The sequence below is a fragment of the Nocardia sp. NRRL S-836 genome (assembly GCF_001279525.1).
In the GTDB taxonomy this organism is placed as follows: Bacteria; Actinomycetota; Actinomycetes; order Mycobacteriales; family Pseudonocardiaceae; genus Lentzea.
This window is the reverse complement of the sequence record NZ_LGDY01000001.1, coordinates 1-111,519: the sequence shown is the minus strand read 5'-3', so window position 1 is coordinate 111,519 and position 111,519 is coordinate 1. Positions and strand designations below refer to the sequence as shown.

The 111,519-nt window shown below is 70.8% G+C and carries 116 protein-coding genes and 1 tRNA gene (1 of these 117 only partly in view); 55 read left to right on the top strand and 62 right to left on the bottom strand.

Features of this window, described 5'->3' with window-relative positions; all coding sequences use genetic code 11:
- The 5 genes from ADL03_RS00570 to ADL03_RS00550 form a co-directional block, all read right to left on the bottom strand.
- Positions 1-77, bottom strand: partial view of a pentapeptide repeat-containing protein gene (locus ADL03_RS00570; protein WP_053731335.1) — the start only. It extends 709 nt beyond the left edge of the window; 77 of the gene's 786 nt are visible here — the first part of the coding sequence; the start codon lies at positions 75-77; the stop codon falls past the left edge of the window.
- A 64-nt stretch (positions 78-141) separates the two neighbouring features.
- Positions 142-1,353, bottom strand: coding sequence for a hypothetical protein (locus ADL03_RS50110; protein WP_053731605.1), 1,212 nt, complete (start codon positions 1,351-1,353; stop codon positions 142-144).
- A 193-nt stretch (positions 1,354-1,546) separates the two neighbouring features.
- On the bottom strand, positions 1,547-2,770 hold the full coding sequence (locus tag ADL03_RS00560; RefSeq protein ID WP_053731334.1) for an epoxide hydrolase family protein: 1,224 nt from the start codon (positions 2,768-2,770) through the stop codon (positions 1,547-1,549).
- Between the two features lie 43 nt (positions 2,771-2,813).
- Entirely contained in the window at positions 2,814-3,557 is a 744-nt protein-coding gene (locus ADL03_RS00555; RefSeq protein WP_231641323.1) for a M15 family metallopeptidase, read from the bottom strand.
- 39 nt (positions 3,558-3,596) lie between these two features.
- Complete coding sequence (locus tag ADL03_RS00550) at positions 3,597-4,163, bottom strand: TetR/AcrR family transcriptional regulator (RefSeq protein WP_053731332.1); 567 nt, start codon at positions 4,161-4,163, stop codon at positions 3,597-3,599.
- Between the two features lie 66 nt (positions 4,164-4,229).
- On the opposite strand from ADL03_RS00550, the gene ADL03_RS00545 reads away from it, so the two are divergent.
- A complete protein-coding gene (locus ADL03_RS00545) occupies positions 4,230-4,721 on the top strand; it encodes an FBP domain-containing protein (RefSeq protein WP_053731331.1) in 492 nt (163 codons plus the stop codon).
- 92 nt (positions 4,722-4,813) lie between these two features.
- On the opposite strand, the gene ADL03_RS00540 is transcribed toward ADL03_RS00545, so the two are convergent.
- A complete protein-coding gene (locus ADL03_RS00540; RefSeq protein WP_157527721.1) occupies positions 4,814-4,990 on the bottom strand; it encodes a hypothetical protein in 177 nt (58 codons plus the stop codon).
- Between the two features lie 405 nt (positions 4,991-5,395).
- Here ADL03_RS00540 and ADL03_RS00535 point away from each other — a divergent pair, with 405 nt between their 5' ends.
- Both ADL03_RS00535 and ADL03_RS00530 read left to right on the top strand, forming a co-directional pair.
- Positions 5,396-5,947, top strand: a complete 552-nt coding sequence (locus ADL03_RS00535; RefSeq protein WP_053731329.1) for an RNA polymerase sigma factor — start codon at positions 5,396-5,398, stop codon at positions 5,945-5,947.
- Positions 5,944-6,360, top strand: a complete 417-nt coding sequence (locus ADL03_RS00530) for a hypothetical protein (RefSeq protein ID WP_053731328.1) — start codon at positions 5,944-5,946, stop codon at positions 6,358-6,360. The genes ADL03_RS00535 and ADL03_RS00530 overlap by 4 nt, the downstream gene beginning before the upstream one ends.
- Here ADL03_RS00530 and ADL03_RS00525 read toward each other — a convergent pair.
- Positions 6,357-7,214: a S8 family serine peptidase gene (locus tag ADL03_RS00525; protein WP_082372765.1), complete on the bottom strand. Its 858-nt coding sequence runs from the start codon at positions 7,212-7,214 to the stop codon at positions 6,357-6,359. The genes ADL03_RS00530 and ADL03_RS00525 overlap by 4 nt on opposite strands.
- Before the next feature lie 79 nt (positions 7,215-7,293).
- Here ADL03_RS00525 and ADL03_RS50395 point away from each other — a divergent pair, with 79 nt between their 5' ends.
- A complete protein-coding gene (locus ADL03_RS50395; RefSeq protein ID WP_053731326.1) occupies positions 7,294-10,482 on the top strand; it encodes a CHAT domain-containing protein in 3,189 nt (1,062 codons plus the stop codon).
- The gene (locus ADL03_RS00515) at positions 10,479-11,525 is read left to right on the top strand and encodes a M4 family metallopeptidase (RefSeq protein ID WP_053731325.1); all 1,047 of its coding nucleotides are present in this window, start codon (positions 10,479-10,481) and stop codon (positions 11,523-11,525) included. Before ADL03_RS50395 ends, ADL03_RS00515 begins: the two co-directional genes overlap by 4 nt.
- Positions 11,526-11,559: 34 nt before the next feature.
- Here the strand turns inward: ADL03_RS00515 and ADL03_RS00510 are convergent, their stop codons facing one another.
- Together ADL03_RS00510 and ADL03_RS00505 are read right to left on the bottom strand one after the other, a co-directional pair.
- On the bottom strand, positions 11,560-12,090 hold the full coding sequence (locus ADL03_RS00510) for an HAD family phosphatase (protein ID WP_053731324.1): 531 nt from the start codon (positions 12,088-12,090) through the stop codon (positions 11,560-11,562).
- Positions 12,087-12,824, bottom strand: a complete 738-nt coding sequence (locus tag ADL03_RS00505) for a DeoR/GlpR family DNA-binding transcription regulator (RefSeq protein ID WP_231641322.1) — start codon at positions 12,822-12,824, stop codon at positions 12,087-12,089. The genes ADL03_RS00510 and ADL03_RS00505 overlap by 4 nt, the downstream gene beginning before the upstream one ends.
- Positions 12,825-12,898: 74 nt before the next feature.
- On the opposite strand from ADL03_RS00505, the gene ADL03_RS00500 reads away from it, so the two are divergent.
- The 4 genes from ADL03_RS00500 (at position 12,899) to ADL03_RS00485 (ending at position 15,783) form a co-directional block, all read left to right on the top strand.
- Positions 12,899-14,080: an MFS transporter gene (locus ADL03_RS00500; RefSeq protein WP_053731323.1), complete on the top strand. Its 1,182-nt coding sequence runs from the start codon at positions 12,899-12,901 to the stop codon at positions 14,078-14,080.
- 86 nt (positions 14,081-14,166) lie between these two features.
- Positions 14,167-14,853 carry an RraA family protein gene (locus ADL03_RS00495; protein ID WP_053731322.1) on the top strand — a complete coding sequence of 229 codons (687 nt, stop codon included), beginning with the start codon at positions 14,167-14,169 and terminating at the stop codon, positions 14,851-14,853.
- A 115-nt stretch (positions 14,854-14,968) separates the two neighbouring features.
- Complete coding sequence (locus ADL03_RS00490; protein WP_053731321.1) at positions 14,969-15,367, top strand: VOC family protein; 399 nt, start codon at positions 14,969-14,971, stop codon at positions 15,365-15,367.
- Between the two features lie 5 nt (positions 15,368-15,372).
- Positions 15,373-15,783: a YciI family protein gene (locus ADL03_RS00485; protein WP_063798435.1), complete on the top strand. Its 411-nt coding sequence runs from the start codon at positions 15,373-15,375 to the stop codon at positions 15,781-15,783.
- A 40-nt stretch (positions 15,784-15,823) separates the two neighbouring features.
- Here the strand turns inward: ADL03_RS00485 and ADL03_RS00480 are convergent, their stop codons facing one another.
- From ADL03_RS00480 to ADL03_RS00465, 4 genes are all read right to left on the bottom strand, one after another.
- Complete coding sequence (locus ADL03_RS00480; protein ID WP_053731320.1) at positions 15,824-16,576, bottom strand: SDR family NAD(P)-dependent oxidoreductase; 753 nt, start codon at positions 16,574-16,576, stop codon at positions 15,824-15,826.
- Positions 16,577-16,646: 70 nt separating this feature from the next.
- On the bottom strand, positions 16,647-19,799 hold the full coding sequence (locus tag ADL03_RS00475) for a S8 family serine peptidase (protein WP_063798420.1): 3,153 nt from the start codon (positions 19,797-19,799) through the stop codon (positions 16,647-16,649).
- A 110-nt stretch (positions 19,800-19,909) separates the two neighbouring features.
- Positions 19,910-20,593 (bottom strand): aspartate/glutamate racemase family protein, encoded by a 684-nt coding sequence (locus ADL03_RS00470; RefSeq protein WP_053731318.1) that lies wholly within the window; start codon positions 20,591-20,593, stop codon positions 19,910-19,912.
- A gap of 23 nt (positions 20,594-20,616) precedes the next feature.
- Positions 20,617-21,171: a TIGR03086 family metal-binding protein gene (locus ADL03_RS00465; protein ID WP_053731317.1), complete on the bottom strand. Its 555-nt coding sequence runs from the start codon at positions 21,169-21,171 to the stop codon at positions 20,617-20,619.
- Positions 21,172-21,236: 65 nt separating this feature from the next.
- Here ADL03_RS00465 and ADL03_RS00460 point away from each other — a divergent pair, with 65 nt between their 5' ends.
- Complete coding sequence (locus ADL03_RS00460) at positions 21,237-22,010, top strand: helix-turn-helix domain-containing protein (protein WP_053731316.1); 774 nt, start codon at positions 21,237-21,239, stop codon at positions 22,008-22,010.
- 42 nt (positions 22,011-22,052) lie between these two features.
- Entirely contained in the window at positions 22,053-22,994 is a 942-nt protein-coding gene (locus ADL03_RS00455; protein WP_231641320.1) for a GNAT family N-acetyltransferase, read from the top strand.
- Here the strand turns inward: ADL03_RS00455 and ADL03_RS00450 are convergent.
- A complete protein-coding gene (locus ADL03_RS00450) occupies positions 22,972-24,303 on the bottom strand; it encodes a PLP-dependent aminotransferase family protein (protein ID WP_082372762.1) in 1,332 nt (443 codons plus the stop codon). The two genes, ADL03_RS00455 and ADL03_RS00450, sit on opposite strands and share 23 nt — an antisense overlap.
- 155 nt (positions 24,304-24,458) lie before the next feature.
- On the opposite strand from ADL03_RS00450, the gene ADL03_RS00445 reads away from it, so the two are divergent.
- Positions 24,459-25,055, top strand: a complete 597-nt coding sequence (locus tag ADL03_RS00445) for a LysE family translocator (protein ID WP_053731315.1) — start codon at positions 24,459-24,461, stop codon at positions 25,053-25,055.
- On the opposite strand, the gene ADL03_RS00440 is transcribed toward ADL03_RS00445, so the two are convergent.
- The 4 genes from ADL03_RS00440 to ADL03_RS00425 form a co-directional block, all read right to left on the bottom strand.
- Positions 25,048-26,301, bottom strand: coding sequence for an RNA polymerase sigma factor (locus tag ADL03_RS00440; RefSeq protein WP_053731314.1), 1,254 nt, complete (start codon positions 26,299-26,301; stop codon positions 25,048-25,050). The genes ADL03_RS00445 and ADL03_RS00440 overlap by 8 nt on opposite strands.
- 7 nt (positions 26,302-26,308) lie before the next feature.
- On the bottom strand, positions 26,309-26,575 hold the full coding sequence (locus tag ADL03_RS00435) for a hypothetical protein (protein WP_053731313.1): 267 nt from the start codon (positions 26,573-26,575) through the stop codon (positions 26,309-26,311).
- A gap of 93 nt (positions 26,576-26,668) precedes the next feature.
- A complete protein-coding gene (locus ADL03_RS00430; protein ID WP_053731312.1) occupies positions 26,669-27,508 on the bottom strand; it encodes an SDR family oxidoreductase in 840 nt (279 codons plus the stop codon).
- Complete coding sequence (locus tag ADL03_RS00425; protein ID WP_053731311.1) at positions 27,505-28,260, bottom strand: TetR/AcrR family transcriptional regulator; 756 nt, start codon at positions 28,258-28,260, stop codon at positions 27,505-27,507. Before ADL03_RS00425 ends, ADL03_RS00430 begins: the two co-directional genes overlap by 4 nt.
- Before the next feature lie 167 nt (positions 28,261-28,427).
- Between ADL03_RS00425 and ADL03_RS00420 the strand changes: the two genes are divergently transcribed.
- A complete protein-coding gene (locus ADL03_RS00420; protein ID WP_053731310.1) occupies positions 28,428-28,652 on the top strand; it encodes a hypothetical protein in 225 nt (74 codons plus the stop codon).
- A 182-nt stretch (positions 28,653-28,834) separates the two neighbouring features.
- Here the strand turns inward: ADL03_RS00420 and ADL03_RS00415 are convergent, their stop codons facing one another.
- From ADL03_RS00415 to ADL03_RS00390, 7 genes are read right to left on the bottom strand one after another with little or no spacing between them, the layout of a single operon-like run.
- Positions 28,835-29,341: a general stress protein gene (locus ADL03_RS00415; RefSeq protein ID WP_053731309.1), complete on the bottom strand. Its 507-nt coding sequence runs from the start codon at positions 29,339-29,341 to the stop codon at positions 28,835-28,837.
- A gap of 38 nt (positions 29,342-29,379) precedes the next feature.
- On the bottom strand, positions 29,380-30,156 hold the full coding sequence (locus ADL03_RS00410) for an arylamine N-acetyltransferase (RefSeq protein WP_053731308.1): 777 nt from the start codon (positions 30,154-30,156) through the stop codon (positions 29,380-29,382).
- Positions 30,157-30,201: 45 nt separating this feature from the next.
- Positions 30,202-30,684, bottom strand: coding sequence for a GNAT family N-acetyltransferase (locus ADL03_RS00405; protein ID WP_053731307.1), 483 nt, complete (start codon positions 30,682-30,684; stop codon positions 30,202-30,204).
- Entirely contained in the window at positions 30,666-32,360 is a 1,695-nt protein-coding gene (locus ADL03_RS00400) for an MFS transporter (RefSeq protein WP_053731306.1), read from the bottom strand. Before ADL03_RS00400 ends, ADL03_RS00405 begins: the two co-directional genes overlap by 19 nt.
- 38 nt (positions 32,361-32,398) lie before the next feature.
- On the bottom strand, positions 32,399-33,655 hold the full coding sequence (locus ADL03_RS00395; protein WP_053731305.1) for a hypothetical protein: 1,257 nt from the start codon (positions 33,653-33,655) through the stop codon (positions 32,399-32,401).
- A complete protein-coding gene (locus ADL03_RS46465; protein ID WP_157527716.1) occupies positions 33,652-33,954 on the bottom strand; it encodes a hypothetical protein in 303 nt (100 codons plus the stop codon). The genes ADL03_RS00395 and ADL03_RS46465 overlap by 4 nt, the downstream gene beginning before the upstream one ends.
- Positions 33,951-34,532: an RNA polymerase sigma factor gene (locus tag ADL03_RS00390; RefSeq protein WP_053731304.1), complete on the bottom strand. Its 582-nt coding sequence runs from the start codon at positions 34,530-34,532 to the stop codon at positions 33,951-33,953. The genes ADL03_RS46465 and ADL03_RS00390 overlap by 4 nt, the downstream gene beginning before the upstream one ends.
- Before the next feature lie 85 nt (positions 34,533-34,617).
- Here ADL03_RS00390 and ADL03_RS00385 point away from each other — a divergent pair, with 85 nt between their 5' ends.
- Entirely contained in the window at positions 34,618-34,824 is a 207-nt protein-coding gene (locus ADL03_RS00385) for a hypothetical protein (RefSeq protein WP_053731303.1), read from the top strand.
- A gap of 488 nt (positions 34,825-35,312) precedes the next feature.
- Positions 35,313-36,044, top strand: coding sequence for an SDR family oxidoreductase (locus ADL03_RS00380; protein WP_053731302.1), 732 nt, complete (start codon positions 35,313-35,315; stop codon positions 36,042-36,044).
- A 6-nt stretch (positions 36,045-36,050) separates the two neighbouring features.
- Here the strand turns inward: ADL03_RS00380 and ADL03_RS00375 are convergent, their stop codons facing one another.
- Positions 36,051-36,554, bottom strand: a complete 504-nt coding sequence (locus ADL03_RS00375) for a DUF2087 domain-containing protein (protein WP_053731301.1) — start codon at positions 36,552-36,554, stop codon at positions 36,051-36,053.
- A 66-nt stretch (positions 36,555-36,620) separates the two neighbouring features.
- Positions 36,621-37,097, bottom strand: a complete 477-nt coding sequence (locus ADL03_RS00370; RefSeq protein ID WP_053731300.1) for a hypothetical protein — start codon at positions 37,095-37,097, stop codon at positions 36,621-36,623.
- Positions 37,098-37,145: 48 nt separating this feature from the next.
- Here ADL03_RS00370 and ADL03_RS00365 point away from each other — a divergent pair, with 48 nt between their 5' ends.
- A complete protein-coding gene (locus ADL03_RS00365; RefSeq protein ID WP_053731299.1) occupies positions 37,146-38,135 on the top strand; it encodes a YafY family protein in 990 nt (329 codons plus the stop codon).
- Here the strand turns inward: ADL03_RS00365 and ADL03_RS00360 are convergent.
- Genes ADL03_RS00360 through ADL03_RS00345 form a run of 4 tightly spaced genes read right to left on the bottom strand, consistent with a single transcriptional unit; the run spans position 38,071 to position 42,584 of the window.
- Positions 38,071-38,964, bottom strand: coding sequence for a DUF3626 domain-containing protein (locus ADL03_RS00360; protein ID WP_231641311.1), 894 nt, complete (start codon positions 38,962-38,964; stop codon positions 38,071-38,073). The two genes, ADL03_RS00365 and ADL03_RS00360, sit on opposite strands and share 65 nt — an antisense overlap.
- The gene (locus ADL03_RS00355; RefSeq protein WP_053731601.1) at positions 38,954-39,472 is read right to left on the bottom strand and encodes a sugar O-acetyltransferase; all 519 of its coding nucleotides are present in this window, start codon (positions 39,470-39,472) and stop codon (positions 38,954-38,956) included. Before ADL03_RS00355 ends, ADL03_RS00360 begins: the two co-directional genes overlap by 11 nt.
- 17 nt (positions 39,473-39,489) lie before the next feature.
- Positions 39,490-40,248 (bottom strand): SWIM zinc finger family protein, encoded by a 759-nt coding sequence (locus ADL03_RS00350; RefSeq protein ID WP_063798419.1) that lies wholly within the window; start codon positions 40,246-40,248, stop codon positions 39,490-39,492.
- A complete protein-coding gene (locus ADL03_RS00345; RefSeq protein ID WP_053731297.1) occupies positions 40,248-42,584 on the bottom strand; it encodes a DEAD/DEAH box helicase in 2,337 nt (778 codons plus the stop codon). The genes ADL03_RS00350 and ADL03_RS00345 overlap by 1 nt, the downstream gene beginning before the upstream one ends.
- 41 nt (positions 42,585-42,625) lie before the next feature.
- Between ADL03_RS00345 and ADL03_RS00340 the strand changes: the two genes are divergently transcribed.
- The 5 genes from ADL03_RS00340 to ADL03_RS00320 all read left to right on the top strand — a co-directional run bounded on the left by ADL03_RS00340 (position 42,626) and on the right by ADL03_RS00320 (position 48,944).
- The gene (locus ADL03_RS00340) at positions 42,626-43,384 is read left to right on the top strand and encodes a TetR/AcrR family transcriptional regulator (protein ID WP_197287952.1); all 759 of its coding nucleotides are present in this window, start codon (positions 42,626-42,628) and stop codon (positions 43,382-43,384) included.
- A 264-nt stretch (positions 43,385-43,648) separates the two neighbouring features.
- Entirely contained in the window at positions 43,649-44,887 is a 1,239-nt protein-coding gene (locus ADL03_RS00335; protein ID WP_082372761.1) for a hypothetical protein, read from the top strand.
- Positions 44,884-45,840, top strand: a complete 957-nt coding sequence (locus ADL03_RS00330) for a glutamate ABC transporter substrate-binding protein (protein ID WP_053731296.1) — start codon at positions 44,884-44,886, stop codon at positions 45,838-45,840. Before ADL03_RS00335 ends, ADL03_RS00330 begins: the two co-directional genes overlap by 4 nt.
- A 12-nt stretch (positions 45,841-45,852) precedes the next feature.
- Positions 45,853-47,976 (top strand): serine/threonine-protein kinase, encoded by a 2,124-nt coding sequence (locus ADL03_RS00325; protein WP_053731295.1) that lies wholly within the window; start codon positions 45,853-45,855, stop codon positions 47,974-47,976.
- A complete protein-coding gene (locus ADL03_RS00320) occupies positions 47,976-48,944 on the top strand; it encodes a PP2C family serine/threonine-protein phosphatase (protein ID WP_053731294.1) in 969 nt (322 codons plus the stop codon). The genes ADL03_RS00325 and ADL03_RS00320 overlap by 1 nt, the downstream gene beginning before the upstream one ends.
- Here the strand turns inward: ADL03_RS00320 and ADL03_RS00315 are convergent.
- Positions 48,907-49,482: a TetR/AcrR family transcriptional regulator gene (locus ADL03_RS00315; RefSeq protein ID WP_053731293.1), complete on the bottom strand. Its 576-nt coding sequence runs from the start codon at positions 49,480-49,482 to the stop codon at positions 48,907-48,909. The genes ADL03_RS00320 and ADL03_RS00315 overlap by 38 nt on opposite strands.
- Positions 49,483-49,582: 100 nt before the next feature.
- Between ADL03_RS00315 and ADL03_RS00310 the strand changes: the two genes are divergently transcribed.
- From ADL03_RS00310 to ADL03_RS00300, 3 genes are all read left to right on the top strand, one after another.
- Positions 49,583-50,452, top strand: coding sequence for an NAD(P)H-binding protein (locus ADL03_RS00310; RefSeq protein ID WP_053731292.1), 870 nt, complete (start codon positions 49,583-49,585; stop codon positions 50,450-50,452).
- A gap of 83 nt (positions 50,453-50,535) precedes the next feature.
- Positions 50,536-50,952 (top strand): hypothetical protein, encoded by a 417-nt coding sequence (locus ADL03_RS00305; protein ID WP_157527709.1) that lies wholly within the window; start codon positions 50,536-50,538, stop codon positions 50,950-50,952.
- Positions 50,953-50,961: 9 nt separating this feature from the next.
- Positions 50,962-51,738, top strand: coding sequence for an alpha/beta hydrolase (locus ADL03_RS00300; protein ID WP_053731290.1), 777 nt, complete (start codon positions 50,962-50,964; stop codon positions 51,736-51,738).
- Here the strand turns inward: ADL03_RS00300 and ADL03_RS00295 are convergent.
- On the bottom strand, positions 51,735-52,079 hold the full coding sequence (locus tag ADL03_RS00295) for a DUF4440 domain-containing protein (protein WP_053731289.1): 345 nt from the start codon (positions 52,077-52,079) through the stop codon (positions 51,735-51,737). The two genes, ADL03_RS00300 and ADL03_RS00295, sit on opposite strands and share 4 nt — an antisense overlap.
- A 24-nt stretch (positions 52,080-52,103) precedes the next feature.
- On the opposite strand from ADL03_RS00295, the gene ADL03_RS00290 reads away from it, so the two are divergent.
- Complete coding sequence (locus ADL03_RS00290) at positions 52,104-52,487, top strand: helix-turn-helix domain-containing protein (RefSeq protein WP_082372758.1); 384 nt, start codon at positions 52,104-52,106, stop codon at positions 52,485-52,487.
- On the opposite strand, the gene ADL03_RS00285 is transcribed toward ADL03_RS00290, so the two are convergent.
- A complete protein-coding gene (locus ADL03_RS00285) occupies positions 52,461-53,459 on the bottom strand; it encodes a LacI family DNA-binding transcriptional regulator (protein ID WP_197287951.1) in 999 nt (332 codons plus the stop codon). The two genes, ADL03_RS00290 and ADL03_RS00285, sit on opposite strands and share 27 nt — an antisense overlap.
- Positions 53,460-53,673: 214 nt before the next feature.
- Between ADL03_RS00285 and ADL03_RS00280 the strand changes: the two genes are divergently transcribed.
- From ADL03_RS00280 to ADL03_RS00270, 3 genes are read left to right on the top strand one after another with little or no spacing between them, the layout of a single operon-like run.
- Complete coding sequence (locus tag ADL03_RS00280) at positions 53,674-54,687, top strand: sugar ABC transporter substrate-binding protein (protein WP_053731286.1); 1,014 nt, start codon at positions 53,674-53,676, stop codon at positions 54,685-54,687.
- 3 nt (positions 54,688-54,690) lie between these two features.
- A complete protein-coding gene (locus tag ADL03_RS00275; RefSeq protein ID WP_053731285.1) occupies positions 54,691-55,722 on the top strand; it encodes an ABC transporter permease in 1,032 nt (343 codons plus the stop codon).
- A complete protein-coding gene (locus tag ADL03_RS00270) occupies positions 55,719-56,489 on the top strand; it encodes an ATP-binding cassette domain-containing protein (protein WP_053731284.1) in 771 nt (256 codons plus the stop codon). The genes ADL03_RS00275 and ADL03_RS00270 overlap by 4 nt, the downstream gene beginning before the upstream one ends.
- Before the next feature lie 48 nt (positions 56,490-56,537).
- Here ADL03_RS00270 and hrpA read toward each other — a convergent pair whose 3' ends face one another.
- Complete coding sequence (gene hrpA / locus ADL03_RS00265; RefSeq protein ID WP_082372757.1) at positions 56,538-60,419, bottom strand: ATP-dependent RNA helicase HrpA; 3,882 nt, start codon at positions 60,417-60,419, stop codon at positions 56,538-56,540.
- 411 nt (positions 60,420-60,830) lie between these two features.
- Here hrpA and ADL03_RS00260 point away from each other — a divergent pair, with 411 nt between their 5' ends.
- On the top strand, positions 60,831-61,151 hold the full coding sequence (locus ADL03_RS00260; RefSeq protein WP_157527703.1) for a hypothetical protein: 321 nt from the start codon (positions 60,831-60,833) through the stop codon (positions 61,149-61,151).
- Complete coding sequence (locus tag ADL03_RS00255; RefSeq protein WP_053731282.1) at positions 61,151-61,477, top strand: hypothetical protein; 327 nt, start codon at positions 61,151-61,153, stop codon at positions 61,475-61,477. Before ADL03_RS00260 ends, ADL03_RS00255 begins: the two co-directional genes overlap by 1 nt.
- On the opposite strand, the gene add is transcribed toward ADL03_RS00255, so the two are convergent.
- From add to ADL03_RS00240, 3 genes are all read right to left on the bottom strand, one after another.
- A complete protein-coding gene (gene add / locus ADL03_RS00250; RefSeq protein WP_053731281.1) occupies positions 61,444-62,418 on the bottom strand; it encodes an adenosine deaminase in 975 nt (324 codons plus the stop codon). The genes ADL03_RS00255 and add overlap by 34 nt on opposite strands.
- Positions 62,419-62,729: 311 nt before the next feature.
- Positions 62,730-63,236: a hypothetical protein gene (locus tag ADL03_RS00245; RefSeq protein ID WP_053731597.1), complete on the bottom strand. Its 507-nt coding sequence runs from the start codon at positions 63,234-63,236 to the stop codon at positions 62,730-62,732.
- Positions 63,237-63,295: 59 nt separating this feature from the next.
- Entirely contained in the window at positions 63,296-64,186 is an 891-nt protein-coding gene (locus tag ADL03_RS00240) for a class I SAM-dependent methyltransferase (RefSeq protein ID WP_053731280.1), read from the bottom strand.
- 352 nt (positions 64,187-64,538) lie between these two features.
- Here ADL03_RS00240 and ADL03_RS00235 point away from each other — a divergent pair, with 352 nt between their 5' ends.
- Positions 64,539-64,919 (top strand): DUF4180 domain-containing protein, encoded by a 381-nt coding sequence (locus ADL03_RS00235; RefSeq protein ID WP_053731279.1) that lies wholly within the window; start codon positions 64,539-64,541, stop codon positions 64,917-64,919.
- A 530-nt stretch (positions 64,920-65,449) separates the two neighbouring features.
- Positions 65,450-66,568 carry a site-specific integrase gene (locus tag ADL03_RS00230; protein ID WP_231641309.1) on the top strand — a complete coding sequence of 373 codons (1,119 nt, stop codon included), beginning with the start codon at positions 65,450-65,452 and terminating at the stop codon, positions 66,566-66,568.
- 16 nt (positions 66,569-66,584) lie between these two features.
- Here ADL03_RS00230 and ADL03_RS46460 read toward each other — a convergent pair whose 3' ends face one another.
- Positions 66,585-66,788: a hypothetical protein gene (locus ADL03_RS46460; protein WP_157527700.1), complete on the bottom strand. Its 204-nt coding sequence runs from the start codon at positions 66,786-66,788 to the stop codon at positions 66,585-66,587.
- Positions 66,789-66,934: 146 nt separating this feature from the next.
- On the opposite strand from ADL03_RS46460, the gene ADL03_RS00225 reads away from it, so the two are divergent.
- The 3 genes from ADL03_RS00225 to ADL03_RS00215 all read left to right on the top strand — a co-directional run bounded on the left by ADL03_RS00225 (position 66,935) and on the right by ADL03_RS00215 (position 70,022).
- Entirely contained in the window at positions 66,935-68,458 is a 1,524-nt protein-coding gene (locus ADL03_RS00225) for a M4 family metallopeptidase (RefSeq protein WP_053731278.1), read from the top strand.
- A 137-nt stretch (positions 68,459-68,595) separates the two neighbouring features.
- Entirely contained in the window at positions 68,596-69,438 is an 843-nt protein-coding gene (locus ADL03_RS00220; RefSeq protein WP_231641306.1) for a helix-turn-helix domain-containing protein, read from the top strand.
- Positions 69,435-70,022 carry a short chain dehydrogenase gene (locus ADL03_RS00215; protein WP_053731277.1) on the top strand — a complete coding sequence of 196 codons (588 nt, stop codon included), beginning with the start codon at positions 69,435-69,437 and terminating at the stop codon, positions 70,020-70,022. Before ADL03_RS00220 ends, ADL03_RS00215 begins: the two co-directional genes overlap by 4 nt.
- Here ADL03_RS00215 and ADL03_RS00210 read toward each other — a convergent pair.
- Positions 70,019-70,462 carry a nuclear transport factor 2 family protein gene (locus ADL03_RS00210; protein WP_053731276.1) on the bottom strand — a complete coding sequence of 148 codons (444 nt, stop codon included), beginning with the start codon at positions 70,460-70,462 and terminating at the stop codon, positions 70,019-70,021. The two genes, ADL03_RS00215 and ADL03_RS00210, sit on opposite strands and share 4 nt — an antisense overlap.
- Before the next feature lie 114 nt (positions 70,463-70,576).
- On the opposite strand from ADL03_RS00210, the gene ADL03_RS00205 reads away from it, so the two are divergent.
- Together ADL03_RS00205 and ADL03_RS00200 are read left to right on the top strand one after the other, a co-directional pair.
- Positions 70,577-70,951 (top strand): YciI family protein, encoded by a 375-nt coding sequence (locus ADL03_RS00205; RefSeq protein WP_053731275.1) that lies wholly within the window; start codon positions 70,577-70,579, stop codon positions 70,949-70,951.
- Positions 70,948-72,129, top strand: coding sequence for an RNA polymerase sigma factor (locus tag ADL03_RS00200; protein WP_053731274.1), 1,182 nt, complete (start codon positions 70,948-70,950; stop codon positions 72,127-72,129). Before ADL03_RS00205 ends, ADL03_RS00200 begins: the two co-directional genes overlap by 4 nt.
- Here ADL03_RS00200 and ADL03_RS00195 read toward each other — a convergent pair.
- The 3 genes from ADL03_RS00195 to ADL03_RS00185 are packed head-to-tail and all read right to left on the bottom strand — an operon-like array spanning position 72,101 to position 74,677.
- The gene (locus ADL03_RS00195; protein ID WP_197287950.1) at positions 72,101-72,793 is read right to left on the bottom strand and encodes a histidine phosphatase family protein; all 693 of its coding nucleotides are present in this window, start codon (positions 72,791-72,793) and stop codon (positions 72,101-72,103) included. The two genes, ADL03_RS00200 and ADL03_RS00195, sit on opposite strands and share 29 nt — an antisense overlap.
- A gap of 10 nt (positions 72,794-72,803) precedes the next feature.
- Positions 72,804-73,631 (bottom strand): undecaprenyl-diphosphate phosphatase, encoded by an 828-nt coding sequence (locus tag ADL03_RS00190; RefSeq protein WP_053731273.1) that lies wholly within the window; start codon positions 73,629-73,631, stop codon positions 72,804-72,806.
- Positions 73,628-74,677, bottom strand: coding sequence for an LLM class F420-dependent oxidoreductase (locus tag ADL03_RS00185; RefSeq protein WP_053731593.1), 1,050 nt, complete (start codon positions 74,675-74,677; stop codon positions 73,628-73,630). Before ADL03_RS00185 ends, ADL03_RS00190 begins: the two co-directional genes overlap by 4 nt.
- A gap of 71 nt (positions 74,678-74,748) precedes the next feature.
- Between ADL03_RS00185 and ADL03_RS00180 the strand changes: the two genes are divergently transcribed.
- The 3 genes from ADL03_RS00180 (at position 74,749) to ADL03_RS00170 (ending at position 76,787) form a co-directional block, all read left to right on the top strand.
- Entirely contained in the window at positions 74,749-75,714 is a 966-nt protein-coding gene (locus tag ADL03_RS00180; RefSeq protein WP_053731272.1) for an aldo/keto reductase, read from the top strand.
- A 207-nt stretch (positions 75,715-75,921) separates the two neighbouring features.
- Positions 75,922-76,578, top strand: coding sequence for a YncE family protein (locus ADL03_RS00175; RefSeq protein WP_053731271.1), 657 nt, complete (start codon positions 75,922-75,924; stop codon positions 76,576-76,578).
- A complete protein-coding gene (locus ADL03_RS00170; protein WP_053731270.1) occupies positions 76,575-76,787 on the top strand; it encodes a DUF5703 family protein in 213 nt (70 codons plus the stop codon). The genes ADL03_RS00175 and ADL03_RS00170 overlap by 4 nt, the downstream gene beginning before the upstream one ends.
- Positions 76,788-76,934: 147 nt before the next feature.
- Here the strand turns inward: ADL03_RS00170 and ADL03_RS00165 are convergent, their stop codons facing one another.
- Entirely contained in the window at positions 76,935-77,879 is a 945-nt protein-coding gene (locus ADL03_RS00165) for an aldo/keto reductase (RefSeq protein ID WP_053731592.1), read from the bottom strand.
- 70 nt (positions 77,880-77,949) lie between these two features.
- Here ADL03_RS00165 and ADL03_RS00160 point away from each other — a divergent pair, with 70 nt between their 5' ends.
- The 3 genes from ADL03_RS00160 to ADL03_RS00150 all read left to right on the top strand — a co-directional run bounded on the left by ADL03_RS00160 (position 77,950) and on the right by ADL03_RS00150 (position 80,151).
- Complete coding sequence (locus ADL03_RS00160) at positions 77,950-78,672, top strand: helix-turn-helix domain-containing protein (RefSeq protein WP_053731269.1); 723 nt, start codon at positions 77,950-77,952, stop codon at positions 78,670-78,672.
- Positions 78,673-78,873: 201 nt separating this feature from the next.
- Positions 78,874-79,311, top strand: coding sequence for a hypothetical protein (locus ADL03_RS00155; protein ID WP_157527694.1), 438 nt, complete (start codon positions 78,874-78,876; stop codon positions 79,309-79,311).
- Between the two features lie 78 nt (positions 79,312-79,389).
- The gene (locus ADL03_RS00150; RefSeq protein ID WP_053731267.1) at positions 79,390-80,151 is read left to right on the top strand and encodes a DUF899 family protein; all 762 of its coding nucleotides are present in this window, start codon (positions 79,390-79,392) and stop codon (positions 80,149-80,151) included.
- Between the two features lie 38 nt (positions 80,152-80,189).
- On the opposite strand, the gene ADL03_RS00145 is transcribed toward ADL03_RS00150, so the two are convergent.
- Positions 80,190-81,020: an alpha/beta fold hydrolase gene (locus ADL03_RS00145; RefSeq protein WP_053731266.1), complete on the bottom strand. Its 831-nt coding sequence runs from the start codon at positions 81,018-81,020 to the stop codon at positions 80,190-80,192.
- 195 nt (positions 81,021-81,215) lie between these two features.
- Between ADL03_RS00145 and ADL03_RS46455 the strand changes: the two genes are divergently transcribed.
- From ADL03_RS46455 to ADL03_RS00135, 3 genes are read left to right on the top strand one after another with little or no spacing between them, the layout of a single operon-like run.
- The gene (locus ADL03_RS46455; protein WP_157527691.1) at positions 81,216-81,404 is read left to right on the top strand and encodes a hypothetical protein; all 189 of its coding nucleotides are present in this window, start codon (positions 81,216-81,218) and stop codon (positions 81,402-81,404) included.
- Positions 81,401-83,092, top strand: a complete 1,692-nt coding sequence (locus ADL03_RS47985; protein WP_197287948.1) for a hypothetical protein — start codon at positions 81,401-81,403, stop codon at positions 83,090-83,092. The genes ADL03_RS46455 and ADL03_RS47985 overlap by 4 nt, the downstream gene beginning before the upstream one ends.
- Positions 83,089-84,120: a serine hydrolase gene (locus ADL03_RS00135; RefSeq protein WP_063798417.1), complete on the top strand. Its 1,032-nt coding sequence runs from the start codon at positions 83,089-83,091 to the stop codon at positions 84,118-84,120. Before ADL03_RS47985 ends, ADL03_RS00135 begins: the two co-directional genes overlap by 4 nt.
- 180 nt (positions 84,121-84,300) lie before the next feature.
- Here the strand turns inward: ADL03_RS00135 and ADL03_RS00130 are convergent, their stop codons facing one another.
- The 6 genes from ADL03_RS00130 to ADL03_RS00105 form a co-directional block, all read right to left on the bottom strand.
- The gene (locus tag ADL03_RS00130; protein ID WP_053731265.1) at positions 84,301-85,626 is read right to left on the bottom strand and encodes a M20/M25/M40 family metallo-hydrolase; all 1,326 of its coding nucleotides are present in this window, start codon (positions 85,624-85,626) and stop codon (positions 84,301-84,303) included.
- 19 nt (positions 85,627-85,645) lie between these two features.
- Positions 85,646-86,530: a glutaminase gene (locus ADL03_RS00125; RefSeq protein WP_053731264.1), complete on the bottom strand. Its 885-nt coding sequence runs from the start codon at positions 86,528-86,530 to the stop codon at positions 85,646-85,648.
- An 18-nt stretch (positions 86,531-86,548) separates the two neighbouring features.
- The gene (locus ADL03_RS00120; protein ID WP_053731263.1) at positions 86,549-87,499 is read right to left on the bottom strand and encodes an AAA family ATPase; all 951 of its coding nucleotides are present in this window, start codon (positions 87,497-87,499) and stop codon (positions 86,549-86,551) included.
- Between the two features lie 30 nt (positions 87,500-87,529).
- A complete protein-coding gene (locus tag ADL03_RS00115; RefSeq protein WP_053731262.1) occupies positions 87,530-88,192 on the bottom strand; it encodes a GAP family protein in 663 nt (220 codons plus the stop codon).
- A 1-nt stretch (position 88,193) separates the two neighbouring features.
- Positions 88,194-88,757 (bottom strand): TetR/AcrR family transcriptional regulator, encoded by a 564-nt coding sequence (locus ADL03_RS00110; RefSeq protein WP_082372756.1) that lies wholly within the window; start codon positions 88,755-88,757, stop codon positions 88,194-88,196.
- A gap of 94 nt (positions 88,758-88,851) precedes the next feature.
- Positions 88,852-89,097: a hypothetical protein gene (locus tag ADL03_RS00105; RefSeq protein WP_197287947.1), complete on the bottom strand. Its 246-nt coding sequence runs from the start codon at positions 89,095-89,097 to the stop codon at positions 88,852-88,854.
- Between the two features lie 186 nt (positions 89,098-89,283).
- On the opposite strand from ADL03_RS00105, the gene ADL03_RS00100 reads away from it, so the two are divergent.
- From ADL03_RS00100 to ADL03_RS00085, 4 genes are read left to right on the top strand one after another with little or no spacing between them, the layout of a single operon-like run.
- On the top strand, positions 89,284-90,168 hold the full coding sequence (locus ADL03_RS00100; protein WP_053731590.1) for an ABC transporter ATP-binding protein: 885 nt from the start codon (positions 89,284-89,286) through the stop codon (positions 90,166-90,168).
- The gene (locus tag ADL03_RS00095; RefSeq protein WP_053731260.1) at positions 90,165-90,872 is read left to right on the top strand and encodes an ABC transporter permease; all 708 of its coding nucleotides are present in this window, start codon (positions 90,165-90,167) and stop codon (positions 90,870-90,872) included. Before ADL03_RS00100 ends, ADL03_RS00095 begins: the two co-directional genes overlap by 4 nt.
- Positions 90,845-92,002, top strand: a complete 1,158-nt coding sequence (locus ADL03_RS00090; protein ID WP_053731259.1) for a sensor histidine kinase — start codon at positions 90,845-90,847, stop codon at positions 92,000-92,002. Before ADL03_RS00095 ends, ADL03_RS00090 begins: the two co-directional genes overlap by 28 nt.
- On the top strand, positions 91,999-92,604 hold the full coding sequence (locus ADL03_RS00085; RefSeq protein ID WP_053731258.1) for a response regulator transcription factor: 606 nt from the start codon (positions 91,999-92,001) through the stop codon (positions 92,602-92,604). The genes ADL03_RS00090 and ADL03_RS00085 overlap by 4 nt, the downstream gene beginning before the upstream one ends.
- On the opposite strand, the gene ADL03_RS00080 is transcribed toward ADL03_RS00085, so the two are convergent.
- The gene (locus ADL03_RS00080) at positions 92,601-93,560 is read right to left on the bottom strand and encodes a hypothetical protein (protein WP_053731257.1); all 960 of its coding nucleotides are present in this window, start codon (positions 93,558-93,560) and stop codon (positions 92,601-92,603) included. The two genes, ADL03_RS00085 and ADL03_RS00080, sit on opposite strands and share 4 nt — an antisense overlap.
- A gap of 165 nt (positions 93,561-93,725) precedes the next feature.
- Between ADL03_RS00080 and ADL03_RS00075 the strand changes: the two genes are divergently transcribed.
- A tRNA-Leu gene (locus tag ADL03_RS00075) sits at positions 93,726-93,812 on the top strand.
- Here ADL03_RS00075 and ADL03_RS44920 read toward each other — a convergent pair.
- From ADL03_RS44920 to ADL03_RS00040, 7 genes are all read right to left on the bottom strand, one after another.
- A complete protein-coding gene (locus tag ADL03_RS44920) occupies positions 93,791-94,537 on the bottom strand; it encodes a zinc ribbon domain-containing protein (RefSeq protein ID WP_197287946.1) in 747 nt (248 codons plus the stop codon). The genes ADL03_RS00075 and ADL03_RS44920 overlap by 22 nt on opposite strands.
- 25 nt (positions 94,538-94,562) lie before the next feature.
- Positions 94,563-96,689, bottom strand: coding sequence for a tetratricopeptide repeat protein (locus tag ADL03_RS00065; RefSeq protein WP_053731255.1), 2,127 nt, complete (start codon positions 96,687-96,689; stop codon positions 94,563-94,565).
- Positions 96,686-98,371, bottom strand: a complete 1,686-nt coding sequence (locus ADL03_RS00060) for a tetratricopeptide repeat protein (protein WP_053731254.1) — start codon at positions 98,369-98,371, stop codon at positions 96,686-96,688. Before ADL03_RS00060 ends, ADL03_RS00065 begins: the two co-directional genes overlap by 4 nt.
- 59 nt (positions 98,372-98,430) lie before the next feature.
- A complete protein-coding gene (locus ADL03_RS00055) occupies positions 98,431-99,714 on the bottom strand; it encodes a ThiF family adenylyltransferase (RefSeq protein WP_053731253.1) in 1,284 nt (427 codons plus the stop codon).
- A complete protein-coding gene (locus ADL03_RS47980; RefSeq protein ID WP_053731252.1) occupies positions 99,690-100,214 on the bottom strand; it encodes a hypothetical protein in 525 nt (174 codons plus the stop codon). Before ADL03_RS47980 ends, ADL03_RS00055 begins: the two co-directional genes overlap by 25 nt.
- Before the next feature lie 6 nt (positions 100,215-100,220).
- Entirely contained in the window at positions 100,221-101,192 is a 972-nt protein-coding gene (locus ADL03_RS00045; RefSeq protein WP_053731589.1) for a hypothetical protein, read from the bottom strand.
- A 98-nt stretch (positions 101,193-101,290) separates the two neighbouring features.
- Complete coding sequence (locus ADL03_RS00040) at positions 101,291-101,491, bottom strand: hypothetical protein (protein ID WP_053731251.1); 201 nt, start codon at positions 101,489-101,491, stop codon at positions 101,291-101,293.
- A 445-nt stretch (positions 101,492-101,936) separates the two neighbouring features.
- Here ADL03_RS00040 and ADL03_RS00030 point away from each other — a divergent pair, with 445 nt between their 5' ends.
- A complete protein-coding gene (locus ADL03_RS00030; protein ID WP_053731249.1) occupies positions 101,937-104,900 on the top strand; it encodes a diadenylate cyclase in 2,964 nt (987 codons plus the stop codon).
- Positions 104,901-105,057: 157 nt separating this feature from the next.
- On the opposite strand, the gene ADL03_RS00025 is transcribed toward ADL03_RS00030, so the two are convergent.
- Positions 105,058-105,657, bottom strand: a complete 600-nt coding sequence (locus ADL03_RS00025; protein WP_053731248.1) for a response regulator transcription factor — start codon at positions 105,655-105,657, stop codon at positions 105,058-105,060.
- A gap of 215 nt (positions 105,658-105,872) precedes the next feature.
- Here ADL03_RS00025 and ADL03_RS00020 point away from each other — a divergent pair, with 215 nt between their 5' ends.
- The 3 genes from ADL03_RS00020 to ADL03_RS00010 all read left to right on the top strand — a co-directional run bounded on the left by ADL03_RS00020 (position 105,873) and on the right by ADL03_RS00010 (position 110,324).
- Positions 105,873-106,130, top strand: coding sequence for a hypothetical protein (locus ADL03_RS00020; protein WP_157527685.1), 258 nt, complete (start codon positions 105,873-105,875; stop codon positions 106,128-106,130).
- Between the two features lie 1,350 nt (positions 106,131-107,480).
- Positions 107,481-108,344 (top strand): hypothetical protein, encoded by an 864-nt coding sequence (locus ADL03_RS00015; protein WP_157527682.1) that lies wholly within the window; start codon positions 107,481-107,483, stop codon positions 108,342-108,344.
- Positions 108,345-108,515: 171 nt separating this feature from the next.
- Positions 108,516-110,324 (top strand): hypothetical protein, encoded by a 1,809-nt coding sequence (locus ADL03_RS00010; RefSeq protein WP_053731245.1) that lies wholly within the window; start codon positions 108,516-108,518, stop codon positions 110,322-110,324.
- A gap of 219 nt (positions 110,325-110,543) precedes the next feature.
- Here the strand turns inward: ADL03_RS00010 and ADL03_RS50610 are convergent, their stop codons facing one another.
- The gene (locus ADL03_RS50610) at positions 110,544-110,978 is read right to left on the bottom strand and encodes a recombinase family protein (protein ID WP_369808915.1); all 435 of its coding nucleotides are present in this window, start codon (positions 110,976-110,978) and stop codon (positions 110,544-110,546) included.
- Between the two features lie 351 nt (positions 110,979-111,329).
- The coding region (locus ADL03_RS00005; protein WP_157527679.1) for a transposase at positions 111,330-111,519 on the bottom strand (190 nt) is incomplete at its 5' end.

The window sequence follows — 111,519 nt, the reverse complement described above, 5'->3', positions numbered from 1 at the left end:
TCAGCCGACTTCGCGAACGGCAGCGCCACGCAGCACAACCCGAAACAGCGGGCGCAGTCCCCCTTGAGCTCGTCCATCGGGTATCAGGATACGGACCCGGGCCAACGCCATTCGCACGGCACACGCTGCGGGGACTTACCGTCACGTCGCTGCGCGCAGACTCCTCAGCTCGGCCATCGCCTCGTCCAGCTGCCGCTCGGCGCGTTCCGCCCGCGCCAGCGTCTGCGCCCGCGCGTCCTCCACCGCCGCCAACGCCTGCCGCACCGCGGCGACCTGCTCCACACCCTCGGCCCGCACCTGCGTGATCCGCTCACCGAACTCGTCACGCGCCCGTTCCAGCTCAGCGCGCGCGTCCGCCGCCGTCTGCTCGGCACGCTCCGCCCGCACCACCGCCTGGTCCCGCGCCACCGCCGCCCGGCTGACGGTGTCCGCGGCGGCCTGGCGAGCCTGCTCGACCTGCGCGGCGGCATCCGATCGTGCCTGTTCAGCGGCCTGAACCGCCGCGGCGGACGCGGCCTGCGCCTGCTCGACCTGGCTCCGCGCCTCCGACCGCGCACGCTCGACCGCCGCACGCGCCTCCGCCTGCGCCCGCTCGACCTGAACCTGGGCTTCGGCACGGGCCTGCTCGATCTCCTTCGCCGCCTGCCGCCGTGCCTGCTCGGCGTGCTTCACCGCGTCCGCCCGCGCCTGGTCGGCGGCTTCGACGGCCTGCCGCACCTGCTCGTCCGCCGCGGCCCGGATCTCCTCGACCACGGCCGCCGCCTGCGCCCTGACCTCGGCGATCTCCGCCTCGGCCCGCTCCCGAGCCGCCCGCGCCGCGGCCTGGGCCTCGTCGCGTTCGGTCAACGCCCGGTCCACGGCCTCGTCCGCCTCCTCGGCCGCACGCACCGCCTGCTCGGTCGTCTCCTCGGCAGCCTTGCGCGCCTGCTCGGCATCGTGCCGGCGCCGTTCCGCGGCCGCGAGATCCGCCTGCGCCTCCGCGACCCGGCGCGCCGCCTCGGCTTCGGCGGCCTGCACCTGGCTCTCGGCCACGCTCGGGTCGGCCATCGCGTTGAGCTCGCCCACGGCCCGTCCGAGTGTCTGGGTCATCTGCTCAGACAGCACGCGGAAGCGGTCGAGGAGCTCTTCGGCCCTGATCTTGGCGGTACCGGAGACCCTGGGGAGATTCGTCACGGTGACGACCCCCAGGTTTTGCTCGCCACCCTTCTCGGCCGCTTCCTGCAGTCGTTGCCGCTCCCGCCACGCCCGCCAGCGCGTGTGCTCGGGCAGATCGCAGTACTCCGAGGGCCTGCCAGGCCCGCCACCTCGAAAAACAGGTCGTTCGCAGCCGGGGAAGTTACAGCTCGTCTCCACGGGCAATATCGTAGCAGGATTACGTATGCAGTTACGTTATTCAACGCAACGCTACTCAATCAGGGTGCACAAGGCTGGCCGCCGATAAGTGAACATTATCGGCGGCCAGGATTAGACAGGGCTGCCGACGAAACAGAGGCGTCAGCAGCCCGGAACAGGGCCTCGAAAACTGGGTACCGGAAACAAACTTCCCTTAAGGCCTGCGGTCGCGGAACGTGCGCCGCAGATCGCCGACCCAGGCCTCCGGGTTCTCCCACGGGATGAAGTGGCCCCCACGCTCGTGCGCGTTGACGTTCACGTGGTTGAACAGCCCGGCCAGCGGCCCGGACGTGAACGCCCGCACGCGCTCGTCGGCGGTGTGGACGCCCGGCGGGTTCTCGTAGGTGACGAAGGTGAGGCCGACCGGTGCCTCCACGACAGGGGTGCGGTCGTGCGACGGCGTCCACGGGTAGCGGTTGGCGTTGGCGTAATAGCGCATCGACGTCGCGATCGAGTTCGTGACCCAGTAGATCGTGGCGTGGGTGAGCAGGTCGTCCTTCGTGAAGACCGACTCCACGTCACCGCCGTTGTCGCTCCAGTCGGTCCAGCGCTTGAGCAGCCAGGCGAGCAGTCCGCCGGGTGAGTCGCTCAGCCCGTGGGCCAGGGTGGCGCCGTCGAGCATGTGCGCGGCGAGGTGGGTGGCCCACCGGTGGTCGAGCTCGATGACGCGGGCGCGGACGTCGGCGGGCTGGTCGTCGGTCAGTGGCCGGTTGCGGGCGAAGTCCCACGCGCGGGGGCCGGTGAAGAAGTCGAGCGGCAGCCCGGAGCCGATGTGGATGCCGTACAGCGCGTCGGCGTAGCGGTGGCCGAGCTGGCTGGAGACGATCCCGCCGATGTCGCAGCCGCCGGCGGCGTACTTCTCGTAGCCGAGGGTCTCGGTCATCAGGGTGTGCCAGAGGTCGGCGACCTTCCAGAAGTTGACGTCCGCGAAACCGGTCAGCGGGCCCGGGAAGCCGAAGCCGGGCAGCGACGGCACGATGACGTCGAACGCGTCGGCGGGGTCACCGCCGAACGCCGCCGGGTCGGCGAGCGGGTCGATCACCTTCGACCAGTGCCAGAACGTCCACGGCCAGCCGTGCGTGAGGATCAACGGGATCGGGCGGGGACCACGGCCGGGTTTGCGCATGAAGTGCACCGCGACACCGGCGACGTCGACCTGGTAGTGCTCGTGGGCGTTGATGGCCGCCTCGGCCGCGCGCCAGTCGTAGCCGTCACGCCAGTGGGCGACGAGCTCACCGAGGTAGGCGGCCGGGACGCCGTAGGACCAGTCCTCGTTCCCCTCGTCCACCGGCGCGCGGGTCAGCGCGAGCCGGGCGCGCAGGTCGGCGAGGATCTCGTCGGGCACGTGGATCGGGGTGGGCCGCAGCGGGAAGCTCATGACGTTGTTCTACTGGGTTGACCAAGAGGATTCCGCTGTGTGCTCAGACCGAGCGGCGCGACACCGGGAAGTCGAAGTAGGTGTCCGGGAACGGCTCGTCGTCGAGCGTGAAGTGCCACCACTCCTCGGGCAGGTTGCGGAACCCGGCCCGCTGCATCGCCGTCTTGAGCAGCTGCCGGTGCTCGCGTGCCGCCCCGGTGACGCGCGGGTCGTCGGTGTGCGCGAGCGTGTCGAAGCAGTCGTAGCCGGTGGCCATGTCGGCGGTGTTGTCGGGGAACCGGTCGGGCGCGTAGCAGTTCACCAGCGGCTCACCCGGCACGTACGGGCGCTGGTGTGGCACCGGCAACGGCACGATCGTCAGGTCCAGCGTCGAGCCCCTGCTGTGCCCGGACCGCTCGGCGATGTAGCCGTCCTCGAACAGCCGCGTCTTGTCGACGCGCGGGTAGAACTCAGTCTTCATCCGCTGGTCGGCGAGATCGCGGGCCCACCGGACGAAGTGGTCGACCGCCCGTTGCGGCCGGTAGCAGTCGTAGACCTTCAGCGTGTAGCCGCGGGTGAGGACCTCGCGCTGGGCCTTGCGCAGTGCCTTGGCGGCGGGCCTGGTGAGGATGCACAACGGTGCGCGGTAGCCGTCGATGCGCTCGCCGACGAAGTTGTGGGCGGTGTGGTAGCGGATGTCGTGGCGGATCGTCGGGTCGACGTCGCCCAGGACGACGAACCCGCTGGACGCGTGGGCGGGCGCGGCGATCGACACGGTCAGCAGCACGGAGAGCAACAGAGCGCGCACGGACCTCATCCAAGCAGCCGGCGGCTGCCCGGTGAAGGGTCACGCGGGCCAGGCGCGCAGCAGGGAGTCGAGTGCGTCGACCGTGCGGGTCCACGACGCCTCGACGCCGCGCGGGTGGCTGTGGAAGGCACCGGCCCGCTCCAGCGACACGTAGCCGTGGAAGGTGCTGTGCAGCAGCCGCACGGCGTCGGTCTGGTCCGGTTCCCACAGGTCGTAGCCCCGCAGCACGGCGCGCGTGAGCTCGGCGTGCCGCCCGGCCGCGCTGGTCGCCGCCGTGTCCGGGTCCAGTGCCAGCTGCGTCGCCGCGTACCGGCCGGGGTGGCGACGGGCGTAGCCGCGGTAGGCGTCGGCGAACGCCCGCAGTGCGTCCTTGCCCGCGCGTCCGGCGATGGCGTCGGCGACCTGGTCGGCCAGCTCGGCCAGCGACTGGACCGCGACGCGGGTGCGCAGCTCGTGGGCGTTGCGGATGTGCGAGTAGAGCGAGGCGTCCTTCACGCCGAAGTGCCGGGCCAGGGCGGAGACCGTCACGTTGTCGAAGCCGACCTCGTCCGCCAGCTCCGCTGCCGCCTGCGTGAGGCGGTCGGCGGTGATCCCCGCGCGTGCCATGCATCACCCTTCCTAGGGCCTATAATCATTTGCCTAGGACCTCTAGGTAAACCTACCGTCGAGGTCGTGAAGCCGCTGACCGAACCCGACATCCGCGCGTCCTTCGTCAATTCCACCAAGGGCGAGGCGAAGCGCATGCACGTGCCCCGCGATCTGGCCGACCGGCCGTGGGACGACCTCGACTTCCTGGGCTGGCGCGACCCGGCCGCACCGGAGCGCTCCTACGTCGTCGCCGTGCTCGACGACCGGCCCGTGGGCATGGCGCTGCGGCGCGCCACCCAGTCCGGGCTGCCGCGCAAGTCGATGTGCTCGTGGTGCCTGACCACGCACTCCGGCGACGGGGTGTCGTTGATGACCGCGCGCAAGGCCGGCAAGCAGGGACAGCTCGGCAACTCGGTCGGCGTCTACCTGTGCGCGGACCTCGACTGCTCGCTGTACCTGCGGGGGCGCAAGGACGCCGGGTTCGGCGGGCGGATCCACGAGTCGCTCACGCTGCAGGAGAAGGTCGACCGGATCCTCGCGAACGTCGCCGCGTTCTTCGCACGCGTCAGCTCATAGGCGGCACGCCACCGGCGTCACCAGGGACATCGGTGGCGTCGCGCTCGCCCCAGACGGCAGGCAGACCGCGCTGACCTGCCGGTTCCGCTTCTTCAGAGTTCGAGCACCAGTTCGGCGGTGCACGCGCGGGCACACGGCCACGGGTCGCCGCACTCGGTGCAGCCGGCCGTGGCGGGCAGGTGCGCCTCGAGCACGCTGACCGCACGGTTGCGGTAGCGCTCCAGGTCCGTCTCCCAGTTGTGGCGGGGCGACGCGGTCGCACTGGTCATGGTCATCAGTCCTCAGGTTGTGCTGTAGGACACAGGATGCACCCGCGCGGACCGTTTTGGGCGGGCATTGGGTGAACGGACCTGCGTAACCGCAGGAAAGGGCATGCGAACTGCCCGGAAGGTGCGGCGTGTCCCCGGCGCAACGCCCGGACCGGGCGGGACGTGACCCCCAGACACGCCCCGCCCACCCCGGTTCCCTGACCCACCGGCCCCCGGTCGGTGGGGTACCGGCGCCCCCAGAAACGCCGGTACCCCACCGTTGTAGCGGGCGGCGGTTCTTCACGCTCGGGCGTCGGTGAGTAATGAACGCCGAACGTTCCACCGACCGGGCGACATGCGGTGCCACAGCCGCGATCCGGGGCCGTGAACACGAATCTGGACAGGTCCGCGCGGCATCATGAGGACATGGACGTACCGGCGGCGCTGGCCGCGGCGGCTCGTGGCGACCAGGCGGCGTGGGACGCACTGGTCAGGCAGTTCAGCGGGCTGCTGTGGTCGATCGCCCGCGCCCACCGGCTCAGCGACGCCGACGCCGCCGACGCCGTGCAGTGCACGTGGATCAAGCTGGTCGAGCACCTCGACCGCATCGCCGAGCCGGAGCGGCTGGCCGGGTGGCTGGCCACCACGGCGCGGCACGAGTGCCTGCAGCTCATCCGGCGGTCGGGGCGGTTGCCCCTGCCGGCCGAGATCGAGGACTCCGCCGACCCCGCGCCACCGGTGGACCACGCGTTGCTGGTCGGTGAGCGCGACGCGGTGCTGTGGCGGGTGTTCGAGGAGCTGCCGCAGCGGTGCCGGCGGCTGCTGCGCGTGCTGATGGCGTCGCCACCACCCGCGTACGCCGAGGTCGCGGCGGCGTTGGACATGCCGGTGGGCAGCATCGGGCCGATCCGGCAGCGGTGCCTGAACCGGCTCAAGGCGCTCGTCCGCGGCGAGCCGGTGCTGGAGGAGCGGTCATGAGCGAGGACGACGACTTCCTGGCGGAGCTGCGGGCCGCGGCGGACCGGTTCGACCCGGTGCCGGCCGGGGTGCTGCGCGACGCGAGCGCGGCACTGGCGCTGCGGACGCTCGACACCGAGCTGGCCGTGCTGGTGCAGAGCGAGGCAGCGCTGGTGCGCGGCGACGACGGGCCGTTGCTGCTGGCGTTCGAGTCGGAGCGGGTGACGCTGAACCTGGAGATCAGCGGCGACACCGTGCGCGGGCTCGTCACCGGTGCGGTGGGCGAGGTGGTGGTGGAGACGCCGCGCTCACGCCGTTCCGCGCCGGTCGCCGACGGCTGGTTCACGCTCACGGAGGTGCCGTCCGGGCTGGTCAGGGTGCAGGTGACCGCCACGGACGGCACTGTGGTCGTGACCCAGTGGGCGCGTCTCTAGTCTCCGGGCAGGACGTCGACCTCACGGCTGCCGTTGATGCCCCACACGGTCCTCTTCACGCACGACCTGAGCAGCCGGTCGCGGGCGGGAACCGCCGCCAGGTCGTGATCGGCCATCAGCCGGGCGATGCGTCCCGTGACGGCGGCGGCCGCGAACGACGCGCCCGACCAGGTGGCGACCTTGTCGCGGTAGGGACCGAGCACGTCCTGGCCGACCGCGTACACGCTGATCCAGCTGCCGTGCGCGCTGAACTCCGCGATGTTGCCCTCGGCGTCGGTGGCACCCACCGACAGCACACCGCCGCGTGCGGCGGGGTAGGTGTGCAGCGGTGAGGCGTTGTTGGCGGCGGCCGCGACGACCACCACGTCGTCGTCCAGCGCCTGGAGCGCGGCCTCGATCGACGGCGGCGTGCGGTGTTCGAAGAGCCCGCCACCGAACGACAGGTTGATCACCTTCACCCCGGCCCACCCCAGCGCCCGGATCGCCTCGGCCACCTCCGCGTCGTCGTCCGAACCGGTGACGACCGCCCGGCGCATCATCACCGTGGCCGTCGGCGCGTGCCGCAGGACCACCCCGGCCACGAACGACCCGTGCCCGACCGCCGGGTCGTTGTCGTCGTCGTGTTCGACGTCCTGGGCGAGGTAGCTGACGTGGCCGTGCAGCCAGGGATGCGGCCGCTCGGCGCGGGTGTGGTAGACGCCGGTGTCGATCACGCCGACCCTCAGCCGCGGGTCGGCCGTCGGCAGCTCCGGCAGCTCGACGCTGCCCTCCTCCAGCTCGGTCACGGGCTTGGGCAAGCCGTACGCGTGCGGATCTCTGCCACCCACCGTGCCCTCCCCTCCTTCGCCACTCATCGTGGCTCCCCTTCCTGCGTCCGGATGAGCATCTCCAAACCCTGATGCCGCGGCAACGCGGAGCTGATACACACCGCCTATGACGCTCGCCCGTGCGGAGCAGGCGAAGGACCTCGCCTACACCTCACCGGCCCGCGCCCGTCGACTGGCCGAGGCCGTGCTCGACGGCGCTTCCGCGCGTGACCCGGAGACCGAGTCGGTGGCCCTGCACGCGCTGGGCATGGCGGCGTCGGCGGTCGGCCGGCTCGACGAGGCCGAACGGCACCTGCGCGCGGCGGTCTCGGTCGCGTCGTCGGCCGGCCTGGTGGTGCGGGCGGCGCAGGCGCGGGGCTCGTTCGGGTACGTGCTGACGCTGAGGGGCCGGACGGCGGAGGCGTTGCGTGCGCTGGAGGCCGTGCCCGCCCAGGTCGACGGCGTGACGGCGGCCCGGCTGCGGATGCAGCGGGCCCTGGTGCTGACCGAGATCGGCCGGTTCGACGAGGCCGCGGCCGGGTTCGCGGACGCACTGGCGTGCAACCCCGGCGACCCGCTGCTGGAGGCGACGATCCGCAACAACCGCGGCCTGCTGCGCGCGCAACGGCGCGACTGGCGCGGCGCGGCGGACGACCTGGACCGCGCCGAACAGCTCTACCTCGCCGCCGGGCACACCGGCCGGACCGCCATGGTCTTCCACAACCGCGGCGTGGCCTTCGAAGCCCGCGGCGACCTCCCCGCGGCACTGGCCGCGTTCGACGAGGCCGCCGCACGGTACGCGGCGGCGGGACGGGACCCCGGCCTGCTGCCGATCGAACGGGCCGAGGCGTTGCTGTCGGTGCGGCTCGTGGCGGAGGCACGCACGGCCGCGGCAGCCGCGGTGGCGGCGTTCGCCCGGCAACGCAACTCCGTGGACCTGGTGCAGGCCCGGCTGCTGCTCGCACGGGTCGCGCTGGTGGCGGGCGACCCGGCCGCGGCGCTGGCCGAGGCCGTGCGGGCCGGTCGGTCGGCACGGCGGCAGGACCGGCCGGGGTGGGCGGCGTTCGCGGGGTACCTGGCGTTGCGGGCGCGGTGGGAGCTGCGGGTGGCCGGGCGCGCCTCTGCCGAGAGCGGCCGTGGTGCGGCGGGCGGTGTCGGGGCGGGTGGCGGTGGGGAGGGCGGTGCTCAGGAGACGGTCGGCGCCGGGGCGGGCGGCGCTCGCGAGACAGGCGGTGCTGGGGCGGTCGCGGGGTCGGTGCCCGCTGAGGCTGCCGCACAAGCCACGTCGGGCGAGCTTGCCGCACAAGCCGTACCGGGCAACGGACGGGCCGCAGGCGGAAAGCCACAGGCCGCGCGACGGGCCAGCCGGTCCGGGCAGGTCGCGGCGCTGCGTTCCGCCCGCCGTGTCGTCGAAGCCCTGGTCCGCGAGGGCTGGGTGGTCGCCGCCCTCGACGCACGCCTGATCGTGGCACGGCTGGCCCTCGACCTCGCCGCGCACGACCCCGCAGCGCGCCCCCTCCCGGATCACGGCGTCGCGGCGGACTGTGACCCCGCAGCCCACGATCTCGCAACGCCACACGACCGCCCGGACCTCGACCTCGCGTCGCCCCGCGACCGCACAACCGCGCACAACCCCGCAGTAGCCGATGACCCTGCAGTAGCACGCAACCCCGCAACGGCACACAACCCGGCAGCAGCCCATCACCGCACAACGGCACACGACCCCGCGGCGGCCCACGCCTCGGCAGCTGACCACGGTTCCGCAGCTCACGGCACGCTCGCGCAGGGGTACCCCCGAACTGGGAACCCCTGCGTTTCAACGTACTCACCACCACCGACAAGATCGTCGCGCGAGCGGTTCCTCGCTCTGGCGCGGGCGGAGCTGACCGCGGTTGCCGGTGCCGCGCGCACGGGTCCGGCCGAGCTGCGGGCGCGGGCCTGGCACGCGACGGCGCTGTTGCGCCTCGCCGACGGGGACACCAGGGGTGCTGAGGCGGCGCTGCGGTCGGGGGTTGACGTGCTGGCGGCGTTTCGCAACGGGCTGGGCGCGACGGAGTTGCGCGCGCACGCGTCGGGGCTCGCGGGTGAGCTGGTCGCTACCGGGATGAAGCTCGCGCTGGACGGGGGCAAGGCGGCTGCCGTGTTCGGGTGGGCGGAGCGGTGGCGGGCGGGGGCGTTGCGGATGCGGCCGGTGCGGCCGCCCGGCGACGACCGGCTCGCCGACGACCTCGCCGAGCTGCGGCAGGTGATGGCCGCCGGTGACCTGCGCAGGCAGGCCGAGCTGGAGCAGGCGATCAGGGCGCGGGCCCGGCACGCCACCGGTATCAGGGCGGCCGATGCGCTGCCGTCGCGAAAGGAGCTCAGCGCGGCACTGCACGACCAGGTGCTGGTCGAGTACGTCGAGTCGGACGGGTGGTTGCACGCGCTCGTGCTCGAACGCGGCCGGTTCCGGCTGCGGGACGTCGGGCGTGCGCAGGACGTGGGCCGCGAGGTCGAGGCGCTGCGGTTCGGCATCAACCACCTCGCGCACCGCATCGGTTCCGAACGCACCCGCAAGGCCATCGAGGAACGTCTCGGCCAGGCCGCCGAACGGCTCGACCGGCTGGTGCCCTCGGGCAGCGCGCCGCTGGTGGTGGTACCGACCGGTGCACTGCACGCACTCCCCTGGCCCGCGCTGCCGAGCTGCCGCGGCCGTGCGGTGACCGTCGCGCCGTCCGCGGCGTTGTGGCTGCGGGCCGCGAACACCCGTCACGCCCCTGGACGCACGGTGCTGGCCGCCGGGCCGGGGCTCGGCCACGCGGTGGGCGAGGTCGAGGCGTTGAGCCGCCGCTACCCGCGCGCGGAGCGGTTCACCGGCCGCCGGGCCACCACGGCGAACCTGCTGACCGCCCTCGACGGCGCCGAGCTCGCGCACATCGCGGCGCACGGGCGGTTCCGCGCGGACAACCCGCTGTTCTCGACCCTCACGCTGGCCGACGGGCCGCTCACCGTCTACGACCTCGAAGGCCTGCACCGGCCACCCCGGCAGGTGATCCTGTCGGCGTGCGAGTCGGGCAGCTCGGGCATCCGGCCCGGTGACGAGCTGCTCGGCCTGGCCGCCGCGCTGCTGGCCCTCGGCACGCGAACGCTCATCGCATCGGCGGTGTCGGTGCCCGACGACACCAGCAAGGCGTTGATGCTGCGTTACCACCGCGAGCTCGCTGGCGGCCGCGAGCCGGCGCAAGCGCTGGCGAAAGCCCAGCGCACCTGGACCGAAGCGGTGTTCCAGTGCTACGGGGCGTCTTCTCCCCTGGTGCGAGCGGAGGAGGAACCATGACCTGTTTCATCCTGCCCACCCACCTGCTGATCGAGCTCGCGGAGGCGGGCAACGTCGAGCTGCGCGACGTCGTCCCGACCCTGCTGGCCTCGGCGGCGCTGCGGGCCCAGCGCACGACCCTGACCGAGGCCGTGCAGTTCCTCGGCCTCGACGCCGACCAGCTGCGGGGACCGGCGAGCGAGTTCAAGGCCGTGCACGACGTGCAACAGGGCGACGAACGCGGCCTGCCCGGCGTGCTGCGGCGCAAGGAGGGCGACGGCCCGGTGGCCGACCCCGCGGTCAACGACGCGTTCGACAACGCCGACCGCACCTACGACTTCTTCCGCGACGTCCTGGGCCGGCACAGCGTCGACGGCAACGGGCTGCGGCTCGTCAGCTCGGTGCACTTCGGCCGGGCCTTCGACAACGCGTTCTGGGACGGCACCCAGATGGTCTACGGCGACGGCAGCGGCAAGGTCTTCCAGCCGGGCGCACTGGCCCGCGACCTGTCCGTCGTCGGCCACGAGATCACCCACGGCGTCGTGCAGTACACCGCCGGCCTGCGGTACCGGACGCAGTCCGGCGCGCTCAACGAGTCGATGGCCGACGTGTTCGGCAGCCTGGTCAAGCAGCACGCCCTGGGCCACACCGCCGACCAGGCCGACTGGCTGATCGGCGCGGGCATCCTCGGCACGCAGCTGCAGGGCGTGGCGCTGCGCTCGCTCAAGGCACCCGGCACCGCCCACCAGCTCGACCGCCAGCCCGGCCACCTGCGCGACTACGCCGACCTGCCCGACGACGGCAACCCGCGCAACGACAGCGGCGGCGTGCACATCAACTCCGGCATCCCGAACAAGGCGTTCCACCTGGCCGCCACCCGGCTCGGCGGCCACGCCTGGGAGCGCGCGGGCCGGATCTGGTTCGACGCGCTCACCACCCGGCTCGGCGTGAGCTCGCAGTTCACCGACGCGGCCGCGGCCACCGTCGCGAGCGCGCAGGCGCTGTTCGGCGGCGAGGTCACGAACGTCGTGCGGTCGGCGTGGGCCGACGTCGGCATCGGCTGACACCCGAGGACACTTCTCCGGGAAGGCCGACGGGCTACAGAACGGCCCGCAGCCCGTCGATGCCGGTGAAGTGGTGCCCGCGCATCCCGGCGCGCTCCGCGGCCCGCACGTTCTCCAGCCGGTCGTCCACGAACAGGATCTCCCCGCCGCCGAGCCGGTCACGGCACCACTCGAACGCCTCCGGCGAGGGCTTGGCGTGCCCGATGCGGCACGAGAACGCGCGCAGCTCGAACAGGTCGAGCCACGGGTAGGTGTGCTCGAAGTTGCGGGCGTGGTCCTCGGGGATGTTGGACAGCAGCGCGATGCGGCGGCCGGCGGCGTGCAGGGAGCCCAGCAGCGCGACCATCTCGTCGTCGACCTCGGCCCAGCTCGCGACGTCCTGCTCGACCAGCGGCGGGTGGCCGACGCGCCGCCAGTACTCGGCCGCGGTCACGTCGCCGCGGTCGTAGGCGGGCCGGTGCGCCCAGTAGGCCTCCCAGAACGCCGGGTCGGTGCTCATCGCGTCCATCACCGCGCGCGACTGGTCGCGGGCGATCACCCCGAACATGTCGAACAGCACGATCACGCCGTCACCACCGTCACGCCCGCCGCCGCCAACCCGTCATCGCCGTCCGCGTCGGTCACCACGGCGTCCAGGGCGGACACCGGTGCCACGAACGCCAGCGCCGTGCGCGTCAGCTTCGACGCGTCCGCCACCGCGATCACCCGCCGGGCCGACGCGATGGCCGCCCGTTTCACCGCGGCGTCGTCGAGGTCGAACGCGGTCAGGCCCTGCTCGGCGGACAGCCCGCAGCAGCCGATCACCGCCGTGTCGAACCGCAGCGACTGCACCGACTGCAGGGCCAGCGGGCCGGTCAGCGCCAGCTCACCCGCCCGTGGCGTGCCGCCCGGCACCAGCAACGTCACCGACGGCGCGCCCACCAGCGCGTTGATCGCGTGCAGCGACAACGGCAGCACGGTCAGACGCCGCGCATGAAGCACGCGGGCGACCTCCACACACGTCGTGCCGCTGTCGAGCACCACCGACTCGCCGTCCGCGAGCAGACCCGCGACCACGTGCGCGATGCGGCGCTTGGCCTCCACCGCCTCCTCCGAACGCAACGCGTACGGTGGCTCGGAACCACGCAGCAGCAGACTGCGCGCACCGCCGCGATAACGCTCCAGCACTCCCTGCGCGGCGAGCACCTCCAGGTCGCGGCGGATCGTCATCTCGGACGCGCCGGTCAGCGACGCGAGCTCCGCCACACCGAGGGAGCCGGCGTCGCGCACGGCCTCGGTGATCTGCCTCAGTCGGGACACGAACGCGATTGAACACCAGCCGTGTTCGAAGTTCAAACTTTCAAACACGAGCTTTGTTCGTTAGCGTGCAGCATGTGAACGCTCTCAGGGCCGCACGGGTGGCCACCTTCACGTACTTCGCCCTCAACGGCTTCCTGCTCGGCATGTGGATCGTGCACATCCCCACCGTCGAGCGGCGCGTCGGCATCGACCACGCGGAACTCGGCCGGTTGCTCCTGGTCCTGGGACTGGGGGCGTTCATCGGCATGCGGATCGGCGGCTGGCTCACCGACCGGTTCGGCGCGCGCGTCATCACGCCGCTCGCGGGTGTGGTGTGCAGCGCGGCCGTCGTGCTGCCGGGACTCGCGACCGGTGAATGGGCGCTCGCGGCGGCACTGCTCGCGTTCGGCTTCGGCAACGGCGTGCTCGACATGGCGATGAACGGCCACGCGGTCGTCGTCGAACGCGAGTACGCCCGCCCGGTGATGTCGGCCTTCCACGCCACCTGGTCGCTGGGCGGGGTCGCGGCCTCGCTGGTGGGCGCGCGCACGTTGAGCTGGGAGCTGTCGCCGGCCACGACGCTCGGCGTGGCCGCCGTCGTCGGCGTGGTGATCAGCCTGGTCACGGCACCGGCGTTGTCGCACGGCGCCACGACCATCCCGCACGAGGGCGACGACCAGCCCAAGGCCAGGCGGAAGGTGCCCGTCCGGATCTGGGTGATGGCGGGGCTGGCGTTCATGGTGATGCTCAGCGAGGGCGTCGCGAACGACTGGAGCGTGCTGCACCTGCAGGACGTCCTCGACGCCGAACCGCAGATCGCGGCGCTCGCGTACGGCGCGTTCGCGACGACGATGACCGCCGGGCGGCTGCTCGCCGACCGGGTCGCCGCGAAGATCGGGCCGATGGCGGTGCTGCGCTGGGGCGCGGTGATCGCGGCGGCCGGGTTGCTGCTGGCGGCGTTCTCGCCGTGGACCGGTCTGGCGATCGTGGGCTGGGCGGTGGCCGGCGCCGGGCTGTCCGGCACGGTGCCGCAGCTGTTCAGCGCGGCCGGGCACACCGACCCGAGCTCCGCGGCGGTGAACATGTCGCGCGTGGCGGGCCTGGGCTACATCGGCGTGCTCGCCGGACCGGCGGTGATCGGCTGGCTGACGCACCTGGTGCCGCTCAACGTCGCGTTCGTGCTGCCGGTGGTGTTCTGCGTGGTCACGGCGTTCGCGGCCGGGGTGCTCAAGCCCGTGCCCGCCGACACCGAACGCACCGCCGACCCCGTCCACTGACCGGTCCACGTACCGACCGCGACGCGCCACGCCGGCCCCTGCCCGAAGCCGGTGTGGCGCGAACCGGCGGGTGATTCACTGTCGCCATGGATCTCCCCGAACTGGATCTCGCGGCGCTGGACCTCACCACCGCGCACGTGGCCGACGCCTGCATCCGCACCGGCATCCCGGTCCGCACCGCCACCCTCACCCCGGTCATCCCCGGCACGAGGGTCTCCGGCCGCGTGCTACCCGCGCGCCACGCCGGCAGCGTCGACATCTTCCTCGAGGCCATCGACCGCAGCGAGCCCGGTGACGTGCTGGTCGTCGACAACGGCGGCCGCACCGACGAGGCCTGCGTGGGCGACCTGATCGTGCTGGAGGCCAAGGCCGCCCAGCTCGGCGGCGTCGTCATCTGGGGCCTGCACCGCGACACCGCCGACATCCGCGCGATCGGCCTGCCGGTGTTCAGCCTCGGCGCGAACCCGACCGGCCCGCTGAGCCTGCGCGACCGGGCACCGGAGGCGTTGTCGACCGCCGAGGTCGACCAGTGGACGCTCACCACCGACGACGTGGTGTTCGGCGACGACGACGGCGTGCTGTTCGTGCCGGCGGACCAGGCCGCGAGCCTGCTCGCGAAAGCCAGGGGCATCCGCGACGTCGAACGAGCGCAGGCCGAGCGCGTGCGGCAGGGTGAGTCCCTGCGCAGCCAGCTGCGGTTCGGCGAGTACCTGGCGAGCGGGCTCACCTTCCGCGAGCACCTGCGCAAGATCGGCGGCGCGGTCGAGGAGTGAGGACCACGACCGCAGCAGTGGGCGCTCGGTATGTGGGCCGCGACCCCGTGTCGAAAAGATCGTGAGCGCTTCGACGCACGGGTGTCAACGCCAGCCGCGGAGAGGAAGCACAGAGATGGACTGGACCCTGGAAGTCGTCGTCGTACCGGTGTCGGACCTGGACCGGGCGAAGCACTTCTACTCGGAGCAGCTCGGTTTCCACGTCGACCACGACACGAGCTTCAGCGAGGACAGCCGGATCATGCAGTTCACGCCACCCGGTTCCGGGTGCTCGATCGTGATCGGCAAGGGGATCGTGAAGGGCGAGCCCGGCTCGCTCAAGGGCGTGCAGCTCGTCGTGTCCGACCTGGAGAAAGCACGCGCACAGCTCGTGGAACGCGGTGTCGAGGTCAGCGAGATCGTGCGGATGAGCGAGCGGGACGGCGGGTCGTTCGTGTTCTTCGACGACCCGGACGGCAACAGCTGGGCCGTGCAGGAGATCAGGGCCCGCGCTACCGGTGGGGAGTGGAAGTGAAGTACATGCTGGTCAGCTACGGCGGCAACCAGGAGGACTGGGAGGGGCTCGCGGCGTGGAACGACGAGGACATGCACCGCATGGTCACCTACATGCGCGACCTCAACGCCGAGCTCAGTGCCACCGGTGAGCTGCTGCACGCGGAGGGCCTGAGCGGTCCCGCGCGGGCGTTCGTGGTGCGCGGCGGCGAGGACGGCGTGCCGAACGTGGTCGACGGGCCGTTCGCGGAGTCCAAGGAGGTCATCGCCGGCTACTGGCTGGTCGACGTCGACAGCCGCGAACGACTGCTGGAGATCTGCCAGAAGGCCTCGGCCTGCCCCGGCCCCGGCGGGAAGATCCTCAACCAGCCGATCGAGGTGCACCCGGTCCTGGGCGCACCCGACGTCGACCAGGAGACCCTGGCGCCGTACCGGTAGAGCGGGATGGGGCCGGGCCACGCGGGCCCGGCCCACCGGCTCAGCTGTGCGGGTAGCCGCTGACGTAGAGGACCTGGCCGGTCACGAAGTCGGCGTCCTCGGCGGCGAAGAACAGCACCGCGCGGGCGATGTCGTGCGGCGTGCCGATGCGTCCCACCGGGATCGACCTGCGCACCACCTCCAGGTGCTCCTCCATCGTCCGCCCGGCACGGGCCGCGCTCACCTCCGTCATGCCGGTCTGCACGGTGCCCGGCCCGACTGCGTTGACCGTGATGCCGTGCGGGGCCAGGTCGAGCGCGGCGCCGCGGGTCAGGCCCTCGACACCGGCCTTGGCGGCGACGTAGTTGATCCGCTCGCCCTGCACGATCGCGGAGATGCTGGAGATGTTGACGATGCGGCCCCACCCGGCGTCGCGCATCGCCGGAGCGGTGGCCTTGAGCATCAGGAACGCGCCGCGCAGCAACGTGCCCTGCACCGCGTCCCAGTCCTCCAGCGGCATGTCCAGCGGGTGGTTGTCCCTGGCGAACCCGGCGTTGTTGACCAGGATCTCGACCGGGCCGAACGCGGCCGTCACCTCGGCGACCGCCGCGTCCACCGAGGCGGGGTCGCTGACGTCGCACCGCACCGCGACCGCCTGACCACCCGACTCGCCGATGCGCCCGGCGACCTCCCCGGCTGCCTCGGCGTTGCGGTCCACCACGGCGACGCGGTGGCCGAGCCCGGCCAGCTCCTGCGCGATTCCGGCGCCGATTCCCGATCCTGCGCCGGTGACCAGCGCGACACGTGACTGCATGCGATCAACCTGCGCGACGCCGGTCCCCGTCCGCAACCCGGTTTCGGCGCAACGGGGACCGGTCGTCACCTCACTTCAGGTCGTACGCGCGGATGATCGTCTGCTGCACCTCGCCGCCCGCGTCCGCCGCCCGTGCCTTGAACGACACGGACTTGGCGTTCTTCGGGTGCCACAGCGTGAGCAGCCACTTGCCGCGGACCTTGCGCAGCGGCATCGGTGTCCAGGTCGTGCCCTCGTCGTAGGACACCTGCACGGCCGGGTCCTTGAGGTCGGTGACCTCGCCGGTGCCGTTGCGCTCGACGGTCACCGGGATCGTGAGCGGACGGCCGGCGTGCGCCCGGTTGTGGTCGTCGAGCAGGGGCGTGAACCGCACGGCCAGCAGTGGGATGGACCGGTAGTCCTCTCCCGGCACGTGCTCGGACGTGAACGACCAGTCGACCGCCACCTGCGGCGACAGGCCTTCGCGGGCGGCCTCGGTGTGCACCTGGTAGCGGCGCTTCTCCGCGGGCACGCCCTGGATGCGGGCGTACCCGGCGGCCGGCTGGTCGGAGATGACCCGGCCGTCGACCGTCACCGTGGTGCGGCCGGTGTTCGGCGCGTAGCCGGCCATGCCGGCCGAGCTGTGCAGCGGAGTGTCCAGGCGCAGCAGGTCGCCCACGCGACTGGCGAACCGCACCGCACCGGGCGCGTGCGGCAGACCAGGGCCGTAGACGGCGCTGTTGCGGTGCTCGACCACCGTGCGACCACGTTCGTAGGTGCGCGGCGAACCGCTGTACTGGGCGCCCAGGGGCGGGTACTCGCCGAGCCTGGCGAACTCGGTGAGCGAGCCGAACCACGGCACGCCGGGCGTGTAGAGCTCCTCCACCCGCAACGGCACCGGGCCGGACGCACCCTGGCCGAGCTGGACGATGGAGCCCGGCACCCGCGCGTGGGTCACCGAGCTCACGCGCGCCAGCTCACGGTCTCGCACAGTCCGGTGGACGTCGGCGGGCACACGGGTGTTCTCGGTGATCCGCAGGTGGTACTGGTACGGGCTGCCGGCGAACCCGCCGGTGCCGTCCGGTTTGGCCAGGTCCGACTGCGCGTACCAGTCGAACCCGGGCCATGTCGAGGCGGACGGGCGGACGAAGATCCCGGTGAAGTCGCGCAGGATCAAGCTCGTCCCGGTGTCGCCCCAGTTCGCCCTCATCGCGAACGTCATCTCGGAGCTCGCCGGCGACGCTTCCCGGTCGATGCGGAACCCAGGCTGGTTGCCCTGGCGTGCGTCGACCACGAGCTCGGTGTGAGCGTTGACCTCGACCGCGGGCTCGACCGCGACGGTGACCCTGTTGTCGTCGCGGCCGGCGCCGGGAGTGCTGACCGAGGAGTCGAAGAAATACCTGCCCCTCGGCAGTCGCTGCACGATCGAGCCGGACGGGTCGTGCCGCAGGTGGGCGATCGGCTTGTCCAGGTCGACGAACCGGTAGGTGTAGTCGGGCGTGGGCAGGCCGTTGTGGTCGAGGAACGTGAGCTTCACGTCGTAGCTCTCGACCTCCTTGTCCACGCCGAGCGCGACCCGGCTGCCGTCGGACGAGACGACCGCGGCGCCGTAGAGGCCGTCGGGCACGTTCGCCGTGGTGTCGGCGGTGACGGTCGTGTCGGCGGTGCCGCCGGCCGGGATGGTGAGCGTGGCCGGGGAGACGCTGAACAGGCCGGTGACCGCGGGCTTCACGTCGGCGACGGTCAGGCCGACCGTGACCGGCGCGGTGCCGGTGTTGCGGTAGGTGAGCTTGCGGGTGATCGGCTGGTCGTCGTCGTGCGGCCACTTCGCGGTGCCCAGCGAGAGGCTGCCGGCGTCGGTGGACACGCTGCCGGACACGGCTTTGTCCACGTCGAGGCGGCCGGCGCCCTGGTCGTAGACGGTGAGTTCGGGATTCGGCTTGGCCGAGTTCATCAGCGCGGCCTTGAGGTCGCCGGCCTTCCACGTCGGGTGCTGCGCGGCGAGGACCGCCGCGGCCCCGGCCACGTGCGGGGTGGCCATCGAGGTGCCCGACAACGCCACGTGCCCCTCGTCCACCGGGGTGCCGATCCGGCCGTTCTTCGCCTTGGCCGCCGCGATGTCGACGCCGGGTGCGGTGATGTCGGGCTTGATGGCGTTGTTCGTCCAGCGCGGGCCGCGCGACGAGAAGTCGGCGAGCTCGTCGGCGCGGTTCACGGCACCGACGGTGAGGGCCTCGTCGGCGGCGCCGGGCGAGCCGATCGCGCCGCCGGAGTTGCCGGCCGCGACCACGAACAGCGCGCCGGTGTCCCGGGTGATCCGGTTGAGCGCCAGCGACATCGGGTCGGTGCCCTCGTCTGGCCACGGGCTGCCGAGGCTCATGTTGACGACCTTGGCCTTGCTCGCCGCCCACTCCATGCCGGCGATGATGTCCGACTCGAGGCCGCCGCCGTTGTCGCCCAGCACCTTGCCGCTGACGACCTTGGCGTCAGGTGCGATGCCCCGGTACCTGCCGTCGCCGGTGATGGTGGAGGCGACGTGCGTGCCGTGACCGTGCCGGTCGTCGGTGGTGTCGCTGTCGCTGAAGTTCTTGGCCTCGACCACGGCCCCCGCGAGGTCGGGGTGTGTCTCGTCGACGCCGGTGTCGAGCACCGCGACGGTGACGTCCTTGCCGGTGAAGCCCTTCGCCCACGCCTGTGGAGCGCCGACCTGCGCGGCGCTGCGGTCCAGGCTCGCGGTGACCTTGCCGTCCAGCCAGACCTTCCCGGTGCCCGCCGCACGGACACCGGCCCAGAAGCCGCCGTTCTTGTCGGCCTTGACCGCGTGCGCGCCGATGCTCGGCAACGACCTGGCGTCCGCCGCGCTGATCGCCTGCCCCTGCACGATCAGCGGGATGGTCTTGCCGGCCGCGTCGTCGTAACCGGACCTGGCCAGCAGCGAGATGTCGAACAGCCGGGCGTCGAGCTCACCGCTGCTGATCCGCTCCTGCGCGTCGAGCGGGACGACGTGCAGGTCTCCGCGCGGGTCGGTGAAGGCGCGGAACCCGACGCGCTCGCGGCCACGGGCGGCACGGGTGTGGACGGCACCGTTCGCGACGGTGACCTCGTCGCCGGTGAGGAGCGTGACCCTGGTGGCCGGACCGGCCGCGGCGACCTGCTGCCCGGCCGGCGCCGCGGTGGCCGGGGCGGCTGCCGCGGCCGCAACCACGGCAGCCGCGAGCCCCGCGGCGAGGTGTGATCGTTTCAACGCGAACTCCCCTGGTTCACTGTGCAGCCGAGACTGCTCTCAGTGAGGGAGACCTCTTGCTGGGTGACCGCGTTGCGTCGTGCGTCACATCAACAGATAAACAGCGGCGGTCAGCCCAGCGCCCGGTCGACGGCGGCCTCGACGTGCAGGCGGGTCGTCGGGAACACCGGCAGCGGCACGTCGTCCTGGCTGATCAGCAGCTCGATCTCGGTGCAGCCGAGGATCACGCCCTGCGCGCCGTCGAAGCGGCCGATGACGTCCTGGTAGGCGCGGCGCGACTCGTCCTTCACCACGCCCAGGCACAGCTCGTCGTAGATGATCCGGTGCACGGTCGCGCGGTCCTGCGCCGAGGGCACCAGCACCGTGAGGCCGTGCCGTTCCAGGCGTTCGCGGTAGAACGGCTGGTCCATCGTGAAGCCGGTGCCCAGCAGGCCGACCGTGGTGAGCCCGGCCCGCTTGATCGCCGCGGCGGTGGTGTCGCCGAGGTGGACCACCGGGATGTCGACGGCGGCCTGCACCTGGTCGAACACCTTGTGCATGGTGTTGGTGCAGATCAGCAGGAAGTCCGCGCCACCGGCCTGGACCTGCCGCGCGGCGTGCGCGAGCGCCGTCGCGGCGTCGTCCCACCTGGCCTCGGCCTGCATGCGTTCGATCTCGGCGAAGTCCACCGAGTGCAGCACGACCTTGGCCGAGTGCAGCCCGCCCAGGCGGTCCCTGACCGCGGTGTTGGCGAGCCGGTAGTACTCCGCGCTGCTCTCCCAGCTCATGCCGCCGAGCATCCCGATGGTCAACATGCGGTCAGTCAACACGGCACGGGTCAGGCGCTCCAGCGCGGGTCACGTCCGGTCCTGGCCAGCAGCTGCTCGAACGCCGTCGCGTCGGCGGGCGGCTGCGTGGGCGCCTTGAACACGTTCCACTCCAGCGCGGTCGGGCCCATCTGCTCGACCAGTCCCTCGACGGCGGTGAGCACCTCCGGGTCGGGCTCGAAGCGCTGCCCGGTCGCCTGGGCGAGGTCGGAGGCGTGGATGGTGAGGTCGAGCAACGCCAGCCCGCCGACCACGGACGCGGGCAGGTTCATGTTGCCGGCGATGCCCTCGTCCGCGCCGGGCCGTCCCCACGCCTCCACGAGCTTGGCGGACTCGGCCGGGTACTGAGCGCGCCAGTCCGGGTAGTGCGGGGTGGTGCTGAAGTCGGCGTCCTGCTTGACCGCGAGCTTCTGGAACTCCACGACCACGTGCAGCAGGTGGTCCAGCAGCGCGCGCACGTCGTAGTCGGCGCAGGGGGTGGGCTTGGTCAGGTCGTCGTCGGTGATGGCGGCGACGACGGGCAACGCGTGGTCGCGTGCGCGGTCGAGCAGAACGCTGAGCTTCATGGTGGCGACGCTAGGACCTCGCGCTGCGTCGTGCTTGAAAAAACGCGCCACCTAGGATTCGGGACGTGAACGGGCCGCGCCGCGACACCCGCGGAATCGTCGACGCACGCGAGCTCTTCGCCCGCGTCCGGTTCCGCCGCCGCCTGCCCGCCCCGGAGCTGCGGCCGTACCTGGAGCACTACTGGCTGGTCGACGGCACCCTCGACACGCCGTACACCACGCACGTCGTGCCGCACCCGTCGGTCAACGTCGTGTTCGAGCGCGGGTACGAGCACCCGGAGATCGCCGGGGTCGGGCTCGGGTTGTTCCGCCAGGTCCTCGACGGTCACGTGCGGGTCGCGGGCGTGCAGTTCCGGCCGGGCGGGTTCCGGCCGTTCCGCGCGGAGCCGGTGTCGGAGTGGACCGGGCGGCGCGTGCGGCTCACGGACGTGCCCGCCGGCCCGGTGCTGGACGCGGCGGACGAGGACGACCGGGTGGCGGCGCTGGACGCGTTCCTGCTCGGCCTCGGGCCGGTCGCCGATCCGCAGGCGACGCTGGCGATGGACCTGGTGCAGCGCATCCGCGACGACCGGGAGATCCGCCGGGTCGCCGACTTCGCGCGGGCGGCGGGCGTGGCGGTGCGGACGATGCAGCGGCTGTTCGCCGACCACGTCGGGGTGAGCCCGAAGTGGGTGATCCTGCGCTACCGCATCCACGAGGCGCTGGAGCGGGCCGAGACGGACGTCGAGTGGGCGCGGCTGGCGGCCGACCTGGGCTACAGCGACCAAGCGCACCTGGTCCGCGACTTCACGCAGACCGTCGGCGTCTCCCCCGCCGCGTACGCGAAAGCCCTTGCGTAAACGGTTCGACGCCCCGTCCGCGTCCTGCCACAGTGGCCCGCTGTGACCACCGATCTCCTCACCGCCGAGGACGTCCAGCTCATGCAGGACCTGGCCCGGCGGGTCACCGCCACCCACCCCGAGCTGGTCAACAGCGACGCCTCCTACGGTGAGCTGGCCTGGAACTGGGGCAAGGACCACGCCGCCCAGGGCCACACGTGGCGCCGCCGGCTGTGGTGCGCGGACGGTGACCTGGTGGCGTGGGGCTGGGCGCAACTGCCCCGCCAGGTCCGCCGCCGCGACGGGTCGGTCAGGGACGTCACCGACGCCTACCTGGCCTACCAGGTCCACCCCGGCCACGCCGCGCTGGTCGACGAGGTGATCGACTGGTTCGACGGGGTGGCGCCGGGCGTCGACCGCACGGTGCTGCCGGGCGCGGCCGACGAGTTCGGGCTGCGGCGGTGGGCGGCCCACGGCTACGAGACCGACCAGGACGCGCTGGGCGACTGGACCCAGCTCAACGAACGCGACCTCACCGACGTCGCGGAACCGGTGCTGCCCGCCGGGTTCCGGTTCCGCACCGCCGACGAGGCCGGTCCGGAGGCGGCGGTGCGGGCGCACGTGGACGCCTGGCCCGCGTCGACGTACTCCCTCGAGGCCTACGAAGGCGTTCGCGCAACGCCCGCCTACCGCGGTGACCTGCACGTTCTGGTGGAGGCACCGGACGCGACGATGGCGTGCTCGACGATCATGTGGCTGGACGAGGTGAACCGCAGCGTCGAGTTCGAACCGGTCGGGACGCACCCGCGCCACCGGCGCCAGGGGCTCGCACGGGCGGTGCTGCTGCACGGGATGCGGCTCGCGCGGGCGGCCGGAGCGGTGCACGCGACCGTGGCGTGCCTGGGCGCGGACGAGCACCCGGCGGCACGGGAGCTGTACTACGGCGTGGGGTTCCGGTTGCTGTCGCGGGACGTGCCGCTGCTCAAGCCGGCAGCGCGCGCCTGATCGCGGCGACCGCCGTCGCGATGTCGCCGGGTGTCGTCGACGCGTAGCCCAGCACCAGTCCCGGCGCGTGCTCCGCCTGGCAGTGCCACGACAGCGGCTGCACCTTCACCCCGCCGGCCAGCACGCGGGCCGCGAGTTCGACGTCGGAGAACCCGGCGTCGAACGTGATCGTCAGGTGCAGGCCCGCGGCCGCGCCGTGCACCCGCGCACCCGGCAGGTGGGCGCGCAGCGCGGCGATCATGGCGTCGCGGCGGTGGACGTGGCGGCGGCGCAGGAACCGCAGCTGGCGTTCCAGCTCGCCGGAGCTCATCAGCTCGGCCAGCACGAGCTGCGGCAGGGCGGCGTTGCCGAGGTCGGCCAGGCGTTTCGCGGCGATGATCGCGTCGCGGTGCTCGCCGGGCACGAGCAGCCAGCCGACCCGCAGCGCCGGGGCCAGCAGCTTCGAGACGCTGCCCGCGTAGCAGACCCGGTCGAGCATCGACCGCAGCGCGGGCACGGGCGGGCGGTCGTAGCGGTGCTCGGCGTCGTAGTCGTCCTCGATGACCAGGCCCGGCCAGCGCAGCAGCCGGCGGCGGCGCTGCGGGCCGAGCACCACGCCGGTCGGGAACTGGTGCGCGGGCGTGGTCATCACGGCCGGGGCACCACCGGCCTCCAGCAGGTCGACGCGCAGGCCGTCGTCGTCGACCGGGATCGGCGGGGTGGCCAGGCCCGCGTTGGCGAGGTGCTGGCGCACGCGGAGCGAGCCGGGGTCCTCGACGGCCACGGTGGTGATGCCGCCGGCCAGCAACGCCTTCGCGAGCAGGCCGAGTGCCTGGGAGACACCGGCGGTGATCAGCACGTCGTCCGGTGCGACGCGGATGCCGCGGCCGCGGGCGAGCCAGGCGGCGACGGCCTGGCGCAGCGGCAGCGCCCCGCGCGGGTCGCCGTAGCCGAACGCGGCGGGTTCCAGCGTGGCGAGCACCTCGCGTTCGGCGCGCAGCCAGGCCTGGCGCGGGAACGAGGCGAGGTCGGGCACGCCGGGCGAGAGGTCGATCGAGGCGCGCGCGGCCCGGAACGCCTCGAACACGTCGTCGCCGGGCCGCCGGGCGAACACGTCCCCCGGTGACGGCGGCGCCACCGGTCGCACGGGCGCAGCGGCCACCGGTACCGCGACCACGACGGTGCCGCCCCGGCCGCGGCCCGCGACGTGGCCGTCCTCGACGAGCCGCTGGTAGGCCTCGGTGACGACCCCGCGTGAGACCCGCAGGTCGGCGGCAAGGGTCCGGGTCGCGGGCAGCCGGGTCCCGACGGGCAGCCGGCCGTCGGCCATCGCCAGGCGCAGCTACTCGGCCAGCCACGTCGCGCGCCCGCCGTGGGGAGCGTCGGCCACGGACAGTTGGAGGAAGTCAGAGCCGGTTGTGGACCTGTCGGCAGGCAGCGGTTTGGCTCTGCTCATCGGGCCATTCTGGCAGCAGGCTGGCAGCCATGAGCATCGCTTTCCTGGTCACGACGCTGATCGCGGTCGCGACCCCCGGCACGGGAGTGCTGTACACGTTGTCCGCCGGACTGGCGCACGGGCGGCGGGCGAGCGTCATCGCCGCGTTCGGGTGCATGCTCGGGATCGTGCCGCACGTGCTGGCCACGGTCAGCGGCCTGGCCGCGTTGCTGCACACCAGCGCGCTGGCGTTCGGGATCGTGAAGTACCTGGGCGTGGCCTACCTGGTGTACCTGGCGTGGAGCACGCTGCGCGACCGCTCCGAGCTCGTCGTCAGTGCCCAGGCCGCCCCGGCCGACCTGTCCGCGCGCACGGTCGTCACCACCGCGGTGCTGGTCAACCTGCTCAACCCGAAGCTCACGATCTTCTTCGTGGCGTTCCTGCCGCAGTTCGCCTCCGCCACGGGCGAGATGGTGGTGCTCAGCGGGGTGTTCATGGCGCTGACGTTCGTGGTGTTCGCCGTTTACGGCGTGTTCGCGGCGGCCATGCGCGACCGGGTGCTGGGCCGGCCGCGGGTGGTGGTGTGGCTGCGCAGGTTCTTCGCGGTCTCGTTCGCCGCGCTCGGGGTGAAGCTCGCCCTCACGTGACGCAGGCGGCGGCGCGGTCGAGCAGCAGCGCCTTCTCGCGTTCGTTGCGGGTCAGGCCGGCGGCCTTCTCGAACTCGGCACGCGCCTCGGCGGTCCGGCCGAGCTTCATCAGGAAGTCACCGCGCACGCTGGGCAGCAGGTGGTATCCCCGCAACGCCTTCGCGCCGGCGATCTCGTCGACCAGCGCGAGCCCGGCGGCCGGCCCGTAGGCCATCGACAACGCCACCGCGCGGTTGAGCTCCACCACCGGCGACGGCGAGAGCTGCGCGAGCACCTCGTAGAGCGAGGCGATCCGCCGCCAGTCGGTGTCCTCCGGTCTGCGGGCGCGGGCGTGGCAGGCCGCGAGGGCGGCTTGCAGGTAGTAGGGACCGGGTGGCTGGTTGAGCGCCTCCGCCCGTTCCAGCGCCGTGAGCCCGCGGCCGATCAGCAGCCAGTCCCACCGCGCCCGGTCCTGCTCCAGCAGCAGGATCGGGGTGCCGTCGGCGGCGGTGCGCGCCTTCGACCGGGACGCTTGGATCTCCATCAACGCCACCAGCCCGTGGACCTCGGCCTCCTTCGGCGCGAGCTCGGCGAGCACCCGGCCCAGCCGCAACGCCTCCGCGCACAGCTCCGGCCGCATCCAGTGGTCGCCCTGCGTGGCGGAGTAGCCCTCGTTGAAGATCAGGTAGATGACCTCCAGGACGCTGGCCAGCCGCCCGGCCAGCTCGGGCCCCTCCGGTACCTCGAACGGCACCCCGGCGTCGGCCAGCGCCTTCTTCGCGCGCACGATCCGCTGCGCCACGGTCGAGTCGCTGACCAGGAACGCCCGCGCGATCTCCTCGGTCTTGAGGCCGCCGAGCATCTTGAGGGTGAGCGCCACCCGCGCCTCGGTGCCCAGCACCGGGTGGCACGCGGTGAACATGAGGCTCAGCAGGTCGTCGCCGATCTCGTCCTCGACGCCCTCGCTGGCGTCCGGTGTGGACTCCTGGACGTCGCGGCCGATCTCCTCGACCTTGCGGTTGAAGTTCTCCCTGCGCCGGATCTGGTCGATCGCCCGGCGCTTGGCCGTGGTCATCAGCCACGCGCCGGGGTTCTTCGGCACACCCTCGGCCGGCCACTGCTCCAGCGCCGCGACCAGCGCGTCCTGTGCCATCTCTTCGGCGAGGCCGACGTCGCGCACGTACCTGGCGAGCGCGGCGATGACCTTCGCCGACTCCATCCGCCAGACCGCGTCGATCGTCCGGTGCACCGAGGTCGTAGCCCCCATGGGGGCATCAGACCACAGCCACCTGCCGGATTTCCACGACGCACCCGGACACGGGTATGCGCCGCACGCGTTCCACCGCTTCCTCGTGGTCACGCACGTCGATCAGCCAGTACCCGCGCACCGGTGCGCCGTGCGTGCGCTGCCCTTCGGCGTCGAACGCGCTGGGGCGCAGGTCCGCCGCGTCGAGCAGCACCCCCGCGCGCACCAGCGCGTCGCAGTACACCGTGGCGAACGGCAGCTCGGCCGCCGCACGGACGATCACCAGAAACCGCATCGGGTCCTCCTCGTCGCACGTCCCCCGCAGCAACGTCGAACGAGCAGGACCGGAAATCGACAGGTGATCAGCCGACGTCGACCACCGTGCCGATCAACGGAAGTCCGCGGCGTGGTCACGCGCCCACGTCGCGAACGTCCGGTACCGCTTGCCGGTCACGGCCTCGAAGTCGGGCCGCACGACGAACTCGTAGTCGCTGAAGTCGTCCGGGTCGCCGCCCTCGTACCCGCCGAGCCCCAGCACGTACCGGGCGATCTCCTCCGGCCAGCCGACGCTCAGGTAGTACGTCAGCGCCTCGTCGCGGGTCACGTCGAGGAACCGCAGCTCCCGCCCGATCACCTCGCCGATCGCCCGTGCCATCTCGCGCTGCGTCAGCGGCGGCGGGCCGCTCAGCGTGTAGGCCTTGCCGTCGTGGCCGTCCTCCAGCAGCGCCGCGACCGCGACGTCGGCGATGTCGGCCTCGTGGATCGGCTGGCCGAGCTCGTCGGGGTTCGGGTGCACGATCGTGCCGTCGGCGCGGATCGACGGTGCCCACAGGTCGATCTTGTTGACCGCGAACTCGCCGGGCCGCACGTGCGTCCACGCGACGCCGGACGCCTCGACGGCCTGCTCGACCGGCAGGTGGTGGCTGTGGTCGTAGCCGTGGGTGACCGCGCCCGACGACAACGTCACGATCTTGCGCACGCCGGCTTTCGCGGCCAGCTCGACCACGCGCGCGGCCGTGGGCGGGTGCACGAACAGGTAGAGCTTCTCGACGCCGTCGAACGGGATGCCGTCCGGGTCGTCGAGGTCGGCGCGCACCACCTCGACACCGTCGGGGAAGTCCGCCTTGGCCGGGTCGCGGGTCACCGCCCGCACCCGCGCCCTGCCCGCGAGTCCCCGCACCACCAGCCGGCCGACGTTGCCGGTCGCCCCGGTCACCAGAACGGTCACCCCAGTCCCCCTTCGATTCCGTCGAGCAGCTTGGTCAGGCCGTAGTCGAACGAGCCGCGCACCTGTTCGGCGAGCGTGCCGCCGGTGTCGTAGGCCCCGGCGTTCCACAGGTGCGTCATCGTCGGGTAGCGCTCGACGTCGAAGTAGTCGTCCCAGAACAGCTGGCGGGCCCGCCACCACGAGTCGCCGGACTCGCCGGTGACCCGTTCCAACTGCTGGTCGTCCACCTCGGCGGCCGCGGCGCCGTGGACGAACCCCTCGACTGCGGTGTGCGCGACGGTCACCTGCCGCGGTTGCAGGCCGGAGTCGGCGAGCGCGGCCAGCACGAACTCCTGGCCGTCCATCAGTCCCGGCCCGAGCGGCGGCCGGACCATCGACACGTCCCGCATCCACGGATGCGCCTGGTAGACCGCACGGGTGCGGTCGGCGTAGTGCTGGATCCGCTCGCGCCAGGTGCCCGCGAAGTCGAGGTCGCGTTCCTGCAGCACGGTGTCGGCCATCAGGTCGATCAGCTCCGCCTTGCCGGGCACGTGGCCGTAGAGCGACATCGTGCCGACGTTGAGCTCCTGCGCGACGCGGGCCATCGACATCGCGGCGAGCCCCTCGCGGTCGGCGACGGCGATCGCGGCCGCCACGACCTGCTCGACGCTCACCTTCGCCTTCCTGCCGACCGCCTTGGGTTCCGGCGGTCTGCGCCACAGCAGCGCGAGGGTCTTGGCGACGTCTCCTCCGCCGCTGCGTTCGACGGCCATGCGTCCACCCCATTTCCGTAGGCCATACGGAAACAATACCGTACGACATACGGAAATGGGTGCAGCACCGGGACCTCGAAGATCCTGAGCTGGATGGTTGACTTAATCTACAGTCAGCGCTACAAAAAATATGTACCTGGTAGCTCTTCTTCGAGGAGTGACACGAGGTGCTGACGACCAGCGAGAGGGCGTTCGCGGACCTGGTGTGCGCCGACCCGGTGTGGGTGAGCGCGGAGTTCGAGGCGATCATCGACGCCAACTTCGGTCCGACACCGGCACCGCGTCCTCACCGGTACGTGGCTGCCGCCGGGTTCGCCGAGCCCGCGGTGCTGCGAGGGGTGTGGCGCGCCGGGTCCGCGAGGTCGCGACAGCGATATCCACCGGCCGGATGAGGCAGTTGCGCGTCCCGTCCAGCCGATGCGGAAGGAGCCCACACGACACCGAGGGGACGGCTGATGGCCGTCCCCTCGGTCGTTTTGCCGCGGACATCGGAAACGCCGCCCCGCAGGACGGCGTTTCCGATGTGGTGGGAGCTGGCTTTCAGGCCACGCGGTGCGCGGTTGTCATCGGGTGGTCACCCGCGCCAGGCGAGCTTGGTCAGCATGTCCTTGCCCTGCTCGGCGCTGCGCGGGTGGCTGAGCACGTCGTAGCGGCCCGCGACGAGCTGCGTGGTCGAGGCGAAGTCACGCCGGCCGCGCTGGGCGCCGTAGCGCATGGCCGCGGCGGTGACGCCGAAGACCGTACCGACGAGCAGGCCCGTGATGATCGGGGCGATCGCGCCACCGGTTGAGAACAGGCCGAGCAGCAGACCGACGAACAGACCGAACCAGGCACCCGACGCGGCACCCGCGCCGAGCACGCGGCCCCAGGTCAGCCGGCCGGTGACCCGTTCGACGATCATCGGCTCGACGCCGACGATGGTGACGTCGGCGACCGGGAAGTTGTTGTCCGCCAGGTGGTCGACGGCTCGCTGCGCCTCTTCGTAGGTGGCGTAGGAACCGATCGGCCAGCCGCTGGGCGGCGTGGGCAGCGCGTTGACGCCGGTGTTGGCTCCTGTGGCGAACGGAGTCGCGGTGGTCATGTGCAACACCTCCGAAGTGCGATTCCCTGCACCCTGTACTACGAACGGGCGCCCACCGGTGTTCCTGAAGTTGAGCGGATGTGACTCAGCTCCCCCTCGGTAAGTGCTATGTCCAGCGACTCCAGTGTGGCGGCCAGGTCGTCGACCTCGGTCCGCACCGGCTCCCCGCCCGCACGGTCGATCGTCAGCGTCCGGCCGACGAGCCGGCGGCTCAGTCCCGGCTGCAGGCGCATCACGACGAGCTGGCCGCTGAACGGCGACCTCGGATGCGTGGCCACGTAGTAGTTGGCCGCGAGGTAGTCCACAGGCAGCTGCTCGACGTCGTCCTCGAACGCGTGCTGCGCCTCCCAGCCGCCCGCGCCCTGCTTCTCCAGCACCCAGCGCCGGTCGGTGCGCCGCAGCCGGTGCGGCCACCCGGCCTGGTCCACGACCACGCCGTCGCGCAACGGCATCGGGTGCAGCATCCCGGCGCCGAACCCGACGTCGAGCAGGTGACCGTCCACGATGGACACCATGTGCGTGCGCGGCCCGGTCATCACCCGGCTCATCCGCCGCGTCACGGTGTGCCCCAGGCGTTCGAGCACCGCGGTGAACAGCAACTGGTGCTCGAAGCAGTACCCGCCACGGCGCCGGTGGACGAGCTTGTCCTGGATGTCGGCCATGTCCAGCGACGGCACGAGACCGAGCATCACGTCGATGTTCTCGAACGGGATGGCGCGCACATGCGCCTCGTGCAGTTCCGCCAGCGAACTCGACGCGCCGGCTCCCGTGCGCGCGAAGTAGGCGTCTAAGTCAACGACGTCCGTCTGCCACATGTGTGTCCCTTTGGTCCGCAAACCCCTCTTCCACCACCAACCCGGTCACGCGGACTCCCATTCCTGCCTGCTCAGCGCGTACTCGACGTCACCGTGCTCGGCGCCGGGCAGCGGGTCGTCCCAGTCGAGGAAGACCGTGCGCACGTACCGCAGCCCGCACTTCTCCAGCACCCGCCGCGACCCGGTGTTGACGGTCATCGTGGTGGCCACGACCCGCTGCGCGCCGCAGGCGGTGAACGCGTGCTCGACCAGTGCCGTGGCGCCCTCGGTGGCGTAGCCGCTGCCCCAGCAGTCGCGGTGCAGCCGGTAGCCGAGCTCCCAGTCACCGTTGCCGGCGTCGGCCAGTTCGAACCAGCCCAGCCACCGGCCGGTGCGATTCTCCCGTGCCGCGTGGAAACCGCCGGTCAGGTAGCGCTCGACGGGTGCGGGGTCGAGGTGGCGCATCACCTCGGGGTCGGCGTGCAGCCGCTCCAGCTCGTCCACATCGGACGCGACGAGGGGACGCAGCGTCAGGCGTTCCGTTTCCACAACGGCATCCTGTCCCGGCTGTCCACCGGTTTACCGCACAGCAGCGACGCCACCGCGCCGACCACGCTCAGCACGATCGCGAACCCGAACGCGATGGCCAGCCCGTGCGCGAACGGCGCGGAGATCAGGCTCGGGAAGAACCCGCGCCCGGTCAGGTAGGCGGCCTCACCGGGCGGCAGCGCCTGCAGGTGCGTCCCGAGCAGCTGCTGGATCGGGTTGTAGCCCAGGAACGCCGCGAACAGCACCGCCACCGCGGGCAGCGAGGCGACCTCGGCGGCCTGGGACGCCGGCACGCCGTGCTCGGTCAGGCCGGTCCGCAGCGCCCCCGGCAGCGACTGGGAGAACCCGACGATGATCAGGCTGAAGAAGAACCCGATCGACAGCACCATCGCGGTGTTCTGGAACGTGGTCATCATCCCGCTGCCGGAGCCGCGGGCGTCGGCGGGCAGCGAGTTCATCACCTCGGCGCGGTTGGGCGAGGAGAACATGCCCATCCCGATCCCGGTGAGCACGAGGACCGCCGCGAACTCCCAGTAGGGGAAGTCGACCGGCAACGCGATCAGCAACGCGAACGTGCCCGCGGTCAGCAGGTTGCCGGTCGCGGCGAGCATCCGGGAGCCGATCCGGTCGGACAGGATCCCGGCGGCGGGAGCGGCGAGCAGGAACCCGACCGTCATCGGCAGCATGTAGATGCCCGCCCACAGCGGCGTCTCCTCGTAGCCGTAGCCGTGCAGGGGCAGCCAGATGCCCTGCAGCCAGATGATCAGGATGAACTGCAGCCCGCCGCGGCCCAGCGCGGAGGCGAAGTTCGCGACGTTGCCCCAGGTGAACGACCGCAGCCGGAACAGCCGCAGGTCGAACAGCGGGTTGGCCACCCGGCGCTCGATCACCACGAACACCGCCAGCACCGCCACACCGCCGGCCAGGCAGGTCAGCACGAGCGGGCTGCCCCAGCCGGTCTGCGCGGTGCCGTGCGGCTGGATGCCGTAGGTGATCCCGACCAGCACCGCGATCAGCCCGGCCGCGAACGTGACGTTGCCCCACCAGTCCATCTCCGCGTGCCTGCGCTCGCCGGTGTCGCGCAGCTTCAGGTACGCCCAGACCGTGCCGAACAGCCCGAACGGCACGCTCACGATGAAGATCAGGTTCCAGTTGACCGGGGCGAGCAGACCGCCGATCACGAGCCCGAGGAACGATCCGGCGATCGCGGCGACGCCGTTGATGCCCAGCGCCATGCCGCGCTGGTTGGCCGGGAACGCGTCGGCCAGGATCGCCGAGGAGTTCGCCATCAGGAACGCGCCGCCCACGCCCTGCACGACCCGCCAGCCGATCAGCCACAGCGCGGCCGCGTCGCCGTCGAACCAGGTGACCGCCAGCAGCACCGAGGACACGGTGAAGATCGCGAAGCCCAGGTTGTACATGCGGGCCCGGCCGTACATGTCGCCCAGCCGCCCGAAGCTCACCACCAGCACCGCGGTGACGACCAGGAACCCCATGATCATCCACAGCAGGTAGCCGGTGTTGGCCGGGTCCAGGGGGTTGATCCCGATGCCCTTGAAGATGTCGGGCAGCGCGATCAGCACGATGGAGGAGTTGATCGTCGCGATCAGCATGCCCAGCGTGGTGTTGGACAGCGCGATCCACCTGTACCCGGCCGGAGCCTCCAGCGTAGTCACTTCGCCATGCTAATCACCTGTCCGGCTCTTGGACACCGCTACGGCGCGGACTTCGGCTTGACCGTCTCCAGCACCGCCCCGGCCGCGTCCCGCACGACCACGCGGGCGTCGGGGTGCCGGTCGATCAGCGGCGCCGCGAGCACGAACGTGCCGTTGCCGACCCAGGCGGGCACGTCGGGCGCGCCCGGCCGGGTGTAGGTGACCGAGGCGACCCGCGGGTCCGTGAGCAGGCCGACCGCCGCGAAAGTGGTGCTGCCACCCGACTCCAGCTCGCCGTTCTCCCCGGCCGTGAAGGGCTTGAAGTCGTAGAACGCGGCCATCGACGCGATGGTCTCCCCACGCACCTCGTCCAGGTCGTCCAAGTCGTACACCGCGCCGGGTGACGGGTTGTGGTCCGAGTCGCGGCAGTAGACCAGCACGTCGCCGAAGCGGCCGACGGTCATCGTGTCGGTGGCGCTGACCCGGACCGTGAGCCCGTGCGCGAACTGGTCGGGATCCGGGACCGGCCGGCCCTTCAGGCACCCGGCGAACCGCGCGGCCTCCGGTGTGTCGCGGGCGGCGGGCGGCAACGGCCGGTCGACCACGGACGCGGTCGGCTTCGGCACGCCCCGCAGGGCGGACTCCTCGCCGTTGGCCAGCGCCTTCGTGCCGGTCTCGGCCAACAGGTAGCCGCTGGGGGCGAGGAACAGCCCGTCGACCAGCGCGGGCAGGGTGTTGTTCTGGCCGGGGTCCGCGATCAGCGACAGGCTGAGGAACCGCAGGTCCTGCGAGACCAGGCCCGCCATCGCGCCGGTCGGGGTGGTGAACAGGACCTTCACCTTGCGGCGGCCCTCCCCGATGCCGGCCGGGTCGGGCGCGGAGATCGTCGTCGTGGTCGCGGTGGTGGCGCAGAAGAACACGCCGGCGGGCACGCGGAACGCGGTGAGGACCGTGCCGTTCTTGCTGCTGGTCGCGACCGTCTGCCATTGCCCGGCCGGCGGGTGCGCCTTCGCGGCGGCGGCGCAGCGGCCCAGCACGTCGGGGGCGACCGTGCCGCGTTCCACGTGGTTGACCAGCGCGCGGTCCTTGCCGGCGAACTCGCCGTTGTACTGGGCGGCGGGGCCCGCGAGGTCCGCGGAACCGTAGAGGGCCTGACCCGCGTACACGGCTCCGGCGGCCAGGAGGCTGACCCCGGCGGCGATCAGGGCGGGCCTGCGGCGGCCGGCGGCGGGGCTCATGCCCTCGGACAACCGGCGGCGGGCCCGCAGGCGGACGTCGTCGGGGAGGGTGCGGGGCTCGGGCAGCTGGTCGATCATCGGAGGTCCTCGCAGGTCGGGCGGCACCGGGCGGGGCGAAGGGCCCGGAGGTGGTCGGCGCCCGCGGTGGGCTGGGGGGTGAGGTGCGCGACGGCGATGCGCGGCCCGGCACCGGGACAGGTCGACGACGGCACGCCAGTGGCGCGCGGCCTGGCACTGGACCGGGTCAACGACGGCACGCCCGCGATGCGCGGCCCGGCATCGGGCCAGGTCGACGACGGCACACCGGTGGCGCGCGGCCCGGCGCTGGGCCGGGGGCTGAGGTGCGCGACGGCGGCGCGCGGCCGGGGTGGCATCACGACTGCTCCTCCCCCGTCAGTGCGCGCAGCCGGGCGCGGGTGCGGGCGACACGGGACCGGACGCTCGACTCCGCGATGCCCAGCAGCGCGGCCGCGTCGGCGGTGGACACCTCGCCGAGCAGGCAGAGCTGGGCGATCTCGCGTTCGGACGGCGGGAGTTTCGCGATCGCGGCGACCACGGTGGCCAGGCGGCGCTGGGCGTCGGTGCGGGTGGCGACCTCGTCGGCGTGATCGCGTTCGTGCTGCGGGGCGAGCCGGCCGACCAGCCGCAGGGCGCGGCGGGAGGCGCGCCACTCGGTGCGGGCGCGGTTCGCGGTCACGGTGTAGAGCCACGGCAGGGCCGAGTCGCGGACCAGCCGGGCCTGGCCGCGGGTGCGCCACGCGGTCAGGAAGGTGGCCGACAGCAGGTCCTCGGCCTGCGACCAGGAGGCGGTGAGCCGGTAGGCGTAGTTCCACACCGCCTCGGCGTGCCGTTCGAACAGCTCGGTGAACGCGGCGTGGTCGCCCTGGGCGATCTGCTCCCACAGCCGCGGGTCCGGCGGCGGGCCCACGTCCGCTCGCTCGGTCGTCTCAGTCATCACACCCCGTCTGGCGCCACGACGGTCCAGTGTGCTGCGTGACCCGCGTCACGCCGCGGTGGGACGTCCGCCCCTCGTGTGGGGGATGGGAAAGCACGATGGCAAGATCTTCGGCGTGCCGATCGAGCAACAGTCCGGCAGTGCAGAGCCGGAGACCGACGTGTTCGCGAAGATCACGCCAGAGGACCTGAAAGCGGCACCCGCGCCGGCGCCCGTGCGCCAGCGCAAGTCGCTGTCACGGCGGCTCGCCCGCCGGATCCTCGGCCCTACTTTGTTGACCAGGAAAGACTGAGCTCACCTACCGGTCGGGGACCTGACCGAGCCCACCGCACGCACGGCAGGCGGTCCGGTCCTCGTTGAGCCCAGAACCATGGCATCGGCTGCACTCCTTCACGGAGGAACAGTGTCCGCTTCTACTCGGAGTGGCCGCAGCCGCCAAGCAGGCACCCTCCTGACAATAATGGGTGAACCCCATCATTCACGCTCAGTGATCACGCCTGGGTGGACGGTCCCGCCGGAATCTCGTTGGCACGTGCGACATTCCCTGCGACCACGCCCCTCTGCTCGGCTCTCGGGAGCCGCCACCAGCCTGCGCAGCCGCGCGGACACGGGTGGGACATCTCGTGCAGCACAAGACCTTCCGCACCGAACACCGGTTGTTGCCACGACATGGTTCCCGACCCCTTGCACAGCAGGCACGTGTGCTCTTCACCTTCCACAGGTGGTAACTACTCCACACCGGACATTGCGGGCAATCGCTGGATCGAGGGGAGCTCAACGATGGCGGTCGTGATCGTGACGGGAGCGGGATCGGGCGTGGGGCGCGCGGCCGCACGGACCCTGCTGGAGGCGGGGTTCCAGGTGGCGCTGGCTGGCCGCCGCGAGGACGCGCTGCGCGAGACCGCCGAGGGTTTCGCCGCGAGCACGCTGGTCGTGCCGGCCGACGTGTCGCGTGAGGACTCGGTGAGCGCTCTCTTCCGGGCGGTGGTGGACGAGTGGGGCCGGGTGGACGTGCTGTTCAACAACGCGGGCACCAACGTGGCGGCCACGCCGATCGAGGAGTTCAGCCTCAGCGCGTGGGAGGAGGTCGTCGGGGTGAACCTGACGGGCGCGTTCCTGTGCGCGCGGGAGGCGTTCAGGGTGATGAAGGCGCAGGGTGGTGGCCGGATCATCAACAACGGCTCCATCTCGGCGTCCGTGCCGCGCCCGCACGCCGTCGCCTACAATGCGACAAAGCACGCGATGACCGGGCTGACCAGGTCGTTGTCGCTGGAGGGCCGCGCGCACAACATCGCGTGCGGGCAGATCGACATCGGCAACGCGGCGACGGCGCTGACCGAGCGGATGGGCCAGGGCGTGCTGCAGGCGGACCTGGGGACGAGGCCGGAGCCGACGTTCGACGTGCGGCACGTGGCCGACGCGGTGCTGTACCAGGCCCGGCTGCCGCTCGACGCGAACGTGCAGTTCATGACCGTGATGGCCACGGCCATGCCCTACATCGGCCGGGGCTAGCCGCGCCTAGATCGGCAGGGGCTGGGCCTGGTAGAGGCCCCCGCCGCGTTCCAGCAGGCCGAGGTCGACGAGGTAGCGGCGGATCGTCACGTGGTCGACCTCTCCCCCGTCGCACCACGCCCGCAGCCGCTCGTTGATCTCCGTCTCCTCGTAGTAGGTGCGCGCGGTGAACGCGTGCGACGCGACGTGTTCGAGGATCTTGCGGCGGCGGTCGTGGGCGACGGGCAGGGAGATGAGCTTGTCGCCGCGCACGAACGGTGCGAGCCCGTCGGAGGGCATCGCCTCGGTGAGCGTGGCGGCCAGCGGCTTGAGGTCGGCCGGGCGGGCGGGGTCGCCCTCGACCAGCCCGGCCTCCCGCAGCTTGCGCAGCGCGGTGCCCGCGTCCTTGGGCGTGAGCCCGGAGGCGGCGGCGACGTCGGCGAGCGTGCCCGCGCCGAGGACGACGGCGGCGAACGCCCGCAGCCTCGACGGTTCGGCCAGCACGCGCACGACGGTCTCCGGAGTGGTCATGCCTGCGAACGTATCCGCCGCGTCCAGTCGTTTATCGCGCGGCGGCCGGTGCCCCGGTCCACTCGCTCACCGTCCCACCAGCCCTTCGGCCAGGGTGTCGGCGAGGTAGGCGGCGAAGTCCGGCTCGTCGGGCTCGAGCACGTGCCGCACCCACGCGGTGCGTTCGTGGGCCAGCGGCGGGAGCTCCCACACGCAGCCGATGAGGTCCTTCGGGATGACGGTGAAGCGGGTGAGGTCGGGGTCGGTCGAGCCGAGGAACGGCTGGTCGCCGGAGACCGCGGTGCGGCAGTGCAGGACGTTGTCCCAGACCCAGTTGTAGGCGTTGAGGTACATGCCGGCGGCGCTGCGGTGCAGCACGGTGACCGTGGCGGGCGGCGTCGGGTCGGCGAAGTCCGGGTAGAGCCGGGGCAGGAACTCGTACGCGGCCGCGCGGATGTCGTCGGTGATCTCCAGCCCTGGGGTGACCACCTCGTACCGCTTCACGTTCCTGCCCGCGACCACCAGCGGTTCGCGCACCGCCAGGTTCTTCTCGTAGAAGGACATGCGTCGAACATATGAGCTATCACTGACATCCTGTGGCAGTGTGTCCGCGTGCGTGCGAGCCGGTTGGTGTCGTTGTTGCTCCTGCTGCAGACCAAGGGGCGGATGACCGCGCAGGCGCTGGCCGATGAGCTGGAGGTGTCGGTCCGCACGATCTACCGCGACGTGGAGTCCCTGCACGCGGCCGGGGTGCCGCTCTACGGCGACGCGGGCCCGGGCGGCGGCTACCAGCTGCTCGACGGGTACCGCACCCGGCTGACGGGGCTGACCGAGCAGGAGGCCGAGTCGCTGTTCCTGGCCGGGCTGCCGGGACCGGCCGCTGACCTGGGCTTGGGCGCGGCGGTGTCGGCGGCGCACCTGAAGCTGATGGCGGCGTTGCCGTCGCCGATGCGCGACCGGGCCGCGCGGATGGCGACGCGGTTCCACCTGGACGCCCCGGCCTGGTACTACGACCCGGAGCGCTCGCCGTTCCTGGAGCTGGTCGCGGACGCGGTGTGGCAGGCGCGGCTGCTGGAGGTGTCGTACCGGCGCTGGCAGGCGCCGGAGGAGGTGACGCGGGTGCTGCGGCCGCTGGGCCTGGTGCTCAAGGCGGGGCGCTGGTACCTGGTGGCGCTGGGGTCGACGCGGATCTCCACCTACCGGGTGACGCAGATCCAGGCTGCTCGGGTGCTGGACGACACGTTCGACCGGCCGGCGGACTTCGACCTGGCGGCGCACTGGGCGGCGGCGCTGGAGGACTTCCAGTCCCGCCAGCACACCGGGACGGCGGTGCTGCGGCTGTCGCCGCGCGGGCTGGAGTCGTTCTCGTCGAACGTGCTGCCGGTGGTGGCGCGGGCGGCCGAGGAGTCGGCGGTGCCCGACGGCGGGTGGACGCGGGTGACGATCCCGATCGAGTCGGTCGGGCACGCGGCCGGGATGCTGCTGCGGATGGGCGCCGAGGTGGAGGTGCTCGAACCCCTGGAGCTGCGGGAGCGGGTCAGCTCGGTGGTCCGGGAGCTGTCAGCGCTCTACGCGCCAGGTGGTGCCACAGGTGTTTGCTGACCTGCGGGTCGGCGTCGGCCTGGGAGAGGATCCACGGGTCGAGCCAGCCGTCGCACGCGATGGCCAGTCCTAACGCGACGGACTCGGGGGTGCGGAAGCCGGGGTCGAGGTCTGCTGTGGACAGCCGGAAGCCGCTGTGCCACTCGACTTCGCACGGCAGGCCGCGCGCGACGTCCTCGACCTCGGTGCCGCGGAAGGACGGGTCGAGCACGAGCGCCTCGACGTCGGCGAGGGTGACCGGGCCGTGGACGTGAGCCTCGATGTAGTTGTCGAGCGGGTCGCGGTCGTCGGCGTCGGCGAGCTCGATCAGCGGCAGGTGCCGGGCGGTGCCGAAGTCGACGGGTTCGAAGACGCTGTCGGGGTAGCAGAACGTGCTGCGGTCCAGGACGTCCTCGCGCAGCCGCAGGTGCGCCGACCCGAACCGCGGTGCGCCGCCGAACTCGCTGCGGCGGTGGTTGAGCGCGCCGTACTTGGGCCGGTCGGCGGGCGGGACGTGGTCGTAGGCGCCACCGAACAGGCGGCTCTCCCACCCCCAGCGCGCGCCGCCGGGGTGGGCGGTGAGGCCGCCGTTGCTGGTGCCGGTCTCGAACTGCGACCGGTAGACGCCGTCACGGGCCAGGGACGCGAGGACGCCTCGGCCGGGGTGGAAGTTGAGCGTGACGCGCAGGTCGCGCGGCACGGGCGGCCCGGCAGCACGCGCGAAGTTGTCGGTGCTGGCTGCGATGATGGGAATGGGGGTCCGCGGCCCCCCGGTGGGGGTCGAGGCGGAATCGATCCAGCGGGAGCCGGTCGGCTCGGACCCCGTCCGCCCGGCGCGTTCAGAGCTCACGGACCACCCGGCACGGGTTGCCCACGGCCAGCACCCGCGGCGGGACGTCGCGGGTCACGACGCTGCCGGCCCCGATCACGCTGTTCTCCCCGATCGTCACCCCCGCGCACACGATGACGCCGCCGCCGAGCCAGACGTTGTCGCCGATGGTGATGGGCGCGGCGGTCTCGAACCGCTGCCGGCGGGCCTCGTGGTCGTCGATCGGGTGCAGTGCGGTGAGCAGCTGGGCGCGCGGGCCGATGGACACGTCGTCGCCGATGGTGATCGTGGCGCAGTCCATGAGGATCGCGTCGTAGTTGACGAAGCTGTTGGCGCCCAGGTGGATCTGGTAGCCGTAGTCGCACTGCAGGCGCGGCATGACCCACGAGCCCGCGCCGACCGACCCGAACAGCTCGGCGATGACGGCGTCGTCGCGGGTGGCGTTGAACGTGTCCACGAGCTGCTGGGCGCGGCGGCGTTCGGCGACCAGTTCGGGGTCGGAGTCGCGGTAGAGCTCGCCGGCCATCATCTTCTGCTTCTCGGTGATCACCCTTCGAGAGTGCCCGAACGCAGCAGTGCGCGGGCGCGGGACGCGGCGATCTCCATCAACGCCACCAGCTCCTCGGCGCTGAAACCCGGCGGCGGCTCGACCGCGAGCACCACAGGTGTGGTGGTCGGCAGAGCCGGGCGTGCGGGCAGCTCACCTGCGGGAACAGTGGAAACCACCACAGGTGTTCTGGTGCCGACGGGGCCTGCGACGCGGGAGCGCAGCGCGTCGAGCAGTTCCTGTTCCGGTTTTCCCTTCAGCAGCAGCAGGACGAACGGGTCGGCGTCGAGCAGCCAGCCGACCTGGAACGCCAGTGCGGCGGCGTGGCGGCAGGGCAGCTCCCAGCCGGGGCAGTCGCAGTCGGGGTCGAGGTCGCCGATGCCGGGCAGCAGGTCCACGCCGACGTCGGCGGCGGAGGTGACCAGGGAGCGGGGCATGTCGTTGTCCAGCAGGGCGGCGATGTGGCCGGACTGCTCGGCGACGCGGTCGAGGAACCGTCCCCAGTGGACCTCGCTGAGCTCGGGGACGTGGACGGTGGTGCTGTAGGCGGTGTCGTCGTCGTGGACCTGGGCGTGCAGGCGGCCGGGGCTGACGGTGATCGGACCGACGACACCGGCGTGGGCGTAGCGGCGGCCCATGCGGATGACGGCGGCGTCGAGTGCGGTGTCCTCCAGGGCTTTCACCCAGGCCTTGCCCCACCAGGTGGTGGCGACGCGGCGTTTGGTCCTGGGGAACGCGGCGAACCCGCGTGCGGTCATCAGGTGCTCCTCAGCTGCACGAGCTCGGCGAGCTCCGCGTCGGTCAGTTCGGTGAAGGCGGACTCGCCCGCGGTGAGCACGGCGTCGGCCAGGGAGCGCTTCTCGGCCAGCAGCGCGGCGATGCGTTCCTCGACGGTGCCCTCGGTGACGAGCTTGTGGACCTGCACGGGCCGGATCTGGCCGATGCGGTAGGCGCGGTCGGTGGCCTGGTCCTCCACGGCGGGGTTCCACCAGCGGTCGAAGTGGATCACGTGGTCGGCGCGGGTGAGGTTGAGGCCGGTGCCGGCGGCCTTGAGCGACAACAGGAACACCGGGGCGCGGCCGGCCTGGAAGTCCTCGACCATCCGCTCGCGCTGGGCCACGGGCGTGCCGCCGTGCAGGAACCGGGTGGGTGCCTTCACGTGCTGTTCCAGCAGGCGGGCCATGGCGACGTACTGGGTGAAGATGAGCACGGAGCCGTCCTCGGCGAGGATGGTGCCGAGCAGCTCGTCGAGCAGGTCGAGCTTGCCCGAGGTGCCGCGCAGCGTGTCGTGGCCGAGGTAGTGCGACGGGTGGTTGCAGATCTGCTTGAGCCCGGTGAGCAGCTTGAGCACCAGTCCCCTGCGGGCCATGCCGTCGGCGGCGGCGATGCGGTCGAGCGTCTCGCGGGTCAGCGCCTCGTACAGGGCGGCCTGGTCGGTGGTGAGCGGGACGGGCAGGTCGGTCTCGGTCTTCGGGGGCAGCTCGGGTGCGACGCCGGGGTCGGACTTGCGGCGGCGCAGCAGGAACGGCCGCACGACGCGGACCAGCGTGTCGTCGGGTTCGGGCCAGCGGGCGCGGAACGCGCGGTGCGTGCCCAGCAGGCCCGGTGTCGTCCAGTCCAGGATGGACCACAGCTCCGACAGCGAGTTCTCCACCGGCGTGCCGGACAACGCCACGCGGGCCTGCGCGGGGATGGCGCGCAACGCCGTGGCGGTGCCGGAGTGCGGGTTCTTGACGTGCTGGGCCTCGTCGGCGACGACCATGCCCCACGTGTGCTCGCGCAGCGCGTCCACGTCCAGGCGCATGGTGCCGTAGGTGGTGAGCACGACGCCGTCGGCGGGCAGGGTCCGGTGTGGACCGTGGTAGCGGGTCACCGGCACGCCGGGTGCGAACCGGTGGATCTCGCGTTCCCAGTTGCCCAGCAGCGACGCCGGGCAGACGACCAGCGTGGGCGCGTCGAGGGCTTTGTGCAGGTGCAGTGCGATGAGCGTGATGGTCTTGCCCAGGCCCATGTCGTCGGCCAGGCAGGCGCCCAAGCCGAGCGAGGTCAGGTGGGCGAGCCAGCGCAGGCCGTGCAGCTGGTAGTCGCGCAGGGTCGCTCGCAGCGCGGGTGGCTGCGGAATCTCGGGGATGTGCGTGATGGTCCTGGCGAGGGAGTGCGGGGCGACCTCGACGCGGTCGCCGTCGATCACCGCGACCCCGGTGAGGGCGGCGGTGACGGCCTGTACGGCGGAGATCGGGGCGAGTCGCTGCCGGGCCTTGCGCGCGAGCCTCGGGTCCAGGAGCACCCACTGGTCGCGCAGCCGCACGACGGGGCGGCTGGCTTCGGCGATGAGGTCCATCTCGGCCTGGGTCAGCGGGTCGCCGCCCAGTGCGAGCTGCCAGTCGAACGTCAGCAGCTCGCCGGCGCCGAACTGCCCACTGGGTTCGCCGATGACCGCCTTGGCGCCGAGCGTGGTGTTGAGCTCCCTGGGCCAGTGGACCTCGACGTCGCTGTCGAGCAGCGAGGCGACGTCGTCGTCGGTGAGGTCGAGGTGGTGCGGGCTGGCCTGGTCGAGCAGCCGGTGCAGCGGCGCCCAGCTCGACCGCCGGATCGCCCGCAGCACGTCGAGCTCGCGGCCGGATCCGGCGACGTCCTGCGGGTGGGCGTCGGTGACCGCGCGGACCTGCACGGTCGCGCGGAGGTCGAGGTCGACGCGCAGGGAGAGGGTGATCTGCTCGTCGGCCCACGCCTTGAGCTCCGGCACGGAGCACGGCCGCACCGCCGCGAACGGTCGTGCGCCGGTCTCGTCGGCCCAGTCGCGGGGCAGGGCGTCCGCGATCGCGTCCATGAACGCCCGTAGTTGCTCGTAGGACCCGTGCGCGGCCAACGCGCGCAGGTGCAGCTCGTCGGCGTGGTCGAGCGGCCCGATCCGCCACGTGTCACAGCCCGCGGCGCTCACGCCCGGCACGATCCGGCCACGGGCGACGAGGGTCAGCGCGGTCGCGGCGGCCACTGCCCAGTAGTCGTCCCGGCCCAGCACCGCTGGCAGGCTTTCGAGCAGGGGTTTTCCGTCGAGCTGACCGAGACGGGGTGGGTCGGCAGGCGCGAACATACCCTGTACCGTACAGCATACGGTACGGTAGTGTGGCCGTCGTGATCGAACACACGGGCAGCGGTGACCCGGCGCGGACGCTGGCGTTGCTGTGGCGCACCCAGGAGCGGACCAGCCGCAGGGGCAAGCCGGACCTGAGCGTGGACCGGATTGTGCAGGCGGGTATCGCCCTGGCCGACGCCGAGGGCCTGCGGGCGTTGTCGATGCGCCGCGTGGCCGAGGCGCTGGGTGTGGGCACGATGTCGCTCTACACCTACGTGCCCGGCAAGGGCGAGCTGATCGACGTCATGGTCGACACCGTGCAGCAGACCACCGGCCGCGAGGCGAGCGAGGGCTGGCGGGCGCACCTGGTGTACGTGGCGCGGGAGAACCTGGCGCTGCACCGGCGGCACCCGTGGTTGCTGCAGGTGGCGCCCTCGCGCACGGTGCTGGGCCCGCAGGTGGCGGCGAAGTACGACTTCGAGCTGCGGGGGCTGGAGGGCATCGGCCTGTCCGACGTGGAGATGGACTCGGTGCTGAACCTGGTGCTCGGCCACGTGCAGAACTCGGCGCGCGGGCTGACGGCGGCGGCGCTGACCGAGAAGGAGACCGGGCTGACCGACCGGCAGTGGTGGGACGCGGCGGCGCCGGTGCTGATGACGGTGTTCGACCCGGCCCGCTACCCGGTCGCCGCGCGGGTCGGCGGCGCGGTGGGTGAGCAGCACCAGAGCGCGTACAGCCCGGAGCACTCGTTCGACTTCGGCCTGGAGATGATCCTCGACGGGGTGGCGAAGCTGGTCGCCGCACGCCAGGGAGCGTGAGCGCGGCTGTCCGGCGTGTCGGCACCCGCACGGTGGCAGACCCGCGCGGAACCCGGCCGGCAACGCTCTGACCAGCGCGTCTGCGCCGCACGTCGGGCCCGGTGGGTGATCTCCGCGGTTACGGCCTGGTGACAGCTGCACCGATGAGCGGTGAATTCCCGCGCCGTGTGGACGAGGTGCCTACAGTTACGCCACGCGGCGTGGTGACGATCAACGGATGGGTGGCCGGGCCGTGGAGCAGGCACCGCCGCAGGAGGGCAGATCGTGGTGATCGACGCGCACCCCCGGCAGGCGCTCGTGCGCCGGGTCACCGGTCTCGCGCGGTCGACGCCGGGGCGGTTGAGCCTGATCATCCTGCTGCTGGTGCTGGCGAGTCTGACCAGCGGCGCGCTGACCACCTACAGCGTGGTGCGGCACTCGCAGGCGCTCGAGGACCTGTCCACCCAGTCCGAGCCGCTCTCGCACGCCGCGCAGGAGGTCTACCGGGCGTTGCAGGACGCGGACGCCACGGCGGCGAGCGCGTTCCTGTCCGGCGGGCTGGAGCCGGCGCGGCTGCGGGAGCGCTACGAGAAGGACATCGCGCAGGCCCAGGCGGCGCTGTCGGTGGCGACGGCCTCCTCCCCCGAGCTCACCGCGAACCTGGCCGCGCAGCTGCCGGTCTACACGGGGCTGATCGAGACCGCGCGCAGCAACAACCGCCAGGGCTACCCGGTCGGTGCCGCCTACCTGCGGGAGGCGTCGAACCTGATGCGCACCGAGCTGCTGCCGGCCGCGCAGGAGCTGTACCGGGCGGAGACGGGCCGGGTGACGCAGGCGCAGGACGAGGCGCGGTTCCCCGTCGGCGAGGTGCTCATCGCGCTGGCGTTCGTGATCGCGTTGCTGCTGACCCAGCGGTACCTGACCCGCAAGACCAACCGGGTGCTCAACATCGGCCTGCTGGTCGCCACGGCCGCGGCGGTGCTGTCGCTGCTGTGGGTGACGACGGTGTCGGTGCTGGTCATGCGGGACGTCGGCGACAGCCGCACGGCCTCGCAGCAGGTCGACGTGCTGGCGCGGGCGCGGATCGCGACGCTGACCGCGCGCGGCGACGAGACGCTCACGCTGGTGGCGCGCGGTGCCGGGCAGACGTACGAGAAGAGCTTCGTGGAGACCTCCGACCGCCTCAAGGGGCTCCTGGAGCAGGCGCGTCCCGGTGACGGTGGTGCGGTGGACGAGGCCAGGCAGGCGTTCGCGCAGTGGCAGCAGGTGCACCGGCGGATCCGGGAGGCCGACGACGCCGGGCAGTACGCCGAGGCGGTGAAGCTGATCGACAACTCGTTCTTCGACTCGCTGGACCAGGCGCTGGTGCGGGCGATCGGTGAGGCCAGGCAGGACTTCAGCGACGAGGTGGCGGTGGCGCGTTCGACGCTGGCGGGCACGGTCGTGGGGTTGCTGGTGCTGTCGCTGATCAGCGCGGCCGGGTCGACGGCGGGTCTGTGGCAGCGGCTCAAGGAGTACCGATGAGGCGGCTGGTGCTCGCGGCGGTCCTGCTGGTGGGTGCCTGCACGAGCGGGCCGGTCCCCAGCGAGGTGATCCCGAGGGAGGCGCCGGTTCCGGTGCCGGCGGGTGCGAGCACGGTGACGGCCGCGCCGACGACCTCCCCCGGTCCGGCGCCGCGGTGTGACGCCACGGCGAGCCTGCGTCCCGGCCCGCTGCCGCCTGCCGGGCAGATGCCGGCGGGGTCGGCCATGGACCGCATCCTCCAGCGCGGCCGCCTGATCGCCGGGGTGGACCAGAACTCGTACCTGATGGGGTTCCGCAACTCGTTCACCGGCGAGATCGAGGGCTTCGACGTCGACGTGGCCCGCCAGATCGCGCGGGCGATCTTCGGCGACGCGACGAAGGTGCAGTTCAAGGTGGTCACGGCCGCGGAACGGATCGGGGTGCTGCAGCGCGGCGAGGTCGACGTGGTGGCCAGGACGATGACGATCACCTGCGAGCGGCTCAAGGATGTCGACTTCTCGGCGGTGTACTACCAGGCGGGGCAGCGGGTGCTGGTGCGCCGCAACGCCGGCATCGCCGGTGTCGACGCGCTGGGTGACAAGAAGGTGTGCGTGGCGTCCGGGTCGACCTCGCTGGGCAACGTGGTGGGCAGGGCGCGCACGCTGGTGTCGGTGCCGAACTGGACGGACTGCCTGGTGATGCTGCAGCAGGGGCAGGTGGACGCGATCTCCACCGACGACACGATCCTGGCCGGTCTGGCCGCGCAGGACCCGTACACCGAGGTGGTGGGGGCGCGGTTCACCGACGAGTCCTACGGGATCGGGGTGCCCAAGGGGCAGGAGGACCTGGTGCGGTTCGTCAACGGGGTGCTGGAGCGCATGCGCGCCGACGGCACGTGGGCGGAGACCTACCGGCGGTGGCTGGGCACGCTGGGGCCGGCACCGCAGCCGCCGGTCGCGCGTTATCGGGACTGAAAGGGGGCGGCGATGAGCGAGGAGCTGGACCTGCCGGTGACCGGGCCCGCGACCTCTCCCGGGACGGCGCCGTGGTCGGTGTCGCAGCCGGCGACGGGGTCGGGCCGGTCGCGGCGTGCCTCGGCGCGGTCGACGAGCCGGGGCCGGTTGGGCGCGGGGCTGGTGGAGGTGCCGCGGGTGCCCTACCGCGACCCGAAGACCGCCGTGCTGCCCGACCCGGAGGTGCCGGAGGCGAAGCGGTTCTGCTCGCGGTGCGGCAAGGAGGTCGGCCGGGCCAGGGACGGCAAGCCGGGCCGGGTGGAGGGATTCTGCCCGCAGTGCGGTCACCGCTACTCCTTCACGCCCAAGCTCGCGCCCGGTGAGGTGCTGCACGACCAGTACGAGGTGCTGGGGTGTCTGGCGCACGGCGGCCTGGGGTGGCTGTACCTGGCGCTCGACCACGCGGTGAGCGACCGGTGGGTGGTGCTCAAGGGCCTGCTCGACTCCGGTGACGCCGACGCGATGGCGGCGGCGCTGGCGGAGCGGCGGTTCCTGGCCGAGGTCGAGCACCCGAACATCGTGAAGATCCACAACTTCATCCGGCACGCGGACCGGGAGACCGGCAGCCTCGTCGAGTACATCGTGATGGAGTACGTCGGCGGCGAGTCGATCAAGGAGATGATCACGCGCAGCCGCCGGGAGGGCCGCGGCGACGAGGTGTTGCCGCTGGCGCAGGCGATCGCGTACGTGCTGGAGATCCTGCCGGCGCTGGGCTACCTGCACGGTGTGGGGCTGCTGTACTGCGACTTCAAGCCGGACAACATGATCCACACCGAGGAGCAGCTCAAGCTGATCGACCTGGGCGCGGTGCGCCGCGTCGACGACCACCACTCGCCGATCTACGGCACGGTCGGCTACCAGGCGCCGGAGATCGGCACGATCGGGCCGTCGGTGTTCTCCGACATCTACACCGTCGGCAGGGCGCTGGCGGTGATGAGCTTCCCGTTCGACTTCCGCGGCCGCTACAAGGACCGGTTGCCCACCGCCGACGAGGAGCCGCTGCTGGCGCGGTTCTCCTCGTTCCACCGGCTGCTGCTGCGCGCGACGAACCCGAACCCGGAGCTGCGGTTCTGCACCGCCGAGGACATGGCCGAGCAGCTCACCGGTGTGCTGCGCGAGGTGCTGGCGATCGAGGACGGCGTGCAGCGGCCGGGCATGTCGCGGCAGTTCACGCCGGAACGGCGCCGCTTCGGCGTCGAGGGGGGCCTGGACCTGCGGGAGGTGGCCTCGGCGTTGCCGGCGCCGAGCGTGAGCACCTCCGACGCGGCGGCCTCGTGGCTGGCGACGGCGACGACGTCGGACCCGGCGGGGCTGCGCAAGGCACCGGAGTACACGGTGGAGGTGCGGTTCCGCATCGTGCGGGTGCTGATCGAGTCCGGTGACACCGCGGCGGCGCTGCGGGAGCTGGAGGCGCTGACGACGCCGTCGCTGTTCGACGAGCCGGACGTCGACCCGGAGGACTGGCGGCCCGACTGGTACCGGGGGCTGGCGGCGCTGGCCGACGGCCACGCGGACGAGGCGCTGGGGTTCTTCGACGCGGTGTGCTCGGCGGTGCCCGGTGAGGCGGCGCCGAAGCTGGCGCTGGGGGTGTGCGCGGAGGCCACCGGGGACCTGCGCTCGGCGGCGCGGTGGTACGAGCTGGTGTGGCGCACCGACCACGCGTACGTGTCGGCGGCGTTCGGTCTGGCGCGGGTGCTGCTGGCGTGTGGTGACCGTGCGCAAGCGGTGCGGGTGCTGCTGGCGGTGCCGGACACCTCCTCGCAGCACCTGGCCGCGCAGATCGCCGCGGTGCGCGCGCAGCTGGGCGACTGCGCCGCGGAGGACCTCGTGGCGGCCGGGGAACGGTTGGGGGCCTTGGACATCGACGTCCACTCGCACACCCAGCTGTCGGCCGAGGTGCTGGAGGCGGCGTTCCACTACGTGACCCGCAATCAGGCCGCCGAGGGCAAGGTGCTGGACTGTGCACTCTCCGAACACGAGCTTCGGCTGGGTCTCGAGCGGCGCTACCGCACGCTGGCCCGGTTCGCGGCCACGCCGGAGGAACGGATCGCATTGGTGGACCGCGCGAACGCGGTAAGGCCTAGGACGTTGGTTTGATGGACACCCTGAAGTGCCCGGACTGCTTCGCCCCGATCGCCGCGGAGGACCGGTTCTGCGAGGCGTGCGGCCGCAACCTGCTGGTGCGGCGCACGCCCATCGGCGGACCGACCGGTCCGGCGCAGGCTTCGTGCATCCTGTGCGGATCACCCGACATCGACGACGAGGACTACTGCACCCAGTGCGGGCGTCACCAGCCCTCGGCGCGTGACCGGGTGGAGTACTCCCTCGGCGCGGTGTCGGGGGTGAGCGACCGGGGCAAGCGGCGGGCGCGCAACGAGGACTCGATGGCGTTCGGCCAGGTCGCGGGCGCGGGTGTGGCCGCGGTGGTGTGCGACGGGGTGGCGTCGTCCGAACGCGCGGAGCAGGCCTCGCAGGCCGCTGCCGACGCGGCGGTGGACGTGCTGCTCAACGCGTTGATCGAGTCCGCGGACGCCGAGCAGGCGATGGTGGACGCGGTGGCGGCGGCATGCCTGGCGGTGGAGCAGCTGGTCGAGATCGAGCCGGTCGAGTCCGGTGGCCGGGGTGTGGCGCCGTCGTGCACGTTCGTCGCGGTGGTGGTCACGCCGTCGTCGGTGACGGTGGGCTGGGTGGGTGACTCGCGCGCGTACTGGCTGGCCGGGGAGGGCTCCACGCAGCTCACGGCGGACGACACGTGGGCGGCGCAGCTGGTGGCCGAGGGTGTGCTGACCGAGGAGCAGGCGCGCACGGACCGGCGCGCGCACGTGCTGTCGCGGTGGATCGGCGCGGACGCGGGCCCGGTGGTGCCGCAGGTGGCGACGTTGCGGCCGGCCACGGCGGGGACGTTCCTGCTGTGCTCGGACGGGCTGCACAACTACCGGCCGCAGCCGGAGGACCTGCAGCCGCTGCTGCCGTGCGGGCCGGAGGACTTCGTGAAGGTCGCGCTGGACGCCGGTGGGCACGACAACATCACGGTGGTGCTGGTGCCGTTCGTCCCGGGCGACTGAGCAGTCCGTGCAGGGCCAGGTCGACGAGCCGGTCGGCCTGGTCCGCGCCGGTGTGCTCGCGGGTCCAGGCGGCGGCGTTGACCAGCGCGAACACGTCGTCGCCGCTGACCCCTGCCCGCACGACGCCGGCCTCGGCCGCGCGGTCGAGCAGCCGCTGGCCGATGGCGGTCATGCGCACGCACGAGTCGTGCAGCTCGTCGTCGCCGCCTTCGGCGAGCAGGCCCGCGAGGCCCCGGTAGGTGGCGGCGTGGGCGACGACCAGGTCGATCCACCGCCGCAGTGCACCGGCCGGGTCGGTGGCCGGCAGCGCCTCGCCGCGGGCGAAGAGCTCCTCGTTGCGCTGCGCCAGCAGAGCGCCGACCAGGGCGCGGCGGTGCGGGAAGTGGCCGTAGAGGGTGCCGATCGCGACGCCGGCGCGGCGGGCGATGCCCTCCAGCGAGGCGCCGGTGCCCAGCTCGGCGAACGCGGCGTCGGCCGCGGCGAGCAGGTTCTCGCGGTTGCGGCGCCCGTCGGCGCGCGGTCGTCGTCCGGTGGTCACCGTTGCCCGCCCCCTTAAGTCGAGGTAGCCTCGGTGTATAAGTCGAGGCTGCCTCATTCTAGGTTGCCTCAGGTGGGCTGGCCTTTTCAGGGGGAACGGCATGATCCTCGTGTTCGGTGCCACCGGGACCATCGGCCGTCACCTGGTGCGGCAGCTGCCGGCCGGTGAGGTGACGGCGTTCGTGCGCGATCGGGCCGCCGGTGCGCGGCTGGGGTGCCGGTTCGTGGTGGGTGACCTGGACGACCCGGCGTCGGTGGCGGCGGCGCTCGCGGGGGTGGACCGGGTGTTCCTCAACTCCGGTGGCGCGGTGCCGGTGCCGGGTGAGCAGCCGTTGGTGCGTCAGCAGCGCACCGTGATCGACGCCGCGTCCGCCGCGGGCGTGGAGCACGTGGTGAAGCTGTCGGTGTGGCACGCGGGGGTGGGCCGGCGGCTGGCCGAGGGAGCGCACGGGGTCGTGGAGCGGCACCTGGCGGCGTCCGGACTGCGGTGGAGCGTGCTGCGGCCCAACGGGTTCATGCAGAACTTCCACACCGGCGGCGGCACGTTCACCCGGGACGGTGACCTGCTGGGCGCGTACGGCGCGGCGCGCATCTCCTACGTCGACTGCGTGGACGTCGCGGCGGCCGCGGCGGTGCTACTGACCGGCGAGGCCCGTGACGGCGCGACGTTCGTCCTCACGGGACCGCGGGCGCTGACGCAGGCGGAGATCGCGGCCAGGCTGTCGGCGGTGGCCGGGCGAGAGATCCGCTACCGCGACCTGCCCGCGCCGCGGTTCGCGCGGGAGCTGGTCGCGCTGGGGGTGCCGGAGGGCTTCGCGGCGGACGTGGCGGCGATGTTCGCCGAGATCTCCGACGGGCGGCTGGCGGACGTCACGCCCGACCTGCCGGAGCTGATCGGCCGGTCGTCGCGCACGTTCGAGGAGTTCCTGCGCGACGAACGGGACGCGGTGCGCCGCACCTGGGCGGCCTGATTCACCGCAGTGTGATTCACCGCGGCCTGATTTACCGCGACCTGATTTACCGCCGGCTAACCGGGCGGGGTCACGGTGGGCGGGTGAGAATCGTTTCTGTCGCGGCGGCGGCCGCGTTCATGCTGGCCGGGTTGTCCTCGGGCGTCGCGCACGCCGAAAGCGCGCCCGGTTGTGGCCCGGTCGCGCAGATCGGCAAGACCGCCTACATCGGCTGGGAGGCCGGCGCGCAGTGGGCGTCGGTGAAGCAGTTCAAGGGCTGCAACAAGAACTGGGCGTACGTGTACGTGTGGGACAGCTACCACAACGGCGGCTACGACTACCAGGTCTCGGCGGGGATCCTGACCTCCAGTGGCACGAAGGGCTACCGCAAGGGCTCGAACCGGCAGCGGGAGGTGTGGTCGGCGGGCACCGCCACGTTGACGGTGTGCACGCAGGCGCAGGGGCACCTGTACGACAACCCGGAGTACGCGCACTTCGCGAACACCGAGAAGCGGTGCTGAGATGAGCTGATGCGAGGGTCGGTGTTGATCGCGGTGGCGGTGGTTGTCACCATCGTCGCCGTGGTCTTCTCGTTCCAGCGCAAGCTGGTCTACTTCCCCTCCCCCGGTCCGCTGCCGTCCGCCGGGGAGGTCCTGCCCGGCGGGCGGGACGTGCGGCTGGTGACGGCGGACGGCCTGGTGCTGCAGGGCTGGCACGTCGAGGTGCGCGACGCGCCGGCGACGGTGCTGGTGTTCCCCGGCAACGGCGGCAACCGGCTGGGCCGGGTGCCGCTGGCACGGGAGCTGGCCGACGCCGGGTTGTCGGTGCTGCTGTTCGACTACCGCGGCTACGGCGGCAACCCCGGCACGCCGTCGGAGGAGGGCCTGGCGATGGACGCGCGGGCCGCGCTGGACCTCGTCGACGGGCCGGTGGTCTACTTCGGCGAGTCGCTGGGCGCGGCGGTGGCCGTCGAGCTCGCCACCCACCGCGCCCCCGCGGGGCTGGTGCTGCGCTCGCCGTTCGTGTCGCTGGCCGAGGTCGGTTCGCACCACTACCCGTGGCTGCCGGTGCGGATGCTGTTGCAGGACAAGTACCCGGTGACCGAACGGGTGTCCGGTGTGGACGCGCCGGCGGTGGTGCTGCTGGGCACCGCGGACTCGGTGGTGCCGCCTGACCAGAGCCGCGCGGTGGCGGCGGCCGCGCGGGCGAGGCTGCTCGAGGTGGCCGGGGCGGACCACAACGACGAGGTGCTCGTGTCAGGGCGTGCGGTCATCGACGCGGTGGTGTCGGTGAGCCCACGGCCCTAGACACCGGTGCCGAACGGGTTGTCGATCACGTACCGCCAGCGGCCGTCGGCGCCGAGGCGCGCCACGTCGGTGGCGGTGCCGGTGAGGTCGCCGATGGCCCAGTCGACGATGAGCAACGCGATGCCGTCGCAGCGGTACACGTGCCGCGGTGCCACCTCGATCGGCCGGCCGGTGTCGAGGAACGCCTGGTTGGCGCCGCGCCGGTCGGGGCCGGTGACGGTGCGGCCGGGTTCGGGCACGAACAGGGCGCCGGGTTCGTAGACCGCGTCGACGGCGTCGGCGTCGCGGGAGTTGAAGGCGGCGGCGAAGGCGTGGGCCACACTGGCGGGGTGGATGGTCATGAGGCCAGCGTGGCGAGCGAGCGCGTGGGTCACCAAACGGTGACCTGGGACGAGGAGCTGGTGCCCTCGGAGCGGGGCCGCACGGTGGCGCCGTCGCCGCGGTGCCCGGTCGAGGTGGCGCTGGCGGCGGTCAGCGGCCGGTGGGCGACGCTGGTGCTGCGGGACCTGATGGGCGGGCCGCGGTCGTTCAGCGCGCTGCGGACCGGGTTGCCGCAGCTCAGCGCGAAGGTGCTGACCGAGCGGCTCGACGGGCTGGTGGCGCAGGGGCTGGTGCGCCGCGACCGCTCCCCCGGTTTCCCGGCGCGCACCGAGTACGCGCTGACCGACGCGGGCCGGGCGCTGCGGCCGTTGCTGGTGGAGCTCTACCGCACGGGTGAGGCGCTACTGCGGCGGCGCGATCTCGCCTGATCCGCGGCGCACGAGCGCGGCGGGCACGACGGCGTGCACGGGTGGTGAGGTGTCGCCGTCGATGCGGGCGAAGATGAGCTCGGCGGCTTTGCGGCCCAGGCCCGGCACGTCCTGGCGCACGACGGTGACGCCGGGTTCGAGCATGTCGGCCAGGGGGAAGTCGTCGAAGCCGATGAGTGCGACGCGGTGGTGCAGGCCGTGCGCGCGCAGCACGCGCATGGCGCCGACGGTGACGAGGTTCTGGGCGGTGAACAACGCCGTGGGCGGCCTGTGCAGCTCCAGCAGCGCGGTGGTGGCCTGCGCTGCGAGGTCGGCGCCGTGCAGGTCGGTGCGCACGAGCTCCTCGCGCAGGGTGAGCCCGGCCTGGGCGAGGCCTTCCAGGTAGCCGGTGTAGCGCTCCTGGCTGGTCCACAGGGTGCGGCGGTCGCCGAGGAAGGCGATGTCGCGGTGGCCGAGCGCGGCGAGGCGGGCGACGGCGTCGCGGGAGCTGTCGCGGTTGGTGGTGGTGACGCAGTCGGTGCCGCCGAAGGTGGGCGGCCGGTCGACCAGGACCATCGGGGTGCCGCGTTCGCGTTCCTGCTGCAGGGCGTCCTGGTGGCCGCCGGCGGCCATGACGACGACGCCGTCGACGCGGCGCGCGGCCAGCGAGACGAGCAGCTCGTGCTGCAGGGTGCGGTCGTCCTCGCTGCTGCCGGCCAGGACCAGCACGCCGCTGTGGCGGGCGCGGTCCTCGACGGCGCGCAGCAGGGCGGAGTCGAAGGGGTTGGACAGGTCCTCGAACAGCACGCCGATGGTGGCGCTGCGGCGGTCGGAGCGGCGCAGGCTGCTGGCGGTGAGGTTGGGCCGGTAGCCCAGGGTGCGGGCGGCGGCGCGGACGCGGTCGACGACCTCGGCGCCGGCGCCGGGCAGGCCGTTGATGACGCGGGAGACGGTCTTGGTGCTCACGCCCGCGAGGGCGGCGACGTCTCTCATCGTCGGTTCGCGTCGATCTGCTGCGTGGTCCATCCGCACCCACTTCCCGGTAACGCTTGGGTAACGCCCGCTTGTCGCCCGTTTTGCGGGAAGGCTAGCGTCATCGATGACGTAGCGAAATACCGCTGATTCTCATCGCGTAACCGCGTTCTCCCCACACTGTCGAGCACCTCTGGGCGCACGGTTACGTCAACGTTGACGTAGGGAGTTTGTCATGCGCAGGACTGTCGGTGTGACCGCTGCTGCGGTGCTGGGCCTGGTCACGGCGTGCGGTGGCGGCGGTGGTTCGTCCGGTGACGCGACACTGGTCGGGCTGGTGACCAAGACCGACACGAACCCGTTCTTCGTGAAGATGAAGGAGGGCGCGCAGCAGGCGGCGTCCTCGACGGGTGCGCGGGTGCAGTCGTTCGCGGGCAAGCAGGACGGCGACAACCAGACGCAGGTGGACGCGGTGGAGAACCTGATCGCCTCGGGCGCGAAGGGCATCCTGATCACGCCGAACGACTCGAAGGCGATCGTGCCCTCCATCGACAAGGCACGTGCCGCGGGTCTGCTGGTGATCGCGCTGGACACGCAGCTGGAACCGGCGAACGCCGCGGACGCGACGTTCGCGACCGACAACTACCGGGCGGGGCTGCTGATCGGGCAGTGGGCGAAGGCGAAGTTCGCCAAGGACGGCAAGCAGGCCAAGATCGCGCTGCTGGACCTCAACCCCAACCAGGTGTCGGTCGACGTGCAGCGCGACCAGGGGTTCCTGGAGGGCTTCGGCGTGGACGTGAAGGACAAGAACCGCATCGGTGACGAGTCCGACCCGCGGATCGTGGGCCACGACGTGACCAACGGCGACCCCTCCGGTGGCCGCACGGCGATGGAGAACCTGTTGCAGAAGGATCCGGGCGTCAACCTGGTCTACACGATCAACGAGCCCGCGGCGGCCGGTGCGTTCGAGGCGTTGAAGGCGGCGGGCAAGGAGAAGGACGTCGTGATCGTGTCGGTCGACGGCGGGTGTCCCGGGGTGAACAACGTCAAGGCCGGCGTGATCGGCGCGACCTCGCAGCAGTACCCGTTGAAGATGGCGCAGCTGGGTGTGGAGGCGGTGGCGGCGTTCGCGAAGGACGGGTCGAAGCCGAAGGACACCGACACGGGCGTCACGTTGATCACCGACCAGCCGGCGGACGGGGTCTCCTCGAAGGACTCCGCGTGGGGCCTGCAGAACTGCTGGGGCTGAGCGATGACGACGACCACTCCCACCCGTCCGGCCGGCGGCGGCCCGGTCCCCGAGCAGCACCGGTCGGTGCTCACGCGCGTGCAGCACCTGTTGCACGCCCAGGCCACGATCGGCCCGGCGGTGGTGCTGCTGCTGGCGGTGATCGTGTTCGCGCTGCTGTCGGACCGGTTCCTCACGCCGGGCAACATCTCGCTGGTCCTGCAGCAGGTCGCGGTCGTGGGCACGCTCGCGGTCGGGCAGACGATCGTGATCCTGACGGCGGGTATCGACCTGTCGTGCGGGGCGATCATGGTGCTCACGTCGGTCGTGATGGCGAAGGTGGCGGCCAAGACCGGCCTGCCGGGGTTGCCGGCGCTGCTGCTGGGCTTCGCGGTGGGCACGCTGTGCGGGCTGCTCAACGGGGTGCTGGTGACGCGGCTGAAGCTGCCGCCGTTCATCGTCACCCTGGGCACGCTCAACGTGTTCTTCGCGCTGAACCTCTGGTACTCGGGCAGTGCGACGATCCGCGGCACCGACATGCCCGATCTGCTGCTGTGGACCGGTCAGACGTTCACCGTGGGCGGCACGCGCATCACCTACGGCTCGATCATGATGGTCGTGCTGGTGGCGGCGATGGCGTTCGTGCTGAAGAACACCGCGTGGGGCCGGCACGTCTACGCCACCGGTGACGACGCGGAGGCGGCCCGGCTGTCGGGCATCCGCACGACGCGGGTGCTGCTCAGCGTCTACGCGGTGGCGGGGCTGGTGTACGCGATGGCGGCGTGGACGTTGATCGGCCGCATCGCCTCGGCCAGCCCGCAGGCGGGACAGACCGACAACCTGGACTCGATCACCGCGGTGGTGATCGGCGGGACGTCGCTGTTCGGCGGGCGGGGCGCGATCGTGGGGTCGCTGATTGGGGCGTTGATCGTCGGGGTGTTCCGCAACGGCCTGGCCCTGGCGGGCGTGGACGTGCTGTGGCAGACGATGGCGGTGGGTGTGCTGATCATCGTGGCGGTGTCGCTGGACCAGTGGATCAGGAAGGTCAAGTCATGACCACGCCGGTGTTGCGGGCCGAGGGCCTGGTCAAGCGGTACGGCAAGGTCACGGCGCTGGCGGGCGCGGACCTGGAGCTGCTGCCCGGTGAGATCCTGGCGGTGATCGGCGACAACGGCGCGGGCAAGTCGTCGCTGATCAAGGCGTTGTCGGGGGCGGTGGTGCCGGACGAGGGCACGATCTTCGTCGACGGCGAGCCGGTGTCGTTCTCCACGCCGATCGACGCGCGCCGGGCGGGCATCGAGACGGTGCACCAGTCGCTGGCGGTCTCCCCGTCGCTCGACATCGCGACGAACCTGTTCCTGGGCCGGGAGCTGCGCCGCAAGGGCGTGCTGGGCTCGGTGTTCCGGATGCTGGACCGGGCCGGGATGCGGGAGGAGGCGCGCCGGCAGCTCGACGCGCTGGGGATCATGACGATCCAGAACCCCGGCCAGGCCGTGGAGACCCTCTCGGGCGGTCAGCGGCAGGCGGTGGCGGTGGCGCGGGCGGCGGCGTTCGGCAGCCGCGTGGTGATCATGGACGAGCCGACGGCGGCGCTGGGGGTGCGGGAGTCGCGTGCGGTGCTGGACCTGATCCTGCAGGTCCGCGACCGGGGCCTGCCGGTGATCCTGATCAGCCACAACATGCCGCACGTGTTCGAGGTGGCCGACCGCATCCACATCCAGCGGCTGGGGCGGCGCAAGGCGGTGGTGGACCCGGCGTCGGTGTCGATGTCGGACGCGGTGGCGATCATGACCGGCGCGCTGGAACCACCGCAGGCCGCCTGAGGGCCGCGTGGGTCTCGTCCGGTGCCGCACCGGACGAGACCCACGCTGTCACAGCGGTACGGCGTCGAGTGCCTTGTAGATGCGTTTGTCGCTGACGGTGTAGCGGGTGCCGATGGTCTGCGCGAAGTACGACAGCCGCAGCTCCTCGATCATCCAGCGGATCTCGTCGAGCTCGGGCGCGGGTTCGTCGGCCGGGCTCTGGGCGCGCAGCTCGCGGTACTCGGCGTGGACCTGGTGGACCTTCTCGGTCCACTCCAGGTCGCGGCGCGGGTTCTCGGGCAGCTTCTCGACGCGCCGCACGATGCCCTTGAGGTAGCGCACGAGGTCGGGCAGCCGGTCGTAGCCGGTGTGGGTGACGAATCCCTTGTACACCAGCGAGTTGAGCTGTGCGCGGATGTCGTTGACCGAGTCCGGGGCGCCCTTGAGGCCGGTGAGCGCGAGCTCGGCCTCGTGGGCGGCTTCGAGGACCTTGCGGACCTGCTGCACGACGACCCAGGTGGTGTCGTTGAGGGCGGCCTGGACCTTCTTCAGCTGCGCGGCATAGGTTTTCTGGTCCCACGCGGGTTCGCCCATGAGTCGGTCGACGGCGGCCATGATGCAGTCGGCGAGCAGGTTCGCGACGCCGCCGTGCGGGTTGCGGGTCAGCGCGAGCTTGGCGGCGTTGTCGAGGTGCCGTTGCAGGTGCTTGACCGGCGAGTTCAACCCCAGCAGCAACAGCCGGCGCACGCCGCGGCGGTGGGCGTACGCCTGCCGTCCGGGGGTGTCGAGGACCTTGATCGCCACGGTGTCGCCGCGGTCGACCAGCGACGGGTAGGCGGTGACGGTGATACCGGACTGGCGCTGCTCGATGGTCTGGGGCAGGGCGTCGAAGTCCCAGGTCGTGAGCCCGGTGCGTTCGAGGTGGCCGGCGGCCTGGCTGAGCGACTCGCGGACCTCGTCGCGCAGCTTCTCCTTCAGCGCGGCGATGTCCTTGCCCTCGGCGAGGGTGCGGTTGTGCTCGTCGACGACCTGGAAGGTGAGCTTGAGGTGGTCGGGCACGGCGGCGAACTGCCAGTCCTCGCGGTGCACGGTGACACCGGTGAGGGCTTTGAGCTCGCGTTCGACGCCGGTGAGCAGGCTGGTGTCCTTGGGGTCGATGCGGGCCAGCACGGCGGTGGCGACGTCGGGGACGGGCACGAAGTTGCGGCGGATCTGCTTGGGCAGCGACCGGATGAGGGCGACGACGAGGTCGTGGCGCAGGCCGGGGATCTGCCAGGAGAACGCGTCGTCGTCCAGCGCGGTCAGCGCGGGCAGGGGCAGCTGCACGGTGACGCCGTCGTTGCTGCTGCCGGGTTCGAAGTGGTAGCTCAGCGGCAGCGTGAGCTCGCCCTGGCGCCACTGGTCGGGGTAGGCCTCCGGCCGCACGTCGGCGCGGTCGTTGACCAGCATGTCCTTGGTGAAGGTCAGCAGGTTCTTGTCCTTCTGCTTCTTCCACCAGGTGTCGAAGTGCCGCGCCGAGACGACGTCGGGCCCGACGCGCTGGTCGTAGAACTCGTAGAGCGTCTCCTCGTCCACGACGATGTCGCGGCGCCGCGCCCGGTTCTCGAGCTCCTCGACCTCCTCGAGCAGGGCGCGGTTGGTGTGGAAGAACCGGTGGTGAGTGGTCCACTCCCCCTGCACCAGCGCGTGGCGGATGAACAGCTCACGCGACAGCTCGGGGTCGATGCGCCCGTAGTTGACCTTGCGGCCGGCGACGATCGGCACCCCGTAGAGCGTCACCTTCTCCAGCGCGACGACGGAACCGCGTCTGGTCTCCCAGTGCGGTTCGGAGTAGCTGCGTTTGACGACGTGCTCGCCGAGCCGTTCGGCCCACTCGGGTTCGATCTTGGCGACGATGCGCCCCCACAGGCGGCTGGTCTCCACGAGCTCGGCGGCCATGACCCACTGGGGTGGTTTCTTCGCGAGCGCGGAGCCGGGGAAGATCGCGAACTTGGCGTTGCGGGCGCCGATGAACTCCGTGAGCGGCCGGCGTTTCTCGCCCGGCGCCTGCTTTTTGAGCACGTCCTTGACGCCGATGTGGCTGAGCAGGCCCGACAGCAGCGCGATGTGGATGTTGCGCGGGTCGCCGGGGGTGTCGCCGGGGGTCATGCCGATCTGCTTGGCGACCTGCCGCAGCTGCAGGTAGATGTCCTGCCATTCGCGCACGCGCAGGTAGTTGAGGAACTCGTTCTTGCACAGCTTGCGGAACTGGTTGCCGCTCAGTTCCTTCTGCTTGTCCTTGAGGTACTGCCACAGGTTGAGGAACGTGACGAAGTCGGACTCGGCGTCGACGAACCGCGCGTGCTGCCCGGTGGCGGCTTCCTGCTGGTCGGCGGGCCGTTCGCGGGGGTCCTGGATGGACAGCGCGGCGGCAATGATCATGACCTCTTTGAGGCAGCCGGTGGTGTCGGCCTCCAGCACCATGCGGCCCAGGCGCGGGTCGACAGGCAGCTGCGCGAGCTTGCGGCCGGTCGGCGTGAGCGTCTGCTGTCCGGCGACCTTCTGCCCGGAGTCCAGGGCGCCGAGCTCCTGCAGCAGGCCGATGCCGTCGTTGATGTTGCGCGAGTCGGGCGGGTCGATGAACGGGAACTTCGCGACATCGCCCAGGCCGATGTTGGTCATCTGCAGGATGACGCTGGCGAGGTTGGTGCGCAGGATCTCCGCGTCGGTGAACTCGGGCCGTGCCTCGAAGTCCTCCTCGGAGTACAGGCGGATGCAGATGCCTTCGCTGACGCGCCCGCAGCGGCCCTTGCGCTGGTTGGCCGAGGCCTGGCTGATGGGTTCGATCGGCAGCCGCTGGACCTTGAGGCGGTGGCTGTAGCGGGAGATGCGGGCGTTGCCGGGGTCGATGACGTACTTGATGCCCGGCACGGTGAGACTGGTCTCGGCGACGTTGGTGGCGAGCACGACCCGCCGGCCGGTGTGGCGCTGGAAGACCCGGTGCTGCTCCCCCACCGACAGCCGCGCGTACAGCGGCAGGATCTCGGTGTCGCGCAGGTCCTCCTGCTTGAGGGCGTCGGCGGTGTCGCGGATCTCGCGTTCGCCGGACAGGAACACCAGCACGTCGCCGGGCCCCTCGGCCTGCAGCTCGTGGACGGCGTTGATGATGCCCTGGGTCTGGTCGTCGTCCTCCTCCAGCGGCCGGTACCGGGTCTCGACGGGGTAGGTGCGGCCGGAGACCTCGATGATCGGCGCGTCACCGAAGTGCGCGCTGAACCGCTGCGGGTCGATCGTGGCGGAGGTGATGACGACCTTGAGGTCGGGGCGGCGTGGCAGCAGCTGCTTGAGGTAGCCGAGCAGGAAGTCGACGTTGAGGCTGCGTTCGTGCGCCTCGTCGATGATGATCGTGTCGTAGCGGCTGAGCGTGCGGTCGGTCTGGATCTCGGCGAGCAGGATGCCGTCGGTCATGAGCTTGACCAGCGTGTCGTCACCGGACTGGTCGGTGAACCGCACCTTGTACCCGATCGTGTCACCGAGCTTGGTGCCGAGCTCCTCCGCGACCCGCTCCGCGACGGTGCGCGCGGCGATGCGGCGCGGCTGGGTGTGCCCGATCTGCCCGATCACACCCCGGCCCAGCTCCAGGCAGATCTTGGGCAGCTGGGTGGTCTTGCCCGACCCGGTCTCGCCCGCGACGATCACGACCTGGTGGTGCGCGATCAGGTCCTTGATCTCGTCCTTGTGCTGGCTGACCGGCAGCTCTTCGGGATAGCTGATCTTGGGAACGGACTCCCTGCGCAGCGCGACCTTGACCGCGGCCTCGTCGATCAGGCCGGCGATCTCCTCGGTGATCTTGCGGCGTGCCATCGGGTCTTTGACCTTGCGTACGCCGTCGAGGCGCCTGGCCAGCCTGCGTTGATCACGCGGCATGAGCTCGGGCAGGCGTTTGTGCAGTTCAGCGAGCGGGGTGTCCATTTGGGCTCAAGGATAGTCAGGCGGGTGCGAATCGCTCGCGTCAATAACCGGTGGCCTCGCTCACCAGCCGGTTTGCCGCACCCGGTCCCGGTCCGCGTCTGCATGGCCGGTCCCGCGCCTGTGTGTTCCGACCGCCCTGTCGTCTCGACCGCCCGTCACGCCCCGCCGCCTGACCGTTCTCCACCCCGGCCGCCTTCGCGGTCTGCCGCCGTCCTCACGGTCGCTTCTACGGCCTGCCCGCCGTTTCTCCGCTCATCGCCCTGCTGACGCGTCGTCCCTGCCTGACCTCCGCCGTTCCGCCCCAGTTCCGCGCCCCGGCCCGCGGCATCTGACCCCCCTCACCCCACCCGAAACCCGCCTCTGACCTGCGGCGACGCGAAATTGTCAGACCCCCTCGCTAGCGTGCTCGGCATGGACCTGAACGCGTTGTGGGCCCTGTTCGGCCGGTCCGCCTCGCAGACCGCCGATCAGGAGGCTCGCCTGGAGTGGCTGACGTCGGCCGGGGCGTCGGTGCCGGCCGCGCGGATCGCGTGGCCGGACCGGGAGGGCGTGGAGCACGTGGCGGGCGAGGCGTTACCGGGTGTGTGGGACTCGGCCGAGCCGCAGTCGCTGCGGGTTCGTGAGCTGGTGCGCTCGCCGGAGCGGGTCGGTGAGCGGTGGGACTTCGCGGACCCGCGGGAGATGGCGCGCCGGGTTCCGCGGTCGGGTGCGGTGTTCGGGGAGGTGGCGTGATGGACGTCCCGTTCGACGTGGTGGTGTGGCGGGCGCCGGGGCCGGGGTCGTTCGCGGAGGCGGCGGCGCGGTACGCGGAGCTGCGGGCGTCGCCGTTGGGTGCGTTCGACCGGCAGGTGGCGGCGTTCGTGCGGGAGCTGCGGCAGACCTCGCCGGATCCGTCGTCGCCGACGGTGTGGGACGAGGCGCTGACGGTGGGCACCGACGCGGTGATCGTGCACGTGGTGTGGCCGCAGTGGCGCCGGGTGGTGGAGCTGGTGTCGTTGCTGGCGGCCAAGCACGGGCTGGTGTGTTACGAGCCGTCGCGCCAGGTGGCGATGTCCTGACGCAGCCGGGTCTTGAGTTCTGCGGGCGCGAAGGAGGCGTCGACGGCGGCGAGGGCGAAGTCGGCCATGCGGTCGTCGGTGTAGCCGAAGGTGGCGCGCACGAGTGAGTACTCCTCGGTGAGGGTGGTGCCGGTCGAGGAGGGGATGTCGGTGTTGAGCGTGACGGTCAGCCCGGCGTCGACGAGCAGCGGAAGCGGATGAGAGGAGAGCGATTCGACCAGTCCCAGCGCGACGTTGGACGACGGGCACACTTCGAGCGGAACGGCACGATCACGCAGCATTGCGACGACCGACGGGTCGTCGAGTGCGCGGATGCCGTGCCCGATCCGGTCGGCCAGCCCGACGGTGACCGCTTCGGCGACACTCGGCGCTCCGCACGACTCCCCTGCGTGGTGCACGAGCCCGATCCCGGCGTCTCGCGCGGCGCGGAACACGGCGGCGAACGGGGTGAGGGCGTGGTCCTCCGCACCGGCCATCCCGATCGCGACGACCTGTGGGTGCTGTCGCGCGAGCCGCAGTGAGTCCTCGAACCGTTGCACCGACCGCCGCCTGGGGTGGTCCACGATCACACGGCATTCGATGCCGTGGGCGGTCTGTCCTGCGGCGAGCCCGGCGAGTACCGCCTCGAGCGGCATGTCCGGATCACCGAGCCGTTCCCCGTGCGCTGCCGCGGTGAACGTGACCTCGGCGTAGCGGGTCCCCTGCGCTGCTTCCTCGGCGCAGAACTCGTAGGCGATCCGGGCGAAGTCGCCGGGCTCCCGCAGGCAGTCCCGTACCGCGCCGTTGTGCGCGGCGAACGGCCCGAACCCGTCGAAGGTCCCGGTGTGCGCGGGAACGTCGACGCCGTAGCGGTCCGCGAGCTCGGCTGCGGTGCCGGGTCGCACGGTGCTTTCGAGGTGCACGTGCAGGTGCGCTTTGGGCAACGTCGCAAGATCACGCATGGACGCGACCGTACGACGGTGTGCCGTCGCGGCGCCTGCGGATTTTCGTGCGTGGCACGGGCGGATGCGGGCGCCACCACAGACGGGCACACGCGGTCACGCCGCACCGCGTGCGGGCACTGTCGCGCGTCGGCGGTCCTAGTTGCCATGCGCGTCTTCCGGGCGTGGGGCGAAGGCCGCCCGCCTGGCCTTCGCCCCGCGCCCGGTTCAGACCGTGCGCCCGTAGAAGGCCAGGCGGGCGGTTCAGGCCGCGCGCGCGTAGAAGGCTGGGTGGCAGGGGCCGCCCGCGCGTAGAAGGCCAGGTGGGTGGTTCAGGCCGGGCGGTACCAGCGGTGGTGCACCACCGGTTCCACGGCCAGTACGCCGAGCCCGGACGTGAGCGCGACCGTCCACACGAGCCAGTCACCCGATCCGGCCACGGCCCAGGTCACGGCGGACAGCACGACCAGCGGGCGGGCGAGCGTCATCGGTCCGAGTCCGACGAGGATCACGAACGTGCTCTCGCGCATCGGCAGCACCCAGTAGGCGATGAGCGAGAGGGCCACGACCGCCGCGTAGGGGGTCAGGACCTGCAGCATGCGGGTGCCGGCGGCGACCAGTTCGCCGGTGTGGGTGGTGAGGTCGGCTGCCAGGGCGGCCAGTGCGACGAGGGCGACGGCCGTGAGCCAGAGCGTGCCGACGGCGAGTCCGCGGCGGGCGGCCTGGCGGTGCAGGGCGCGTTTGTCGATGCGGGCGTCGCGGCCGGTGCAGGCGCGGAATCCGGCGAACGCGGCGTCGACCAGGCCGACGACGGCAAGCGCGGCCGCGATGGTGCCCACGGTCGCGAATGTGCTCGCGTCTGCGGCCACGCCGGCGGCCGCGGCTGTGTTTGTCACGGTCACCGGACGAGGCCTTTCGCGCGGCGGCCGAGTGCGGTGCGGAACTCGGCGGTCAGCGCGGGGGCGAGGCCGACGACGGGGCGCATGGAGGCGCAGAACGGGTTGGTGTGGCGGGGTGGTTCGAACAGGAACGTGTCCATGCCGTCGATCCGCGCGGCCGCGCGCAGCACGTCGTCGGGGTGGGCGCGGCGGGCGCTGGCCACGCCGTCGTGGCGGCCCAGCGGTTCGCGCATGCGGGCGCGGTGGAACAGCCAGGCGCCGAACGGGGCGAGGGTGGTGGCGGCGATGTCGTAGTGCACGAACGCCTGGGCGTGGTGCTGGGCGGCGAAGAAGTCCGGCAGCCGGTCGACCGGGATGTGGTGCAGCACGCCGCACGACAGGTAGACGGTGGCCTGTTCGGCCAGGGCGAAGGCGTCTTGGCAGACAAACGTGCACGGGAGGTTCTCGAGTGCGGCCAGGCGGGTGGCTTCGGCGACCAGTGCGGGGTTGAAGTCGGCGCCCACGAGGTCGACGTCGTGGCCGAGCACCTGGGAGGCGGCGAGGCTGCGCACGACGTAGCCGAGTCCGCAGCCGATGTCGACCACGCGCGGGCGGTGGCCGTGGGCGCGCAGCACGTCGAGCAGTGGCACGAGCAGTTCGGCGAAGCGTTGTGCCATGTGCAGTTCTTCGGTGAGGCGCTGCAGTTCGGTGTGGACGCGGACGAGGAGCCGGTCGACCGCGTGCGGGTCGAGGTGCTCGCCGCGGACCGGGATGCGGGCGACGATCCTGGCGGCGCGGTGGTCGCCGGCGGCGGTCAGCTGATCGATGACGTGGTCGCGGCGGACGGGCAGGCGGGCGCCGGTGACGGGATCGCGGGCGATGATCAGATCCGAGATCTCCAGCACGGGCACGGTCCGGACAGTAGCGGTGGCGGGCCGCGGCGGTGCCGAGCGGGTCCTCGGCGGAACCCGGCAGCGGGCACCAGGCGTTTGCGTGGCACCACGCGGATGCGGCAGCGGGTGCCAGGCAAGTACGCGGCGCCAGGCGCGTGCGGCAGCGGGTGCCAGGCGCATGCGGCGACCGGACGGGATGCGGGCGCGTGATGCGGATCAGCGCGATCCGGTGGAGCGTGTCGCGGGAGTAACGGCGCTGGCTGCCGCTGGGCGGAAGCAGGGAGTGGGTGGGAGCCGTTCCGCCGGCAGCGGGACCTGGGCGGGTTATTCCGCGCGACGGCGGGCGCTGGTCGCGGCTAATTTGCTCGGCATGTCTGATGTTGTGGGGACCCGCCATGGTGTGACGGTCCTGATGTGTGCCCCGGACGGCCCGCCGATCGCGGACGAGCAGGCCGCTGTCGACCTGATCGGCACCCTGTGGGGGCAGGACGTGGCGTGGATCGCGGTGCCGACGGCGCGGTTGACGGAGGACTTCTTCCGGTTGCGCACGCGGGTGGCGGGTGCGGTGGTGCAGAAGATCCAGCAGTACGGCTTCGGCATGGTCGTGGTCGGGGACATCAGCGAGCACGTGGCGGGCAGCACGGCGTTGCGGGACTTCGTGCACGAGTCGAACCAGGGGCGTCAGCTGTGGTTCGTGGCGGACGAGGCGGAACTGGACGAGCGGTTCTCCGCGCTGGCGGGCCGCACCTGAGGGTTGTTGCGACTCCGTTGCGGCGCTCGCCGGGCTGGAGCAGCGGATAGCGCGGCTGCGGGCAAGCAGCGGGCGTTGGGCTTCCCGTCGGGAACGATGGCCCAGCAGGTGGCGCTCGGAGTGCACACCGAGCGGAGCGGGGGCACGCATTCGCCGAGACGGGTCGCTCGCGCGGATCGCGGAGCTGTTCGGCGCGGCGCGAGAGTCGCTCCACAAAGGACGCGGAGGCGTGCGCAGGCGGTTCCACGCGGTGACGGGACTTCGTGGCCGAGCGGCATTCCCGCGCCGCCGGGCCACGTCCACCTGCCGCCCCGCGCCGACCGCCCCGCCCCGCGCCGACCGGTCCACGCCGACGCGTGCAGCCCGACCCGCGCAGGCTGACGTGCGGCGGGCGAGATCGGCCGTGGCGCGGGGTTGCGGGGTGAGGTTGTCGCGGTACCCCCGCCCAAATCCAGGCCGGTGTGCCGCCGAGGCTGGGGCGGTGCGTCGCGGGAGGCGGCGGAGTTGATCAGAGGGCTAGGATCGCGGGTGTGAGCTTGCCGGAGCCCGTCCAGAACGCGCTGGTGCGGGTGTCGGCGTCGGTGCTGGTGGACACCGAGGCGTTGGCGGCGGTGCGGGCGCGGTTCGACGACGAGCAGGCGGCGTCGCTGGCGACGTATCTGCGCAACGCCCAGTCCCCGAACACGGTGCGGGCGTACCGGTCGGACTGGATCGCGTGGGCCGGGTGGTGTGCGGCGGAGGGCAGGCAGGCGTTGCCGGCGGATCCGCTGGACGTGGCGGTGTACCTGGCGGCCGCGGCGGACACGGTGCGCGAGGACGGGTCGCCGGCGTTCGGGGCCTCGACGCTGGAGCGCAAGTCGGCGGCGATCTCGGCGGTGCACGCGGCGAACGGGTTGCCGAGTCCGACGCGCAGTGATGTGGTGCGGCTGACGTTGCGTGGTGTCCGGCGCTCGCGCAAGGCGCAGCCGCGGCGCAAGCGGCCGGTGCTGCTCGACACGCTGGAGGCGTTGCTGGCCGAGCGGCCGCAGGAGGGTCCGGCGCGGGCCCGGGACGCGGTGCTGTTGCTGGTGGGGTTCGCGGGGGCGTTGCGGCGCAGCGAGCTGGCGGCGATCGAGTTCGAGGACGTGACGGTCGATGTCGACCCACGTACGCACGAGCCGTTGCTGCTGATCGCGCTGGGGACGACGAAGACCGACCAGACGGGACGGCACCAGCAGACGGTGGTGCTGCCGCGCGGGAGCCGGCGGCCGACGTGCCCGGTGTGCGCGTTCGCGGACTGGGCCGACGTGCTGGAGGGCCGGGTGCCCGCGGACACGGGGTTGCACCGCTGTCACGGCTACCGGGGCACGCAGCGCACGGGGCCGGTGTTCCCGGTGATCAACCGGCACGGCGGTGTGGGCGCGCGGGCGATGTCGGGGCGTGCGGTGGCGGAGCTGGTGAAGCGGTACGCGGTGCGGGCGGGGCTGGATCCGGACCTGTTCGGCGGGCATTCGCTGCGGGCCGGGTTCGCGACGCAGGCGGCGCTGGGCGGGGCGAGCGACCGGGAGATCATGCGGCAGGGCCGGTGGACGAACCCGCGCACGGTGCACCGCTACATCCGGACCGCGAACCCGCTGGAGGACAACGCGGTCACCCGCCTGGGACTGTGAACCTGTGACCCAGGTCTCAGATCATCGCGTTAACTGTAAACACCATCCCCGCCGGTAGGGCTGCGCTGAACGGAATAGCGCGCTGCGCCGTCGGAATGAGCGGCGCCGTCTGTTTCCGCCGCGTTTCCATGGTGGTTGAGCTGCCGTTTTGTTCCACCATTCGGACAAATCCCGGCGTCGTGACCAGCGGATCAGCCCAAATTGTGAACTGGTCTCGCATTCTGGGAGTGAATGGACCCATGCACTCTGCGCAATACGATCGCCACGCCCGGTCATCGAACGGAGGCCGGGCTGTTCCACGGTGTTCGGTCCGGCACCCCTGTAACGCCGGATCGAGCTCCCCCTGTGTGCGAACAAGGAGCGTTCATGAAGCGCAAGACCTTGGGCATCACCACTGCCCTGGTGACGGCGGCGGCGTTTGCCTCCGCCGGAACCCTGGGAGCCAACGCGGCACCGCAGCCGGTGAACCCGTTGCTCGCCAAGTCCGAAGCACTGCAGGTGGCGGCCGAGCAGGCGGGGACGATCTCCTCGGCGCTCGGTCTGTCCGGCGGTGAGCGGCTGGTCCCCCGTGACGTCGTGCGCGACGCCGACGGCACGGCCCACATCCGCTACGACCGCACCCTCAACGGCCTGAAGGTCGTCGGCGGTGACCTCGTCGTCGAGCAGAAGGCCGGGAAGGTCACCGGTGTCACGAAGGCGTCGGAGGCCACCCTCGCGGGCCTCGACACCGCCGCGCCGGCCGCGAAGTCCGACGCCACGCTCGTGGTGTTCGCCCTCGACCGCGCCCCGGTGCTGGCGTGGGAGAGCGTCACCCACTCGGTGAAGGCCGACCAGACCCCCAGCGTGCTGCACACGTTCACCGACGCCCGCACCGGGCAGACGCTGCTGTCCTACGACGACGTCCACGTCGCCGAGGGCACCGGCCAGTCCACCTTCAGCGGCACGGTCACGCTGAACACCACCCAGTCCGGGACGGTGTTCCAGCTCAAGGACCCCGCCCGCGGCAACCAGGCGGTGAACAACCTCAACAACGGCACCGGCACCGGCACGCTGTTCACCGACGCCGACAACAGGTGGGGCAACGGCACCTACACCGACAAGGCCACCGCCGGTGTCGACGCCGCCTACGGCGCCGCGCAGACGTGGGACTACTACAAGAACGTCCACGGCCGCAACGGCATCAAGAACAACGGCGTGGGCGCGCTGAGCAAGGTCCACTACGGCAGCAACTACAGCAACGCCTTCTGGACCGACTCCTGCTTCTGCATGACCTACGGCGACGGCGCGCAGAACCGCAACCCGCTGACCTCCCTGGACGTGGCCGCGCACGAGATGTCGCACGGCGTCACCTCCGCGACCGCGGGCCTGGTCTACTCCGGTGAGTCCGGCGGCCTCAACGAGGCCACCAGCGACATCTTCGGCTCCACCACCGAGTTCTACGCCGCCAACTCCTCCGACGTCGGCGACTACCTGATCGGCGAGGAGATCAACATCCGCGGCGACGGCACGCCGTTGCGCTACATGGACAAGCCCTCCAAGGACGGCCGCAGCCTCGACTACTGGACCTCCTCCGCGGGCAACGTCGACGTGCACTACTCCTCCGGTATCGCCAACCACTTCTTCTACCTGCTCGCCGAGGGCAGCGGCCAGAAGACGATCAACGGCGTCACCTACAACTCCCCCACCGTCGACAACCAGCCCGTCACCGGCATCGGCCGCGCCAAGGCCGAGAAGATCTGGTACCGGGCGCTGACCACCAAGTTCACCTCCAGCACCAGGTACGCCGCCGCCCGCACCGGCACCCTCGCCGCCGCGGCCGACCTCTACGGCGCCTCGTCGCCGGAGTACGCGGCGGTCAACCGGGCCTGGGCCGCGGTGAACGTCAAGTAGTGAGAACCCGCCAGTGAGAACCGGGGCCCGGACCGCACCCCTGCACGGTCCGGGCCCCGGCGCATTCCAAGACCCGGCCGGGAAGGTGTCCCCGGCAGGTGCAGGCAGCCGCCGGCGAACCGCGCCACGATGAAGCGGTGATCGACACGACCGACCTCGGCGGCTTCCTGCGCAGCCGCCGCGAACGCCTCACCCCCGACGCGGCCGGCATCCGGCCCGGCCTGACCCACCGCCGCGTCCCCGGCCTGCGCCGCGAAGAGCTCGCCGAGCTCGCCGGCGTCAGCGTCGGCTACTACACCCGCCTCGAACAGGGCGTCAGCACCAGCGCCTCCCCCGCCGTCCTCGACGCGCTCGCCACCGCGCTGCGCCTGGACCCGGCCGAGCACGACCACCTGCGGCTGCTGGCCGCACCACCCCGGCCCGCCACACCGCGCGCCCGCAGGACCAGACCACGCCCGGAGGTCCGCGACCTGCTCGCCGCACTGACCACGACACCGGCGATCCTGCTCGACCACCGCGCCGACGTGCTCGCCTGGAACCCGCTGGGCCACGCACTGCTCGCCGGCCACCTCGACCCCGGCGCCCCCGACCAGCGGGTGCGGCCCAACCTCGCCCGCATGCTGTTCCTCGACCCGCACCACCGCGCCCTGTACCGCGACTGGCACGCCAAGGCCCAGGTCACCGTCGCCGCCCTGCACCACGCGGCCGCACGCCACCGCGACGACCCGCTGCTGCAGCAGCTCCTGGGCCGGCTCGCCGCCGACAGCCCCGAGTTCGCCCGCCTGTGGGCCCGCCGCCCGGTGCGGACGTGCTCGCACTACGTCCGCGAGCTCGACCACCCGGTCGTCGGGTACGTGCGGCTGTCCAACGAGACGGTCAGCCTGCCCGGCGACGACCAGCAGCTCGGCCTGTTCCACGCCCGTCCCGGCACCCCGGCCGCCGACGCCCTCACCCTGCTGGCCCAGGGAGCCGTCCGATGAGGGCCCTCGTCGTCGGCACCGGCACGCTCGGCGCCCCGCTCGCCGCCGCCCTGCGCTCCCGCGGTCACGACGTCGTCACCGCCGCACGCACCTCGGGCGATGTGCACGTCGACCTGACCGACCACGCGACGATCGAGGCCCTGTACCGCGAGGTCGGCGCCGTCGACGCGGTGGTGTGCGTGGCCGCGCACGGCGCGCTGGACGAGTTCGCGACGCTGACCGCACAGCAGCTGGCCGAGAACATGCGGGCCAAGTTCCTCGGCCAGGCCGACCTCGTGCTCACCGGCCAGCACCACTGCGCCGACGCCGCCTCGTTCACCCTGACCTCGGGCATCTTCGCCGACCAGCCGTCCCCCGGTGTCACCGGCGGCGGCGTCATCAGCGGCGCCCTGCACAGCTTCGTGCTGTCCGCGGCCATCGAACTGCCCCGCTCGATGCGGATCAACGCCGTCAGCCCCGGCATGATCGGCGACACCCACGCCGACCGGTTCCCCGCACTGCGGCCGATCCCGGTCGACGAGGTCCTCACCCACTACCTCGACTGCGTCGAGCACGGCACCGGCCGCATCGTCCGGGTCTACTAGGGCTGCAGATCCGTGGCCGCCAGGAACGACCCGTCCATGTGGAACGGCACCGACTGGTGCTCGTGCGTCACCCGCCACCGCCCGTCCCGCCGCCGCAGCCCCACCGTCACGCGCATCCACAGCGAGAACCCCTCCGGATAGCCGACCGGCACCGCCGCCATCCGCGCCAGCCCGTGCACGAACGCCACGTCACCGCACACCGCGACCTCCAGGTCACGGTGCTCCACCGTGATCGGCCCGGTGAACCCGGCCATCCACCCCGCCAGCGCCTCCGGATCACGCGCGGCCAGACCCGTGTGCCGCAACGGCGGCGCGAGCGTGCACGTCACAGCGTCATCCGCGTAACGGGCCACGACCCGCTCGGGAGAGCGGTCCCGCATGCCCTCCTCCAGGTCGGTGAACAACGCCAGGATCTCCTCATGCGCCAACGTGGCGGTCATCGCGAAAACCTCCAGAACCAGAAAGTGACTGACACACCCATGTCGAGACACCGCCCGCGGTCTCGACATGACGGTGAGAGGATTTTTCGCAGCCCGTCCGAGCGGAGGCCGCAAGTGAAGTACCTGATCCTGATCTACAGCAACCCGAAGTCGCGTGCGGCGTGGGAGAAGCTCACCGAAGAGCAGCAGATGCGGTTCGGCCAGGCCCACTACGACCTCAGCGACAAGCTGCGCGCCTCCGGTGAGCTCGTCGTCAGCGAAGGCCTGCCCGGACCGGAGACCGGCAAGGGCGTGAGCATCCGCGACGGCGAGGTCGTCGTCACCGACGGCCCGTTCGCCGAGGCCAAGGAGTACCTGGCCGGCTTCTACCTCGTCGAGGCCGACACCATCGACCAGGTCATCGCCCACGCCGCCACCCTGCCCGACGCCCACAACGACGGCATCGAGATCCGCCCGGTGTGGGACAGGTCAATGCTGGACGACCTGTGACCACCCGCCGAGTCGAGGACCTGCTGCGTGAGCTCGCGCCGCAGGTCCTCGGCGTGCTCGTCCGCCGCCACGGCCAGTTCGACGTCTGCGAGGACGCCGTGCAGGAAGCACTGCTGCACGCCGCCCAGCAGTGGCCCGCCGACGGCGTCCCCGACAACCCCAAGGGCTGGCTCATCACCGCCGCCGGCCGCAGGTGGATCGAGCAGTACCGCTCCGACACCGCACGCCGCCACCGCGAGGACAAGGCCGCCGCCCTCACACCCCCACCGGCCGACCCCGTGCCCGCCCGCGACGACACCCTCACCATCCTCGCGCTGTGCTGCCACGACAGCCTCACCACGGCCTCGCAGATCGCCCTCACCCTGCGCGCCGTCGGCGGCCTGACCACCGCGGAGATCGCCAGGGCGTTCCTCGTCCCCGAAACCACCGTCGCCCAGCGCATCAGCCGCGCCAAACAGAAGATCAAACAGTCCGGCGCCCGGTTCCGCCCACCCCGCGACCTCACCGCCGTCCTGCACGTGCTCTACCTGATCTTCACCGAGGGCTCCACCGCCAGCTCCGGCGACGACCTCGTCCGCGTCGACCTCACCGCCGAAGCCCTCCGCCTCACCCGCCAGCTGCACCACACCCGCCCCGACGACGGCGAACTCACCGGCCTGCTGGCATTGATGCTGCTCACCGACGCACGCCGGCCCGCCCGCACCAACGACCACGGCACCCTCGTCCCACTGGCCGAACAAGACCGCCGACTCTGGGACACCACCGCGATCGAGGAAGGCACCCGCCTCATCCAGCACGCCCTGCGAACCACCCGGGTCGGCCCCTACCAGCTGCAAGCCGCCATCGCCGCCGTCCACGCCGACGCCCCCACCGCCGCCGACACCGACTGGCCCGAAATCCTCGGCCTCTACGAACTGCTCACCGCGATCGCACCCGGCCCCATGGTCGCCCTCAACCGCATCGTCGCCCTCGCCATGGTCCACGGACCCGACCAGGCCCTCACCGAACTGTCCACACTCAAGCTCGACCACCACCGCGTCCACGCCGTCAAAGCACACCTGCTCGACCTGCGCGGAGACCACGACCACGCCCGCGACGAATACGACAAAGCCGCCACACTCACGCTGAACGCCCAGGAACAGCGCTACCTCAAGCTCCGGTCGCGCCACCCACGGTAGCGTCCGACGACGGCTCCTCCTGCGGCGGCGCCTTCGGCACCACACCCGCCAGATCCCCACCGTTGTCGTTCACCCGCAACACGAACGGCCGCGTCTGCGTGTACTGCACCACCGACACCGAACACGGATCCACCACAATCCGCTGGAACCCGTCCAGGTGCACACCCAGCGCATCCGCCAGAACCGACTTGATCACATCACCGTGCGAGCACAACACCCACACCGCACCCGGACCGTGCTCCTCGGCGATCCGCGCATCATGCGCCCGCACCGCGGCCACCGCACGCGCCTGCACGTGCGCCAACCCCTCGCCCTCGGGGAACACCGCCGCCGACGGGTGCTGCTGCACCACCGTCCACAACGGCTCGGTCAACAGGTCCTTGAGCGCCTTACCGGTCCACGCCCCGTAATCCACCTCGGACACATCCGGCTCCGCGACCGCTTCGAGCTCCCTGTCCGCCAGCAACGGCGCCAGCGTCTCCTCGCACCGCTGCAACGGCGAGGACACCACCGCCGCCACCGGGACGTCCTTCAACCGCGCGACGAGAGCCGCGGCCTGGGCCCGCCCCCGCTCGTCCAAACCCACACCCAACATCCGCCCGGCGAGCACACCGGAACCGTTGGCGGTCGAACGAGCATGTCGAAGCAGGATCACCGTGGCCACGGCACCCACCTTAGATCGGCTGGATCAACCCCATCGACAGCAGCCCCATCAGCACCAGCCCCAGCATCAACCGGTACCACACGAACGCCGAGTACGAATGCTTCGACACGTACTTCAACAACCACGCGATCGTGGCATACCCGACGACGAACGAGATCACCGTCGCCACCACCATCTGCGCCACCGACGCCTGCACACCCTCACCCGAACGCTCCAGCACGTCCGGAATGGAGAACAACCCCGCCCCGAACACCGCCGGAATCGCCAACAGGAACGAGTACCGCGCCGCCGACTCCCGCGTCAGCCCCAAGAACAGACCCGCCGTCAACGTGCCACCCGAACGCGACACACCCGGAATCAACGCCAGCGCCTGCGCCAGCCCCATCCCGATCGCATCCTTCATCCGCAGCTCATCCCGCTGCTGCTTCGCCAGGTGATCCGCCAAACCCAGCAGCAGACCGAACACCACCAGCATCGTCGCCGTGATCCACAGATTCCGCGCCGACGTCCGGATCTCGTCCTTCAACAGGTACCCGAGCACCGAGATCGGCACCGAACCGATGATCACATACCACGCGAGCCGGTAGTCCTTCTCCTTGCGCGCCTCAGCGTTGAACAAACCGCGGAACCACGCCGAGATGAACCGCCCGATGTCCTTGGCGAAGTAGATCAGCACCGCCACCTCGGTACCCAGCTGGATCACCGCGGTGAACGAAGCACCCGCGTCGTTGCCGAAGAACAACGTCGACGTGATGCGCAGATGCGCACTGCTGGAAATCGGCAGGAATTCCGTCAGTCCTTGGACCAGTCCGAGGACCAGAGCCTGCAACCAGCTCAACTACCCACTCCTGCCAGATCCAAAGCCTCGGCCGCGGTCCGAAGACCCGCGATCCCCTGCTCCAGATCTTGCAGCATCGGCGAAACGGACAGCGTGGTGACCCCCGCAGCGGCAAGCGCCCGCATCCGGTCTGCTATGCGCTCCTTCGGCCCCAGCAACGACGTCGCGTCCAGGAACTCCAGCGGAATCGCCGCCATCGCCCCCGCGTAGTCCCGCGCCAGGTACTTCTCCTGGATCTCCTCCGCCTGAGCCGGGAACCCCATCCGCACCATCAGGTTGTTGTAGAAGTTCTGCTTACGGCTCCCCATGCCACCCACGTACAACGCCGTGTACGCACGCACCGGATCCGCACACGCCTTCCAGTCCTCACCCACGATCAACGGCACCGTCGGCACGACGTCGAACCCGTCCATCGACTTCCCGGCCCGCTCCCGGCCCGCCCTCACGCTCGCAAGCGACTCCGCGGAGAACTCCGGCGAGAAGAAGATCGCCAACCACCCATCCGCGATCTCACCCGTCAGCTCCAGGTTCTTCGGACCCACCGCCGCCAGGTACACCGGAATCCGCTCCCGCACCGGGTGCACCGTCAGCTGCAACGCCTTGCCCGGACCATCCGGCAACGGCAACGTGTAATGCTCACCCTCGTACCGCAGCTTCTCCCGCGACAACGCCCGCCGCACGATCTCCACGTACTCACGCGTCCGCGCCAACGGCTTGTCGAACCGCACACCGTGCCACCCCTCCGACACCTGCGGACCCGACACCCCCAACCCCATCCGGAACCGGCCACCCGACAACGTGTCCAGCGTCGCCGCCGTCATCGCCGCCATCGCAGGCGTCCGCGCCGGAATCTGGAAGATCGCGCTACCGACGTCGATCCGTTCCGTCTGCGCAGCCACCCACGCCAGCACCGTCGGCGCATCGGAGCCATAGGCCTCCGCGGCCCACACCACCGAAAAGCCGAGCCGATCAGCCTCCTTGGCCAGCTCAAGGTTCGCAGCGTCGTTGCCGGCGCCCCAGTATCCGAGGTTCAGTCCGAGCTTCACGGCCGAGACCCTACCGGCCAGTAACACCGATTGCCAGGCCCAGCCGATGATCACCCCTTAGCATCGCGCACGTGGAACAGCGATACCTCGGCCGCAGCGGCCTCCGCGTCTCCCGCCTCGCACTGGGCACGATGACATGGGGCCGCGACACCGACGCGGACGAGGCCGCCACCCAACTCATGGCCTTCACCGACGCCGGCGGCACCCTCGTCGACACCGCCGACGTCTACGTCGAAGGCGAATCCGAACGCATCCTCGGCGGCCTCCTCGGCGAAATCGCCCCCCGCGACGAACTCGTCATCGCCACCAAAGCCGTCGCCCGCCGCACCGAAGGCCCCTTCGGCGGCGGCGCCTCCCGCGGCGCCCTCCTCACCGCACTCGACGGCTCCCTCCGCCGCCTCGCCGTCGACCACATCGACCTCTGGCAACTCCACGCCTGGGACACCAACGTCCCACTCGAAGAAACCCTCTCCGCCACGGACACCGCCATCACCGCCGGCAAAGTCCGCTACGCCGGCATCTCCAACTACAGCGGCTGGCAACTCGCCACCGCCGCCATGACCCCCACCACCCACCCCCTCATCTCCACCCAGCACGAATACTCCCTGCTCGAACGCGGCATCGAACGCGAAGTCGCCCCCGCCGCCGCCCACCACGGCCTGGGCCTGCTCCCCTGGGCACCACTCGGCCGCGGCGTCCTCACCGGCAAGTACCGCAACGGCACCCCACCCGACTCCCGCGGCGCTTCCGCCCACTTCGCCGGCTACGTCGAACAACACCGCACCGACCGCGCCGCCCGCATCGTCCAGGCCGTCAGCACCGCGGCCGAAGGCCTCGGCACCTCACCGCTGTGCGTCGCTCTCGCCTGGGTCCGCGACCGCCCCGGAGTCGTCGCACCCGTCGTCGGCGCCCGTGACACCAACCAGCTCATCGCCTCACTCGACGCCGAACAGCTCACCCTCCCGCCCGCGATCAGGGCCGCACTCGACGACGTCAGCGCCATCGAGCTTTCCTACCCCGAACGCCCAATGCCCTGACCAGCGCTTGTCTGGCTTCTGGGCTTCTTTTGGATCGTTAGATGTTGCTGGGTCGGTTTGTGGTGGATGGTTTAATTTTAGTCAACACTGAAGCTATCGAGATAACAGAGCGGTGAGTCCGACCGAGGTTTCACCCCACCCCTTGCGTGACCTTCACGAGCCGTCCAGGCATGCTGGAAGACCACGCAGATCCACGGAGGAACGACCTTGCACCGGCTCGCAGCTCTGATCCTGGCCACCGCGGCGCTGACAGCGTGCGGACAGAGCGACAGGTCGCAGGACCCGCTGCAGGTCGCCGAAACGCTCGAAGCCGCCAAACCGGCCCACTCCCCCGCCCAGAACACCGACCTCAAGGGCGAGATCACGCCGGGCGGCTCGTTCACCGAGGGCGACACCACCCTCAAGTTCAAGGTCAACGGCCGCGACGTCGAGCTCGACCGGCTGCGCAGCGCGGTGTTCGAGATGACCACCGACGACAAGGGCGCCCCCATGCGCGGCGCCGGCCTGCGAGCAGGCGACGGCGCCACCAACGCCGCCACCGACCGCTTCGGCCGCCTGCTCGTCGTCGACACCCGCGGCGGCGAGTTCATCGCGTTCTCGATCGACCCGCTGATCATGCGCCAGCGCTTCCCCCTGCCCGGCGCGCCCTACGGCATCGCCTACGACGCCAAGCGCGACCTCGCGTGGATCACGCTCACCGAACGCAACGAGGTCGTCGGCCTCGACGTCGCCGCCGGCGAACCGGCCGAGAAGTACCGGTTCGCCACGGTCCGCCAACCCAACACGGTCAGCGTCGACCAGGAGACCGGACGCGTCACCATCACGTCCGGCGACAACGGAGGGACACAGGTGATCGCGCCATGAACGAAGGGGTGATCGACGGGGACTGGGAGTACCGGCCGCTGCGCCTGCCGCCCGGCATCTCCCGCCGCACCGCGACCACGCAGCTGGCCATCCACGCCGAGTTCGCGGGCTGGGAACTGTCCCGCACGCTGCTCTACGGCGACGGCTCCCGCAAGGTCTGGCTCCGCCGCAAACGCGTCCCCGGCGTCCTGCCCGGCCTCATCACCTGACCGCGCCGTGGCCGCCACCGCGGTGGCGCGGGCCACGACACGGCCGAGGTTCACGCGGCCTGGGCGGCAGCCCGCAGCGGCTCACCAGGACCTGGTGGTGCTGCCTGACCCAGCTGTCGACAGCCAGCCGGCCATGCCGGCCTCAGCTCACACCACCACCCCGGAGCCGAACGCGAACGGACCGGCCTCGCACTCGGCGATGAAATCCGCCGGAAAGCCCCGTTCGAACGGGGCCGCCGCCTCCAGGCGCGCGACCGCCTCCGGCGGCAGCACCACGCCGAGCCCGGCCACGGCGTCCGTCACCTGCTCCACCGTCCGTGCCCCCACCAGCGGCAACGCCCCCTGCTGCCGCACCCACGCCAGCGCCACCTGTGCCGCCGTGACCCCCATCTCGGCCGCCACCCGGTGCACTTCCTCCCGCACCGCCCGCTCCCCCGAGGACAGGCTCGCCGGATCCACCCGCCGCTGACCCGCGAGCTTCCCGCCGCCCAGCGGCGCCCACGCCGCCACGCTCAACCCCAGCGCCACCGCCATCGGCAGCAGCTCGCGTTCCACGTCCCGCCGCACCAGGCTGTACGGCACCTGCAGCCCCGCGAACGGCGTCCACCCCCGCCACTCCGCCAGCGTGTTGGCCCGCGCCACAAACCACGACGGCGCGTCCGACACCCCGACGTGCAACACCTTCCCCGCCCGCACCGCGTCGTCCAGCGCCCGCATCGTCTCCTCCGCCGGCGTGTGCCGGTCCCACAGGTGCACCCACAGCACGTCCACGTGGTCCGTCCGCAACCGGCGCAGGCTCCGTTCCAGCGACCCCACGAGGTTCTTGCGGTGGCTTCCGCCCGCGTTCGGATCCGCCTGGTCGCGCGACAACGAGTACTTCGTCGCCAGCACGAACCGGTCGCGGCGCTCCAGCACCGCCCCCAGCACCTCCTCGCTCTCCCCGTACGCCGACGCCGTGTCCAGGAAGTTCCCACCCTCGTCCGCGTACTGCCCGACCACACGCCGCGCCTCCTCCTCCGTGCGCAGCGTCATGCACCCCAGCAGCAGCTCGGAGACACGCAACCCGGTACGGCCGAACAGTCGATATCGCATGACCGACAGCATCACCCGCCTCCCCTGCACCGAGGGAGACCCGCCCAGAGCCCCTCTACAGTCACCCGCGATGCCCGACAACGCCCTCGGCCGCTTCCTGCGCGCCCGCCGCGAAGCCACCACCCCGCCCACCACCGGTCCCCGCCGCCGCACCCCCGGCCTGCGCCGCGGCGAGCTCGCCGACCGCGCCGGCATCAGCGTCGAGTACCTCACCCGGCTCGAACGCGGCACCGACCGCTCCCCCTCCGGCCAGGTCCTCATCGCCCTCGCCAACGCCCTGGACCTCACCGCGGGCGAACGCGTCCACCTCCACCGCCTCGTCAAGGCAGGCAGCACCTGCGCGCCGCCGCGACCGGCTCCCCTGCGCCCCACGGTCCACAGGGTTCTCGACGCCCTCTCCCCCACCCCGGCGTGCGTGCTCAGCCCGGCCGGCGACGTCCTCGCCCACACCGACGCCTTCCGCGACGTCGCCGGCACCGACGAACCCAACCTGATCCGGTTCGCCTTCAGCCAGGACGCGAAAGCCCACTACCCCGACTGGGACGCCATCGCCACCGACCGCGCCGCCGCCCTGCGCACGGCCGCCGACCTCGGTGACCACGCCGCGACCGCGCTGGCGTTCGAGCTCTCCCTCACCGCGGGAGCCGCCTTCACCGACCGCTACGACACGGTCGCCTCCCTGCCACCCACCACCGGCACCGAACGCTGGGGTGCTCATCTCTTCGTCTTTGAGACGCTGTACCTGCCTGGTGACGACGAGAACCGGTTGATTGTTTATTTTAGTCAACACTGAAGCTATCGAGATAGCTGGCTTGTCCCTAAGCCCATCGAACAGTTCGACGGCGGCCGATCCAAGCGCAGAGCGAACCCCGACTCCCCGGCGATCATCAGCCGACTCGCGCTAGCGCGACCAGCCCGAGAAGCCGAGTTATCAGTCAACACTGAAGCAATAAAATGCGCCGAACTTGTTGTAGATGTGATCAGATTCCTGGTCATGGAGCTCGTGCCGCAACAAGTCGGGGTCGCGCACAGCGCACTGCCGCACGACGAACAGTCCACCCGTGCCCTGCTCGCGGAAGCCGCGGCGCAGGGCCTGCACACCGTGGTCGTCACGGCACCGGAGAACGACGAACGCGCCCTCGCCGTGCTGCGCGAGCTGCGCGCCGAGTGGCACACCGAGAACGGCCAGGTCACCGCCCAGCTCGACACCGACGCACAGGGTCAGCTGGCGCACCTCTGGGGACTGTCGACAGCGGACAGAGCGGCGTGGCTGGCCGCGTTCCCCCGCGCCGACGACCCGAACTGGTGGATGCACCGGCTGCTGGTGCTCAACCACCACCCGGAGTGGGCGCCGCTGAAGGAGTGGCTCGTCGGCGAGCACGTGCGGCTCTTCGGTCGGCCACCGGGACGGCGCCGAGCACCGGCGTCCTGACCTCCGGCAAGCTGTGTCGAGATCGCGCCGGCAGCTTCGACGTGTCTGTGGAACGACCACGGACACTCGGAGGACACCATGTCGAACGCGCAGCCCGGCCGCCCGCCCGTCGTCGACCTCGCCGCCTGGCAGGCCGCACGGGACGAGCTCCTGGTCCGCGAGAAGGCCCACACCCGTGAGGGGGACGCCATCGCCGCCGCACGCCGCCGGCTGCCGATGGTGGAGTTCGACCCGCAGGTCGAGGTCGTCGGGCCGGACGGGCCGGTGCCGTTCCTCGACCTGTTCGACGGCCGCGACGAGCTGGTCGTCTACAAGCACATGTGGTGGGACGGTGTTCCGCACCAGGGCCAGTGCGAGGGCTGCACCCATGTGCCCTGGCACCTCCGGGACGCCGCGTACCTGCACGCGCGCGGTGTCTCGTTCGCGATCGTGACCTCGGGCGCGTGGGACGAGGTGGCGCCGTTCGTCGAGTTCATGGGCTACACCCAGCCCTGGTACTCGGTGCGCGGCGTCGACGGGCCCGCCGGGGGCGACATGGGCTACCTCACGAGCTACCTGCGCGACGGCGACCGCGCGTTCCTCACCTACTCCACGACCGGTCGTGGCTGCGAGATGGTCAACGGGTCGCTGCAGCTGCTCGACATCACGCCCTACGGTCGTGGCGAGCGCTGGCAGGACACGCCGGAAGGGTGGCCGGAGGGCCGTGACGCCGGCTGGTTCTGGCGGGTGGACGCCGACGGCAACGCGACCTGGGGTGAGACCGGCCGGCCCGCTCCACAGTGGACGCGTCCGGGCGCGGGTCCGGTCGAGACGCTCGGCCGCGGGGGCCGCTGCCACTGAAAGCCGGCGGGGGCACGGTGACGTGCCCCCGCCGGTCGTCAGGCCTTGGCCACCTCGCGGATCAGGTTCGCGATCTCCGCGGGACGTTCGAGCGGCAGCATGTGCCCGGCGTCGGGCAGCACCACCGAGGTTCCGCCGAACTTGGCGGCGTCCGACTCGGACACCAGCCGGTCCTCGTCGCCCACCACCGCGACGACGGCTTTCTCCTGCGCCACGGTCAGTCCCGCCTCGCGGTCGTAGCGGTCCACGGCCGGGCGGAACAACGCCACCGTCTCCGGCCACTCCCCCCACACCATGTCCGCGGTCAGCTCGACGTCGTCGTCGGACGGCTCGTCACCGAAGAGCCACCACCGCAGGCCCGCGGTCTTCGTGGGCTCGATCTTCTCCCTGACCGCCCGCACGATGGGCCCGAACGCCCGTTCCAGCTCGCGCACCAGTTTGCCGAGCGACTTGGGCCACGCGAGCGAGGTCTCCGACAGCCCGCTCGCCGCCGTCGACACGAACACGATGCCCAGCACCCGCTGCCGGAACAGCCGCGGCCTGCGTTCGGCCATCGCCAGCGCCGCCATGCCGCCCATCGAGTGCCCGGCGATCACCACGTCACCGCTGGGCACCGCGCGTTCGATCAGCTCACCCAGGTCGTCGCCGAGCTGCTCGATCGTCGCGGACTCCTTGTCGGCCTTCGAGGACCCGCCGTGGCCGCGGTGGTCGTAGGCGATCACCTGGAAGTCGCCGCTGAGCTGGTCGACGACCTTGTGCCAGCTGCGGTGGTCGAGCGCGTACCCGTGCGCCAGCACGATCGTGGTCCGCGCGTCGGGATCGCCCGCCCGCAGCACGTTGAGCTCGGTCCCGTCCTCCAGCCGCACCATGCCGTTCCTTTCGCCGTGTCACCTGCATGACCCAACGAGGCGACACGCCGAAAGGACACGGTCCAATTGCGACCCGGCACGACGTCCGGGGGCGAGGTCTGTTGTGGATTTCCCTTCACTGGAACGGGTGACACAGCGCGTGGGCCCACATTTCAAGTGGTATTCCGGATAGACGAAGCGAACGAGGAGGTTGTGATGATGCGAACATTGGCCCGTCCGGTTGTGGCACCGGAAGACATGGCCGAACTGATGATGGCGGTGGCAGAGCCCGAGGCCGAGCTCGCCGACCCGCCGCTGCACGTGCCCACGGCCGGCGGCGCGCTCCTGGCCGGTCTGCTGTTGATCGTTTCCCCCGGTAACCCGACGGAGCCGGAGAAGCGGTGACCGCAGGTGGCGCGATCGACCGCACGTCTCGTGCGGACGCGGTCGCCGCACTGGCCGGACACCTCGTCGGCGCACTCGGGGAAGGTGTGCCGGCGGGGCTTGCCGACTTCCTCGACTGCTGCGCCGACGGCGTGGCCGGCCTGTGGGCGGTCCGCCTGGTGGGCGCCGACGCCTTGGCGCCGCACCTGCTGGCGGACCGCCCCCTGGCGGGCCGGGACGCCGCTGTCGTCGCCGACGCCTTCGAGGCGTTCCCGCCCGTCCACCAGCCGGAGACGCACCAGCAGCGCGTGCTGGCGCACCGGGACCAGGCCACCTCCGAGCTGCTGGTGCGGCTCACCCACGGGCGGTCCGCGCCGCCCGGAACCGTCGAGGCGTGGGGCAACCGGGAGACCTCGGCCCACCTCGGCACGCCACCGGCCGACGCCGTGCTCGGCCCGGCCGAGCAGTGGGCGCACTGGTCGGTGGTCGTCGCCCAGCTCTCGCCGCTGGCACTGCCGGGCTTGGACGGCCCGGTGTTCGAGGCGGTGGCGGGTGCGCCGCTCGCCCTGGCCAGGGGCACCACCCGGGCTGTGCTGCGCCGGGACTACGCCACCGCCGCACGCCTGGTCCGCTGGGTGGCCCTGCTCGCCGACCGGGTTCCGCTGGACGCGGCCCTGCTGTTGGAGCACCTCAGGCTGCACGCGGGCGCCGACGCCCGGCTGCTGCTGGACCTGGCCATCGCTGAACGCGTCCTCGCGGCCAAGCCGATGTTCTCGCCCCCGGCGCTCCCTTCCCCGGCTCCCCCGCCGCCCTCGGCACCGACCGCGGTGGTCCACGACGTGGCGAGCCGGGCGATGGCCTGGCTGCACGAGCACCACGAGCTGGGGGCCTTCACCGACACGGCGACCGCCGACCTCGACGACCCCAACAGCGTCTACAAGCCCCTGTGCGAGGTGGCCCTGGCGTCGGCGTTCGTGCTGCGCGAGGGCGTGGCCGGTGCCACGCAGCTGCGGCACGCGCGAGAGCTGCTCGACTTCTCCTGGGAACAGATGCGCCGCGGCGACCTGCTCTACGAGCGCCAGCTCCGGCATGCCCTGCTCACCGACCCGGTGGAGACCTACGCGTCGTTCGCCCGCTCCGGGTACCGGCACGCCGCCCTGGAACGGGTCGCCGCGCACAGCGCGGCCGCTGACGCGGTGAACGAGGTGGTGCCCAACCGGCGGCTCGCCGTGGCCAACGCGCACCGCGTCGTGGGCATCCCGCGCGACGACGACTGGGACGCGCTGACCGCCGCGACCTGGCTCGGTCGCGAGCCCGAGCCGTGGGTGATCGACTGGTACACCGGCTACTGCGCCACGCACACCGTCTTCCACCTCACCGACTGGGGCGCGCGTCTGGAGGGTCTGCCGGCCGGCACGGCGCGCTACCTCGACGCGTGGCTGCCGGTGTGGATCGACGTGTGGACCGAGGCCCGGCAGTGGGACCTGGTGGGCGAACTGCTCCTCGTGGGTGCGTGCCTGCCCGAGCCGCGCATCGAGGCCGCCGAGTGGGAGCCGTTCGCCGCGGCCCAGCACGAGGACGGCCTGGTGCCCCGTGATGGCGACCCCGTGTCCGACGACCCGCGCACCCGGTTCCTCGACCACCAGCACACCGCCGTGGTCGCGACCGCGGCGGGCACGCTCGCGCTGTCCCGGCTGCTCGCCGGGTGAACGCGGACCGGATCACCGCCCTGCTGTCCGCCGCGCCCGGTGTCGCCGTCGCCGCGCGGGTGGGCGACGAGGAGACCGTGCTGGTCGCGGGCGTCACCGCACTGGACGACCCACACCCGGTCACCGCTGCCACCCGGTTCGAGATCGGCTCGCTGACCAAGACGTTCACCGCGCTGCTGCTGGCCGAGCTGGTGGCGCGCGGGGAGGTGCGGCACGACGACCCGGTGGACCGCTTCCTGGGCACCGACCTGGGTCCCGGCGTCACGCTGGCGCGCCTGGCCACGCACACCTCCGGCCTGCCCCGGCTGCCACCGGGCGTGCTGCGCGCGGCCCTGCCGGCCTGGCGCACGAACCCCTACCAGGCGTTCGGGCCCGCGCACCTGGCGGCGGCGCTGCGCCGCACCCGCGTCCGCCCCGACCACCGCACGCGGTACTCGAACTTCGGCGTCGCCGTGCTCGGCCTGGCACTGGCCCGCGCGACCGGCCGGCCGTTCGAGGACCTGCTCGCCGACCGCGTCCTGGGTCCCCTCGGCCTGACCGACACCGGCTTCGACACCGCGCCGCAGGCCACCGGTCACCTGCGCGGCCGCCCGCGCCCGCCGTGGGAGATGCCCGGGATGCCCGCCGCCGGCGCGCTCCGCTCCTCCGCCCGCGACCTGCTCACCCTGCTCACCGCCCTCCTCGACGGCCGCCCGGCCGCCCTCGCGCCCGCGCTCGCCGACGTCGTCGCGCCCCGCGTCGCCGTCTCCGCCACCGACCACCTGTGCCTGGTGTGGAACCTGCGCCGCCTCCCCGACCACGACCTGCTGTTCCACTCCGGGGGCACGCGCGGCTGCACCGCGTTCGCCGGGTTCAGCCCGCAGCGCCGCACCGCGCTCGTGGTCCTCGCCAACGCGGGCCCGACCATGCGAGCCACGCTCGTCCAGGACTCGTACAACGCCCTGCGCGCCCTCGACGACCCGGCCGCCGCACAACGTCCCGGGACGGGAGGGAGGGGCAGCGGTGCCACGCGGGAGACGTCCGCTTGAGCCGTCGGACGGGAGCCAGGCACTCGACCGCTTCCGCCGCAGGCGGGCGTGACCGGCACCGCCGAGCCGGGATGGGCGGTGGCGATCGGGTTGACCGCCACCGCGCAGGTCGGTCCACGGCCGGTGCGGCGTCACCTCGACAGAAGATTCACCGCAGGCACTCGACCTGACGACGTCCCGTCAGCTGTTGCGCAGGAACCGGTCCAGCACGCGCACACCGAACTTCAGCGCCTCCACCGGCACGCGCTCGTCCACGCCGTGGAAGAGCCCGGAGAAGTCGAGGTCGGCCGGCAGCTTCAACGGCGCGAAGCCGAAGTTGCGGATGCCGAGTTGCTGGAACGACTTCGCGTCGGTGCCGCCGGAGAGCATGTACGGCAGCACGCGCGCTCCGGGGTCCTCGGCGGTGATGGACGCGGTCATGGCGTCGACCAGCGCGCCGTCGAAGGTCGTCTCCACCGGCGGCAGGCCGATCCACTCGCGTTCCACGTCCGGGCCGAGCAGCTCGGCCAGCTCGCGGTCGAACGCCTCCTCGCGGCCGGGCAGGATGCGGCAGTCGACGGTGGCCTCGGCGGTGGACGGGATGACGTTGGCCTTGTAGCCCGCCGTCAGCATGGTCGGGTTGGCCGTGTCGCGCAGCGTCGCGCCGATCATCCGGGACAGGGCGCCGAGCTTGCCGATCGAGCCCTCGACGTCGTCGTCGGGGAAGTCGAGGCCGGTGATCTCGGTGACGCCGTCGAGGAACTCCCGCACCGACGGCCTGATGATCAGCGGCCACTGGTGCTGGTCGAGCTTCGTGACGGCGGCGGCGAGCTTCGCCACGGCGTTGTCGCGGTGGATCATGCTGCCGTGGCCCGCGGTGCCCTTGACCCGCAGCTTCAGCCAGCGGATGCCCTTCTCGGCGGTCTCCACGAGGTAGGCGCGCACGTCGTCCTTGAGCGTGATCGAGAACCCGCCGACCTCGCTGATCGCCTCGGTGACGCCCTCGAACAGCTCCGGCCGGTGGTCGACCAGCCACTTCGCCCCGTACAGGCCACCGGCCTCCTCGTCGGCGAGGAACGCGAACACGATGTCGCGCGGCGGTACGACGTTCTCCCGCTTGAAGTGCCTGGCCAGCGCGAGCGTCATGCCGACCATGTCCTTCATGTCGACGGCGCCGCGGCCCCACACGTACCCGTCCTGCACCGCACCGGAGAACGGGTGCACCGACCACTCCGACGCGTCGGCGGGCACGACGTCGAGGTGCCCGTGCACGAGCAGCGCCCCACGGCTCGGGTCCGCTCCGGCGAGCCGCGCGACCACGTTGCCGCGGCCCTTCGCGCCCGACTCGACGTACGTGGTCTCGTAGCCGACCTCTCCGAGCTTCTCGGCCACCCACTCGGCGGCCTTGCGCTCCCCCACCACCGTCGCGGGATCACCGGTGTTCGTGGTGTCGATCCTGATCAGCTCGCTGACGAGCGTGACGGCCTCGTCCTCAGCGCGTGCCAGCGCGTTCCCCAATGTGCTCACCCCGTCTTCCTATCACCCTTCAGAACACGGACCACCCTGTGAGAGTGGTGAACCTGTCCAGCGCGTCGACGCCGGCCACCGAGTTGCCGCGCGCGTCCAGCCCCGGACCCCACACGCAGATCGCGCACCGGCCCGGCACGACCGCCACGATGCCGCCGCCCACACCGCTCTTGCCCGGCAGCCCGACCCGGTAGGCGAACTGCCCGGCCGCGTCGTAGGTGCCGCAGGTCAGCATCACCGCGTTGACCCGCTTCGCCCCGCTGACGTCGAGCAGCCTGCTGCCGTCGTTGCGCACCCCGTGCCGCGCCAGGAACAACGCGCTCCTGGCGAGGTCCGCGCAGCTCATGGCGATCGAACACTGCCGGACGTACTCGTGCAGCACGACGTCGACCGGGTTGCGCATGTTGCCGTAGGAGGCCATGAAGTGCGCGAGCGCCCGGTTGCGGTCGCCGTGGTCCAGTTCGGACTTCGCGACCTCCTCGTCGACGCCGATGCCGGGGTTCCCGCTCTCCTCCCGCAGGAACCGCAGCAGCCGCTGCGACGCGCCGGGGCCGAGGTGGTCGGTGACCACGAGGGCACCGGCGTTGATGAACGGGTTGCGCGGGATGCCGTTCTCGGTCTCCAGCTGCACGAGCGAGTTGAACGGCGACCCGGACGGCTCGCGCCCGACCCGTTCCCACAGCTCGTCGCCAACGGCGAGTGCCAGCGTGAACGCCTTCGAGATGCTTTGGATCGAGAACGGCGCCCGGTACTCCCCCGCCCCGCTGACCTCGCCGTCAAGCGTGGCGACCGCCATCCCGAACCGCCGCGCGTCGACCCGCGCGAGCGCCGGGATGTAGTCGGCGGCCGCACCGCCGGGCATGACCTCGGTGGCGATGCGGTCCACCAGCTGCTGGAGCTCCATGGCCGCAATCCCACCACGTCAGCGCACGAGCGACTCGGCCACTTCCTCGACCGTGCGCCCGGAGGTGTCGACCGCCGTGCCGGTTCCGCGCAGCCGCTCGGCCAGCGCCACGGCCTCGGCGACGACCTGGTCCAGCTCCTCCTCGGACCGCCCCCGCAACCGGTCACCCGGCTCGGCCCAGCCCTCTCCCCTGCCCCGCCGCCGGATCCGTTCCGCGAGGTCCTCACGGGACGCCTCCAACCGGTAGACCGTCGCCGTGGGGAACACGTCCGCGTACGGCCCGACCACGACGAGCGCCCGTGCACCGGCCTCCCGGTAGGTCCGCCACACGGCCACCAGGTTGGCCGCCCGCGTCTGCTCCCCCACCCCGAACCCGAGCTGGCCGGCGTCGATGAACCCGGCACGCACCCCGGTGCCCAGCAACCGCTGGTACACCGCGAACCCGACCGCGGACTTGCCGACGCCGGTCGTCCCGCAGAGCCACAGCACCCGCTCCGGTGCCCGGACGGCCTGCTCGACCCGTTCCACCACCTCGGCGACCGACAGCCCGGTCGTGTCGACGCACACGTCGCCGACTCCGCGCGCGTCGAGCTCGTCGGCTTCGCGCAGCACCTGGTCGATCAGCTCAGCTCCGGCGCCGCGTCCGAGGTACCGCTGCCGCAGCACCTCGCGGTCCGCCCGCAACCGGCACACGGTCAGCGTCGCACCGGGGATCGGCTCGACCCCGTTCGGATCGACCACACCGGACACGACGACGCGGCGCACCCCGCTCCCCCGCGCGTTGGCCACGACCTCGGCGAGGTTGCGCACCTTCATCCGGTACCGGCCGGGGTCGTCGGCCGGCTCCGGGTAGCAGATGCCGAGCTGGTCGACGTCGACGTACGCACCGCCGTTCCTGCGGTGCACCTCCCACCCGACCGCGGTCTTGCCGACGCCGGGAGGTCCACAGATCCACAACACGCTCACCACGACCGAAGTCTCGCGGCGCCGTCAACGCGGTCAGAGGAAGAACAGCCGCGCCACCGCGTCCCGTGCCACCAGGAACCCGGCGATCCCGAGGATCCACCCGGTCGCACTCGCCCCCTTCTCCGCGAACCAGGTGCTGATCCGCCGCAGCACCGGCTCGACCCGCGCCCGCAACGCCATCCGGCCGGCCAGCAGCACCACCGCGGGCAGGACCATGACCAGGCAGTAGCCCGCCAGCAACAACCCGGTCTGCGCCGGCGTGAGGTCCGCGGCGCTCATCATCCCGATCGCGCCGAGGTAGGGCAGCATCGTCGCCAGCTCCACGACCCCGGCCAGCAGCGCGACGCCGACGAGCGCCGCCGTGGACCCGTTGACCCGGCTGGTCCACTTCGTCGTGTCGGTCTTCTTCTTGCTGTCGAACCGGAAGCTGACGGCGAACAACCCGACGCCGATCACCAGCTGGATCCACAGCGCCACCCGCCCGTCGAGGTGGCCGAGCACCCGCGACGCCCCCAGCACGAGCAGGACCCCGACCACGAGGTAGAACACCGTGATCGTCCCCAGGTAGACGGCGAACCGCCCGATCCGCACCCGTCCGGGTGTCAGCATCAGCCAGATCGGGATGAACAACGTCCCGATGCTCGTCGAGTCCAGCAACGCCAGCCCCGCCAACGCGAGCAACAGCCCCGCACCCACTTCAGTCCCCCCAGATCCGCGCGAGGTACCCGCCGATCACCCGCCGGGCCACCTCCGCCGTCATCACGTCCGGTTCCAGCGCCCGTTGCGCCGTCACCCCGTCCACCAGCGCGGCGAGCGCCACGGCCTCCGCGCCGTCGCGCTCGCCCTCCTCCAGCACGTCCCGGCACAGGTCCCTGATGACCTGCGCGCCTACGACGTGCCGCTCCAGCAACACCGGGTTCGCCGCCGCACGGGCAGCGAACGCCAGCCACACCCGTGCCCGCGCCGGGTCGTCCACCAGCGCGATGGCGCACAGCGCGGCGTGCAGGCGGTCCCGGAGGCTCCCCTCCTGCCCCAGGACCTCCCGCACCCGCGCCGTGAGCTCCTCCACGAGCTGGTCCTGCGCGAACAGCAGCAGCTCGTCCTTGCTGCGGAAGTACTTCTGCAGCAACCCGGTGGTCGCCTTCAGCTCGCGGGCGATCCGCGGCAGCGAGGCCGCGTCCAGCCCTTCGGCGTCCACCACCCGGTAGAGGGCGGCGACCACCTGCTGCCGGCGTTCCACCGGGTCGGCGTGTTTTGGCACAGTCGTGAGATTACGGTCTTAATCTGATCTCGCGCAACTCGCGTTGCGTGGGTGGACGACCGAGCCCGTCGCCGCCGCGCGGGCCCGGCGACCTCTAGAACTCCGGGGGCGCCTGCAGGTCGTGCGCCCGGAACAGCACCGCGTGCTCCACGCCCAGCAGCTCGCCGCCCATCGCCGTGAACCTCGGGATGAAGTCCGCGGGAGCCGGGTGGTCCGGCAGCGCGGCGAGATAGGCGGCGTGCGCTTGGAGCGAGGCGACACCACGGCGCAGCGGCTCGCCGGTGACGTCGACGCCGTGGGTCGCGGAGTCGCCGAGCGTGGGAACGATGTACCAGCGCACCGAGTGCGGTTAGAGGCCGTCGTCCTCGACCTGCTCCGGGAAGACCTTCTCCTCACGCCACCCGGCCGTCTGTCGATTTCGAACACCGGCGGCCGACCCCGCACAGCGCTGCCATGACATCTGTCATCACGTTCTGATGTGTCCTGGCACTGCCGCGACCTCGGATTTCACGCGATCGTGGGAACCATGACAGCGATCGAGGTGAAAGACCTGACCCGGCGCTACGCAGGGGGATTCGAGGCGGTGCGCGGCGTCTCGTTCGAAGTCGAGCGCGGCGAGATGTTCGCGCTGCTCGGCACGAACGGCGCGGGCAAGACCTCGACCGTCGAGGTGGTGGAGGGCCTGTCCCGGCCGGCGGAGGGAACCGTCCGGGTGCTGGGCCACGACCCGTTCCTGGAGCGCAAGGCCGTGCGCCCGCGGATGGGCGTGATGTTGCAGGAGGGCGGCTTTCCCCCTGACCTGACCGTGCACGAGGCGGCCGCGATGTGGGCGGGCACGCTGTCCCGGCCCCGTCCGGTCGCCGAGGCGCTCGACCTGGTCTCGCTCGGCCACCGGTCCGCGGTGCGGGTGAAGCAGCTCTCCGGCGGTGAGCGGCGGCGTCTGGACCTGGCGCTGGCGTTGCTCGGCCAGCCCGAGGTGCTGTTCCTGGACGAGCCGACCACCGGCCTCGACCCCGAGAGCCGGCGCAACACGTGGCAGCTGATCCGCACCCTCCTGCACGAGGGCACGACCGTGCTGCTGACGACGCACTATCTGGAAGAAGCGCAGGAACTGGCCGATCGGCTGGCCATCATGCACCGCGGCCGCATCGTGGCGCACGGCACCGTGTCCGACGTGGTCGACGCCTACCCGGCGCGGATCTCGTTCACGCCACCGGCCGGGATCTCGTTGCCCGTGGTGGCGGACGTCGACGAGACGGGGCGCGCGACCGTGCGGACGAACACCCTGCAGGAGACGCTGCACGAGCTGCTGACGTGGGCCCACGCGCAGGACGTCGTCCTGTCCGGACTGGACGCCCGTTCGGCGTCCCTCGAAGAAGCGTTCCTGGCGATCGCGGAGGAGGCGGCATGAGGGCCGTGGCCATCGGGCAGGCGGAGCTGAAGCTGTTCTGGCGCAACCGCACCGCCCTGTTCAACTCGCTCGTCGTGCCACTGCTGGTGGTGCCGCTGCTGCTGTCGGTCGATGCCGAGGGCGTGCCGCTGGTCGTCGGCCTGACCGGCTTCGTGCTGATCATGGCGGTCTACTACAACCTGGTCACCGTGTTCGTCGCACGCCGCGAAGAGCTCGTGCTGAAACGCCTCCGCGTCGGCGAGCTGACCGACCCCGAGGTGCTGTTCGGCGCCGCGTTGCCGTCGATGGTCGTCGCGATCGGGCAGATGGTGCTGTTCGCGGTGTTCATCGGGGTGATCACGGGCATCGAGCTGCCGTCGAAGCCGTGGTTCCTGGTGTTCGGCGTTCTGGGCGGAGTGGTGTTGTTCGCATTGCTGGCGGCGGCATCGGCGGCGTTTACGCGCACGGTCGAGATGGCGCAGGTGACGTCGTTGCCGGTCCTGATGGCGTGCGTCATCGGCAGCGGCCTGATGTTCCCGCTGTCGGTGTTCCCGCCGGAGGTCCAGTCGGCCCTGCGGTTCCTGCCGCTCACGCCGGTCCTGGACCTGCTGCGGGCGGGGTGGCACGACGGCCCGGTGCTGCAGCCGTTGATCGTCCTGGCCGCGTGGATCGTGGTGGGCGCCTACGCTGTCCGGCGATGGTTCCGCTGGGAGCCGCGGAGGTGACCTTGCTTTCCTGGTGGCGCTCGCGCAGCAGTGCGGCGAGGTTCGACTACTTCACGCGGTCGTCGTTCTACCTGTCCCTGATCGCGCTGCCGATCCTGCCGGCGGTCAACCTCGCGAGCGTCGACACGGTGAGCCGGACCGCCGCCGTCACCGCCATCGCCGCGATCGTCGTGCACGCGGCGTGCTGCATGTGGCTCATCCACCAGGGCATCGAGCACTACCTGGGCCAGGCGCCGTTCCCGCGCCTGGCCGTGATCGTCACCACCGCGATCACCACGGCGGTGGTCACGGGCGGCCTGGCGCTCCTCCCCGGCGTGCCACCCGGCAGGTCCGACACCGTCGTGCTGTTCGTGCCGATCATCTTCGTGACCTCGCTGGCGTGCACCTTGCGCCCCAGGGTGACCGCGGCCGTCGTGGCGGCGACGGCCCTGCTCCTCGTCCTGACCGTGCCGCTGGGCTCCGCCATCACGATGACGGCCACCCTGGTCTTCCTCACCATCGTCTACCGCACCTCGGTGTGGATGATCGGCACGATGTGGGAGCTCGAACGCTCCCGCGAGGTCCGAGCGAGCCTCGCCGTGGCCGAGGAACGCCTGCGCTTCGCCCGCGACCTGCACGACGTCGTGGGCCGCAACCTCTCCGTGGTGGCCCTGAAAGCCGAACTGGCCGCGAAACTCGCCCAGCGCGGCCGCGACGAGGCCGTCGAGGAGATGCTCGAGGTCCGCCGCATCGCCCAGGAGTCCCTCGACGAGCTCCGCGCCGTCGTCTCCGGCTACCGCACCGCGGACCTGACCGTGGAACTGGCCGGTGCCCGCTCCCTGCTCTCCTCCGCAGGCATCGACTGCCGCGTGATCGGCGAGGCCTCGTTCAACGGCGAGGCCGCAGGCGCCCTCGGCTGGGCCGTCCGCGAGGGCGTGACCAACGTCCTGCGCCACAGCGAGGCCCGCACGTGCACGATCTCGTTGCGCGGCAAGATCCTCACCATGTCCAACGACGGCGTCCCCACCACCCCGCTCCGCTTCGGCAGCGGCCTCACCGGCCTGCGCGAACGCGTGGCAGCCCTCGGCGGCACCGTCACCGCCACCCAAGAGCCCCCGAACCGCTTCGTGCTGACCGTGGAGCTCCCGTGATCCGCATCTTGCTGGCCGACGACGAACACCTCATCCGCGGCGCCCTGGCCGCCCTCCTGGCCCTGGAAGACGACCTCGAGGTGGTCGCCCAGGCCGCCACCGGCGCCGAAGCCCTGGCCACCGCCCGCGCCGTCCGCCCCGACGTGGCCGTGATCGACCTGCAGATGCCCGACCTGGACGGCGTCACGGTGGCCCGAACCCTGGCCCAGGACCTCCCGTCGTGCTCAACCATGATCGTCACCTCCCACGGCCGCCCCGGCCACCTGAAACGAGCCCTGGCCGCCGGCGTGCGCGGCTTCCTCCCGAAAACCGTCTCAGCGGACGTCCTGGCCACGGTGGTCCGCACCGTCCACTCCGGCGGCCGCTACGTCGACCCGGCCCTGGCCGCAGAAGCCATCAGCGCCGGCGACAGCCCCCTCACCCCCAGAGAAGCCGACGTCCTGGAGTTGGCCCTGAGCGGCGCCCCGATCGACGAAATCGCCCGCCGCGCCTCCCTCTCCCCCGGCACAGTCCGCAACTACCTCTCCTCAGCAGTCGGCAAAACCGGCGCCTCGAACCGCCACGAGGCCGCCCGCCTGGCCCGAGCCCACGGCTGGATCTAGCCGTTGTCCCACCACTCCAGCACCCGAGCCCCGTACAACGTCACCCACTTCGACCGCTCCCCCGCCGCCACGTCCACCTCGAACCACATCCGCCCCGGATGCCGCCCCGCCTGCACCCACGTCCCATCCGGCTGCCGCTGCGCTTCAATCCGCCCAACCGCTTCTTCCACCCGCGGCTCCGGCGCCGTCCCGTCGTGCAGCGCGGCCCGCCTGAAGTAGTCGGCGGCGTTCAACACGCTGTACTGCCACCGCAACGGATACCGAAAGACGTCCACCCACTCCGCGACAGGCTCCCCAGTGGACAGTCGCCGGAACAGATTCCGCTTCAGCAGGTACTCCTCCCCCTGCTTCCGCGCCTCCTTCGACTCCTCGGTGCCACCCGTGGCCACCTCGTAGTCCAGCAACCCCTTGAGCGAGTTGAGCGTCGAGTGAAACGACGACCGCGTCGCCCCTTCCACCCACTCGCAGTTCCACCCACCATCTTCAAGCTGGTGCTCCACGAACCACGCGACGTTGTCGTGCACGTCCACCCCAAGCCACAGCCCGTTCGACACCGTCATCGCGTTGATGCAGCAATCCACCTCGCCACCCCAGTACGGCAGCCCGTCGTAGTCCCACCGACTGTTCTCCGCGAGCAACGCCGCAGTCCGCCCCAACGCCGCCGCGTCCGTCCCCCACTCGCGCAAGGTCGTCAACGTCCAGGTGGTCGCAGTCCACGGCTGCCCTGCCTCCGCCCCGCGCATGTCGTAGCCGCCTGGAAAGTAGGCCCCACCCGCCCACTGCCCATCCGCGTCCTGCAACTCCAGCAGCCGCTTCCCGAACCCTTCGGTGGCCACCTTCGCCTTGGTCGCCTTCCACACCTCTTCCGGCTCGTGCAGCAGGTCGCGCTCAACCTTCCACCGCAACGCCGGGTCCGCGTCCTCCAGCAACCACTCCACCACCGCAGTCGTCACCACCCGGCGACCTTAGCGCCGCACCCGCTCCTGTCGCGCTCCCTGCCGTTGAGCTGATCACGTCTCTACCTGCGCAAATGCTTGTCTTGCCACCCGATTTTGGCCGCTGCCGACGATCATGTAATCTATGCACGCACCACGGCGCGAGCCGCGGTGACAACTGAGCAGGTCCGGGGTGGCGGAATGGCAGACGCGCTAGCTTGAGGTGCTAGTCCCCGAAAGGGGGTGGGGGTTCAAGTCCCCCCTCGGACACCAGCACTATTCACCCCCACGGGGTTGATGGAAAAATCAACTTCGTGGGGATTTTGCTTGTAGCGGACCTGCAGGTCGATCGCGTCGTACAACTCCTCCAGCCCCGTCGGGGTGTGACCTCGCAGCGCAGCCCCGACGTCTCCTATCGAGTCGATCGCCGCATAGATCTCGGCGATGTCCCGCTCGACTGGTGCCGGGATGTTGTCCAGGGCAGCCCGTGCCGCCAGCCTCTCGGCCTGCGCGTCGTTGATCGCCTCGACCAGCGCAGCTGGATCGACGCCGGCCATGATGGCGTTCTGGAACCTCGTCAGTTTGGCTTCCGCGTCAGCGAGCCTCCTCTTCGCGGCATCACGGCTGACCTCGATCACCGGTTCTTGTGAATCCATCAGCGCCGCGACGGTCCGCTCCCGGTTCTTCCGGTCGAACAGATGCCCGAGCCAGCCGTTGATGGCGTCCTGAAGAAGGTCCTCCCGCAAATAGACCGCTCCGGGATGCGACGCGAGCACCGGAGAGCCCGGAGCCAGGGTGCGTGCCGGGCACCGGTAGTACATGGCTTTCTTACGCGGGCTGCCCTCCATCTTCCGCCCGCAGATGTCACACCGAATCCGCCCGCGGAACAGATAGCGGTGCTTCACCGCCCGTTCGGACCGCTCCGTCTTCCGCGCGGTCCGCAGGCTGCCCTTTGATTTTCGCAGGAGCTGAGCAGCCGTGAAGTCGTTGATCTCCACGATGCCACCCACCTGCGCATGAAGCTCAGCGTCCTTCCGCTGATGTCTTCTTGGATTCCAGCAAACGGCGAACATCCGCTGCTGTGGGGTCGTCGAGTTGTTCGAAATACTCGAGCGCGGAGCCGAGGACAGCGGTCGCGTCATCTACTCGACCGAGTTCCAGCAGCGTCTCCCCCAGACTCCGCAACGTGAACCCACGCCCGTAGTGGTCTCCGATGGTTCGGCGTTCTACAAGTACGCGCTCGTAGATGTTCACCGCCTCGACCAACTCGCCACGGGCGCGCCGGACGTTGGCCAGGTTGTTCAACGCCCATGCTTTCGAGTAGGCGTCTGCAACGCCGGAGAAGGCCGCCACCGCCTGGTTCGACGCAGTGAGCGCGGCGTCCAGATCACCTGACTGGCTGAGAATGCCGCTGAGACTGTTGAGCGCCATGCCCTGGCCGTAGCGGTCACCGAGCCGGGTCCACGCCTCCAGGGAGCGCCGAGCGAGAACAGTCGCCTCCTCACCGCGCCCGAGTTCTCGGCACATCTGGCTGAAGCCGTTGCACACCCACGCTTCGCCGTAGGTGTCCCCCAGAGAGGTCCAGATGTCCAACGCACGGGTGAAGAGCGACTCCGCCTCCTCATAGCGACGGAGTTCGCGCTCGGCGACGGCGAGACCGCCGGCGATCGTGGCCGTCGCGAAAGGGTCCTCCAGGCATGTCGCTGAGGACAACGCGGTCCGATGGGTCCCGATCCAGTCGGCCCACGGCTTGCGCTGGTAGTAGAAGCCCCACAGGACGGCCGCGAGCCGCCACGCCAGGTCGTGTTCAGCCAATGCGGACGCCAGACGGACCGCTGCCGCGAGGCCCGGCTGTTCCTGGACGCACCAATCGAGAGCCGCGTCCGCGCTAGCGAACTCCAGACCACCGCTCACGTCAACAGGAACACGCCGCCGGAACGGGGTGAGAACTCTGTCGGCGTTGGCGGCGGAGCTGAGGTACCAGGTCAGCACGTCGCGCTGTGCCCGTTGCCGATCCGGCGCCGGCTCATCCGCCTCGGCGCACTCGGCGGCGTACACGCGGATCAGATCGTGCAGCCGGTACCTGTCCGCTTGCAGACGTTCGACGAGGTTCGCTTTGCACAGGACATCTAGGGACTTGCGCAGCTGCACGGGCCGCAAGCCGGTCAGCACGGCCGCGGTGGTGAGACTGAACCGGGAGCCGGGGTGCAGTCCGAGCAGCCGGAACATCCGAGCCTCGGCATGCGGCAGGCTCCGGTAGGAGACGGAGAACACCGTCCGCACCGCCGTGGCGGGGTCATCGCTGTCCAGCAGATCGAGGCGGTCGCGCTCGTTCCGCAGATCCGCGACGAGGTCGGTGATGGTCAAGTACGTGTGGCCGGCCACACGGTCGGCCGCAATCCGGAGCGGCAGTGGAAGACACGAACACAGCTCGGCCAGCTCGCGTGCCGCGGCGATCTCGGCGTCCACCGCCGACTCGCCGATCGTGCGGCGCAGCAGTTCGACTGCCTCACCTGCGGGCAACGGAGCGATGTCCACTGAGACTGCCCCTTCCCTCGTGTGCAGGCCGGTCAGTCTCGTGCGACTCGTGATCAGTACAGGCGTTTGCGACACACCGGGCAACAGCGGCCGCACCTGTTCCGCGCTCACGGCGTCGTCGAGCACCACGAGCATCTTCTTGCTGTGCAGAGCCGAGCGGTAGAGGCTCGTCTTCGCCTCAAGCGTGCGCGACACGGCGGGATCGAGCAACCCGAGTGCGTCGAGGAACCCGTCCAGCACCTCGTCGGGACTCGCCGGCGACGTGGCGTCTTCGTGCCCGCGCAGGTTGACGTAGAGGATGCCGTCCGGGAAACGATCACGGCGCTGGTGCGCCCAATGCACCACAAGAGCGGTCTTCCCCACCCCCGGTGCGCCCTCGATGGTGCACAGCGCACCGGCGCCGTCCGTGGCCGTGCAGGTGTCCAACGCCGCCAGGGTCTGCAGCCGGTTCACGAAAGTCGTGCTGGGTCTGGGCAGTTGCTGCGGCGGGGGAACCACCGGACGCTCAGGCTGTTGCAGAATCAACGTGTTGATCGAGCCCGCCTGCACCACGTTCGTCGCGCTGCCGGCGAAGTCGTTGCGCACCTTGTTGATCAGCGGCTCGCGCGTCATCTCTGCTCCAGCTCCGCGAGCTTCTTGTGGATCTCGGTCGCACGCGCGTCGTCGCGCCCGGAGAAGTAGTCCGCCGCAGCGGCCCACTCGTCGCATGCCGAGGCATCGTCTCCCAGCGCCGCCAGCACGTCGCCGAGCTCCGCTCGGCTCACGGCTACCCCGTACTCGTCGCCCTGCGCCGACCGCTCGGACACCGCCGCGCGATAGCACGACTCGGCTTCGCCGTGCTGCCCGGCGCGGTGGTGAATATTGCCCTTCACCGACAGCGCCCAGGCACGGCCCCGGTCGTATTCGTCCTTCACGAACAGGTCGAGGGCCTTGTCAACGTGGGCCACCGCCTCCTCGTGCCGGCCGGCACGGCAGCAGATACCGGCCAGGTTGTTGAGAATCTTACCGTGCACCCTGGGCTCGTCCAGTTCCTGGACCAGGGTGATGGCGTCGGCACAGGTCTGGACGGCACGATCCGCCTCGCCGACTTCCTCCAGCGCGAATGCCAAGTGGTTGAGCAGCTCAGCCTCACCGACGCGGTTCTCGAGCTCGCCCAAGATCAGGCGTGCGGCCGCGAAAAGCTCCAGGGCGATATCAAAGTTGCCCAGCTCGCGCTGCACCACCGCCGAGCTGGTGAGCAGGGCGGCCTCCGCCTCGTGGTCGCCGGCCTGCCGCGCCGCGATCACCGCCAGCGAGGTCACCTCGATCCACTCCGTGCGAGACTTGCTGCGGTAGAAGAACTCCAGCATCGCCATCGAACGGCGCAATGCGGTGGCCGGGGCGCCTTGGTCCACCGCTTCCTTGATCGATGCGACCAGCATCGTCCGCTCTTGGTCGATCCACCGCAACGCGGTGTTCTCGTCGAACGACATGGTGGGGAAGACCCGATTGCTGGTGCAGTCCACTGGCACCGGCCGGGACGACAACGCCTGCTGGGCAACGTTCAACACCTGTTCGTGCCATTCGTCGAGCTCGCGCGCCACCACGTGCATAAGCGCCACACCGGACGGAAGATGCCTGGGGTCGGCGGGCACGCGATCCATGCCCAGCTGCCGGGAGTAGTCGGACAGCAACACATTCGCGCCTGCGTCCTCCTCCCCGAGTTCAAGGAGCAGGACCTCCAAGCGCAGCGCGGCCAAGCGGGCCCGCTCGGTCAGCACCGCCGTCTCGCGCCGGCCGAGCCCCTCAGACCCCAGCTTGCCGACGCAGGTGTGGAGGTCAAGCACGGCGATGGAGACCTTGCTCATCAGGACGACATACGAGTTCAAGGCGAACGACTCGGCGCCGACGTACAACGTCGCCGCCCCGTTCTCCTCGCTCACCGCTACGACCGGGTAAGTGATCTCCCTGGCCGTGCTGGCCGCTGCCAGGTGGCGGGCTCCAGACCCCTGCGTAGCCAGGAACGCGGACGGCGTGAGAGTGGCGTTCGAGCGCAGGATCGTGGTGTCGTCGGCCGACACCACGACAGCGAGGTCCATTTTGGACAGCTGGTTGATGTTGTCCGACGACACGGGCACATCGGTGTGGACGAACCCTCCCCCACAGACGGACTCCACCGCGGAGTCCCAGCCGAGGATGTAGAGACCTCCACCGCGCGCTTGGCTCACCCGCTCGATACCCTGTCGCAGGGCTGTGTGCAGCGCCAGGCGCGTCAACGCCTGGCGAACCGGTTCCGCCAACTGGCCGTCGGCCATCCCACCTCCAAGGACGCTGATCATTGTGCTTGGCCGACGCACTGCCTCCAACCCTGCCCCTACGCGGGTTCACAGGTGGGACAACCACTCCGTGGAGGGAAACCGGGCATCCACCGCACGGAGCCCGCTCTCTCCACGTCATACGGTGGGGCCCAGCCTGGCCGGGGACGAAGCGCGACGACCGCGTGTTCCGCGTCGATGCGCTGGTCGTGATGGCCTTTGTCGTGCAGCAGCGTCGCGAGCGCGACCTTTGCGGCGAACGAGCCGATGAGGTGCAGATCCGAGCCGACCGCTGTCATCGGGCGATGAAACGAACCCGTGCCGTAGTCCGCGGCGAGCATGGATTCCGGCCGCATCCCGCCTTCGGCGAACAGCGCATCGCGGCGGCACTGCAGGCAACCGTGGCCCTGCCAGGGCCGCAGCCTGATGAGCTCGCCGACCTGACCGTTCTCCAGCACGCACGCGAGGATTGCAGGAACGCCAGCTCGCCGTACGAGGTGGCTGACGACCCGGCGTGGCACCACACCGTCTGCGGCACACAGCACAATGTCGGTGTCCTGCAGCAGGTCGCGCACCTTATCCGCTTCGAGGACGACGTCGGTGGCGTGAGCACGAACCTCTGTCTGCTCGCGCAGCAGTGTGAGGTCCTCACGAAGGGCATTGACCTTCAGCCTCCCGACGTGCCGGGGGCCGCAGATGTGCCGCGGCAGATTCCGCCAGCGCAGCCGGCCGGGGTCCACGAGGTCGAGCCGCCCAACGCCGGCGAGGGCCAGGTCGCGCGCGGCCGCTCCGCCGATGCTTCCACACCCGACGACCAGCACTCGCGCGGACTCCAGGTCTGCCACCGGCCAGTGCGGCGCCAAGGCCCGAGCGCCGGTGACATCCGGTTCGACATCGATGGAGAGCGGCTCGGCACCGTCCGCGCTGACCCGCCACAGCGCGAACTCCGGAAGCTGCAGATCGGAGTACTTGTCCTGCCCACCAGCGACATGCGTGATGGCCAGGTGCGCGTTGCCGCCCGGACTTTGGAAACCGGACCCGACCAGCCCACGGAAACCTTCTACCGTCACCACCGCTCGCTGCGCACGCGCAAGCAACCAATGGGCGTGCAGTTCAGCGCTCACCCGATACCAGTAGCCCCAGGGTTTGTTGTCGCACGACTTGAGGAAGTGGCCAGGCACGTCGAGATCGACCGGAAACCGGCCGCCCGAGCCGTGCGAGATGGCCACGACCGCGCCGATCGACTCGGGTGTCGACACCTTCAGCACGACCTGCCCCCAGACCGCACCCTTCCTAATCGCCTCAGCGGCCTTGTGCGTCAGGAGGACGGAGAAGTCGGGCACTCCGGCACCTTTCCGGCATCGGCGATCAGATGGTCGTGGACGGGGTCACCGACGATGCCGTTCTCGCTCATGGCCTCCAGCGCTCCCGATCTCATGAGCGCGTACTCGATCCGCCATCCCGCAGCCTTGAGCAGCAGGTCCACCACCGATTCCCGGCCGGTCCACTGCTCGGGGGTCATAAGCAGGCACAGGCTTCCGTCACCGGACAGGTGCCAGCGGTGCTGCGTCCTCAGGAGCAGGTCCGGTTCCGGATCCAGTGGGAAGATCGCGGGCGGCACCATCGGGTAGGACTGGTAGTACCGCAACTCCATCAGCAACCCACGGTCCGACGTCAGGACGTCGAGACCCTCTGGACGAGGACGGTCGAACGGCCACACGGGCAAGTCTCCCCTCCACCCGCCCGCGTCCCCCTCGATCCAGGTGAGCGACGGGCACCAGTCGAGGACCTCACGACGCTCGCGCTCGTACCGCTTCGGTTCGCTCTCCCACCAGACAGCCACTGGACCTCACCCCTGCGGGGTGTCCCGCACGACACCCGATGTGACCAGTGCCGGTGCGCCGAAGATCTTGCTCGCCTTGGACTCCACCGGGGCGGGGAAGTTCCAACCGAGGACCTCCTGCCAGAGCCGCATCGCCTTGTCCTCGGCACCGTTGTCCTGAGCGGCGCACGCTGCGGCGGCGAGGTCGTCCGCCCTGCTCAAAGCGTCGCGCAACTCGGTGATGTCGAGGTCTGGCTGGATCGGGCCGCACAGCCCGGCCGGGTCCTCGATAGACTGGTTCACTCGGACTGCCGCCCTGGTGAAGAACCTGCTCAACGCCTGCGGACGCTCCAGACCGGTCGGGAGGCACTCCAGAGCCAACACCTCCATGAACAGGGACTTGATCGCGACGCCGTCCTTGACCTGGAACCGCCAGTCCTTGATCAGCCTGATCATCGGCACGTAGAAGTCCCAGGTCTCCTGCCTGGTCCCGACTTCGCGGATGAGGTGTTCCGGGTCCGCGTTGATCCAGTCCGCGTCGTCAGCCGCGGGGATCAGCAACGTTCCGTCGGTCTTGCGCAGGGCGGGCATCACGTCCACGGTGAACGCGTCGGGCTCGTCCGGATCGTCGATGAAGCACTTGACCGCGCGGTTGCCCGGCCTGGCCAGTCTGACCAGTTGGGCGTGAGCGCCGTCCGGATCGCCCAGCTGCTCCTTGACCCACGACCGAGTGAACTCCACCGCTTCCGCGGAGGAGGAGCCAGGCAAGCCCCAGCCTGGGTAGGCCTCCGGGCTTACCTCGAGTACCAGGTCCACGTCGTGCACTGGGTCCAGCTGGGTCAGCCGCCGCAACGAGCCGGAAAGCCAGACGTCCACGACGCCCTCGCCTCCCGACAGCCCAGCGACGAAATGGTTCTTGCGGTCACGGGCGATCTTGACCAGGTCCGGGTCTGCGTTCACGTGCTGCTGGAACTGGTCGAACGCGGTCTTCAGGTTCACGATCACTCCTGGCGGCAGCTCGGGTGAACACCACGTTAACCGCCACCCCTGACAATTTCGGCGGCCATCCCTCCGTGGTCACCCGCGAAGCGGTTCGATCAGGCGTGGGAGGGATCCGGCCGCGGTCCGACCGCGAAGGTCCGCGACCGAATGCGGATGTCGTCATGGATCTGCTGCACGACTCCGTCAGGAACCTCCCGTTCGAGCAGAGCTGCCAGATCGGGGCGAAGCGTCGTGAAGTTCTCCTGCGCCGCTGCGGCGACCACCATCCGCCCCAGCGTCTGCGGCAGCTCGGGCACACGGGCGAGTAGTTCACGTTGAAGACCGAGCGCGCGGACCTCACGACTGTACTGATCGGAGTCCTGAACTTGTTCGCAAGTCGGTTCTCCCGTTGGACCGCAGCTCGGCCCTCTCGGCGATCGCCGCTATCTCGGTCAGGATCAAGGCGGCCGACCCGGTGTCTTTCTGCTGAGAGAGCGCGAGGACGTAGCGGCCTCCGCCCCGAGCCTGGCGCGCCCGCTCGATGCGGACCGGTTCCACCACCTGGCCGTCGACCATTCCATCTCCCCACCGATGCTGATCATTGTGCTCGGCAGGCGCCCGCACTCCGAGTTTCCCCTCCACGAGGAAAACCCACGCGCCCCTTGCCCGTGCCAAGGTCCAGTGCGAGCCTTTGTTCCCGGCTGATCCGGCGGCGGGCGCCACTCGTCGCCGGGTGCGGAGAAGGTGGCACGCGGAGGGGCAATGGCCGAGTACCGGGAGCTGCCCGATCCGTTCCGCACCGAGCTGGCATTCGGGCGTCCTCTGCGCGATGGTCTCGAACTCGTCCGCGCACAACAGCACCTCGGCACGACGGTCGTGCTGGGTTGCGGTCCATGCCACGAGCAGTTCCTCGACGGAGGAGACAGCGTCGACCGCGACCTCACCGGTGAGGCGATTCTCCGTGCCGCCAGGGATGACAACGCGTTGGTGGTCGACTTGAGTTTGAGCCGGATCATCTGGAAACACACCGAGCTCCGCACACTGCCGACGACTCGGGCGACGAGTACTGGGACGAGGCACAAAAGCGCGGAAAGGTTCTCCATCGAGAACGGCCACCCGGTGGTGGTCGTCAGCGAGGAGCGTAAAACGATCACCGTTTTCCACGGCGGGCGGACGTACTTCCTCCTCAAGCGGTCGGAGCTGAACGAAAAGATCGCCCACCTGAGGTACGCCGTCGACCACGAACCCGACAGGTTCAGGAAGCGGTTCCTGCAGTCCGCGCTCGATGACCGTTTGGCCGAACTCAACGACACGGACCTGCAGCGGGTCGCTTGGGCACCGACCGAAGACGCTCAAGTGACCGGTCGTTCGTCGCGCGATGCGACCAGCCAAGCACCATCTACCAACACCGGTATGGTCGACCGGCACGATTACCTCCTCGACCTCGGAAAGCGGCTCACCGAAGGCCCGTGGGGCGTGACCGTGCTGCGCGGTATACGCGGCATCGGCAAGACGAAGCTCACCGAAGCGGTGCTGGCGGATCTGGAACGGCAACAGGCCGATGGGGCGTTACTCCGGGTCAGTCGCCACGACGTGCATCCTGGCTCCAAGTTCGACGTCGCCACTCTCGTCGATCACCTGGAGGGCGGTCCGGACCCACACCGTACGACCGGGAAGTCGTCGCTCGTACGGCTGGAAGTCGCCTTGCGCCGACTGGGCGGGGCCAGGGTCGTTCTCGTGGTCGACTCCGCCGAGAACCTCCTCGACCGCAATGGCGAACTCGCCGACGCTGACCTGGACGAGGCGCTGCAGATGCTCACGACCGGGTACGAGCACCGCGTCTCTGTGCTGATGGTCAGCCGTCGTGAGCCGGCATCACCGAACGGCGGCACCTGGCCGACCGCCGAGCCGCCCATCATCCTGGGCAAGCTGCCAGAGCCACACTTCTTCACCTATCTCGCCAGGCTCGCCCCCGCCGGCAGTGGGAAGCTCGACAACCTGTCCGCAGCTGATCGCTTCGCGCTTTACGGCAAGTTGCAGGGCAACCCCAGGCTGGGCGAACTGGCGCACGCGGTCGCCACTGTCAAGGACAACCCATACGACCTGGTCTCGTTGACGGACTACCTGCAGCGGGTAGACCACAGGACCGTTCCCGCCGAACTCACCCACCTCCTGGTCGAAGGGGCGAATCCGGTACGAAGGAGGATCCTCGAAGCTCTTGCCGCTCTCGACACACCGGTACACGAGGTAACGGTGGCCGGCATGGTCAAGGGAGCCAAGCCGGCCCTGATCGGCGCGGAGCTAGCCGTGCTCGTCGCCCAGCGGATCGTTTACCGCATGGAGCAGGGCCAGTACGTCCTGCCTTCCGAGGACGGCAAGGTAGTCATGGCGGCCATGCCCCGTGCGAAGGCCCGCTCGTTGTATTTCCGCGCGGCTGACCACCTGACGCCGCTGCGGCACCCCAACCCTCGCGAGGTAGACCACCTGCGGGTGTATTTCGCGGAGGTGGACGCCATGCTGCGCTCCGGCGAGTTCGGTGCTGCCGTCGAGACGATGCAGGGACTCCACGACATCCTAGGCGAGTGGAACTGTCGCCACCTGCTGTTCGAGCGACGCAAGAAGCTGGTCGGGAAGTTCAGGAACGACCTCCACGCCGAGTTGGTCAACCTCGACGCACTCGTCGACATCTACGTGTCCTGTGGGAAGTACGAGGACGCGGACACGGCGATCGGAGACGCGCTGAGGATCGCGAAAGGCAAGCAGGACGACCTGAGCACGGCGAAGCTGCACACCAACCTCGGCGCGCTGTACTGGGAGAAGAACGAGACGGTACGCGCGCTCGGCTACTTCGAGCTCGCCCGGACGCAGAACGAGCGCCTGCACGATCCGAAGATCGACATCGCCACCGCAGAAGGAGTCGCCGACTGTCACCGGCGGCAAGGCCACTACGACGAAGCGATCCGGCACGCCGAACTGGCGCTGGAAGCGGCTCAGCACAGCAACGTGGACGACCTCCGGGGCTTCGCCGTGTCCCGGACTGTCACCATCGCCCTTAAACTCGCTCGATGGCTCGGCGAACTCGGGAACAGTTCCGGAACCGACAGGTACGTGGAGCTGGCTCGGGCCACCTCGGTCACCGACGACACCGTGCCGCTGCGCGCGGCCTACCTCAACGGTTTCGCGATCGCCCTGCACCACCGCGGCGAGAACGAGTTGGCACACGGCAGGGCCCTCGAAGCGGTCGACCTGGCGTTGCGGCAGTGCGATCCGGTGATCCTCCTGGAGGCACGGACCACCCTGTGTTTGCTCCACCTCGAATCGGGTGAAGTCGTACGCGCAAGAACGGAGATCGAACTGGCGCGACCCTACCGCCGCAAGTACCGGTCGCTGATCGTGCAGGCGCTCCGCGCGTTGACCGCCCATCGGATTGGGGACCACAGGACGGCGGTGAAGGCGTTCCGCCGGTTGTTCGACGAAGCAGACAAGCGAGCCGGGCGCGACGAACTGGACTTCGCCGCGTTGGACATGCGAGGGTTCGCGACATGTGGTCTGCACCTCCACAAAGGTGACGACCTCGGGCCCGCGGTCACCGACGTCACGAAAGCCAGACTGCTCACCCCTCCGACGCCTCCGCTCGTCGACCGGTTGCGGCTCATGGTCCGGGAGCTTGACCGATCCGACGCGCTACGGCCTGTTCTCGACGTGCTGAGGAGGCCGTCCACCTAAAGGCTCTCTCGTAACTCGGTGACGGGCCGAGGCTGTCGATCGCTGTGGATGAAACGTCGCGGAAACGACGTCTCCCGATCACATTGACCCGGCGCCGCCGACTCTGCGCCCGCTTGCGCCAGCCTCGCAGAACCTTGCCATCAACCGTCTAGACGTCTCACAACCAGTGCAGCTCCTGGGCTCGAATGACGGCTTGGAGCCTGCCATTGACGCCCATCTGCTGATACAGCGCCCGCAACAGCCGAAACATCGCCCGCTCGGAGTAGCCGGCCCGGCTCGCCAACCGCGCCACAGTCGTACCACGCGCCAGATCTCGCAACCAGGACAGTTGCTCGGCTGACAGCGGGCTTTGCGTGTCCGTGTGGGAGCCGGCGGCCAGGACCGCGGCAACAGCGGCCGGCATCACGGCCTGGCCGCCGATCGTCGCCTCCACCGTCTGTCGGAGCGCGTCCACGGTCGTCGAACGCGGCAGCACCGACCTCGCACCGAGCCGCACGGCCCTGGCTCCCGAGGCGGCGGGATCACCTTCCAGCACCGCAATCACGACCTGGGAGCCCAACGTACCGCACAGGCGGTCGAGAACGTCCCAGTCCTCCTCCGACAGCAACGTCAACAGCACGATCGACACCTTCGCGCGCCGAACCCACGCCACCACGTCCACCGGCATCTCGACCACGTATCCCGCTCCAGCCAGAATCCCGGAAACGCCTTGCTGGAACACGGGTAGCGGATCCACGACCGCGACGCGGACAACCACGGTGACAGATGATTCCTTCCCAGTTCACATCCTCACGCTCGACGGTGCACGACGGAGCCCGGACGGCAAGCGCCCGGAGATCATCCCTCTTCGGCGCGGGGAAGTGCAGCGTGCCCGTCAGGGTCGTGCCAGCGTTGGTCGGCACCCTGCCAGCGGATTCGTCATGGACCCGCAGGAGCACCGGTTCATAGCTTCGTGTGGAGGGGGCGATACGGATGACGTACGACGACGACACCGGCCGACGCGTGCACCTCGACATCCGGCCAGAGGACAGGCCCGATGAACCCGGAAAGCCATTACAGCCACCGTCACAGCAGGTGCAGGATCTGATCCTCGAACACGCCCGACGCCACCGCGAGTGGGGCCCGGACCGCATCCACGCCCACTTCCGCAAGATCCACAACCGCCACGACATCACGCTAAACGTCGTCCGATGGGTGCTGTCTCAGAAGAAGTCAAAGCAGCGCGGGTAACGACGGCGAGATCGTTTCCGGTCAAGATCCTAGTGAGCGGGAGATGAACCGTCGCGGATTTGAGACCGGCCTCGGTTTCAGACCAGCGCCGGTCGGCGTGGCGGGTGTTGAACATAGAACGCGGCTTCGTACTGGGCCGGAGTCAGGTAATTCAGACGCGAGTGCAGGCGGGCGTTTTTGTATCAGTTCGCACATTCCATGAGCGCGAAGCTGCACCTGGCCGTTGACGCGGCCAGTGTGCCCTGGCGGTAATCCTCACGCCAGGGCAGGCCGGAGACAAACCCGCAGTTGTTGCGTCTGCTCGACGACCTCGGTGACATCGACGTGGACGGGCAGCGGGTGCAAGTCGGAGGGTGACCGCCGTCAAGGCCTACACCCACCCGAGCACCCGCACCTCGTTACGACAGCGATGAATCAAGGCCCTGATTCTCGAGCGCACAGACCAGATCGCCGGACATAAGGCGAAAGACTCAACCGGTGACAGGCTCTGCGACGTCGTCGAGCGCTGCTCCAAACGGTCCAAGCAGTTCCGCACATCGGTTCAGCGAGAAACTACGACGTGATATGGCGGGTTCCCCCTCGAGGATCCGGCCGTCGTGCCCGACCGCCTCGCCGAGCTCGCGCACGCGCTGCAGACCGCAGCTCGGCGTCGGTGACGCAGCTGTTCGGGCAGCTGCGACAGCTCGACCGCTGGTTGATCATCTTCGCCATGTCACAAACCCGGACACGCTGGCGAAGTTCTTGCCGCACGGGCCTGGACACGTCCTGATCCCGTCGCGGAACCCGAACTGGCAGGCGGTCGACACGCCGATCCCCGTGGAAGAACTCATCTGTGGGGAGGCGGTGAACCTGCTGCGGAAGCTGGCCCCGCTCTCAACGAGGACGACGCGGAGCTCATCGCCGACGCGTTAAACAACCTGCCGCTCGCCCTCGAACAGGCGGCGTCGCTCGTGAACAACTACGACGTCCCCGCGCGGTCCTCCTCGAACTGCTTTGCGATTAGGAAAGGAACGTTCTAGCCGCCGAGCGAGATGGGGACCGCAAGTCCGCGGCGGGGCGTTCAAGGTGACTTTCGAGGTGCTGCCGGTCCTGTCGCCGGCAGCGATGCAGCTGGTTGTCTGCTGGCTCAGCTCCGCGAGAACGACAACACCGGCCTGTTCGTTGACGCGTCCGACCGCCTCCAGGCCTGGCCGTGGGCACTGCAGAAGTGCAGTTCACTCTTACGGCCCGCCTGATCGATCGAGCCATCAGGACCCAGCACCCGATCAGGTGAATTTCTGGGTAAGAGGCACACAAAACGTGAGCATTCGGCGATGAACGATGCACCCGCCGATCACAGAGGACCCGCCGATGAGCGCCAAGGGCAAGGACAGACGGAATCGCAGCGATGTGCGCGGTGACGGCAACCTGACGATCACCTCCCAGGTCACCGGCGACATGCACGTAAGAGTCGGCCGCCAGCTCTTCCAGAACAAGAAGGTGCGCATCTCCGTCACAGTCGGAGCAGCCGCGTTGCTGATCATCGGAGGAACGATCGGTTTCGTCCAGTACCGCAAGGCTTCGAGCGAATCTCCGCTCACAGTCGCCGCGGATCCAGTCACCCCGACGTGCGGCACCTCGTGGATCGTACCGAGGCCACCCGCACAGGTGGACGTCTCCCAGTTCGCCACCAACACTGCCATGCAGCATGGGTGGCGTGACTGGTCCGCGGGTGCGGATGGCGCCGCGGCGGCAAGCGCGATCGGTGGGGCGCACGTGCAGTTCGCCATCCAGGGCCGCACGGCGACGCAGGTGGTGCTGACCAACATGCAGGTGCGGGTGGTGCAGCGGGGCGCGCCCATCACCGGAACCCTCGTGCACAGGCAGTGCGGGGACCAATGGGCGTGGCGGTGGATGAACGTCGACCTCGACGCGGAGCCGCCGAAATCGGTGTCTACCAGCGTCCTGGAGCCGGGTGTCACCATGGAGGGGATGCAGGAATTCGACAGCAAACCCATCAAGTTCCCCTACCGGGTCGCGGAGTCGGACGCGGAGACGTTCATGTTCAACGCCATGACGGTGAAGTGCGACTGCAAGTGGGTGGTCGACGTCTACTGGTCGTCCGCGGGCGAATCCGGCGTGCTGACCGTCGACGACCACGGCAAGCCATTCCGCACGAGCAGTGACGCGAACGCCGTCCGGTGCACGATCGGCCCAAGCCTGGAGTGCGAGTAGCCAGCTCGCCTCATGTGGACAGTTAGATGACAAATATGGGACAAAGTCCAGTATTCGCGCACCTGACCAGGAAAATCAGGCTGACCGAGGCAGTCCAATGAGGAGCAGCATCCGACCACGAGGCGCACCATGACAGCTGTTAACCCTCCCGCGCTCCTGCGCTGGAACGCCGTGCGCCCGTACATCTCCATGACCGTGCTCGAATGCGACTCAGTCAACCTTCCCGCCGCCTTCGCGACCCTCATGGCCTTCCTGCGCACGCCGGGACGCTCCTTGCCGGGGCGCAGTGTGAGCATCGTGGCGGCCAGCGCGGAGGAAGAACCCGCCGACGCGGCCATGGTTGCGCTCGGCGCACCCGAGCTGGGCATCGACAACCTCGAAGGCTTCGTCACCCAGCTGCAGAAGCCGCCTGCCTGGGCGGGGCTCGACACGAACTTCACCGACATCGTCCACCATCTGAGCGTCGCCCTGCGCAGAGGCCGGCTCGTGGCCGTGCACACCGACGGCTCCACCGAGGACCGGCTGCTGAACTGGCTCGACAAGGAGCCGCGGCCGCCGTTTCGCCGCGTTCCGCCTGCCGTGCTCAAGAGCGCGCTACTTCGTGGGCAGGCCAAAGGCTTCTGGCTCAAGGGAACGCACCCTCGGCTCACGACCAAGCCGGACACCAAGAACACCAGCGGCATACAGCTCCAGGACACGATCCGCCCGCACGAGGACGCGTCGTTCGCGGTGAGCGCGGCACGTGCGGAACTGCCCGAGCAACCTGATCTCCAGGTACTCAAGGGTACGGTCGGCTGCAACCCCGGTGACTCCTCGGTGTGGTGGAGGGCCACAGCGGACTTCCGCACGTTCCTAGCCGCAGTGTCGGAACTACTCGTCCTGCTCGAGAAAGAGCTTGCCGCCGGGACGCATCACGACGTGCTGCCGCACTTCGCCAACGAGGTCACGGACCTGTCGCTGCTGCAGGGTGCCTTCGAGGTCATGGTCACCGGCCCGGACAATCTGCCACCGAACGCGTCCGACGAGTTGCGCGAAGCCGCCGGGTTCCTCCAAGACGCCGTCCTCACCGTCGAGGGAAGTCCCACCTCGGCTCGGTTCCGGTTGCACGTCGACTCCCCAGGGGGCGGCTGGACCGCGATCAAACCGAAGAAGACGCAGACGTCCACGAACGTCGTCCTCGACCTCGGCGTCGACCGCACCTGCCCCGCGTCGCTCACACCGCAACGTCACGTGCTCGACGCACTTGACCACGCCGGCAGGCTGCTGACCGTTTACTACCGGACCGGTCACACGTACAACGGAGGCCAAGTCTGGGAGACAAAGCTGCCCGAGACCCCGTTCCCCCGATGGAAGTTCCAGGACTTTACCGGCTTCGCGATCGACGAGGAGAAACCGCCGGGCGCGTCCGCACAAGAGATCCATGCGAACACCGGAGGACCGCAGGACAACTCTTTGTTCGGGTGGGTCGTCGAGCACTTTCGCGACGGCTGGCTCATCTGCGACGACGGCCCGGGCGAGGTGGCCGACTTCGTACACATCGCGCACGACGGATTGCTCAGCCTCATCCACGTGAAGGGCGCCAACTCCGCCGTGGCCGGACGCCGGGTGTCGGTGCACGCGTTCGAGGTCGTCGTCAGCCAGGCCACCAAGAACATCGGTTTCCTCGATCCCCGGCTGTTGCGGCCGCGACTGGAGCCACCGAAGGCACATCGGCTCGCCTGCTGGAGCGATGGCGTCCGCGTCCCCGACCGCGCCGACTTCCTCGAGTCGCTCGAATGCAGGGATGCCATGGACAAGAGGCAGGTGGTGATCATCCAGCCGCACGTCAGCGAACTCACCTACCAACGGCTGCGGAAGAGCTCGGGCAGTCCAAGCGATGACCTGCTCCGGTTGAGGCTACTGGAGGATCTGCTCAACTCGGCGTGGTCATCGGTCGCGGGATCTGGCGCGGATCTCATCGTGATCGGGAGCAAGACGTGACCGATCAGTCGAGAGATGATTGCGAGGTTTGCCGGACGGCAGACTCGCTATCTTCTACGCCTCCTGCACCCACAGCACGGTCACCCCGTTGGCAAAACCGAGCAGAAGCGCATCGAGAACCTTGGCGCGATCCGAGAAAGGGTGACGGCGAACTGCCTGTCCCCTCACCGGATACGTCACTGTCACCAGCAAGCTCGCGAACTTGTCCAGCTGTGCGACTCATCCTCGGCCGCTCGCGGTGTCCGCGAGAGCGCGCTCGATTCGGACATAAAGGTATCGCGGTTCGCGTCGGAGCGGCGCTTGGCGCTGCTGGAGCCATGTCGACATCGATAGCCCGCTCGCCCGCGAACCCAGCGCCCATCCATCAGTCGCCATACAGCCCACATACAACGAGACCTGCAAGCAGACAGCGCTGGACCTTGCCGTACTTGGCAGGCTTCGCCACTCGCATTTCCGCACCGCGACGAACGTCTCGTCATCCACGAGTGGCTCGTGCGCGATCTGCTCGGACACCTCCCACTCGCTAACCGGGTTGTGCTGCAACGCTCGTGCGTCGCGGCCACTAGTAAGCCCACCCGGTTTGTGGCCGGTCGTACTACTTCGATTCCACACTTGTCGGCCAGCATAACGCAGATTCCCCAGAATAATCGCCACCGTCCGCCCCCGAGCACGTTTGGCGGACACCACCGCACCCACGAAGAAGTCACCGGATCCGGTGCTGATACGTGCACCCGCCTACCCCGCATGCACCGGATTCGGATGCTGACCACCATCAACTAAACGATACCCAGACGGCGGATGACCCCCCAGAAACCGACCCTGCAACCGCGTCTGAGACCGCATCGCCGCCAGCACCCGCTGCCGCGCCACCCCACGCTGCGGCTGCGCACCCAGCAACACCATCAACGCCTCATGCACAGGACTACCCAACTCCACCGGACCCCACCCCCGCCTCCGGCCACCACAACGTGTTCCGCGCCGCTGACACCGTCCTAGGGCCTGTCCTCAAAGCCAGAGTGTGAGAGTGGCCAGGTCGATCATGGCTTGGTAGGACAGGGCGGTCTTGTCGTAGCGGGTGGCGATCGCGCGGAACTGTTTGAGCCGGTTGAAGCAGCGTTCGACGACGTTGCGGCGCTTGTAGATCACCGGATCGAAGGCGGGTGGGCGGCCTCCGGCCCGGCCGCGGCGGGCTCGG

Bases quoted from the DNA above. Each gene is read 5' to 3' on its own strand.
- ADL03_RS00560 (WP_053731334.1), bottom strand. From the start codon at position 2,770: ATGAGCTTCCCGCTGCGGCCCACCCCGATCCACGTGCCCGACGAGATC.
- ADL03_RS00550 (WP_053731332.1), bottom strand. From the start codon at position 4,163: ATGGCACGCGCGGGGATCACCGCCGACCGCCTCACGCAGGCGGCAGCG.
- ADL03_RS00540 (WP_157527721.1), bottom strand. From the start codon at position 4,990: ATGACCAGTGCGACCGCGTCGCCCCGCCACAACTGGGAGACGGACCTG.
- ADL03_RS00535 (WP_053731329.1), top strand. From the start codon at position 5,396: ATGGACGTACCGGCGGCGCTGGCCGCGGCGGCTCGTGGCGACCAGGCG.
- ADL03_RS00530 (WP_053731328.1), top strand. From the start codon at position 5,944: ATGAGCGAGGACGACGACTTCCTGGCGGAGCTGCGGGCCGCGGCGGAC.
- ADL03_RS00525 (WP_082372765.1), bottom strand. From the start codon at position 7,214: ATGAGTGGCGAAGGAGGGGAGGGCACGGTGGGTGGCAGAGATCCGCAC.
- ADL03_RS50395 (WP_053731326.1), top strand. From the start codon at position 7,294: ATGACGCTCGCCCGTGCGGAGCAGGCGAAGGACCTCGCCTACACCTCA.
- ADL03_RS00515 (WP_053731325.1), top strand. From the start codon at position 10,479: ATGACCTGTTTCATCCTGCCCACCCACCTGCTGATCGAGCTCGCGGAG.
- ADL03_RS00495 (WP_053731322.1), top strand. From the start codon at position 14,167: ATGGATCTCCCCGAACTGGATCTCGCGGCGCTGGACCTCACCACCGCG.
- ADL03_RS00490 (WP_053731321.1), top strand. From the start codon at position 14,969: ATGGACTGGACCCTGGAAGTCGTCGTCGTACCGGTGTCGGACCTGGAC.
- ADL03_RS00485 (WP_063798435.1), top strand. From the start codon at position 15,373: ATGCTGGTCAGCTACGGCGGCAACCAGGAGGACTGGGAGGGGCTCGCG.
- ADL03_RS00480 (WP_053731320.1), bottom strand. From the start codon at position 16,576: ATGCAGTCACGTGTCGCGCTGGTCACCGGCGCAGGATCGGGAATCGGC.
- ADL03_RS00470 (WP_053731318.1), bottom strand. From the start codon at position 20,593: ATGTTGACCATCGGGATGCTCGGCGGCATGAGCTGGGAGAGCAGCGCG.
- ADL03_RS00465 (WP_053731317.1), bottom strand. From the start codon at position 21,171: ATGAAGCTCAGCGTTCTGCTCGACCGCGCACGCGACCACGCGTTGCCC.
- ADL03_RS00450 (WP_082372762.1), bottom strand. From the start codon at position 24,303: ATGGCCGACGGCCGGCTGCCCGTCGGGACCCGGCTGCCCGCGACCCGG.
- ADL03_RS00445 (WP_053731315.1), top strand. From the start codon at position 24,459: ATGAGCATCGCTTTCCTGGTCACGACGCTGATCGCGGTCGCGACCCCC.
- ADL03_RS00440 (WP_053731314.1), bottom strand. From the start codon at position 26,301: ATGGGGGCTACGACCTCGGTGCACCGGACGATCGACGCGGTCTGGCGG.
- ADL03_RS00435 (WP_053731313.1), bottom strand. From the start codon at position 26,575: ATGCGGTTTCTGGTGATCGTCCGTGCGGCGGCCGAGCTGCCGTTCGCC.
- ADL03_RS00425 (WP_053731311.1), bottom strand. From the start codon at position 28,260: ATGGCCGTCGAACGCAGCGGCGGAGGAGACGTCGCCAAGACCCTCGCG.
- ADL03_RS00415 (WP_053731309.1), bottom strand. From the start codon at position 29,341: ATGACCACCGCGACTCCGTTCGCCACAGGAGCCAACACCGGCGTCAAC.
- ADL03_RS00410 (WP_053731308.1), bottom strand. From the start codon at position 30,156: ATGTGGCAGACGGACGTCGTTGACTTAGACGCCTACTTCGCGCGCACG.
- ADL03_RS00395 (WP_053731305.1), bottom strand. From the start codon at position 33,655: ATGATCGACCAGCTGCCCGAGCCCCGCACCCTCCCCGACGACGTCCGC.
- ADL03_RS00390 (WP_053731304.1), bottom strand. From the start codon at position 34,532: ATGACTGAGACGACCGAGCGAGCGGACGTGGGCCCGCCGCCGGACCCG.
- ADL03_RS00385 (WP_053731303.1), top strand. From the start codon at position 34,618: ATGGGAAAGCACGATGGCAAGATCTTCGGCGTGCCGATCGAGCAACAG.
- ADL03_RS00380 (WP_053731302.1), top strand. From the start codon at position 35,313: ATGGCGGTCGTGATCGTGACGGGAGCGGGATCGGGCGTGGGGCGCGCG.
- ADL03_RS00375 (WP_053731301.1), bottom strand. From the start codon at position 36,554: ATGACCACTCCGGAGACCGTCGTGCGCGTGCTGGCCGAACCGTCGAGG.
- ADL03_RS00370 (WP_053731300.1), bottom strand. From the start codon at position 37,097: ATGTCCTTCTACGAGAAGAACCTGGCGGTGCGCGAACCGCTGGTGGTC.
- ADL03_RS00355 (WP_053731601.1), bottom strand. From the start codon at position 39,472: ATGATGGCCGGCGAGCTCTACCGCGACTCCGACCCCGAACTGGTCGCC.
- ADL03_RS00350 (WP_063798419.1), bottom strand. From the start codon at position 40,248: ATGACCGCACGCGGGTTCGCCGCGTTCCCCAGGACCAAACGCCGCGTC.
- ADL03_RS00345 (WP_053731297.1), bottom strand. From the start codon at position 42,584: ATGTTCGCGCCTGCCGACCCACCCCGTCTCGGTCAGCTCGACGGAAAA.
- ADL03_RS00330 (WP_053731296.1), top strand. From the start codon at position 44,884: ATGAGGCGGCTGGTGCTCGCGGCGGTCCTGCTGGTGGGTGCCTGCACG.
- ADL03_RS00325 (WP_053731295.1), top strand. From the start codon at position 45,853: ATGAGCGAGGAGCTGGACCTGCCGGTGACCGGGCCCGCGACCTCTCCC.
- ADL03_RS00320 (WP_053731294.1), top strand. From the start codon at position 47,976: ATGGACACCCTGAAGTGCCCGGACTGCTTCGCCCCGATCGCCGCGGAG.
- ADL03_RS00310 (WP_053731292.1), top strand. From the start codon at position 49,583: ATGATCCTCGTGTTCGGTGCCACCGGGACCATCGGCCGTCACCTGGTG.
- ADL03_RS00300 (WP_053731290.1), top strand. From the start codon at position 50,962: ATGCGAGGGTCGGTGTTGATCGCGGTGGCGGTGGTTGTCACCATCGTC.
- ADL03_RS00295 (WP_053731289.1), bottom strand. From the start codon at position 52,079: ATGACCATCCACCCCGCCAGTGTGGCCCACGCCTTCGCCGCCGCCTTC.
- ADL03_RS00285 (WP_197287951.1), bottom strand. From the start codon at position 53,459: ATGAGAGACGTCGCCGCCCTCGCGGGCGTGAGCACCAAGACCGTCTCC.
- ADL03_RS00280 (WP_053731286.1), top strand. From the start codon at position 53,674: ATGCGCAGGACTGTCGGTGTGACCGCTGCTGCGGTGCTGGGCCTGGTC.
- ADL03_RS00275 (WP_053731285.1), top strand. From the start codon at position 54,691: ATGACGACGACCACTCCCACCCGTCCGGCCGGCGGCGGCCCGGTCCCC.
- ADL03_RS00270 (WP_053731284.1), top strand. From the start codon at position 55,719: ATGACCACGCCGGTGTTGCGGGCCGAGGGCCTGGTCAAGCGGTACGGC.
- hrpA (WP_082372757.1), bottom strand. From the start codon at position 60,419: ATGGACACCCCGCTCGCTGAACTGCACAAACGCCTGCCCGAGCTCATG.
- ADL03_RS00260 (WP_157527703.1), top strand. From the start codon at position 60,831: ATGGACCTGAACGCGTTGTGGGCCCTGTTCGGCCGGTCCGCCTCGCAG.
- ADL03_RS00255 (WP_053731282.1), top strand. From the start codon at position 61,151: ATGGACGTCCCGTTCGACGTGGTGGTGTGGCGGGCGCCGGGGCCGGGG.
- add (WP_053731281.1), bottom strand. From the start codon at position 62,418: ATGCGTGATCTTGCGACGTTGCCCAAAGCGCACCTGCACGTGCACCTC.
- ADL03_RS00235 (WP_053731279.1), top strand. From the start codon at position 64,539: ATGTCTGATGTTGTGGGGACCCGCCATGGTGTGACGGTCCTGATGTGT.
- ADL03_RS46460 (WP_157527700.1), bottom strand. From the start codon at position 66,788: ATGCGAGACCAGTTCACAATTTGGGCTGATCCGCTGGTCACGACGCCG.
- ADL03_RS00225 (WP_053731278.1), top strand. From the start codon at position 66,935: ATGAAGCGCAAGACCTTGGGCATCACCACTGCCCTGGTGACGGCGGCG.
- ADL03_RS00215 (WP_053731277.1), top strand. From the start codon at position 69,435: ATGAGGGCCCTCGTCGTCGGCACCGGCACGCTCGGCGCCCCGCTCGCC.
- ADL03_RS00210 (WP_053731276.1), bottom strand. From the start codon at position 70,462: ATGACCGCCACGTTGGCGCATGAGGAGATCCTGGCGTTGTTCACCGAC.
- ADL03_RS00170 (WP_053731270.1), top strand. From the start codon at position 76,575: ATGAACGAAGGGGTGATCGACGGGGACTGGGAGTACCGGCCGCTGCGC.
- ADL03_RS00165 (WP_053731592.1), bottom strand. From the start codon at position 77,879: ATGCGATATCGACTGTTCGGCCGTACCGGGTTGCGTGTCTCCGAGCTG.
- ADL03_RS00160 (WP_053731269.1), top strand. From the start codon at position 77,950: ATGCCCGACAACGCCCTCGGCCGCTTCCTGCGCGCCCGCCGCGAAGCC.
- ADL03_RS00155 (WP_157527694.1), top strand. From the start codon at position 78,874: ATGGAGCTCGTGCCGCAACAAGTCGGGGTCGCGCACAGCGCACTGCCG.
- ADL03_RS00150 (WP_053731267.1), top strand. From the start codon at position 79,390: ATGTCGAACGCGCAGCCCGGCCGCCCGCCCGTCGTCGACCTCGCCGCC.
- ADL03_RS00145 (WP_053731266.1), bottom strand. From the start codon at position 81,020: ATGGTGCGGCTGGAGGACGGGACCGAGCTCAACGTGCTGCGGGCGGGC.
- ADL03_RS46455 (WP_157527691.1), top strand. From the start codon at position 81,216: ATGATGCGAACATTGGCCCGTCCGGTTGTGGCACCGGAAGACATGGCC.
- ADL03_RS00125 (WP_053731264.1), bottom strand. From the start codon at position 86,530: ATGGAGCTCCAGCAGCTGGTGGACCGCATCGCCACCGAGGTCATGCCC.
- ADL03_RS00100 (WP_053731590.1), top strand. From the start codon at position 89,284: ATGACAGCGATCGAGGTGAAAGACCTGACCCGGCGCTACGCAGGGGGA.
- ADL03_RS00095 (WP_053731260.1), top strand. From the start codon at position 90,165: ATGAGGGCCGTGGCCATCGGGCAGGCGGAGCTGAAGCTGTTCTGGCGC.
- ADL03_RS00090 (WP_053731259.1), top strand. From the start codon at position 90,845: ATGGTTCCGCTGGGAGCCGCGGAGGTGACCTTGCTTTCCTGGTGGCGC.
- ADL03_RS00065 (WP_053731255.1), bottom strand. From the start codon at position 96,689: ATGACGCGCGAGCCGCTGATCAACAAGGTGCGCAACGACTTCGCCGGC.
- ADL03_RS00060 (WP_053731254.1), bottom strand. From the start codon at position 98,371: ATGGCCGACGGCCAGTTGGCGGAACCGGTTCGCCAGGCGTTGACGCGC.
- ADL03_RS00030 (WP_053731249.1), top strand. From the start codon at position 101,937: ATGGCCGAGTACCGGGAGCTGCCCGATCCGTTCCGCACCGAGCTGGCA.
- ADL03_RS00020 (WP_157527685.1), top strand. From the start codon at position 105,873: ATGACGTACGACGACGACACCGGCCGACGCGTGCACCTCGACATCCGG.
- ADL03_RS00015 (WP_157527682.1), top strand. From the start codon at position 107,481: ATGAGCGCCAAGGGCAAGGACAGACGGAATCGCAGCGATGTGCGCGGT.